Consider the following 115,343-nt stretch of genomic DNA (forward strand, 5'->3'; position numbering starts at 1 on the left):
TTAAATAAAAGATCACCATTCATTAATGCATCAATACTGCGTCGCAGTCAACAAAAAACATCAGAAGTAAATTGATCCATCAAATCACATTCAGTCAATCAAAATATCGTGCAATTTATGACACACAAAATTATTCATCAAAAATGCTTGAACGAATATTGGAATCCAAAAACTCTAAACTCACAATTTGATACAATATGATGCTTCGTTTTTACAATTCAAACCATCAGATGATTCCGATTTATCCCTAGGAATCACCCGAATGAATATAAGAATTCCCTTACCCGCAATCACCCACACCTAGTTGATCAGGACACGCTGTCCGCCTTCCCCGGGAAAGAGTCTCAATGCCAGGAGCCTTGGGTGTTCTCCAATTTCTAACCTCTTTACTAGTCAAATTCGCACCGGCGGCAGTAGCACCGTAAAGCGGCCCATCCCGCGACGCCCCACAGTGCCAAACGGGGCCTTCAATGACCTGCAGGGGCAGAATTGAATTCAATGTATAGATCCCAGATAACAACCGCTTTCCTGGTAATTCAATCCGACCAAACAAGGGGGCAAGTAAAGTTCGCATCAGACGGTGCCCTGCATAGCCCGGAGAATCTCCATATGAATTTCTCCCAACGGCAGCACCCGATCCACCGCGCCTAGTTTTACAGCCTCCTTGGGCATACCGTACACCACGCAACTTTCCTCGTCCTGCGCCAACGTACGTGCGCCCATGCCGCGCAGTTCCTTCAGCCCGCGCGCGCCGTCGTCACCCATGCCAGTCATGATGATGCCCAGCGCATTCCGTCCAGCGCACTTGGCCACGGAGCGAAACAGTACATCCACAGATGGTCGGTGGCGGCTCACCAGCGGCCCTAGCATGACGTCGACGCGATACTGCGCTCCACTCCGCTTCAACAGCATATGCCGACCTCCCGGGGCAATCAGCACCCGTCCGGGCATAACCCTATCTCCACTCTTCGCCTCACGCACCTCCATCTTGCACAAACCATTAAGGCGATTGGCAAAAGCTTCCGTGAATTTTTCCGGCATATGTTGCACGACGACGATACCCGGACACATTTGGGGCAGCGCAGTTAACACTGCTTCAAGAGCTTGCGTTCCGCCCGTGGAGGTCCCGATGGCCACGACACGATCGGTCGTCTGAACCATCGCGTGGGTCGACGCTGACAAAATCACGTCCGCCGAGAGCTTGGGTTGAGGAATAACAGCGGTTCCAGCGGGCATCAGTCGCCGCACATTGGCGCGCGCCGCCGTCTTGACCGCACTGATCAAATCATCAGAGTTGTCTTGCAAAAACTGTTTGAGGCCCAGCTTTGGTTTAGTGACAATACTGACGGCCCCAGCCGCCAGCGCCTGCACCGTGGTTTCCGCGCCTTTTTCAGTCAACGTAGAACAGATCACCACTGGCGTTGGATGTTCTGCCATCAGTTTCTTTAAAAAGGTAATGCCATCCATCCGCGGCATTTCCACATCCAGCACGATCACGTCGGGCCACTGTGCACGCATGCGATCCATTGCAAATACCGGATCGGATGCCGCACCAATCACCTCGATACCCGGATCCTCCTGTAGCTTGGCAGTCAACACTTGACGCACTACAGCGGAATCATCGACGATCAACACCTTCACTTTGTGCATAGCGTTTCATTTTTGTCTTTGAAAGGGCCTGGCGGCTGGTGCCGCACCCAGACATGGCCGCTCCAGATATCCAGCATAACCGTACGATGCCCTGTGCCGCCAAGATGCTCGGCCTGGGCTGAAAAACCATGTCGCTTCATCAAGACGCGCGCCATCTCGACATTCCTGGCCCCTACGTGGTCCACTCGGATACTTTGATTCCCGGAAAACATATGCCCGCCACCGAATAGCTTGACCTGATATTCCGCCGGTGAAGTACAGGCATTGCGGATCTCCAGCAGCATCAACTCCAACGCTTCGTCGGCGTAACGCCCATCCAGGGTTGCACGCCTGCCAGACGGTGCACTTGGCAGCATGTAATGGCACATGCCACCCGTCAGCATGCCGGGATGCCACATTACGATGGAGACACAAGAACCCAACAGCGTACGTATACGTGTGTCGCGCACGCCAAAATACACCTCACCAGGCTGCAGGAATATCTCAACTGTATGCGCCGGTTTACGCATCAGTCCGACTTTTGGTAAATAGCCGGCGCAATCGATTTCATGACATTGGTCACGCCGTTCAGGCTCTCTGAATGTCCGATCAGAAAATACCCGCCGGGACGCAGCAATGGCAACAAATGCGACACCACTTTCTGCTTGGTTCCCTGGTCAAAATAGATCATTACATTGCGCAAAAAGATCACATCGAACTCACCCAGCCTCGGCGGTGCTTCCATCAGGTTGTGCAGCATAAAGCGCACCCGTTCGCGCAAAGCTTTGTCAATCAGCAAGGTGCCATCAAACTCACCGATGCCTTTGAGGCAATGGCGGCGCAGATACTGCTTGGGAATTTCCGGCAAGCGCTCCAGCGGGAACAAGCCGTTACGCGCCTTGTCCACAATGCGCGTGCTGATATCCGAAGCCAACACCTCCCATGGTTGATTGCCCAGCAACTCGTCCAGCACCATGGCAATGCTGTAGGGCTCCTCGCCGCTAGAACAGGCTGCACTCCATGCGCGAAAAGGCGTACCCAAGCGCCGAAAAGGAACAATGCGCTGGCGCAGAAAATCAAAATGTTTGGGTTCGCGGAAAAAATGCGTCTCGTTGGTAGTCAGCATGTCCACCGCTATTTGCAATTCGTCTTTGCCTTGGAGTGAAGTGATCAGACGGAAATAGTCGCCATAGTTGTCTAGACGGCAATGCTTGAGCCGCTTGGCCAGACGGCTGGAAACCAGCGATTTCTTGGCCGGAGCCATGCTAATGCCTGCGATGCGGTAAATCAGCTCGCTGAACTGTGCGAATTCCCGGTCGAGCAATGCTACAGCGCCTGCCAACGAACCAGTGCTGCTACCGGGCGATGCCCTTGAGTATTCCTTCGTCAATACCATTTTTCCTCTGTTGCTCCAATATGCCCTCCCTGAAAGGGTGAATGGCAGGATAAGAATGGCTTGGCGTCGCGATTCACTCCATCAGATCCGCGATCGCTCATTCAAGCCCAGAACCTATATGCAACCTACTTGAAGCCGCATGAAATAGCATCAAACCCCAACCACGCCGCCGCTCCCCACCCCGGCCAGCGCGGCCATCTCATCCACCGACAGCACATGGTGGATGTTGAGGATGATCACGAACTTGCCGTTCACCTTGCCCATCCCGGTCATAAAATCCGCACGGAGATGGGTTCCAAAGGATGGCGGGGGCTCAATCTCGGCAGCCGGTATCTCCAGCACGGCATTGACTGCGTCTACCATCACGCCCACCACCTGGGTGTCGTGCTGGGCGCCATTGCCGCCGGCCACTTCCACGATCACGATGCAGGTGCGCCGCGTGACGGTAGTGGTGCCTTTGCCAAAGCGTGCGCTGAGATCAATCACCGGCACCACCGCACCACGCAAGTTGATGACCCCGCGGATGAAGCTGGGCATGCGCGGCACTTCGGTGACACTGCCGAACTCGATGATTTCCTTGATGGCCAGGATGCCCATGGCGTAGGTCTCGCCACCAAGCATGAAGGTCAGGTACTGGTGCTGGTCGGGCTGGCTGTGCCCGATGGTGGCACTCAGCACGGCAGGCGTTTTTTGTTGTGCTGAGATCATGGCACTCATGTCAATCTCCTTAGAAGCGGACGAAGCTGGCTTCGTTGTTTACCGCTTTTTTTGCGACAGCTTTGTTGATCCTCAACAAGGGTGGTGCGGCTTTGAAACTAGCGGAAGTCTGGGGCCTGCCGATCTCGGCAGGTGTATAACCCGCGTCTACCTTGAAGAAGCCCATCGCTTCCTGCAGCTGTGCCGCCTGGCCGCTCATCTCTTCCGCTGTGGCCGCCAGCTCTTCACTGCTGCTGGCGTTCTGCTGGGTGATCTGGTTGAGTTGTTCCATGGCGGTGTTGATCTGGCCCACGCCCGTGGATTGCTCGCTGGATGCCGCGGCTATCTCCTGCACCAGCTCGGATGTCTTGCCAATCGCGGGCACGATGGCGTCGAGCAGCTTGCCAGCGCTCTCAGCCTTGTCCACGCTGCCGCTGGCCAGTTCGCTGATTTCCTGCGCCGCCACCTGGCTGCGCTCGGCCAGCTTGCGTACTTCGGCGGCCACCACAGCAAAGCCTTTGCCATGTTCACCCGCCCGTGCCGCCTCGATTGCGGCATTCAGTGCCAAGAGGTTGGTCTGGTAGGCGATATCATCGATGATGCCGATCTTGCCCGCGATGCTCTTCATCGCTGCCACGGTGTCTTTCACGGCTGCTCCACCCTCCACCGCCTGTTTGGCCGCTTGCGAAGCCATGCCATCTGTGACCTTGGCGTTGTCGGTGTTTTGGTTGATGCTGGCGCTCATCTGTTCGATGGAAGAACTGGTTTCCTCCACACTCGCTGCTTGTTCACTGGTGGCCTGGCTCATGCTCTGCGCCGTGGTTGAGACTTGTTCGCTGGCCGAAGCAATGCTGCTGGCTGCTGCGTTGACTTCGCCTATGACTTGCGAGAGCTTGCTTACCATTGTTTGGATGGCGAACAACATGCTGCTCGTGTCATTGGTACGGGTCTTCACCACCACCGTCATGTCGCCGCCGGCAATCTTCGATACCACGTCCGCCGCGTAGGCTGGCTCACCCCCGAGCTGTTTGACCAGGCCACGGGTGATCAGGACAGCTAGCGCCATCGCGATCAGCACGGCGCCAATACCGGCCCCCAGCATCCAAGTGCGTGCGGAGCGGTAGCTTTCCGCGGCCTGCGCGCCGGACGCCTTCATTTGCTCACCGACGAGGCTCTGGAACGCGTCCAGCGCGTCCACGACAGCGGTGTTGCTGACCGACATCTCCTTCAACATAAATTCCGTGGCCTTGGCCTTGTCAGCCTTGAGCAGGGCATAGTACTGGTCGTACTTGGGTGCTGTTTCTTCATAGGGCTTGCGCATCGCATTGAACAGCTCGCGCCCCTTGGGCGTGTTGATAGTCTTGTCGAGCTGGGCCATGCCGTCGTTGGCGACACTACGCAATTTCTGGATCTTGGCCTTGTTCTGTTCTATTTCATCCTCGGAACTGACGAGCAACAGGTTGCGCGTAGAGCGCCCGATGTCGAGCAGAGCCACCTGGATGTTGCCTGCCACATCGATCTTGGGATAACGGTCGTCGGTGATGTCTCTCGTTTTATCGTTCATCGTCGCCATATTGGTCAGCGCCAGCACGATGGTTGCGATGAGCAACGCCACAACAGTGCCGAAGCTCAGTGCCAGCTTGGTGGCAATGCCTAGTTGTTTTTTTTCCATATCGATTTCTTTCGTTTTAAATTGCGTATTGCCCAAGCCAATCAGGCCGTTGCCCCAACTCTGAAGAAGCCCATCACCTCCTGCAGTTGCGCCGCCTGGTTACTCATCTCTTCGGCGGTGCAATGCCATTTTGTGGTGCAGAAAATTGCCATTCAAATGTTTGCCACGCCGCCGTGCCCCACTCCGGCCAGCGCGGCCATCTCATCCACCGACAGCACATGGTGGATGTTGAGGATGATCACGAACTTGCCGTTCACCTTGCCCATCCCGGTCATAAAATCCGCACGGAGATGGGTTCCAAAGGATGGCGGGGGCTCAATCTCGGCAGCCGGTATCTCCAGCACGGCATTGACTGCGTCTACCATCACGCCCACCACCTGGGTGTCGTGCTGGGCGCCATTGCCGCCGGCCACTTCCACGATCACGATGCAGGTGCGCCGCGTGACGGTAGTGGTGCCTTTGCCAAAGCGTGCGCTGAGATCAATCACCGGCACCACCGCACCACGCAAGTTGATGACCCCGCGGATGAAGCTGGGCATGCGCGGCACTTCGGTGACACTGCCGAACTCGATGATTTCCTTGATGGCCAGGATGCCCATGGCGTAGGTCTCGCCACCGAGCATGAAGGTCAGGTACTGGTACTGGTCGAGCTGGCTGTGCCCGATGGTGGCGCTCAGCACTGCAGACGTTTTTTGTTGTGCTGAGATCATGGCACTCATGTCAATCTCCTTAGAAGCGGACGAAGCTAGCTTCGTTGGCTTCTGCAATCTTGGAAGCCACCCTGCTGACAATCAACAGTGCAGCTCCGGTCTTGCCCATGCAAGTGGCCACCGCGCGCTGTTACTCAAAAATGCACGAAGCTGGCTTCGTTGACCGCTGCATTCTTGGTTGCAGTAGCTTTGCTGCTCAGACGGACTGAAGGCGCTCTGGACGCAATGGCTGCTCTGGGTGTGGTCACAGCCTTCATCTGGCCACCCTCCACCTTGAAGAAGCCCATCGCTTCCTGCAGCTGTGCCGCCTGACCGCTCATCTCTTCCGCTGTGGCCGCCAGCTCTTCACTGCTGCTGGCGTTCTGCTGGGTGATCTGGTTGAGTTGTTCCATGGCGGCGTTGATCTGGCCCACGCCCGTGGATTGCTCGCTGGATGCCGCGGCTATCTCCTGCACCAGCTCGGATGTCTTGCCAATCGCGGGCACGATGGCGTCGAGCAGCTTGCCAGCGCTCTCAGCCTTGTCCACGCTGCCGCTAGCCAATTCGCTGATTTCCTGCGCCGCCACCTGGCTGCGCTCGGCCAGCTTGCGTACTTCGGCGGCCACCACAGCAAAGCCTTTGCCATGTTCACCCGCACGTGCCGCCTCGATTGCGGCATTCAGTGCCAAGAGGTTGGTCTGGTAGGCGATGTCATCGATGATGCCGATCTTGCCCGCGATGCTCTTCATCGCTGCCACGGTGTCTTTCACGGCGGCTCCACCCTCCACCGCCTGTTTGGCCGCTTGCGAAGCCATGCCGTCTGTGACCTTGGCGTTGTCGGTGTTTTGGTTGATGCTGGCGCTCATCTGTTCGATGGAAGAACTGGTTTCCTCCACACTCGCTGCTTGTTCACTGGTGGCCTGGCTCATGCTCTGCGCCGTGGTTGAGACTTGTTCGCTGGCCGAAGCAATGCTGCTAGCTGCTGCGTTGACTTCACCGATAACTTGGGAGAGCTTGGCCACCGTGTTGTTGAGGGCTTGCTTAACCTGATCGAAAGCACCTTCGTAGTCGCGGGTCACGACCTGCGTCAGGTCACCATGCTCCAACGCCTGCGCCACCTGGATGGTATCTTTGAACGCGGTGTCAACCGTGTCGGAGAGCTGGTTGAGCAGTTCGGAGAGTTCCTTTGTAAAGCCCGCCTTGCCTTCCAAGAGCATCTTGGTACTGAAGTCTCCCATGTTGGCCGAGGCAACCATGTTCTGAATTTCACCAACAATGCCCTTGAGGTTGCCGCGCAACTGCTCGATGGTGTGATTGATGAACACTTTCTTGCCAGGCAACGTCTCCATGGGAGCATCAAGGTTACCTTCACCAAACGCCTTGACGCAGGCCATGGCCTTTTTCTTCACTTCAATGTGTCCAAATACCATGGTATTGACACCCTTGGCCATCAATGCAAAGTCATTCTTGAACTTGCCCTCGTCGATCTTGACATCAATGTCGCCCTTGTCGTGTTCGGTAGACATATGGTTCATCTCGGCAATCAGTCCCTTAAGATTGCCGCGTATCTGCTCAATGGTGTCGTTGATGAATGCCTTCTTGCCAGGCAGCTTCTCCATCGGTGCATCAAAATTGCCTACACCGAATTCCTGGATGCAAGCCATGGCTTTCTTCTTGACCGCAACGTGGCCGAAGACCATGGTGTTCACGCCTTCGGCCATGACCTTGAAAGAGCCACCAAACTTGGCGCCGTCCATTGCCACATCAATGTCGCCCTTGTCGTGTTCGGCAGACATATGGTTCATCTGTGCGATCAAGCCTTGCAGCGTGTCCGACATGTTCTTCATCGCCGCCATCAAGCTGCCGCGGTCACCGGCCTGGAGTTCGACCTTAGCGCTCAGATCGCCTGCAGCAATCTGGTTGGCAATGGCTGTCACCGCATCCGGCTCACCACCCAACTGGCGCAGTAAGGCTCGTGTGACCGCGAACCCGATGATGCCGACCGCAGCCAACGTGAGGGCAGAAACTAATAGCGCGAGATTGAGCGCATGGGCCTTGGTAGCCGCTGCCTCATCGGAACCCTTCTTTCCCAGATCCACGTTGTATTGGAACTGATCGTCGATGACCGCACCCAACTTATCGGCAACGGGACGACTTTTGTCTATGAGGGCACGAGCCTTTGCCAGGCCGGCCTCTCCTTTGCGGGACTCCACCAGGATAGGTTCAATATGGGACTCGTATTCCGCAAACAAGCTGCTCACCTGGCGCAGCAGCTCCTTGTCCTTATCGTCGCAAATACACGACCCTCCCAAGCAACCATCCTTCTCATACCTCTTGATATCATCGTGAACACCTTCGATATTCTTTTTGAGGCTGGCCTCAAGCTCAACCATCTTCTCATCGTCGGTATTCAGAACATGTCGGGCTACCATCAGGCGGGTGCGCAAAACATTCCGGCGTAAGTCGTCCAAAATGACCAGGCTCGGCACTGTATTGGCGTTGGCGTAATTGGCAGCCTCATACACCTTGTCAACCTGCTGCTGACCTAGACCAGTTAGCACCGCAATGCCAAGCAGCGCAGAGCCGGCCAACAGAATCATTTTTTTTGCAACGGTAAGTTTCATTTAATTGCCTTTTGAAATTTTTATTCACGCCTAATGCATGCAGCGCAATAGATATAGGCGGAAGAAGCTATTAATTTGATAGCAATTAGCGATTCAAGGCCAGCACACGTCCCCGCTCTTCTGCTGGCTCCTCACTGGTCACCACCTGGCGCATCAAACCGGGCACGTCCAGAATCAAGGCCACTTCGCCGCTACCCAGAATAGTGAAGCCACCGATACCCCGGATCTGTTGCAGCACCTTACCCAATGGTTTGATGACGGTCTGGTATTCGCCCATGAGCTTGTCCACCACCAGCCCAACTTTGTGGTCTCCGTAGCGCACGATCACGATGCTCTCACGGCGTACGGGCTCGCCCACCACCTCAAAGTGCTCGCGCAGGCGGCAGTAGGGCAGCACTTCACCGCGCAGATTGAGGTAGCGCTTTTCGCCGCTGTCGCGCTCTACGTCACTGAGCTCGATGCATTCGACCACCATGTCTAGCGGAATGACATAAGCAGCATTACCCACCCCCACCAGAAAGCCGTCAATGATGGCCAGGGTGAGTGGTAGGCGGATGCGTACCGTGCTGCCTTGACCTTCGGTGCTGTCCAGCTCTATCGTGCCGCGCAAATCGGTGATATTGCGGCGCACCACGTCCATGCCGACACCGCGTCCGGACAAGTTGCTAACCGTATCGGCGGTGGAGAAACCAGCCTCGAAAATAAGGTTGTGTATTTCTTTATCACTCAGATTTTGACCTTCGGTGATCAGCTCGCGTTCCAGGGCCTTCTTAAGAATTCGCTCCTTGTTCAGGCCACCGCCATCATCTGCGACTTCGATCACTATGCTGCCTGCATCGTGGTATGCATTGAGTTTGAGCATGCCCTTGGGTGATTTACCGCGCGCCAGGCGGACCTCGGCCGATTCAATACCGTGGTCCATCGAGTTGCGCACCAGATGGGTGAGCGGATCGCCAATGCGCTCGACCACGGTTTTGTCGAGCTCGGTATCGGCTCCACTGATGACCAGTTCAATGTCCTTACCCAGCTCTTTTCCGACATCACGAACCACGCGCTGAAATCGGCTGAAGGTAGCGCCAATCTGCACCATACGCAAATTGAGCGCGGAGTCACGCACCTCTTCCACCAACCTGGAAAGAGTGGCTGTAGCTTCCAGCAAGTCAGGAAACCCTGCACGTTGAGCCGCGAGGCTGGCACCGGCTCCGGCAATGATGAGTTCACCTACGAGATTGATCAGGGCGTCAAGCTTGTCTGCATCCACCCGGATAAGGTTGGCTTCGGCGACCTTGCTGTTTTTACGCTGTTTTTGTTTTTCCAGCGCGGCGTCTACTACCGGTGGCTGCACCATGTGTTCGCCTATCAGCACTTCGCCAATCGGGCGCTGGGTTTGGCCCGGCATTTGGCCCTGGGCCTTTTGTATGCGTAGTGCGGTATCCAACTCATTCTGCGTCAATGTGCCGCAGCGTACCAACATATCGCCGAGCAGGATGTCTTGCTCCTGTGGCAGCTCAAAGATCAGGTTTGAGTACTCTGTAATCTTGCTGTGTGGTGGAAGGATACGGATGCGGCAATCTTCACGCACAAACTCAAACACGCCTTCGATGGCCGCCTTGTCGACCTGGCTCTTGAAGCCAATCTCGAATCCAAGATAACAGCTTTCAGGGTCCATCTCGACAGCGGGTGGAATCCCACTTGTCAACGTGACGATATGAACAATTTCCCCCAGTGTTCCAAGGTAACGGATGAAGGACAGCGGGTCCATACCGTTCTTCAGCACATCCCGTCCAAAGCGCAGCGACAGGTGCCAATGGTCGGTTTCCACCTCGCCTCCTCCCTGGGCGGTATATGGCAGCACGTATTCAGCAGGCACAGCGGCGGCAGGAGTTACATCCACCGCAAGCTCGTCATCTAAATACGAACCCAGCTGTTCAATCAAGGACAGACCTTGCTCAGCGACTGGCCCAGCAAGCTCGCCGCCCATAGCGATGTTGTCCACCAGTGCACTCATATGGTCGCCACTTTGGAGCAGCAACGCCACCAGTTCCGGGCTTACCAGCAGTTCATTGCTACGCACCCTATCGAGCACGCTCTCGGCCACATGGGTAAAGGCGACGATGCCGTCCAACCCAAACAAACCAGCCGAGCCTTTAATGGTATGTGCTGCACGAAAAATAGCGTTAATGGTGTCGGCATCGTCCGGGGTTTGCTCAATGCACAACAACGCCTCTTCCATATGCTCCAGCAGGTCACGGCATTCGGCGATAAAGGTCTGTAATGCGTCGTCGAAATTCATGTTGTTATTTCTGTGGATAGACCAGAACGTTGTCGCCAAAAAAGCCTTCAAGCTCGCAGAGGTCCAATACATCCAGTACCGCCGGGCTATGACTGGTAATACTCAGGGTCTTATTGCGCACCGCCGCTTCGGTCTTGAGCATGAGCAGCAGCTGCAAGCCAGCGGAGTCGATTTCGCTGACGCCAACCAAGTTCATCTCTACGGTCTCGCACTGTGCCAACGAGAGCAGGAGCTTGTCTTTCAACTCCATAGCGTTGTAGATCGTCATCTCACCGACTATGGTGATGCGGGATAGGCCGTCCGCGGCAAGTTCCACGGTCACTTCCATGCAGAGCTCCTCAGGATGGGATGGCTGCATGCCGCTCAGGGCAAGATCAGTTTCGCGACTGCGGCCAGCATTTGCGCGGGCTGAAAGGGTTTGACCACCCATGCCCTTGCTCCTGCAGCCTGGCCTGCCATTTTTTTAGCTTCACCCGCTTCGGTGGTCAACATGATGATGGGTGTAAATTTGTAGGCAGGCAACTTCTTGACTTCGGTGACAAAGGTAATGCCGTCCATATTGGGCATGTTGACGTCACTGATGATGAGGTGAACTTTCTGACCCTTGAGTTTGCCCAGGGCATCACGGCCATCACAGCCTTCAATGACATCGTAGCCAGCCCCCTTGAGGGCAATACTGACAACTTGCCGCAAAGAGGCGGAGTCATCCACAATCAAAATGGTCTTGGCCACATCTATCTCCTAGAAAAAAGTAATTTCGGTTGAACTTGCTGGAGCCTGTCCGCTACCGCCACTGTGCGCCGCATACTGCTCCTGCGTGGTGTACGTACTGGCGAGCGCTTCCAGCCAGGCGACGGAATCCACGGGCTGCGGGATGACGCCTACGGCGAGATTTTTTGCGCTCTCGTCCAGCGCGACGCTCAGCTTGTCCTGGTCGTTCCGGACATGGCTGAGCATCTGGCTGACACGGTCCTGGAACTGGAGCGCCACCAGCACTTCGCTGATCTCACCCTGGATGAGTTGACTCTCCTGGCGCAATACCTGGGCAGATTCGTCCAGGTCGGTCGCCGTGCCACGAAACTGCCCCAGTACCCGCTCGATCACCCCTTCCGAATGGGACACCATCTGCGCATCCTGCTCAGCGTATTGGTTGGATATCTTGAGCGTGTTAGCTATCGCCTTATTGACTGTTTCAACGGTGTCAGCGATCCGCTTTCCAGTTTCGCCTGACTGCTGGGACAGCATGCGCACCTCCGTGGCGACCACGGCAAAACCACGCCCCACTGCGCCAGCACGCGCCGCCTCAATGGCGGCATTGATAGCCAATAAATTGGTCTGCTGGGCGATGGCGCCTACGTCTTTCGCCATTTGCTGGAGCGCTTCGGTAAAGCGGGAAAGTCCTTGCACCTCGTGTAGAAGCTCGTCTTTTTCCTTGAGACTGAGGCGAAGTGAGGCGACGATGGAGTTGAGTTCGGTCTGACTGGCGATCAAAAGTGTCACGATGCTTTTGGTTGCACCGTCACCATCCGCGCTGACGTGTGATGCGCATACCGCGGCTTCGAGGCGCTGGGACAGGTTCGCAAAGCGGGTTGCCAAATCATTGATGCCTTGCTCGGTCTGGTCACGCGCCATCTCGATCTGGCTCGACCAGATGGGCAGGACTTCCATGCACAGCTGCTTCAAGCCATCAATAGACTGGGCCCGAATCTTTGTCTGCTGGTACCGATTCACCGCTTTGCTTAGCCGGACCGCCCACCAAGCCGAAACAACCGTGACCACGGCTACGCCAGCCGTCAGAACCAGCGGCGAGATGCCGGCAGGTGCCCAAGGGGCGATTACACCTACAGCACCACACAAAAAACAGGGCAGCATCGCCTTGTAATAACCACGCCCACTTACCTTCATTCGCATGCTCGTCCAGTCCCCGTTACCTTACGTGGTCGTTTAGTGGGGCTGTCGGACAACCCCCAAATGCGGAGGATGAACGAACTCAAAAGAATGCGCTATCAGGCACTCTTGATTTGAGTGTAAGGAAATGCTTAGGAAATATCAGGGCATTCCAAATGATGGGCTTACATCACCAAGGAAACCTTCGAATCAGACCTGCCGGCTCCCCATCAGCAGCGATTAGCAGGATCATCCCGTCATGCTGTGGACTTTACGCCCGACACGGAACACAGATCTTCACCACGGTGCCCATGCTGGGTGCGGAGTCAATCGAGAGTTCTCCGCCCAAATGACGCGCCTGCTCGGATAAACCTATCAGGCCAAAAGCTTTTTCAGAGCGCGGTGCACTTGTGTCGAAGCCGCAGCCATTGTCTCGGATTGTCAGGCAGCAGAGATCAGAGCTAGCTTGGAACAACATATGGACCCGCGTCGCGACAGCATGCAGAACCACGTTAATCAGGACTGCCTGCGCAGCACGAAACAAGAAGACGGATACCTCTCCGCACAGCTGAATATCCTCCTGCAGATCCAGCTCGAACTGCAGCCCAATGCCCTTGAAATCATCGCTCAGCCAGCGCAGCGCAGGGATCAGCCCCAAATCAAGCACGGTAGGGCGCAGCATTGAAACAATATCCCGAATGCGGGCAATGCTGCTATTCGCGATTCCACGCATCGCGGATAACAGGCTGACGTCACCACTCATCTCAAACAATGCAAGGTTCATGCGTAGCGCCGAGAGATTCTGGGCCAAATCTTCGTGAATTTGGTGGGCTAGGTCCTGACGTTCTTTTTCATGCTCCGTTTCCTGGTGCGCCGCCAACGCGCGCAGGATATCGTGAGACTTGCGCAAACGCTCCTCGGCTTGCTTAAGAGTGGAAACATTGCGCCCGACCGCAAGTACGCTCATCACCCGTCCAGTGGTGTCGAATTCAGGATTGACACGGATATGAAAACAGACAGGAACGTCCTCTTGACGCCAGTTCAGTTCCAATTCGCCGACTTGTGCGCTGTCAATCACCCGCCGGACCAAGTCGCTGTAGGTGCTGGCAACATCCACTGGAAAGGGGAAGTATTCGGCCATGGTCTTGCCCAGGAGTTCTGCACTGGGCACGCCCGATACACCCGAATAGGACGGATTGCAGTAGATGCGACGACCTTCTACATCGTAGCGGACGATGACGTCGGGAGAGTTTTCGACCAGGGAGCGAAACTCACTTTCCCGACGGACCAGCTCGGACTCAAGGCGCTTACGTTCGGTGACATCCCGCCCGATACCCAACACGCCAACGGCCTCACCATTGGATGCGTACAAAGGCACCTTGCGAGTTTCGAGTAGTGCCCGACGACCATCGTCTGCCATGGTGACCCATTCTTCGTTCAAGCAAACACAACCCGCTTCCATTGCCGCCCTATCCTTACTGCGGAAGAAGTCGGCTAACGTGGAATCAACGAATTCATAATCGGTCTTACCAATAATGTCCGCCTCTGGTGCACCAAAAAAACGCTCGAATGCATGGTTACACACAAGATACCGCCCTTCCACATCCTTCAGCCAGACGAGGTCGGGAATACTCTGAAGCACACCGAGCAAACGGTTGCGGGCTTCCTCAAGAGCACGTTCGGTATTCTTGCGTTCGCTAATATCTCGCGAAAGCAGGATGAAACGAGGACTATCCGCTTGGGGGTGGGCTTTCCTGGAAATGGACAATTCAAACCAGTGCTCGCCATCAGGAAGTGCTAGGCGCATGACCTGACCATAAGACGTACCGGTCTCATGCGCTTCGCGCAGAGCCGCCATGACGACCGCTGTCGCATCAGGAGCCAGAACTTCGGCGCAAGTGCGCCCAAGCAAAAGTTCTTTGCGCTGCGCCAATAACTCAGGGGTGTGCGCCCATACCTGAAGGTAGGTGCCGTTTATATCCGTTTCAAACAGCAAATCAGGAAGGGCCTGCAAGGTGGCCTTCCAATCGGCGCTCAGATTACGGATGGTTTGCTCGGCCTTCGCGCGTTCACTCACATCACGCCCAATGGTCAGCACGCCGACGATCTGATCATCGTCGTACTCAGCGACCATGCGGACATGGTGAACACGGATTTCGCCGTTGGGGTGCGAAACTGGAAGCTCCAACTCGGCAGGCTCGCCCGTGGCCATGACACATTCAAGCAGGCTCCGGTATGCAGCCGTCTCGCCGACGTCACAAACCGTGTTGCCCCGTGCCGGTAGGAGGTCCGCGGCAACACCCGATGCCATTGCCGGATTGGCGTACTGCACGCGTAGTTGGTGGTCGTAGCGAACAATGTGGTCAGGCAGGTTCTCGGCCAGGGTACGGAATTCCCGCTCGCGTATAGCGAGCACCTGTTCCATGCGCTTGCGCTCGGTAATTTCCAGCGCAATGCCATGCCAAAGGAGACCACCGTTGGCTTCGCGCTCGGGGGTGCAGCGCGTCTCCAGCCAGCGCTCCGGCCAACCAGGGCGCCGCACGCGATACTCCACCTGGATCGGCGCCATCGTGTAGGCTGCATCCGCATAGGCGCTCTTAACCCGGTGCAGGTCTTCGAGGCTCGTCATTTTCAGCAGTGATGCTATGTCGTCCCGTACATCTGCGGGCTGCAGTCCATAAAGTTCATTAATGCCAGCGCTGGCGAAGGGCATACTGAAATGGCCTTCGGGCGAGACGCGCAGGGAATAGGCAAAACCGGGCATCTTGAACAAAAACCGGGACATCCGGCGCTCGGCATCGCGCACCGCTGTGATATCGCGGGCCAGGGTCAGCACGGATTCCACCTGCCCCTCTGCACCCCACTCGGGTACCAGAAGCATGTGGTAATCGTGGTGCCGACCGTCCCGGTCGACATAGTCAAGGTCGGTATATGCGGACTCGCCGCTGTCGAATACCTGGTGGATCGCTTGCATCAGGTTCTGGCTTTGCTCGGAAACCAGTAGCGCACCATCAGCGGGTGAACTGCCGACTAACTCTTCGACCGGCCTATCGGTCATTCTGCCGACTACCGGATTCATATACAGGCGGCGACAGCCCCGGTCGTAACGGCAGATGAAATCAGGCGAGTTTTCCGCCAGTGTGCGGAAACTGCGTTCACGCACGGCCAGTGCGTCTTCCAGATTGCGGTGTTCGGTGACATCGCGCATGATCGAAAGCACGCCCACCACGGAACCATCAGCGGCAAACTCCGGGCCAAAATGATTCTGAAAGTGTATGAGCCGACCATCCGGTGCCCAGTATTCCACTTCGCCCACAATCGACAACCCGGTGGCGAGAACATGGCGGATATCCCGCAGCAACTTCTCGTTCTCCAGCACGGTGGCAAGTGGCGCGTCTTGGGGGGTATACCCCACCAATTGAGCCGACTTCTTGCCGGTAATGCGCTCTACCGCCGGGCTGGCATAGGTACGGCGGCCATCGCTGTCGTAACGGAAAATGGGGTCAGGCAGATTCTCGACCAGCGTGCGAAAGCCCTGTTCGCTACGCCGCAACTCTACTTCCATGCGTTGACGCTCTATAACCCAGTCACTTAAGCGCCAAAGTTCCAGAATCGGCGGCAAAGCCGGCGACTGAATGCCCCCTTCGGTTGACAGCGCATCCAGATATGCAGTAACGCGCCCCGTATACCGGACGATTGCAACATACAACAGCCACATGCTCAAACCGGGTAGGGCTACAAGCCCGAGCAGCGCGACCATGCCGCCAGTGGAACGAGAAAACAAGAAGACGCATATCACCAGAGCAAGCGCCACTAGCCCGATGCCAAGCGCCAGCATGGAAAAAACGAAAGCCAAACTCCACAGGCGAGAAGAAGGCCGCGTCGTCATGATCAGTTCGTCTTCTTCTTGAAACAAAGATTGGATGGATTGTAAGGATTCCAAACCCAGTTAAAGATCGGAAATCTCGGCGCATAGGTGTCGCGCGCTGGACGATCATATGGCCGCTTGTTGAACAACTTTTAACGAGTCCTAAAAAATTCCGATGCATACCGACCCGCATAGAGCTGGGCGCACATTTTTTAGCATCCGCTTTATGCACGTTGACCACCTTACAGTCGATTGAGCGCAATTGTGTGATTTTTTACAGCTAAAGCAACGCACCAAAAACAGAGAATATACAACTCGCGCGGCGAGTCCTCTGGGAAGAACTCACCCTGTTATCGCTCCGATATACGGGCCACATTAGGCACTTCAAACAATTCGCCACCCTCCGCCATGCTGAAGAATGGATAATTTTCATAATGCTGCCCTCCCAACTCCTACAGGAATGTCCAACCCTCTAGGACGAAGCCGCAGGAGCAATGTTTTACTCGTGTTGTGGTTTTCGTTGACTGGGACCTCTAGCCTTTATGTTTCCAGCTCGGTCCTAGCAAACAGCCAGCATGCATACAACCAATCGCAGGTCAATGTCACTACCAGGCTGACTGATACGAAACAGGCTTACACACGGACCAAACAGGCCGCCTCCATCGCAACCACAAGCGCGTCGGAAATAACCTATCAACGCTCCGTTGAAGCATCCGATCCTGCTGTCGAAGTGGACAAAGAAAAAACGGACACGCGCATGATGGACCCTGCTCAGCGCTACGCAATCGAAAGCAAGCAGCGAGAAGTCGACGAATTGACGCGTCGCAACAAAGAACTAGATGCGGAACTCCGGCAGCGTGTGCTCTACTCTCGCCTGCATTGGACAGCCCTTTGTGGCGGCAGCTTCGCACTCCTCGGTACCTTATATTTTTTTCTGCGCATGCGGCGCTCTCATCGCATGCTGGAAAAGCTCAACATGCAGGTGCAGCGATCCAAAAACCAATTATTGGCTACGCTTGATGCAATCCCAGACCCGTTGTTCGTGTTGGGACTGGATGGTCGATACTACGATTTTCATTCTCCTCGCACCGATTTGCTGGTAGCACCCGCAGAAATTCTCATTGGCAAAACCGTGCGTGATGTACTTCCACCTGATGCTGCAGATATTTGTATGTCAGCATTGAACGAAGCTTATAAAAACGGGGGGTCAACAGGTAAGCAATTTAAATTATCTCTAGCACATGGCACATTCTGGTTCGAACTCTCCGTGTCTCGCAAACCAACATACTCAGGGCAGGAATCGCGTTTCGTCGTCGTCGCCCGCGATATCACCGAGCGCAAACGAATGGAAAGTCACCTTGAGGAATCGCAACGTTTGTTGCGTCAATTAGCGGCCCGCAACGAGTTTGCGAGAGAAGAAGAGCGTAAATTCCTGACGCGCGAAATCCATGACGAAATGGGGCAATATCTTCTGGCATTGCGTATGGGTGTTTCCGTAATAAATCTCCAGTTCGGCGGCGATAACCCCGCGTTACGGGAAAGAACACAACGCTTAATCGCAATGGTGGATTCCACCATCAAAGTAGTTCGCAACGTGGTGACATCGCTACGCCCGGCTGCACTCGATATGGGGATCATACTTGCGCTAGAGTGGCTCGTAGGCGAGTACTCCGAAAAAACGGGACTGCAATGCAATCTGCACATCGCCGATACAGAGATCCATCTAGACGATAAGAGCGCCACTGCCCTCTTTCGCATCGTGCAAGAATCTCTCACCAACATCGGAAGACATGCTCAAGCCGACCAAGTAAAGGTGACCTTGAAACGCAATGCAGGCAACTACCTACTTGAGGTGCGGGACAATGGCCAAGGCTTTGATCCGGCCATACGCAAAGAAAAATCATTTGGCCTACTCAGCATCCGGGAGCGAGCACTTATGCTGGGGGGGGACCTTTGCATATCAAGCGCCCCAGGCCACGCCACGGCCATACAAGTGCATTTCCCCATTCCTAAAATAATGTATGAAGCAGCATGAAAATATTGATTGCAGATGATCACACCTTGGTACGCGAAGGCTTGAAACAATTATTTGCGTTGAGCAGAGAGGTGGACGTTGTCGCAGAGGCAGTAGACGGCGGGCAAGTGCTTGACGCGGTGCGTGCGGGGGGACTGGATTTAGTATTGCTTGACATGACAATGCCAGGCATCAATGGTGCCGATTTGATAAGTCGCATTCGCGCGCAAGATGGAGCACCGCCAATCTTGGTACTGAGTATGCACAACGAGGCACAAATTGCCCGCAGAGCCTTAACAGCAGGCGCCTCCGGTTATTTGACCAAGGACAGCCACCCTCATATTTTGCTGGCGGCGATGCGCAAAGTTACCTTAGGCGGACGCTTCATCGATCCAGTGTTGGCAGAAAAAATGGTATTCGAAGGCAGTGGCAACACACAGCGACCTCCACATGAGCTACTTTCCGAACGGGAGTTGCATATTCTCAAACTACTGGCACGCGGCCTCAGTGTGAATGAAGCAGCAGCAGAGTTGGCCATTAGCAACAAAACCGTAAGTACCCATAAGGCGCGTTTAATGCAAAAGATGGGATTTCAAAATAACTCGGAAATAGTTCGTTATGCTGTCGAATTCAATTTGATTGAATAGACAACCATGTTCTGATAAAGAACAAGAGAATCCAGAACAAGCCCACATGCAATTCTTAGGCCCTACGAGGGCCGATTCATTTGTATGAAGATACATGCTGCAAACCTCCGCGACAGCTTACTGCCCCGAATCGGCGCATCAGTTTTCAATTCAGTCGCTTGTTCAGCATTGCCCTAAGAAATATACGTTGACCAATCAGCGCTGCCTGCTGCGCGGCGTTGACTTTGAATACCCAAGTTTCTCCGTAGCTTCATGGGTTTCAAGAAGCATTGCAGACACCTCGGCCATCATCACGCGTAGGCCGTTAACACGTTCACGCATATGCTTGTACACCCGAGCTTCGGTCATGCGCGGTAGTCCACCAACACGCGGATCACCTCTTCGATCTGGCGATCGTGACTTGATAGTGGATTCAAGATTTTCAATTTTCCCATGTTGGCGTTACTGAAACCCCTGCGGTGCTCCGGCCAGTACCAGGATGCAGAGAATGCCCGACGAGCGAAATGGCTTTGTGATGACGCCAGGGGATTTTGTGTCCCTCTGCAACTTTAGCGTTTTCGGACTTTCGTAGTCAGAGAGCGCCACGAAGGCAGTGTCCTCCGCGCTTGCAAACAGAAAACATGAACCCTCCCTGCCATCGCTAACGATGTTCAGCTCATTCCAGCTCGGCCATTTGCGGCGGCGCCCAAGGTCAACACTGGCTACTGCTCAAGACGCGGTGAAACCACCATCCGTGGCCAAGACATGCCCCACCACATACGAAGCCTCATCCGAAGCCAGCCAGACCACAGCCTCGGCGACTTCCTCTGGTTTCCCCATGCGCCGCAGTGGCAGGGAGGCGGCCACGGTCGACATGTCCGCGATACCCGACGCCAGCATCATTTCGGTTACCACACGCCCAGGTGCCACTGCGTTAATGCGGATACCGCGCGGCGCACATTCCATGGCAGCCGAACGCATCAGGGAGATCACGGCGGCCTTGGAGGCGGAATACAACGACAGACCCGGATTAGGATTACGCAGACCACTGACCGAGGCATTGATGACGATGCGGCCAGCACCCTGTGCGGCCATAACCGGAACTTGGTATTTCAAGCACAAGAATACCGAGCGCACATTGGCATTAAAGACACTGTCGTACACACTATTGTTTTGCACCTCAATTGGAGCGCGCCGCTCCTGAAAGCCCGCATTGTTGAACGCCACGTCCAGGCTGCCGAAGCACTCCACAGTTGTTTGGATAAGCCGTGCCACATCTTCCTCCCGCGTGACATCTGTTTGTACAAACAGTGATTGCACGCCTAAAGAACGGCACTCGGCAGCCACCATCCTCCCCTCATGTACACGACGATTAGCGATCACAACCGCCACAGCGCCTTCGTCCGCCATACGGATCGCGGTGGCACGACCAATACCGCTGCCGCCACCCGTGACCAATCCAACGCGTCCCGCCATGCGACCACGCCTCACAGGCAAGCCTTTCTGCTGCTGAAGTTCCTCCATACCAACTCACCCCATTTAGGTCATTGATTTAACTGGTTGCATCGTACAACTAATATCAAGAAAAAGAAAAGAAAATGAAAATTTTCGATTGAGATCCGGTACTTTCTGAATGTGTCTGTGCAGTTTCACGTCAGACAGTGCGCGAACTCGGTTTCATGCAAACAATACTGGTGAGAACCGATTCCCCACCTTCTGCGGCCCACGCTTCCTGGAAGTCAATGGCTTCCGCTCCGCTGGTCGATGTGTGTATTTGGAGGAATTCAGCATCACGCGAATTCAAGCACGAAGTGCAACGCAAAGAAAGAGGGTTGGGTCAAGAGTGAATAGGATGCACTGTTGTGACCGGCCAGCCTCAAACGTTGCACCATTGCCTATACGCACTTGGCCCAAGAAGAACGATGCCAAATCCACCAGCTCAAACGCCAAGGTATCCCTCTGTGCACATAGCAGCAGAACCGGGGAGGCAGCGCCATTGCAATCGATCACCCGCTGAATGCAAGCGCCTCCTAGCCCTCACCGCCATCAACCGCCTACATGCCACAGGTGGGCGCTATGCACTCAGCACTATGTGCATCGGTGCGGACCAAGGCATTGCACTGACTCTTGAAAGAATCTGCTTGGCCTTCGCATCACTATGGACAACCCATACGGCACAGCGACAAGCCATTTCAAAAACTCCCTCAAGGGGCGAGTACACGCCCAAAAGCCAGTGCGATGGCCGCGATGTTAATAACAAAGAACAGTTATTCTGTGCAATTAAAGTCGTCAGCAGTCTCCTAGTATCCATAAGGATTTGCAGCCTTTCAAATTTGAAATAGAGCACAGAGAAGACGTAGACAATTTTTTCTACAGAGGATCGACCGGGAAATTAACTCAGAAGTCTGAGCCACATGTTGTAGCCGTGTGATGAATCATTCACATGCAGATATATTTTTGGTCGACACGTATAGCGCTATCGGGTTGCTACAGTCTCGGATTCCTGGGGGCGCCAGCCGCCGCCGAGCGCCTTGAAGGCCGCAACCGCCGCGCGTGCGGATTCGGTTTGCGCTTGCGCCCACATGTCGGAGGCACGCAGCAGGCTCTCGTCGGCTTGCAGGACTTCGACAATGCTGACCACGCCTTTCTGGTACGCCGCAAACGATACCCCCCGGGCTCGGCTGAACGAATCCACACCCCCAGCCAATATGCCGGCCTGGTCCTCACGTTTTACCAGGGCTGAAAACGCGTTTTCCACATCTTCCGTCGCATGCAGGATGGTCAGCCGATAGCTGGCCAGCGCCTCGGCCTCCCGGCCCTTGGCCAGATCGATCTGCGCGTTGATACGGCCAAAGTCGAACAGGCGCCAGCGCAGGCCCAGCACACCGGCGGCCTGGCTTGCTCCGCTAGTGAACAGGTTGCCGCTGGACACCGATGTTGCGCTGCCTATCAGTCCACTCAACGAGAGCTTGGGGTAATACTCGGCAATCGCCACGCCGATGCGCGCGTTGGACGCAGCGAGGCGGCGTTCGGCCACGATCAGGTCGGGCCGGCGCCGGAGCAGATCGCCCGGCGAGCCGGTGGACGCGATCTGCGGAGCGCTGGGGATAGCGCCTGTATTGGCAAGCTCGGCCCGGTATGTACCGGGCGACTTACCCAGCATTACATCCAGCGCGTTCATCGCGGTATCCAACCCCGCTTCGAGCACTGGTATAGATGCCCGTACCTGGGCCAGAGCGCCTTCGACCTGGCGCACTTGAAGCGCGGCGGCCAGTCCCTTGTTGTAGAGCAGTTGGAGAGTGGACAGCAGGTCTTGCTGTGTCTGCACCTGCTTCCGAGCAATCTCGAGGCGGGTTTGCAGTCCGCGGATGCCTATATAGACATCGGCGGTCTGTGCCGCCACCGCCAGGCGTGTTGCCGCCGCGCCGGCTTCCGATGCCTGGTATTCGGCAACGGCCGCCTCCCGCTCGCGGCGCAGGCCACCGAATAGGTCCAGTTCCCATCCGAGGCCCAGATTGGCCTCATAGGCATTGCCATAACGGTCCAACCCAGGTCTTGCATTCAAGACCTGCCCCAATGGCGTTTCAACCGATTGGTAAGCCCGGGCACCCTGGGCGCTGATGGTGCCGGAAGGCAGCAACGCGGCATTCGCGGCGCCGAGCCCGGCGCGCACCTGGGCGACGCGGGTAGACGCCTGCGCGAGGTCCAGATTCTGCTCCAGTGCCAGCGTGACAAAGCGAGTCAGCTGCGGGTCACCAAAGCCCTCCCACCACACAATCAGGTCAGCTGTCGTGCTGGCATGCCGTTGCGCGACTGCCGTTTCACCCAGGTAGCGATCTGGCATGGGCGTGTCGGGTCGGGCATAGTCCGGCCCGACAGCGCAACCGGCTGAAAGACTGGCGATGGCCAGCATGAGGAGAGTGCGTTTTAGCATGGGCATCTTCCGCTAAGTGGATTGAATAATTGGATTGTGACTATATTACAATATGGTCACTGGTTGTGCAAGTTTACGACAAGGGTTAAGCTGTTGGATATGAATAAAGCAACTACTGCGGCGAGCACGGGGCGCGGCCCGGTCGATCACGATGTGCGGGACCAGATCGTCACCGCGGCCACCGACCACTTCCGCCTGTATGGCTACGAGAAGACGACAGTCTCCGATCTCGCCAAAGCCATCGGGTTTTCCAAGGCCTACATCTACAAGTTCTTTGAATCCAAGCAGGCCATCGGCGAAGTGATTTGTGCAAATTGCCTGCAGCAGATCGAAGCAGATGTCATGGCGGCGGTGGACGGGGCCGACCGCGCCCCCGAAAAGCTGAGGCGTATGTTCAAAGCCGTGGTCGAGTCCAGCCTTCGCCTGTTCTTTGAAAACCGCAAGCTGCATGACATTGCAGCCTCGGCCGCCAGCGAACACTGGGAGGCGGTGCGCGTGTTCGAGGGGCGCATCCAAGCCATTCTGCAAGACATCCTGCGCCAAGGGCGCGAGAGCGAGGAGTTCGAGCGCAAAACGCCGCTGGATGAGACCGCTATGGCCATCCAATTGGTCCTGCGGCCCTACCTGAATCCGGTGTTGCTGCAGCACAGCTTGGATTACGCCGCAGGCGCACCGACCCAACTTTCCAGCTTGGTGCTGCGCAGTCTGTCGCCATAAGAAGACTAAATTCATGGTGACCATTGACAATATTAGTCACTAGAAACACAATGAAATCCTGTTTAGTTTTTTTACGGGATTTCTATGCGCCGCCGCCTCGCTTTCACTGTTCTTGTCTCCGCGTTGCCGTTTGCATTGATCGCATGCAACGAGAAGACGCCACCTGACCCACGCACTGCAGTCCCGCTGGTGCGCGCTGCTAGCGTGCAAAACGCGGCCTCCGCGTCCCGTGCGTTCACCGGCAGCGTTGCCGCCCGGGTGCAAAGCGATATGGGCTTCCGCGTCGCCGGCAAGGTGTTGGAACGGTTGGTGGATGCCGGGCAAGCCGTGAAGCGCGGGCAGCCGCTGATGCGCATCGACCCGGTTGATCTGAAGCTGGCAGTCCATGCGCAGCAGGAGGCGGTCGCTGCCGCCCGGGCGCGGGCACAGCAAACAGCGGAGGACGAGGCTCGCTACCGCGATCTGCGCGGCACCGGTGCCATATCGGCTTCAGCCTACGACCAGATCAAGGCGGCAGCGGATACCGCCAAAGCCCAACTGAATGCGGCGGAAGCCCAGGCCGAAGTTGCGCGCAACGCGAGCCGCTACACCGAACTGCAGGCGGATGCCGATGGTGTCGTCATGGAAACGCTGGTCGAACCCGGCCAGGTCATCAATGTGGGACAGGTGGCGGTACGCCTGGCCCATGCCGGACGCCGCGAAGCCATTGTCCAGCTGCCAGAAACCTTGCGCCCTGCAGTCGGCTCCATCGGCCAGGCCGCGCTTTTTGGCAAAGAAGGTGTGACCGTTCCAACCAAGCTCCGGCAGTTGTCGGATACCGCAGACCGGCAGACCCGCACCTTCGAAGCCAGGTATGTGCTCGAGGGAGAGCTGTCCAACGCCCCCTTGGGTAGCACGGTCACGATCCAGATTCCGGAGGCACAGGCCGCTGTGCAAGACGGTTTGCGGGTACCGATGGGCGCGCTGTTCGATGCAGGCAATGGGCCCGGGGTTTGGGTCATCAAGGGAGAGCCGGCCAAGGTGTTCTGGCGGCCGGTCAAAATCCAGCGTCTGGATGACGATAGTGCCCGCGTCGTGGGCTCGCTCAAGCAGGGTGACAGCATAGTCGCGCTCGGCACGCACCTGTTGCGCGACGGTGAGCAGGTGCGCGTGGCGGGTCAAGGCACCTCCGTTGCGGGAGCGCGGCCATGAGCGAAGGCCGCTTCAACCTCTCCGCGCTGGCTGTACGCGAGCGTTCCATCACCTTGTTTCTGATCTGTCTGATCTCGCTTGCGGGGCTTTTTTCATTCTTCAAGCTGGGGCGGGCAGAAGATCCGTCTTTCACGATCAAGACGATGACCATCGTCACCGCCTGGCCTGGAGCTTCGGCGCAGGAGATGCAGGACCAGGTCACCGAGAAGCTTGAAAAGCGCATGCAGGAATTGCGCTGGTACGACCGTACCGAAACCTTTACGCGGCCTGGTTTAGCCTTCACTATTCTGAACTTGCAGGACAGCACCCCCCCTGCGGAGGTAGAAAAGGAGTTCTACCAGGCCCGCAAGAAGCTCGGCGACGAGGCAGGCAACCTGCCTTCCGGTGTGATCGGACCCATGGTGAACGACGAATATTCGGATGTCACCTTTGGGCTGTACGCACTCAAGGCCAAGGGCGAGCCGCAGCGCTTGCTGGTACGCGATGCAGAGACGCTGCGCCAGCGGCTGCTGCACGTAGCGGGTGTCAAGAAGGTCAACATCATCGGCGAACAGCCTGAGCGCATTTATGTCGAGTTCTCGCATGAACGCCTGGCAACGCTGGGGGTCAGCCCGCAAGATGTGTTCACCGCGCTCAATAGCCAGAATGCCCTGACGCCGGCCGGGTCGGTCGAAACCAAGGGCCCGCAGGTATTCATTCGCCTGGATGGCGCTTTCGATGCACTGCAAAAGATCCGCGATACGCCAGTAGTTGCACAAGGCCGCACACTGAAGCTGTCGGACGTCGCCACCGTCAAGCGTGGTTACGAAGACCCGGCAACCTTCATGGTCCGCAATGGCGGCGAGCCAGCCTTGCTGTTGGGCGTCGTGATGCGTGACGGCTGGAACGGGCTTGATTTGGGCAAGGCGCTGGACAGCGAGATAGGCGCCATCAACGCCGAGATGCCACTGGGCATGGGCCTGACCAAAGTGACGGACCAATCCGTCAACATCAAGTCGGCGGTCGATGAATTCATGGTCAAGTTCTTTGCCGCGCTGCTGGTGGTCATGGTGGTGTGCTTTGTGAGCATGGGCTGGCGCGTCGGCGTCGTGGTCGCCGCGGCCGTACCGCTGACGCTGGCGGTGGTATTCATGGTGATGATGGCAACTGGCAAAAACTTTGACCGCATCACCCTGGGTTCGTTGATTCTGGGGCTGGGCCTGCTGGTGGACGACGCCATCATCGCCATCGAAATGATGGTGGTGAAGATGGAAGAGGGTTACAGCCGTGTTGCCGCCTCCGCCTATGCATGGAGCCACACCGCGGCGCCCATGCTCTCGGGCACGCTGGTGACGGCTGTCGGTTTCATGCCCAATGGTTTCGCACCGTCCTCTGCGGGTGAATACACCAGCAATATGTTCTGGATCGTCGGCATTGCCCTGATCGCGTCCTGGGTGGTGGCTGTGGTTTTCACACCCTACCTGGGCGTGAAGATGCTGCCGGACGTCAAAAAGGTCGAAGGTGGACACGAGGCGCTGTACAACACGCCACGTTACAACCGCTTCCGCCGGATCCTGGGGCAGGTCATCGCCCGCAAATGGCTGGTCGCTGGTTCGGTTGTGGCTCTGTTTGTCCTGTCCGTGCTGGGTATGGGCGTGGTGAAGAAGCAGTTCTTCCCAATCTCCGACCGGCCAGAAGTGCTGGTCGAAGTACAAATGCCCTATGGCACGGCCATCACGCAAACCAGCGATGCTTCGGCGAAGGTGGAAGCCTGGCTGGCCAAGCAAGAGGAAGCCAAGATCGTCACCTCCTACATCGGCCAGGGCGCGCCGCGATTCTTCTTCTCGATGGGGCCGGAGCTTCCTGACCCGTCGTTTGCCAAGATCGTCATCCGTACAGACAACCAGGGCGAGCGCGACGCACTGAAAACCCGGCTGCGCCAGGCCATTGCCGACGGACTGGCCCCCGAGGCACGGGTTCGCGTTACCCAGCTGGTATTCGGCCCGTATTCGCCATTCCCGGTGGCTTACCGTGTGACGGGTCCAGACCCGGAAAAGCTGCGTGGCATAGCTGCCGAAGTGCAACAAGTCATGGCGGCCAGCCCGATGATGCGCACGGTCAACTCTGACTGGGGCACACGTACACCTACGCTGCACTTCCGCTTGCAGCAAGACCGCTTGCAGGCGATGGGGCTGAGCTCGAGCGCGGTAGCGCAACAGCTGCAATTCTTGTTGACCGGTGTGCCAGTGACTGCGGTGCGCGAGGACATTCGTACCGTGCAGGTGGTGGTCCGTTCGGCAGGCGGTATCCGACTCGACCCGGCCAAGATCGGCGACTTCACGCTGGCCGGCGCCAATGGACAACGCATTCCGCTGTCACAAGTGGGTGAGGTGGAAGTGCGCATGGAGGAACCTATCGTGCGCCGGCGCGACCGCGTGCCGACAATCACCGTGCGGGGCGACATTGCCGATGGCTTGCAGCCGCCAGACGTGTCGACCGCCATCACCAAACAACTGCAGCCCATCGTGGACAAGCTGCCGAGTGGCTATCACATAGTGGAGGCTGGCTCCATTGAAGAATCCGCCAAAGCAACCCAAGCCATGTTGCCGCTGTTTCCCCTCATGCTGGCGATCACTTTGCTCATCATCATTTTGCAAGTACGGTCCATGTCCGCGATGGTGATGGTCTTCTTGACCAGCCCATTGGGCCTGATTGGCGTGGTACCAACGCTGTTGCTGTTCCAGCAACCGTTTGGCATCAATGCGCTGGTGGGGCTGATTGCACTATCCGGCATCTTGATGCGCAACACGCTGATTCTCATCGGACAAATCCACCACAACGAGCAGGAGGGGCTGGCGCCGTTTCAAGCAGTCGTCGAGGCCACGGTGCAACGCGCCCGGCCCGTCATCTTGACAGCCTTGGCGGCCATCTTCGCCTTCATGCCGCTGACCCACTCGGTGTTCTGGGGCACGCTGGCTTACACGCTGATCGGCGGCACCCTGGCGGGAACCGTCATGACGCTGGTGTTCCTGCCTGCCATGTACTCCATCTGGTTCAAGATCCGGCCAGTCCCATCGCACCAGTGATTCATCTCTATTCACCCCTATCTATAAAGCCAACAAGGAACAACTATGTCGAACTCTAAAGTTGTCGTTATTACTGGCGTGTCGTCGGGCATTGGACGTGCCGCTGCCATGACATTTGCCAAGCAGGGTTGCCGGGTATTCGGCACCGTGCGCAACACGGCCAAAGCCCAGGCAATACCTGGCGTTACGCTCATTGAAATGGATATCTGTGACGAAGCGTCGATTCAGCGCGGAGTCCAGAGCATCATCGCTCAAGCCAAGCGCATCGATGTACTGATCAACAGCGCGGGTGTGACCCTGCTGGGCGCGACGGAAGAAACCTCGATTGCCGAAGCCCAGACGCTGTTCGACACCAACCTCTTTGGCCTCTTGCGCACGATCAAGGCCGTGCTGCCATACATGCGAGAGCAGCGCTCCGGGCGCATCGTTAACGTCAGCTCGGTGCTGGGCTTTTTGCCTGCGCCTTACATGGCGCTCTATTCGGCATCCAAGCATGCCGTCGAAGGACTGTCCGAAACTCTGGATCACGAGGTGCGCCAATTCGGCATCCGCGTGGCACTTGTCGAACCATCCTTCACAAAAACCAACCTGGATCTCAATGCGCCCCAGACCGTGGCCAAAATCCCGGACTACGACAAAGAACTAGGCGTCGTCTCCAAGGCAATCCAGAACAATGTCCAAAAAGCGCCCAGTCCCGATGGAGTCGCCGCCACGATTGTCGATGCCGCTTTGGGAGCATGGAAGATGCGCCGTACACCCAAAGGCGAGGCGTCTCTTCTGGCCAAGCTGCGCCGCTTCATGCCCGCTGGCCCCGTGGAAAAAGGTCTGCGCAAGACATTCGGACTCACCTGAATCGATTCCCCCTCTACCCGTTGCAAGCAATCAAGGGACTTGAGTCTAAGAGGGCATGCGCATCAATTAATCGGTAACCCACCGCCTCGGACAACAAGACCATCATTTTTTTGCTTGCCAGCCTGGAACAGGCTTTACCAAGCTTGCACCCAACCCCGGCTTCGCCATAGCCGGTGTTGTGGGTGGCCCGCATGGCGGCGCTTCTTGCCTCCCTGGATGGCACCATGCTGTTCGCTGCATTCGGCGCCTTCCGGCCACGCTTTCCGCAAACCATTCATAGGCAGTGCCATTAACCAAGCAACGCGGCAAATAGGCTCCGTCAAGGGCGTGGCCTTTACCGTGCTGCTGTTGAGTGGCGCAAGTTTGCAACGTGTCGACTTCGATGCAGTCTATCTGTGCCATGCTAGCTTGACACGGTTAACCGCTGCCTTCTATTTACCCGTTAATACATTGCCCACCGTCACAGCGAGAAAGGCGTGACCCCGACTCACATCCAGAAACCACCATTTAAAAAATCTTGAGCATGCTGCCCCGAGGGATTCATAGACATAGTTCCAAATCACTTCCTTTGATACACCAGCAGTCCGTCGCAAGACAGCACATAGTCGAGGGTGGTGGAGAGCCAGGCATCGTCCGTAAAACAGGTTCAACATTAGCTCACAACGAATTGCGTTTTGCGGACCTTCCCTAGGGGGTATATGCTGCAATGCATTACTCCCTAACAATAGACCCATGCTCGTTGATTCTGATATTCACGATGAACACGCAAAGTAGCCGTTGGAGCCTGGGCGCCAAGCTGACTTTGGTGGGCGCACCGTTCCTGCTGATGGCACTGCTGTCAACGGCTGCGACGCTGTGGGTGTCGTGGCAGCTGGACGGCGGGGCTGCGGCCGTAAATGAAGCGGGCCGCATGCGCATGCAGGCATATCGCCTGGCCCTGGTGGTGGATAGACGCGAATCGAAAGAACTCGCACAACTGGTTCAAGAATTTGACACAAGCCTGGCGCTATTGCGCACTGGAGCGCCAGAGAGGCCGCTCTTTGTGCCCTGGGACAAGGAGATACTTGCCCATTTTTCCACGATAGAACTGGATTGGAAGCACTTTCAAAGCCAATGGCTGTCCCAGCCAGCCGCCTCCATGCCAGCCTTGCGTACGGACACGGTCCAATTTACCGCCGATATCGACGTTTTTGTGGCCGGAATTGAAAGGCATTTGACGCGCTGGACGGCCATCTTGCATCTGCTGCAGATTGGAATTTTGGGCCTCGCGGTTGTGGGCTCGGCAGTATTGCTTTTTGTCGGCTATCTGCTGGTACTTGAACCCGTTCATCATCTGAAACAAGCGATACAAAAAATCCAAGCTGGCGATCTCAGCGCACGGGTCGAAGCGGTAACGTCCGACGAGTTTGGCACTTTGGCACAGGGCTTCAACGGTATGGCCGAACATCTGCAATCGATGTACCGGAACCTGGAACGTAAAGTGCAGGAGAAAACCGCTGAATTGGAGGAAAAACGAGAGCGGCTGGAATCTCTGTATGAAGTTACGGCATTGGTGGCGCGGGCAACATCTCTGGACGAGCTGGCACAAGACTTTGCGCAAAGCATCCGGCGCATCGCCCATGCGGATGGTGTGGCGGTACGCTGGTCCGACCAGGAAAACCAGCGCTTTCTGATGCTAGCCGCCAGCGGTTTGCCCGCCTCCATGATGAAGGATGAACAATGCCTGCAAGCCAGTGATTGTCACTGCGGCACGCCTATCTTCAATGGCAGGTTGCGCGTCATACCGATCAATGCCCAGCAACCGGCGGCGCTGAAACATTGCGCTGAGGCAGGGTTCAGTACCGTGATCAATGTGCCCATTCGCCTGCATGGCCGGTTAATGGGTGAAGTGGATCTGCTGTTCCACGCCAAAGTATCGCCATCCGAAGCCGAGCTGTCTCTACTGGAGGCACTGAACAGCCATTTGGCCAGTGCCATGGAAAATCTACGGCTCAATGCGAGTGGAAAAGAAGCCGCCATTTCAGAAGAACGCCACCTGATTGCCAGGGAGTTGCACGATTCGATCGCGCAGTCGCTGGCTTTTCTCAAGATCCAGTTGCAGCTCATGCGCGATGCCTTGCAATCGAATAGGGCGGAGGACGTGCAACTGGTGTTGGAAGAAATCGATACCGGCGTACGTGAGTGCTACGGCGATGTGCGTGAACTGTTGATGCACTTCCGCACCCGGGCCAATGCCGAAGATATCGAACCTGCATTGGCGACCACCTTGCGCAAGTTCGAACACCAGACCGGCCTCAAGACCGAACTGGCGATGGCCGCCGGCCACGGCCTGCCGTTGACGCCCGATGTACAAATACAGGTGTTGCACATCGTGCAGGAAGCACTCTCCAACGTACGCAAACACGCACGCGCTTCCCAGGTGTGGCTGCAGGTGCAGCAACAACCTACCTGGCGATTTGAAGTTCGTGACAACGGTATCGGTTTTGTATCGGATGAACATCCGTTGAAGGAAATGCATGTGGGGATGCGCATCATGGTGGAGCGAGCACAGCGTATGGATGCTGTGCTGGAAACTATTTCAACTCCGCTGCACGGAACCTCTGTAATTCTGACGTTGCCAACGCCCAAGCTACCGGCCCCCACCCACACACCAGCCGCCCCCGGTATAGCGCTGGCTGCGCAAACTATCTCCATCCCATGAGCGATATCTCGGCTTCGCCTATCCGCGTTCTGATCGTGGACGACCATACATTGTTTCGCCGTGGTCTGGCCGCGCTGTTGTCACGGGATGCCCGTGTGCTGGTGGTCGGCGACGCGGGCGATGCCAGCGAGGCGCAGCGGCGCGCCCAGGAGTTGCAGCCTGATGTGATCCTGCTCGACAACCACCTGCCCGGCGTAAGTGGCGTGGACGCGCTGCCCGCCCTGCAGCAAGCCGCACAGCACGCCCGCATCCTGATGCTGACCGTCAGCGAAGATGCGAACGACCTGGCCCACGCCCTGCGTGGCGGTGCGGCTGGCTATCTACTGAAAACCACGGAGGGCGATGCGCTGATCAACGGCATTTGCCAGGCCATGCAAGGTGAAAGCGTGATCGCCCCGGAGATGACCAGCAAGCTGGTGGCGGCCTACCGTGGAACCTCTGTACCGCCGGTGGCGCAAGCTTCGCTGCTGGACACGCTGTCGCCCCGCGAGCGCGACATTCTGCGCGCCATTGCACAAGGCGCCAGCAACAAGGAAATAGGCCGCGACCTGGGCATTGCCGAAACCACCGTCAAGATCCATGTGCAGCATGTACTGCGCAAACTGGATGTCAGTACGCGGGTCCATGCCGCCGTCATCGCCACGGAAAAAGGGCTGATTTAACCCCTTTAGCGCAACCCGCGGGTTGATCCAGCGCAAACCAAAATCAATTATCTGGCCGCTTAGTTCTACAGAACTACGCCCACCGCTGCCCGCCTAGTTCCTCAGGCGGAGGGGCGCCCATCCTTCAGAGGGATGCCGTTCCCGGACGGCCAAATCTACAGTCAAGTCAAGGTCCAGAAGGAGATTTGACATGACGAAAAAGGGGCAGGCGCTCTCGGTGCTGATGGTCAGCACGCTGGCGTTCACCGTGTGTTTTATGGTGTGGATGATGTTCGGCGTCATCGGCATTCCGATCAAGAAAGCGCTAGGTCTGAATGCCACGCAGTTTGGTCTGCTGATGGCAACGCCGGTGCTGACCGGTTCTCTGATCCGCGTGCCCCTGGGTATTTGGACCGACAAATTTGGGGGCCGCAACGTGATGGCCATCCTGATGGCCATCACGGTCCCTGCCATCTACCTGATGTCGTATGCCACCGCGTACTGGCACTTTCTCTGCATTGGCCTGTTCGTGGGCCTGGCGGGGGGCTCGTTTTCAGTCGGCACGCCTTATGTGGCACGCTGGTTCCCCAAGCAGCAACAGGGCTTTGCCATGGGCGTCTATGGCGCCGGCAATTCCGGCGCGGCGGTCAACAAGTTTGTCGCCCCGGCGCTGGTGGTGGCGTTCGGCTGGGCCATGGTGCCGCAGGTCTATGCCGCCATCATGCTGGGTACAGTGCTGCTGTTCTGGCTCTTCAGCTACAGCGATCCTGCGCATCTGGTGCCCAGCAACGTCACATTCAAGGAGCAGCTCAAGGCGCTGAAAGACCCGCGGGTGCTGAAGTACTGCCAGTACTACAGCATTGTGTTTGGCGGCTATGTGGCCTTGTCGCTGTGGATGGTGCAGTACTACGTGGGCGAGTTCGGGCTGGAAATCCGCAGCGCCGCTTTGCTGGCCGCCTGCTTCTCCCTGCCCGGCGGCGTGCTGCGCGCCGTGGGCGGCTGGATGTCCGACAAATGGGGGGCGCACAGCGTAACCTGGTGGGTGCTGTGGGTCAGCTGGATCTGCCTGTTTGTGCTGAGCTATCCGCAAACCGATTTCACCATTGCCACCATCGGCGGCCCCAAGACCTTCCATCTGGGCCTGAATGTCTACGCCTTCACCGGGCTGATGTTTGTACTGGGTATCGCCTTCGCCTTCGGCAAGGCCAGCGTCTTCAAGTACATCAGTGACGACTACACCAGCAACATCGGCGCGATCAGCGGCATCGTCGGGCTGGCCGGCGGCCTGGGCGGCTTTGTGCTGCCGATCCTGTTTGGCGCGCTGATGGACCTGACCGGCATCCGCTCCAGCGCCTTCATGCTGATGTATGGCGTGGTCTGGGTCTCCCTCATCTGGATGTACTGGACCGAAGTGCGTCGCAGTGACGTCATGGGTCCCAAAGCGGCCACTCTCGGCCTGCAGACCTGATTACCGCTTCTCTGAAAGAAAACAATGGACACGAAAATTTCCTCCGCCGCCGACATTGGCGATTGGCGCCCGGAAGACGAGAAATTCTGGGACAGCACGGGCAAGAAGATCGCCTACCGCAACCTGTGGATTTCCATCCCTGCCCTGTTGTGCGGCTTTGCTGTGTGGGGTATGTGGGGCATCATCACGGTGCAGATGTTGAACCTGGGCTTTCCCTTCACGCAGGCGCAACTCTTCACATTGACGGCCATTGCCGGCATCTCGGGTGCAACCATGCGCATCCCCGCGTCCTTCTTGATCCGGCTGGCGGGCGGACGCAACACCATCATCCTGACCACGTCCATGTTGCTGGCCCCAGCCATTGGTACTGGCATTGCGCTGCAGCACCCCGAGTGGCCTTTGTGGGTATTCCAGCTGATGGCCCTGTGGTCGGGCGTTGGCGGTGGCAACTTTGCCTCCAGCATGTCCAACATTTCCACCTTCTTTCCCAAGCGCCTGCAAGGCACGGCATTGGGCCTGAACGCCGGCCTGGGAAACTTCGGCGTGACCACCATGCAAATCGTCATCCCGCTGGTGATGACGGTCAGCCTGTTTGGCAGTTTCGGTGGCGCATCGGTGCCCTTGGTCAAAGACAGCGGCTGGATCTTCGGCAAGATCACCGCGGGCACGCCCACCTGGATCCAGAACGCCGGTTTCGCCTGGGTACTGTCGCTGGTTCCGCTGGGCGCGCTGTGCTGGTGGGGTATGAACAACCTGAAGACGGTGACCCCGGCCTCCGGTGGTCCGCTGGTGGCCTTTGCCAAGATCACCTACCTGTACACGCTGGCCTTTGTGCCATCGATCTTCATGCTGTACTTGTACCTGCCGGCCCCTACCGGCCTGGGCGTGCTCAATATGTGGGTGGCGATTCCACTGGATATCGTCGCTGCGCTGCTGGTGATGAAGCTGGCCGCCTTCGGCACGATGAAGGAAAACGTCGCCAAGCAGTTTGAAATCTTCCGCAACAAACACACCTGGGCCATGACCGCGCTGTATGTGGTCACCTTCGGCTCCTTCATCGGTTTCTCCATGGCTCTGCCACTGGCCATTACCGTGATTTTTGGCTTTCAGCACATTGCGGACGCGTCCGGCGTGATGACCCATGCGCTGAAGAACCCGAACGCGCCCTCGGCGCTGACCTATGCCTGGATTGGCCCCTTCATTGGTGCCGCTACCCGGCCCGTCGGTGGCTGGATCTCGGACAAGCTCGGCGGCTCCATCGTCACGCAATGGGTCTCGGTGGTGATGGTTGCAGCGTCAGCGGCTGTGGGCTACGTGATGATGTTGGCCTACCAGTCGGCCACGCCCGACCAGTACTTCTTCGCCTTCATGCTGCTGTTCGTGGTGCTGTTTGCCGCCACCGGCGTGGGCAACGGCTCCACGTTCCGTAGCGTGGGCTTCATCTTTGACCGCCAGCAAGCCGGCCCCGTGCTGGGCTGGACCTCGGCTGTAGCGGCCTACGGCGCCTTCATCGCTCCGGTGTTGATCGGACAGCAAATCAAGGCCGGCACACCGCAGTTTGCCTTCTACGGATTTTCCGTGTTCTACGCACTGTGCCTGTTCGTGAACTGGTGGTTCTACCTGCGCGCGGGCGCGGAAATCAAGAATCCATGACACATCTATTGCTACATATTTAATAGCTTACTGCGCAGGTGATATCTGCGCTAGAGGCCATTTTTACTCAATAACACAGCAGCTACACCGAGGTATCCCATGAGCCACTTTCTGGACCGACTCAGCTATTTTTCCCAGCCCCGGGAAACGTTCTCGGGCGACCACGGCGTCACCACCGGCGAGGACCGCACCTGGGAAGACGCCTACCGCAACCGCTGGGCCCACGACAAGATCGTGCGCTCCACCCACGGCGTGAACTGCACCGGCTCCTGCTCGTGGAAGATCTACGTCAAGGGCGGCATCGTCACCTGGGAAACCCAGCAGACCGACTACCCCCGTACCCGCTGGGACATGCCCAACCACGAGCCACGCGGCTGCGCACGTGGTGCGAGCTACAGCTGGTACCTGTACAGCGCCAACCGCGTGAAGTACCCCATGGTGCGCGGCCGGCTGCTCAAGAGCTGGCGTGAAGCACGGCTGGGCAACGACCCCGTGGCGGCCTGGGCCTCCATCGTGGAGGACGACGCCAAACGCACCGACTACCAGAAGATCCGCGGCCTGGGCGGCTTTGCCCGCTCCACGTGGGACGAGGTCAACGAAATCATCGCGGCGGCCAACGTCTACACCATCAAAAAGCATGGGCCTGACCGCATCATCGGTTTCTCGCCCATCCCAGCCATGAGCATGGTCAGTTATGCCGCCGGCAGCCGGTACTTGAGCCTGATCGGCGGCGTGTGCATGAGTTTTTACGACTGGTACTGCGACCTGCCCCCGAGCAGTCCGCAGGTCTGGGGCGAGCAGACCGACGTGCCTGAATCTGCTGACTGGTTCAACTCCAGCTTCATCATCGCCTGGGGCTCCAACGTGCCGCAAACGCGCACGCCCGACGCGCACTTTTTTACCGAGGTGCGCTACAAGGGCACCAAGACCGTGGCCATCACGCCCGACTATTCCGAAGTGGCCAAACTGGCCGACATCTGGATGAACCCCAAGCAGGGCACCGACGCGGCCGTGGCCATGGCCATGGGTCACGTGATCCTGAAGGAGTTCTACTTCCCCGACAACGAAGAATGCCGGGCCGCCCCAAATTCTTCGAGCCCCCTTAGGGGGCAGCCGTCCGCAGGCGGCGTGGGGGCTCGTACCGAGCGCAGCGCCTACTTTGACGACTACGTCCGCCGCTACACCGACATGCCGATGCTGGTAATGCTCAAGGAACACACGCTCCCGAGCGGCGAGGTCATTACCGTGCCCGACCGCTACGTGCGCGCCTCGGACTTCAACGGCAAGATGGGCCAGGCCAACAACCCCGAGTGGAAGACGGTGGCCTTTGACGTGAGCGGCAAAGTGGTGCTGCCCAATGGCGCCATCGGCTTCCGTTGGGGTGCCGACGGCCGGGCCGATGAAGGGCAGTGGAACCTGCAGAACAAGGAAGCGCGCCACGGCAATGAGGTCAAGCTGAAACTCTCGGTGATGGAAGGTGATGCACCTAGCACCGAGACAGCCCGCGTCGGCTTCCCCTACTTCGGCGGTATTCAGCATGAGAGCTTTCCCAACAATGTAGCCAAGGGCGGCAACGACAGCGCATCCGGCGACGTGCTGGTGCGCACCGTGCCGGTGCAGCGCATCTCGCTGGGCAAGGCCGGAGAAGAACGCTCTGCCCTGGTGGCCACGGTGTTCGACTTGCAGGTGGCCAACTACGGCGTGCCCCGTGGCCTGGCCGGCGAACTGGCCGCCACCAGCTTTGACGACGACACGCCCTACACCCCGGCCTGGCAGGAAAAGATCACCGGCACGCCGCGCGCGCAGCTGATCACCGTGGCCCGGCAATTTGCCGAGAACGCGCACAAGACCCAAGGCAAATCCATGGTCATCATCGGCGCGGCCATGAACCACTGGTACCACAGCGACATGAACTACCGCGGTGTCATCAACATGCTGATGATGTGCGGCTGCATAGGCCAAAGCGGCGGCGGCTGGGCGCACTATGTAGGCCAGGAAAAGCTGCGTCCGCAGACGGGATGGACCGCGTTGGCCTTTGCGCTGGACTGGATACGCCCGCCCCGCCAGATGAACAGCACCAGCTTCTTCTATGCCCATACCGATCAGTGGCGCTATGAGAAGCTGGGCATGGAAGAAGTGCTGTCGCCTCTGGCCGACAAGCAGGCATTCGCCGGCAGCATGATCGACTACAACGTACGCGCCGAGCGTATGGGCTGGTTACCCAGCGCGCCGCAGCTGCAGACTAACCCGCTGCAGGTGGTGCGCGATGCTGCCGCAGCCGGCGTGGACGCCAAGGACTACGCCGTCAAGGGCCTGAAGGACGGCTCGCTCAAGATGAGCTGCACCGACCCCGACCACCCGGACAACTGGCCGCGCAACATGTTCGTATGGCGCTCCAACATCTTGGGCTCGTCGGGCAAGGGACACGAATACTTCCTTAAGCACCTGCTGGGCACCAGCAACGGCGTGCAGGGCAAGGACCTGGGCAAGGAAGAAGCTAAGCCCACCGAGGTCGTCTGGCACGACAAGGCCCCTGAAGGCAAGCTGGACCTGCTGGTCACGCTGGACTTCCGCATGAGCACCACCTGCCTGTACAGCGACATCGTGCTGCCGACAGCCACCTGGTACGAGAAGAACGACCTCAACACCAGCGACATGCATCCCTTTATCCATCCGCTGTCCACCGCTGTGGATCCGGCCTGGCAGTCGCGCAGCGACTGGGACATCTACAAGGGTTTTGCCAAGAAGTTCAGCGAAGTCTGCGTCGGCCACCTGGGCGTGGAGCGCGAGCTAGTGCTGACGCCGCTGATGCACGACAGCCCGGCCGAACTGGCGCAACCCTTCGGTGTGAGCGACTGGAAACAGGGCGACTGCGAGCTGATCCCCGGCAAAACCGCCCCTAACATGCAGGTGGTCGAGCGCGACTACCCCAACGTCTACAAACGCTTCACGGCTCTCGGTCCACTCATGGGCAAGCTGGGCAATGGCGGCAAGGGCATTGGCTGGAACACACAGACCGAAGTGCGGCAACTGGGTGAGTTGAGCGGCCTGGTCACCGCCGAGGGCGTAACGCGCGGCATGCCGAAGATCGAGACCGACATTGACGCAGCCGAAGTGGTGCTGATGCTGGCGCCCGAGACCAACGGCCACGTGGCCGTCAAGGCCTGGGAAGCATTGGGCAAGCAGACGGGTCTGGACCACACCCACCTGGCCATCCACCGCGAAGACGAGAAGATTCGCTTTCGCGACATCCAGGCACAGCCGCGCAAGATCATCAGCTCGCCGACCTGGAGCGGCATCGAGAGCGAAACCGTCTCCTACAACGCCGGCTACACCAATGTGCACGAGATGATCCCATGGCGCACCCTGACCGGGCGCCAGCAGTTCTACATGGACCACCCCTGGATGCAGGCCTTTGGCGAGGGCTTTTGCAGCTACCGCCCGCCGGTGGATTTGAAGACCACCGCCGGCATCCATGGCATCAAGCCCAACGGCAACAAGGAAATCGCACTCAACTTCATCACGCCACACCAAAAGTGGGGCATCCACAGCACCTACACCGACAACCTGCTGATGCTCACACTCAGCCGCGGCGGCCCCTGCGTCTGGATGAGCGAGGACGATGCCAAGTTGGCCGGCATCGTGGACAACGACTGGATCGAGCTGTTCAACATCAACGGCGCCATCGCGGCGCGGGCGGTGGTGAGCCAGCGCGTCAAACCCGGCATGGTGATGATGTACCACGCCCAGGAAAAGATCGTGAATACGCCCGGCTCGGAAATCACCGGTGTGCGCGGCGGCATTCACAACTCGGTGACCCGCATCGTGCTCAAGCCCACCCACATGATCGGCGGCTACGCACAGTTCAGCTACGGTTTCAACTACTACGGAACCATTGGCACCAATCGCGACGAGTTCGTGGTGGTACGCAAGATGGACAAGATTGACTGGCTGGACACACCGGTTGGGCAGGAACAGGTCCGCGCGACGCAGGCCGAGGGAGAGAACGCATGAGCCGTATTCAGGGAGCCGCGCCATGGCACTGAAACACCTGGCCCCCGGTGAACTCGCGCATGCCGGCCCCCTGGGCGAAGCGCTGCCCGACACACACACCTTCACGGTGGTGCGCACCGACAACCTGCAGATCTTCCGCCTGGTGCTGCGCGCCGGCGCGGATCTTGCCGAGCACGCGGTGCCCGGTGCCATGGTCTTCCAGTGCGTGGAAGGCGAGGTCATTTTCCGCGCACCGGGCTGCGAGTTGCGCATGCAGGCCGGAGACCTCACCCACATGGCTGCCGGCGCACCGCACTCCGTCCATGCCGTAACCGACATGTCGGCCCTGGTCACCGTCGTGGGCCACGCGCCGGTCAGTCCGCCCGTCCCCCTCAAGGAGAACAACACATGAAAATCCGCGCACAAATCGGCATGGTCCTCAATCTGGACAAGTGCATCGGCTGCCACACCTGCTCGGTTACCTGCAAGAACGTCTGGACCAGTCGGCCCGGCATGGAATACGCTTGGTTCAACAATGTAGAGACCAAGCCCGGCATCGGTTACCCCAAGGAATGGGAGAACCAGGACAAATGGAACGGCGGCTGGGTGCGCAAGGCCAACGGCAAGATCGAGCCGCGCCAAGGCGGCAAGTGGAAGCTCTTGATGAAGATCTTCGCCAACCCCAACCTGCCGGAGATTGACGACTACTACGAGCCCTTCACCTTCGACTACGGCCACCTACAGTCCGCCCCCGAGATGAAGGCCAGCCCCACGGCGCGCCCGCGCAGCCTGATCACCGGAAAGCAGATGGACAAGATCGTCTGGGGCCCGAATTGGGAAGAAATTCTGGGCGGCGAATTCAAGGGCCGCAGCGCCGACAAGAACTTCGACGACATCCAGAAAGAGATGTACGGCGAGTTCGAGAACACCTTCATGATGTACCTGCCGCGCCTATGCGAGCACTGCCTGAACCCGGCCTGCGTGGCATCGTGCCCCTCGGGCTCGATCTACAAGCGCGAGGAAGACGGCATTGTGCTGATCGACCAGGACAAATGCCGCGGCTGGCGCATGTGTGTCAGCGGCTGCCCGTACAAGAAGATCTATTACAACTGGAAAAGCGGCAAGGCCGAGAAATGCATCTTCTGCTACCCGCGCATCGAAGCCGGCCAGCCCACCGTGTGCAGCGAGACCTGCGTGGGCCGTATCCGCTACCTGGGCGTGCTGCTGTATGACGCCGACCGCATCCAGGAAGCCGCCAGCGTGGAGCATGACCGCGACCTGTACCAGGCGCAGTTGGACATCTTCCTGGACCCGAACGACCCCAAGGTGATCGCCCAGGCACGCGTTGACGGCATCCCCAACAAGTGGATGGAAGCTGCGCGCAACAGCCCGGTCTACAAGATGGCCGTCGAATGGAAGGTGGCCCTGCCGCTGCACCCTGAGTACCGCACTCTCCCCATGGTCTGGTATGTGCCGCCGCTCTCGCCCATCAGTGCAGCAGCCAATGCCGGGCACCTGGGGCAGAACGGGCAGATTCCGGACGTTAACCAGCTGCGCATCCCGGTCAAGTACCTGGCCAACCTGCTGACCGCCGGCGACACCGTTCCAGTGATCCGCTCGCTGGAACGCATGCTGGCCATGCGTGCCTTCCAGCGTGCCAAGCATGTGGACGGCGTGGTCGACGACGCCGTGCTGGAGCAAGTGGGCATCACCCGCGCCATGGTGGAGGAGATGTACCACGTGATGGCGATTGCCAACTACGAGGACCGCTTCGTCATCCCGACCACGCACCGTGAATATGCCGAGAACACCTTCAATGTGCGCGGGGGCTGCGGCTTCTCGTTTGGCAACGGGTGTTCGGAAGGGACGAGCGAAGTCAGCCTCTTTGGCAGCGACAAGAAAAGAACCATCCCTATCAAGGCGGAGATCTGACATGACCACCCACAAGCAAACCGCCAACGATCTGTCCATTACCCTGCGCGTACTCGCGCGCCTGCTGCAGTACCCCGACGCAGGCATCCGCTCCCACCTGCAGGAAATGCGCGCCGCACTGCATGGCGCGCACACCGTTGGCCGCGAGCGGCTGGCCGAACTGGACGCACTGATCGACAGCCAGTTGACCCAAAGCGCCATCGACGCCGAGGCCGACTACGTGCAGTTGTTCGACTGCGGCCGCGCCACCTCGCTGCATTTGTTCGAGCATGTGCATGGCGACTCGCGCGAGCGCGGCCCGGCCATGATCGACCTGGCCAAAACCTACGAGGCCGCCGGCCTGTTCCTAGCCGAGGGCGAACTGCCCGACTACCTGCCGGTGCTGCTGGAATACGCCTCCACCCAGCCGCCAGCGCAAGTCCGCGCGCTGCTATCGGAAGTGGCGCACATCCTTAACGCCATCTTCAACGCGCTGGAAAAGCGCGAAAGCCGGCATGCCAGCGTGCTGGGCGCGCTACTGGAGATAGCGGGTGAGGCAGCCCGCTCCATCACCATCACACCCGACGAGCCGCTGGACGTGGCCTGGGCCGAGCCTGCCGCGTTTGACGGCTGCTCGACACAGGGCCAGGCCAAGCCGGGCGACCCGCAACCGATCCACATCGTCCGCCGGAACAGCCCGGCACAAGGAGCATCGATATGAGCGGCCTCTATGGTTTCCTGTTCCAGGTTTACCCCTATGTCTGCTTCACAGTATTCCTGGTCGGCAGTCTTATCCGCTTTGACCACGGCCAGTACGGCTGGAAGAGCGACTCCTCGCAGATGCTGCGCACCGGCACGCTGCGTTGGGGCAGCAACCTGTTCCATGGCGGTGTACTGTTTTTGTTCTTCGGCCATATGGTGGGCCTATTCACGCCACACGCCGTGTATGGCGTCTTCATGAGCGCCGCCAGCAAGCAGTTGATGGCGGTGGTGGCCGGCGGCATTGCGGGCACACTGTGCTTCATCGGACTCACGCTGCTTTTGTACCGGCGCATCTTTGACCCGCGCATCCGCTACACCAGCCACCCCACCGACATCGCCGTGCTGGTGATCCTGTGGGTGCAACTGACCGTGGGCCTGATCACCCTGCCCTTCTCGCTGCAGCATTCCGACGGCAGTGTGATGCTGATCCTGGCCGACTGGGCCCAACGCATCGTCACTCTGCGACCGGTGGATGCGACGGCCCTGGCCGCACTGCCCTGGCCCTATCTGTTTCACATCGTCTTTGGCATGACCATCTTCCTGCTGTTTCCATTCAGCCGGCTGGTTCACGTGTGGAGCGGCTTTGCCTCGATCTTCTATGTATTGCGGCCCTATCAGGTGTCGCGCGCCAGACGCCTTAACCTGCCGCAAGACCACAACCTGCCGCCCCAACGCGACCGGCCCTGAACGCGGCACGCAGCGCAACATACAACACAAGGAATCACCATGGACAACGGATGTGGATCAGGCTCCTGCGGCTGCAAGAGCGGCGGAGCAGCAACAGCTCTCAGTGTGAAGCCCCAAGCCGGCGGCTATGACGCCGCGCTGGTCAACTCGCTGACGGCCCCCCCGCCCGTGCCGCTGGAGCCCCGCACCGGCGGGCCGGGCCCAATAGCCAGCATAGCCAGCGTCAACGGCGTGCCGCTCCACCTGGCGGACGAATACCCCAACGAAGAAAGCCTGCGCCAGATGGCCTGCAGCGAGCTGCTGCGCCAGGCCGCGCAATCAGCCGGACTGCTGGCCGCAGACGACCCGTCGCTGACTGGTGGCGTGCAAAGCGAAGCTGCCACAGAAGCGATCGAGGCGCTGCTTGAGCGCGAGCTGAAGGTGCCTGAACCCTCTGACGAGGCCTGCGCCCGTTACTACGCCGCGCATGCGGCCCGCTACCGCACCGACGAGCAAGTCCACGCCCGCCACATCCTATTTGCGGTGACGCCGGGCGTGGACGTGGTGGCACTGCGCAACCGCGCCGAGGGCGTGATGCTACAAGTCCGCTGCCATGACCGCGATGATGCGAAGGCGGCAGCGGCCTTTGCGGCCGCGGCCTCGCAATGGTCCAACTGCCCCAGCTCCGCCGAAGGCGGCGAGTTGGGCTGGCTAGGCCCGCAAGACTGCGCGTCAGAGTTTGGCCGTGAACTGTTCGGCCTGAATGACATGGGCGTTCTGCCCCGCCTGGTGCACAGCCGCTTCGGCTTTCATGTGGTGGAGGTGCTGGCTCGCAAGAGCGGCACGCCGCGGGCCTTTGAGACCGTGCGCGAAGCCGTACGCCTGGCCTTGAAGCAGCAGACCTGGGCGACGGCCCTGCGCCAATACCTCACCATCCTGGCCGGGCAAGCGAGCCTCGTGGGCGTGGCGCTGGAGGCCAGCGGCTCACCGCTGGTGCAATAACGCGGCCATAGTCTCGCCTTCCGCCAGCGCCATGCCAGCCAACCTGCAAGATGATCTGCCAGACGACCTGCTGATGCGCCTGCGGCGCTTTCACGACCATACCTTTCCCGGTGCGCAAGCGCAGTTCCAGAGCCTGGTGCGCGACGGCCAGCACCCGACCATCCTGTTCATCGGTTGCTCCGACTCACGGCTGCTGCCCTACCTGCTGACGGGTGCGGGACCGGGCGAGCTATTCATCGTGCGCAATGTCGGCGCCTTTGTACCGCCCTACGACGGCTATGTCGATGACCCCATGAACGGGTCGCGGGACACCGCACGCCGCTGGGTCGGCTACCACGGCACCTCTGCCGCTATAGAGTTTGCGGTACTCAACCTCAAAGTCTCGCGTATCGTGGTCTGCGGCCACAGCCATTGCGGCGCCATCCGCGCGGCCTATGAGGGCGTGCCGGATGAAGCCGTCAACCTCAAGGCCTGGTTGAGCCTAGCCGCCGAGGCCCTGCTGCCGGTACAGCCCGGCCCCGAAGCCCTGCGCCGCACCGAGCAACGTTCCGTAGTGCTGCAACTGGAGCGTCTCATGGACTACCCTATGGTGCGCGAACGGGTCGAAGCGCGGGCCCTGGCGCTGCACGGCTGGCACTACGTCATTGAAGACGGTGAAGTTCACGTATTTGATGTCCAGACCGGCCAGTTCGTCCCGGCATCCACGGCCTCACACAGCGGGGATGGGCCGTACAGAGAGCATTTAACCGAACCGGTTTTCAATGAGATAGACGATGCCTACCGCCCGCACTGATACCACCCGCTGGACCAGTGACCTCCTAGCCCTTATCTGAAAGAGAGCAACCCATGGATATTTCCTGTTTTGATGACTTGCTGCAGGCCGCGCGGGCACAGCCGCTGCCACAACGCCTGCTGCTGGTGTTTGCGAATGCCGACCTGCCTGAAAACAGCACGCCAGCGCAGCGCGAACGCTTCCTGGCGGGCCAGGGCGGCGCGCTGGTGCCAGTGATGTGCGTGGACAAGACACCCGACGAACTGCACAGCTTCGCCGATCTGGTGAAAGAATCGGTGCAGATGGCGTCGGCGTGGAGCATGGTGTTTGCAAGCAGCCTGTCTGGCACACCGGGGATACCGCCCGGCAGCGCAGTCGCGGAGCAGGCTCTTGAGCGCATGGTGGCGTCCATCAAGGCGGGCCAGCTGGCAGCCATGGTTCCCTTTGACCGCCAAGGCCAGGCGGTGTCCCTGGGCTGCTGACGGCTCCGCCATGGTGGACACCATCCGAATCCGAGAGCCCAAGCCGGCCGCCATCGGCCCCGGTCTGGCGTTGTGGCGCATGGGTTTTCGGCCGTTCTATCTGCTGGCCAGTGTGTTCGCTGCACTGTCCATCGCCTTGTGGGCCCTGCAATACGCGGGCTGGCTAGGCCGGCCTTATCTGCAGGGTCCTCTGTGGCATGCGCACGAGATGCTGTTCGGCTTCACACTGGCCGTGGTGGTGGGCTTTCTCTTCACCGCCGGGCGCAACTGGTCGAACCATCCCACACCAACGGGTCTGCCGCTGGCGGCACTGGCCGGACTGTGGGTGGCTGCGCGCGTGCTGGTGCTCACCCCGTTCGGCTGGGCGGCCGCCGTCGCCAATACCACGTTTCCGCTGGCCGCGGCCATTGCGCTGACGATTCCTTTCCTCGCCGCGCGCAACCGGCGCAATTATTTCTTCATCGGCCTGCTGGTGCTGCTGTCGGCAGCGGCGCTGATGGTGCACCTGGTGCTGCTCGGGGTGCTCGCGCTACCGGGCTGGCTGGGTATCCAGATCGGGCTGGATGTGGTGCTGTTCATCATGGTGGTAATGGGCGGGCGCGTCATTCCCATGTTCACCAACAACGGCATTCCGGGGGCCAAGGCGGTGCGCCACCCGGCCGTGGAAAAGCTGGCCCTGGGCTTGGTGTTGCTCATCCTGGTGGCCGACCTGCTTCTCTGGCATGGCGCCGCACTGGCCGGCTTGCTAGGCGCGGCCGCCGTCGCCCATCTGGTGCGCTGGTGGTTGTGGCAGCCATGGACCACCTGGCGCACGCCGTTGGTCTGGGTGCTGCATGCGGCCTATCTGTGGATCGTGCTGCACCTGGGCTTGCGTGCCTTGTCCATATTCGGCTGGGTGGCCGCATCGGCCGCCACGCATGCACTGACGGTGGGCGCCATCGGCGGTCTGGTCATCGGCATGGTGACACGCACGGCGCTGGGCCACACCGGTCGGCCGCTGCGCGCGGGCCGCATGGAGGTGATCAGCTACGGCTGTGTGCTGGCCGCGGCGCTAGTGCGAGTGTTCGTACCGCTGGCGGTGCCGGCAGCCGCCGTGCCCGCCGTGCTGTGTTCCGGCCTGCTGTGGTCGCTCGGCTTTGCCGTGTATGCCGTGGGTTACTGGCCGGTGCTGACCCGGCCCCGCCTGGATGGCCGGCCCGGTTGAAGCGACCATGGACTACCTAGCACTCAAGACCATCCACCAGACCGCCGTGGCCTTGTCGGTTGCGGGCTTTTTCGCCCGCGGCCTGGGCGCGCTATCCGGCGCTGCCTGGGTGCGCGGCCGGATCGCCCAGAGCCTGCCGCATGCCGTGGATTCGGTTCTACTGCTGTCGGCGCTGAGCCTGGCGTGGACATTGCGGCTCAACCCGTTCCTGACGCCCTGGCTGCTGGCCAAAATCGCCGGTTTACTGGTCTATATAACACTGGGCATGGTGGCGTTACAGCCCCACCATTCCCGGCCAGTGCGTGCAATAGCCTTTCTGGGTGCGCTGACCAGCGTGGGCTACATCGTGGCGGTAGCCATCAGCAAAAGTCCATGGGGGCTGTTTAGACTTTAATTGCCCAGAACAATCCAGTTATTCCGTGCAATTAAGGTCGTGAACAGGGGCCTAGCATTCATGCGGGTTTGCAGCGTTACGATTTAACAACGGCCATAGTTAAAGTCGTAAACAAAATTTCTCGATCTCGACCACTTTTTCGAGCTGCCATCGAAAACGTGCTGACCGAACTGCTTTACCTGACCCTACGTGACATCAGCCTTAAATTACAGGTCTGCAATACATTGCTCTATGGTCTTACCAAGCTGGGCCGGCCATTCACAGCCTCTATGGCTAGCCTCGTTTTGAGCCGACCGTCCTTGATTTAGGACTCCAAAACAACAAAGTGGATCGAATACCACACCATTTGCCAATGGAATATTAAGAATCATTTCATGTCAGCTTGCTTGCGGTAAAGTATTTACCCTACCAAACACCTGTTGCAAAGTGCTACAGATGCCAAACACTGGGGCACATCGCTTGCATCCCAGCTCAGCAACTTTCATTCGCCAAGATAGACTCGATGCGCGTCGCAGCTGTTGATGACGATCCTGCCCAACTTGACCTTATCCACGCGGTGGTGGCTGCGATGGGCCACGACTGTCACGTCTTCGCCCAGGGTGAGGACTTTTTGCATGCAGTAGAACGAGAAACCTTTGACCTTCTGATCATCGACTGGGAGTTGCCAGACATCGAAGGCACAGCGATTGTGCGCAAGGTACGTACACATTTAACGTCGGCAATACCGATTTTGATGCTAACCAATCGCAGCGACGAACGCGATATCGTGACCGGACTGCAGTGCGGTGCCGACGACTACATTGTCAAATCCAAGCGCGTGGTGGAACTGCGTGCACGCATTGCTGCCCTGCTGCGCCGTGGCGGCCATATCCGCGCCACCGAAGAACTTAACTTTGACCGTTACCGCTTCCATACGACCCAACGGAGCGTATATCTGGACGGCGTCGCGGTGGTGTTGAAACACAAGGAATTTGACCTGGCGCTAACCATGTTTACCCACCTGGGCCAACTAGTATCGCGCGGTTACCTGATCGAAGCGCTGTGGGGTAAGGGTGCCGATGTCACTTCCCGGTCACTCGACGTCTACTTTTCCCATGTCCGTAGCAAGCTGGCGCTACGAGCCGAAAACGGCTACCGGCTGACTTCTGTTTACAACCATGGCTACCGGCTGGAAAAAGTCCAGTCAACCACGCCAGACTATGGACCTACCGCGTTTCAACAATCCGAATGATCGCCCGATTTTTATCCCAGATTCTTTGCCACACACCTTGGATTCTTGCCCCGATTCTTCTGGGTTCCAGCGCTGCCGCTTTTTCGCAAAATATCGACTACACCTTGCAACCGGGTGAAAACCTGTATGTGGTAGCCCAGCGCTATCTCTACAAACCAGCGCAGTGGAAGCTGCTGCAACAATTGAACAAGGTGCACGACCCCTTACATCTGCGGCCGGGCACCGTACTGACAATCCCCGTACATCTATTGCGCCCCCAGCCGGCGAATGTACAAGTAGTGCATGTAGTCGGTGACGCCAGCGCTTCAACACCAGGTCAGCCCAAAGACCAAGCGCTGGTCATGGGCCAATATCTACCACAGGGCAGCCAGTTGACTATCGGTGACAAGGGCTTCGTGACGCTGCGCCTGGCCGATGGTTCGACAATTCGGCTGCCAGCCAATACCCGTATTCAGCTGAATGAAATGCTCTATGCGCCGGCGTCGAAGGACATTCGATCGACGATCCAACTGGACCGCGGCCGCGTGGAATCGAAGGTAACACCATTGCCCTCAGCCAACAGCCGATTTGAGATCCGTACACCCCATGCCGTGGGTGGCGTGCGGGGCACCCGCTTCGGCGTGGCCCTGGACGACAAAGGCGCATTTATCAACGATGTGACCGAAGGCGCGGTACTGGTCCGCTCGGCTCAGTCTCCTGCGGTGCAAGCAATGGTGCATGCAGGTGAAGGTACCCGCTTAGGCACGGCAGATACCCAAGTCATCGTGGCGCCGCTGCTACCCGCACCTGATCTGTCGCAGTTGCCTGCCATCGCGGAAGATATTTCGTTTGTGGAGTTCGCCCTCCCCGCTCTCGGCGCCGCCTCGGCATACCAAGTACGGATCGCTACCGACGCCGCGCTGGACCAGGTAATTCGGTTTGGTCAATTTACCCAGACGGACGTGCGCTTTGAAGGCCTGGACGATGGCACTTACCAATTGGCAGTGCGCCCGGTCGATGGACGAGGTGTCCTTGGCGTAGAGGCAAGTCGCTCTATACAGGTCAAGGCACGCCCCGAGGCACCATTCCTGCGCCAGCCGCAGCAGGGCAGCCAATGGTTTTCATCCAGCGTTGAAATGCTATGCACCGAAAGCACTGGGGTCAAAGCCTACGATTTGCAAGTGGCGCGCGATGCCGCATTCCGTGACCTGGTCAACGATTTACACAACTTGCCCCAGTGTCGCCAGCTTATAAGTGATCTCGTCCCCGGCACGTATTTCTGGCGTGTCGCATCGGTAAAAAACACTTCAGACGGCATACGCGACCGCGGGCCGTTCAGCAAACCGGTCAGCTTCAGGGTAGAAGCCCTGCCGCCCACACCGCAAGCACCTCGCGTGGCAGCCGACGGCGCTACAGCACTATCGATACATTGGGGTACGGCAATGACGGACGGCGTACGCTTTCATATACAGATCGCGCACGACTCCAACTTTGCCAACATACTGGACGACAGCGTGGTGGAAACATCCAATTTCAGCCATCCGCTGCCACCGGCCGGCGTGTATTACGTCCGGGTGCAGCAACTGGACCGCGAGGGTCATGCCAGTGCATTTACCTCCACCCAGTCCTTCACCGTACCGGCACGCCTGATGACGTCAGGTAGCCAATCGGTGCTCAGCTCCGATGGCAATCCGGTGCGTCCAGGCAGTCATTAATGACCCAGCCACGCAGACAGGTAGCGTCGTATCTTGTTTAAATGGCGGCTCGGCAGGGTACTTTTACGGCAGGATAGCGGGTTGCATCCGCGCCGCTTGAGAAGGCGCCAGCGGGAATGGTTGCTGCTAGCCACCATGCTGCTGGCGGTTGTGGCCATGCTAGGCAGTTACAACGCGCTGGAACGACCGAATCTGGTGATTGCAGATCAGCTCATGCGCCTGGTTGATCGCCCGGTATCGGATGAGATTGTGCTGATTGCCATCGACGACAAAAGCCTGGCCGCCATCGGGCGCTGGCCATGGCGACGCGGCTTCCACGCGGCGCTGCTCGACCAACTCACACCAGCCCGCCCCAAAGCAGTCGGAATGGACTTGATCCTTACGGAGCAGGACCCGGTGTACGCCGCCGATGATGCAGTGCTTGCCGACGCAATGCGACGCAACGGCAAAGTCGTTCTGCCGCTGGCACTGCAGGACAACTATGGCGCCGGCAAATACATACCGCTGCTTCCCGTGCCGGTGCTAGCCGCATCAGCCGCAGCCATAGGACATATTCAGCTACAGCTAGACGCAGATGGCATAGTCCGCACCGCCTATTTACGTGAGGGCGATGGTGCGCACTGGTGGAGCCATCTGGGCGTCGCCACTCTGGAAGCTGGCGGCTTCACTGCAGGCAATCGCAATACACCGTCTGTCCAAACGACCAATAGCACGCCACATCCATGGGTGCGCGACCACTTGATGCAAATTCCGTTCGTTGGAGCGCCAACGCATTTTCAGCAGGTGTCTTATGTGGATGTGCTGAAGGGCCAGGTTCCGCCGTCCACATTTACCGGTAAGTATGTGCTGGTCGGGGCCACATCGGCAGGCATGGGTGATGCATACGCCACCCCACGCTCCGGTAATGCCGAGCTTACCGCAGGTGTGGAAATTTCGGCGAATGTGATGAATGCGCTGCTAATGCAGCAGCGGGTGCAGCGGGCCACTGGCTGGCGCAACGCGGCGTTCTGCGTGGTACCAGTTGCATTGGGCTTACTGGCTATTCTGTGGCTGTCGCCCACCGCGTCCTTGCTTGCTAGCGCTACCCTCATCCTGTTGACGCTCGGCGCCAGCTGGCTGGCCATGCGCTACGCCGGTATCAGCTATGCGCCTACCGCCGCTCTCATAGGCCTGCTCGCCGCCTATCCCCTATGGATGTGGCGCAGACTAAGTGCAGCCACAGGGTATTTGCTACAAGAGTTTCGACGCATGGAAACGCGCCACGAATTTCCCCCAATGCAGCCCGCCAAGAGCCTGGGCGACCCACTGGAGCGCCATATCCATGCACTGCAGAACGCGTCGGCGCAATTGCGCAATCTGCACCGCTTCGTCAGTGACGTGCTCAGCCATTTGCCAGATGCCACCATCATTAGCGACTCGGCTGGCCAAGTGTTGATGGCGAACCAGGCCGCCGGCCAGTATTTCCAGCGCCTGGGCATCCAGCAGGTTGCCAAACAAGCACTTGCGGATCTGCTGCGCGATGTCCATCTACAGGTGCCAGGTATTCCTGCGTTGCAAGACAACTCTCTGGCAAAGACGACGGACATTTGGACAATTGAATCAAAAGATATAGCAGGAAACGCTGTATTGGTGCGCTGCGTACCCTGTTTTGATACTGGTGGCATAGCAACCGGCTGGATCACCAGCCTGGTCGACATCAGCGCGATCCGCGCGGCTGAACAGCAACGTGATGAAGCCTTACGCTTCATCTCGCACGATATGCGCTCCCCCCAATCGTCCATCCTGGCCTTGCTGGAGCTTCAGCGCATGCAGCCCGCTACCGCGATCGGCCCCGACACACTACAACGCATCGAGCGCTATGCCCAGCGTACTTTGCACTTAGCCGAAGAATTCGTGCAGCTGGCCCATGCCAAGTCCAATGCCTATCGGATGCAGACAGTCGATCTATCCGAGCTCTTAAACGAAGCAGTCGATGAAGTTTGGCCTCAAGCGCAAGCCCGTGGTATCCGCTTCAAGCTGCATCTCGCAGATCAGCCCGCCTGGTGCGAAGCCGACCGTGGGCTGCTGACCAGAGCCATCGGAAACCTGCTCTCCAACGCGGTGAAGTACGGCCCGGCACATAGCGAGGTCCACTGTAGCGTGCAAGAACTGCCAGGTCGCTGGCAGCTGGCAATTGCAGATGTCGGCCCCGGCCTTTCAACGGCGCAGCAAGAACTGCTGTTTCAGCACTTTGTGCGCCTGCAGCCGGACCGAAAATCGGCCCCCAAGGGCGTTGGCCTGGGCCTGGTATTTGTACGCACTGTAGTGGAGCGGCTGGGCGGCCGCATCCAGCTGAGCAGTGCGCCAGGGCACGGCACCGTGCTGCAGTTCTCACTAGCAAAGAGCACCGAGTAAACCCAGCCTCCTCACCTAGCACACTGCTACTTTTTACGGCTCAGGCCTTCGATGCGGATGTCTACCCGACGATTGCTCAGCAAGCACTCCTTCAGCTCATCCTCGTGCGCAAACCGTTCGGTGCAATCGTCCACCGGCTGGGTATCCCCCTTGAAATCCGTCTGCACCCGCGCTGCCACCACACCGCGCGACAAAAGCAGATCGCGCACCGTCATGACGCGCTTTTGCGATAGCGTCTGGTTGTAGTCATGGTTGCCGGTGGAGTTCAACCGGTCGGCATGGCCCACCAACACCAGGTTTTGTACTTCCAGCGCATCTGTATTCAAACGCGCCAGCAATTGCTCAAGTGATGCCAGGCTGGCGGCACGGATATCGGTACGGCCAAACCGGTCAAACTCGAACACAACCTGGGCCGACAGCCTGACCATTTCGGGTGCGACCACCGGTGCCGGTGGCACAGGAGCCGACACCAACTGCGGCGCAGGCGTGGGGCAGGACGCAGCCAACGCATCGGCATCCGCCAAATCGTCTTCAGCTATCTGCACATAGGGCTTTGCATGCCGCCATTGCTGCTGGTTCAACTCATTGCCGGCATGCACCAACTCCACTTCCGAACAGGCCACCCTTTGCTGCGCACAGGCAAACCCGGCATGCCCGTGCAATGCGCCGGCCCGCTCCCACAGGTCGGGACGGATACGCGCAGCACCGTTGACCAACGGCGTGTCGTTCGAGATCGGGTTCTGCTTGCCTTCCAGCGCAACGATGAGTTTGGCGGATTCGCTCAAGGACTCCTGCACAAACGCACTGCGGTCGTTACGGGTGTATTCGTGGAAGGACACATCCAGCCAGCATTGCGCCTTCGACAAGTAATAGTTGCGCACCGGCACACCCGTTTCGTTGATGGCATGGATACGTTCCTGCATTTGGGCATATACCGCATGGTCGGCACGTTGGGCTTCATCGGTGATGCGGTCATTCGCTGGCGTCAAGACGGTTTGCGCATTCGAATCCAACCCGGTCAGGGAGCCAACGCATACCAGCAGAGCGCTCGCCACTGCACGCAGTCTCAGGTGAGAAAAGTAGGAATGGTTCATGGTGTTCATTCGATTGATCATGGAATACCTATCGGTCCAGGGTGGAATTGACGTTGCGATTGCCGCCAGCAAACAGGTCTTCATCGAACTTGAAGCGCAGGCGTATATAAAAGCCGCTGCGGGTGTATTCGTAGCCAACCAGATCGCGGTCCGCAGAAAAACCAGACTTGTTGTAGCCCACGGAAAGCCACAGGTTTTGCTTCAGCAGATAGCCCGCCTCCACACCAAAGGCCCATTGCTTGGCCTGGTTTTGGCCGAACTGCACCGCACTCATCACGCCCAGGTCCCATTTTTCCGTCACGTCATACACAAGGCGACCCGAAAGCAACTGCGCACGGAAAGAGTCCTGCACCCCGTTTTCCAGGCTGTCGTGCTGCCACTTTGCAGCAACACGGCCGGTCATCCACCAAGGGCGGCTGGGATGGTAGTCCGCGTGGGCCGACACGATATGGGCCCGGGTCGCCAAGGGGCCAACAGTGGCATCACTCGCGTCCCGCTCGGTTTTAAGTTCGTACTTCGCCAGTGCATTGACCTTATTTGTATCGGTCTCGCGGTAGGCTACGCCGATCTGCGCCCGGTTTTGCAGCACGCTGCCACGGGCGTCGTAACGGGTCGCAAGCAGGTAGTCACGCGCCAGCAGTGTCCAGTCACGGTCCAGCTTGCGCGCCGCCATACCCTGCCACAACGTCGTATTGAATGCCTCGTTACTGGCCGTGCTTTCAATGTCACCGGAATGGCGATATTCAATGCGGGTAGATCCGCGCCACAAGGGGTTAGCGGTGTAGTCCACCCCCGCAGACACCGCATAAGCATCGGCCGCATCACCGGAGAGCACCTGGATACGCTCGAACGCTGTGCTCAGACGAATGCCTGGCGCAAAGTCCCAGGCATTGCGCACCCCGGAAGCCATTTGCACGTCCTGGCCACTGAGGGCATCGCGCAGTCGGTATTCGCTGAACAGCTGTGTGTCGCGGATGTAGCTGGAGTTCACCCCAAAGACAAAGGCATTTGCCTTGCGCTCCTCGGTAGTAATACTGTCCACGCCAGACAAGCCGGTCTGGTGCTCGTAACGACCGTAGAGCCGGGTACGCTCGGCAATCTGGTAGTCGCCGCCCAAGGCAAAACGCCTGCGCGCGTCGCCGCTCACGTCATGCTCCACCTCCCCGCCCAGCGTGAACTTGTCGCTGACCCGGTAGCCCAGACCGGCGCGCACGGTTTGGCTGTTCAGCCCGGTCGTCTGGTCGGCCGCCGTGCCGGCCAGCGAGGTGCCCGAACTGATCACCACCAGGCCGCTGACAGGATCAATGACCTGGTTGCCAAAACCTACGGCACTACCTCCCGAGCCCGTGGCGATGCTGCCGGTCAGGCCGGCTGTGGAACTGAAAGGCGTCGAATACAAAGCCGTCACACTGCCTGCTGACTGGTGCATAGAACGCAGGCCCACGTCGGCTGTGAGCCGTTCGCTGAGCTTGAAAGAGGCCCCGGCCTGGATCGAACTGCTGTCCGACGCGCCCGGGTTAAGGTCCTCGCTGCGCTGTCCCTGCACATAAAGCTTGGTGGTGTCCGTCAGCTTGTAGGCGCCATACACATTGGCCTCACCACGGCCTCCCGTCAACGGTGCGGCCAGGTTGTTGAATGTGGTGTCACTGCGACCGACGAACACCCGTGCCGTCGTGCGCTCCGCTTCATGGGCCATTTCAATCCGCCAGGCATTGCCTGACACATCGCCGGTCTTGCCCGCCATGCCGGGCAGCACGGAAACGTTGGTGGCATTGGTGTTGACCTCGGTGGTGGTCCGCGCAACTTCAGCCACCAGCATCGTATGCTCATCGATACGCCAGCCCAGGTTAGCGCTGCTCATGGCCTGAGAAGCCAACGGATTGCTGTCACGCATGACCGAGCCGCCGATCTCGACCGAATCGGTCAGATGCATTTGCCCGTCGGCCCCCATCACCCAGAAGGTGTCGCCGCCCTGGTCCACCTCGTAGGTTACGCGCAGAGAAACCGGGTTCAGATTCGCATCCGCCGATGGCAAAAATGTGTTGAGCAGAATCCGTCCGCTGAAGGGCTCAAACGTGTAGTCGGCCAGCCGCGCCAACGCCGTAGTGCTCAGAATGCGCGAGGGCTGTTCGCGATCCCGCACCACGATTTCAACCTTCTCGCTGCCTTCGAGCACGGCACTGTTTCGCAGCCCGTAAGGGCCACTGCCCTGGCTGGAAAACTCCTCAACCACCTGCCGCAGAGAGTCGCGGAAGGCAAACACATTGCCGACCAGACCGCCATCCTCGTGGTGGTATCGAACGCCTGTCGCGCTGCGGTTGTAGTTGCCCAGGCTGCGCTGCGCCAGCGTGGCCACGTTTCCGCCACCGCTGCGTTGGCTGAAGCCGTCGCCTGTGGCGAAATTACCCCACAGCAGATAGCTCTTGTCCTTGTCAACCCGCACGTAAAGACGGCTGTCCGACAATGCATCCGTCCCCCGTAGCGAGGAGTCGCCATACACCGGATAGAACTCTTCCGTCTGGATGTCACGCAGCAGCCGCGCCCGCGTGACCTTGTCCGAGTCGTAGGCCGCAGTCAGAAGGTATTTACCCTGGATCGTGCCGCGCAGAAAAAATGCGCTACGCGCCTCCAGATTCGCTTTGCCGTTATTGAATTCCCGACCCCAGGCGCGAATTTCCCGGTCGAACGCATCCTCATGCTCGGGACGCACCAGCAAACTGTGTTCCTTGCGTCCGAAATTGATGATGCCCTCCAGCAAACCTGCCGCAACCATCTCGCGCATCTCCGGCACGAAACTGACGACGCCAGAAACTTCCTGTGCACCCACGGTGATGCGCAACTGCACGTCCTGGGGCGCCATCGGCGCCAGCAGCGAGAACATAGCCACGCCATCGCTGACCCTGACCTGAACGCCTGGTGTCACCCGGTCGGCATCACGTGCCAGCGGGCCGGCCTCGTCAGTGCGTGCACCTGGCAGCAGAATACGGCCACCGCTGTGCTCGATGGTGGCCCAGACCGGCGTTGCCAGCGGCTTGCCGTCGGCACCCAGCGCGCGGATGGTCACCGGTACGGCCGTCTGCCCGTCGGCGGGCACAGCATTGCGTGCCACCTCAACGACCACGCGCTGCGCAGCCTGGTTGACCTTGTAATCCACTTCGCCCACAGTGCCTGGGAAAACCGTCGATGTCTGCCCTGGTACAGGCTGCCCAGGGGTCGATAGCGGATACAGCGGTTGAGCCACACCGGTGACCGAACTGCGTTCAACAGCAGTCAAAGGCGCGAAACGTACATCCTCGGACTGTGCCCAGGTAGTTGGCGCCAGAATGGCACCGATCAGCAGCGCCACAGCACTGCGTTGGGGCAGGCGATTAACGTGCATCGCTGGCTCCTTCACGCGGTTGGACGATGGGTTGGTTGGCGCTGTCGGTAGCCTGTTTGGGCATACGGACGGGCTTGCTCTCGAATCGCAATGCGGGTCCTTTCTGTTTTTCGGTTTCCACCGACCGGATTTCTCCCTGGGCTCGTCGGGCCTTGACTTGCTCCAATACTGGGTTGGCGCAACTGCCCTCAATGAAGTCGGCGCGATGCAGCTCTCCGTTCTTCAGGTCGATGAAGAGACTGTTGCCATCACCCAGATTTCGGTTGCTGGAAGTCGTCAGGCGCGAACCGGTGGGCAAGGTGCGTTGATCGACCTTGAGCACATGGCTGTTGGGCGTGATGCCGCATTGGCTGTATTTGCCTTCGCTGTCGCTGACCAGGTACTGCCCCGACTCGAAGTACAGGCGCACACCGGGAATCCCCAGCTCTTCCGGGTCCTGAATATGGTTTCCGTTGCAATCCACGAAAATCTTGCCCAGGACACAGGCTTCGTCGGTGAACACTCCACCGGTCACCTGCACTTGGTGCGATCCCTCGTTCGACTCGATGCTGCCAGTCACCGGCTGCAGGGCCGCCGTCAGGCACCCCGCGGGCGTTGCGCAGCCGTAGGCCCGCGCAAAGTTGATTCCTGTGCCCTGCATGCTGCCCACACCGATGCGCACCCGGTAGGTCAGCGTCGTGCTCTGGTTCAGAGTGAGACCCCCAACGGTGAAGCCAAGGATCGGCCCCAAACCACCGGCAGGATCAGGAGCGGCCAAGCCGTTCACCCGTGCCGTTCCGCGGATGTAGGTGAAACCCGAAGGCAGCCGATCGCGGACCGTGACTTGTGGCAATGACGAACCAGACGTGCGGCGCACGATGATGGTGTAGAGCACCGTATCCCCCACCTCCGCCACACGACGGCTACCGGTCTTGGACAACACGAAGCCGGCCGCATTCATCGGGTCTACCGGGATGTGGTTGTTCACCACATTGGCGGAGCTGCCCGGCGACGCTGGATTCAAGTTGAAGCTGAAGTAATACTGCGTCGTAGCAGAACCCGCCGACAGCCCGCTTGAGCTTGAAGCGCACGCACCTGGCGTCGTCAGAGGATTCCCCGCCGCAGTCGTGGGAGGTGCATTGCTGCTCTGTACCACAGCCGGATCGGGTGGCCCGGCCGATACGGCCAGGGTGGCGGTACACGCGGGAATCAATGTGGAGGCTCCCGGTGCATAACCTGCAGGCGCAGTCACGCTCAAGGTGTAGACCCCTGCTGGCGCGGTGGACAACAGCAGGAACTGGTAGGCCCCTTCGGCGCCCGTGGTCTGCGTAAGTGCTCCACCCAGGATCTGGGATGCATCGAAGCCTGCAGGGCCGGACAAGGTCACCACCGCACCCTGCACCGGCAGCCGCGTCACCGCGTCATAAATCACACCTGCAGGGTCGAGAGGCAGACTTTGCTGCAGGATGTTGTCACCTGGCGAAAGGTTGATGTTCTGCAGCACCCCTTGGGTATTGTCTGCACCGCCAGGATTGCCCGAGCCGACCACGCCTGCCGTATAGGACTGGCCACTCTCGTTGGGTACCGGCTTGCCGTAGAAATTGCCGGTGCCGGGCTCCCGGAAGCGCACTTCATAACCCGCGCCAGGTGCCAGCGAAGTAAAGGTGTAGGCGCCACTGAGGTCGGTCTGCGTGCTAGCAACCAGCACGCCGTTGTTCAGCAACTCCACCGTCCAGCCGGAGACCGTCTTCTCGCTCGCGTCCTTGACACGGTCGTGGTTGGCATCGCGCCACACACTTCCGCTGACGCTAGCCGCGGAGACCAACACCACTGAATCGCTGGCGCTGTTATTGCCATCAAAGCCGGCCGGCTCACCGCCGCCAGATACCAAAGCGGTATTGGTCAGGACCTGGCCGTTCAGGCCGTTGGCCACTGCCACGCGCACGATGATGGGGTTGCCACTGGCGCCCGCTGCAATCGAAGACGTGCTGGTGCAAGTGACCACGCTCGCACCAACGCCGCCGCTACAGGTCCAGCCAGAGCCACTGGCCAAAGCGGCCACCGTCATACCTGTGGGCAAGGTGTCCACCACCGTCACCGTTCCACTGGTCGCCACCGTGCCGATATTGCGCGGCGTGAGCGTGAAATAGCCCGAACTCCCGCCGGAGGCGAAGTTCGATGGCGCATGCGTCTTTGCCAGCGCCAGGTCTGGTGCCGCCCCCGGGATTTCCGCAAAATTGTTCTCGGCGGACACCGTGTTCGTGCCAGACAAAACAATGCCGGTGATCCGGCTGCTGCCGGTCGTCGGATTGCTGGCAACCCCGCCGGTGGAGCCCGCCGTCGCGATGCCATTGCTCGTGCCGACGGGCTGTGCAGGTTGTGTCAGCGTGTAGTTGGCTCCTTCCGGCACGGCGGAAAAGCTGTAGCTGCCGTCTGCCGCGGTGGTGGTCGTCAGGTTGACCGCGTTGCCGTTGATGTCGGTCCCCGTCAATGCCACCGTCTGGCCGCCGATGCCATGGTCAGGTGGACTGTTTAACACGCCGTTGTTGTTGTAGTCGAGGAACACGCGGCCCGACACGCTGCGGCCGTTGGGAATTTCCGCAAAGTTGTTGGCGACCGACTGCGTATTCGGTGGCAACACGATGCTGCTGATCACGCTGGGCAGCACCGCTACCGAAGACGGCGTTCCGGCCGTGCCACCGTTAGATACGCTGCCAGCCAAGGTCAAGCCGTTGGAAGTGCCCGCAGGTTGCGCAGGTTCGCGCACGCTGTAGGTACCGGGCAGCAGATTGCCGAAGCTGTAGCCTCCATCTGCCGCAGTCGTGGTCGTGGCCACCACGGCATTCGAGCTGTTAAGCAGCTCAAACACCACACCGCTCAACGGTGCATCCGCACCATTGCGGATACCGTTGTTGTTGATATCCAGGAATACCGAACCCGCGATAACGGACGGAACGATCTCGGCAAAGTTGTTCTGCGTAGAACCCGTGATTTGACCGCCAGCACCGTCGCCATTGAGCACGATGCCCACGATCTGACTGGTAGTGGCGCTCGAGTTCGAGGCGGTGCCTGTCGCGCCGGTGCTGCCGCTGGTCGACACCAGAAACCCCGCCGTGGTGATGCCGTTGACGGTAGCACTAGGTTGCACCAGTTCGCACACCGAATACGTCGCCGCAGGAAGGCCGGCAAACACATAGTTGCCCAGTGCGTCGGTAGCCACCGGATTCGTCAATCCGGACTGGGTCACCAATGCGCCAGCGCAGGAGTTTCCGGTACGCAGCTCGACGCTGACTCCAGCGATCGGTGTATCAACCGCAGTTTCGAACGTACCGTTCGGCACCAGGTTGTTGTCCCGAAACACACGGCCCGAGATAAAGCCCTGCGTACTGACAGAAAGAGGTGCGTTCGCCGCCTGCTGGTTGTTGCCCAGGTTGGTCTGTAATGCACCGGCCGCAATACTGTTGACATGCGTCCCCGCCGTGGCTGCGGTGACCTGCACGCTGATGCTGCAACCGCCTGCGGGAATTGAGGCACCGCTGGCGTAGGTAACTGTTGCCGAAGCTGCGACGGCGGTCACCGTGCCAGGGCAACTCGTCTGCATGCCGGGTGTCGCGGCAACCAATACCGGCCCTGGCGCGGTAGGCAGGGTATCCACCAGCGCGGCACTCAATGTCACCGCGCCCGGATTGTCGTTGCCCAGGAAGATCGTCAGCGTAGACGTGCCGTTGGGTGGAATGACCGGCGGCGCAAACTGCTTGGACACCACCGGTGGTGTCGAGACCTGCAAACGGGCACTGGTCGGCTCTTCGTTGCTGACGCCTTCAAATGTCGTGATTGCACCCGACGCAATCGTGTTGGTGTAAGTGCCCGCAATATTGCTGAGCACGTCCACCACAACGTTGCAGGACGCATTCGCGGCCAAGGTCGCGCCTGTGAGGCGCACCGAGGTGCCGGATGCACTGGCTTGTACCACGCCGTTGCTGCAGGTAGTTGAGGCGTTCGGTGTAGTCGCCACCACCAGGCCGGACGGCAGGCTGTCGGTGAATGAAGCTGCCGTCAGCGTCGTCGCATTCGGATTGGTAATGCGGATGATCAACGTAGACGAGATGCCAGCCGCGCTGGTGGCGCTGCCGGTGGTAAAGCCTACTGGATTGCCTGCATCCAGGGTCTGGCCGGCAATCGCCTTGTGCACGACCAGCGGGGCCTTCGCACGCAGCACATCGCTGGCAGGCTGCGAGTTACTCACCCCCACCCCGCCGGACGATGCGGAGATTGCACCGGCGGGAATAGTGTTGGTGTAGTCGCCCTGGGCTGACACGAGCACATCCACTTCGGCATAACAGCTGCTGGATACCGCGCCATTGGCAGCGCCCAGGTTGCCGCCAGCCACCTGGACCTGCCCCGTGGTAGGGGCGTTCACGGTGGCGCCGGTACATGTCGTGACAGGATTGAAGCCGCTGGGCACGGTAACCCCGGATGGCAGGTTGTCGACCACGGAAAGATTCGATATCGGCTGTGCGGTGGCGTTGAAAAACGTAATGCGCAGGCGCGACCGGCCACCAGGCTGTACCACCTTGGGAGTGAACTGCTTAGTCAGGCCAAGATTACTTTGCGTCGTCAGGCTGGTGGTGGCCTGGCCGCTATTGCTCAAGCCCTGGTCGGTTGCAATCGATGCCGCGGGGATGAAGTTCGTCAATCCACCGACAGCCACCGAGGTCACGTTGACCACCACCGTGCAGGCAGTGTTCGCGGCCATTGCCGCACCAGACAGGGAGACGGACTGCGCCCCCGCCACCGCGGTCACTTCACCCGACGGACAAGTGGTGACACTGGCCGGATTGGCCGCGATCACCATGCCGTTGGAAGGCGCAGCGGCCGTGCCATTCGTGGTGAAGTAATCGGTGAAATGCAGGCCGGTGACATTTTGCGTTCCGTTGTTCACGGTGATCGTCAACTGACTCACCTGCCCCGGAAACGTCAGCGTGCTGGGATTGGTCGCCTTGGCCACTGTGAGGCCGGAAGGCGCATTAAATGCCAGGGTGGCACTCACCGCCGTCTGGTTGAAGACACCGCCCGCGGCGCTGATGTTGCCAACAGGAATGCTGTTAATCCAGTTCGCGCTGCCGGTTGCAACCACGTCGAAGACCAGATCGCAGTTACTGCCACCGGCAATCGATGCCCCGCTCAGGCTGATGCTGGAAGCACCTGGCGTTGCGCTCACAGCGGTGCTGCCTGCGCAAGTGGTGTAGGCATTGGGTGCCGGCGCGAGCAGCATGCCCGCAGGCAGCGGATCGGTAGCGGCCACCTGCGTGAGTGCAACAGCACCGTTGTTGCTCAGCCGCAGAGTAACCCGGGAGCTGCCGCCCGAAGATACCGATGTGGGAGAAAAACTTTTACTCGCCGCCAGTGACGAGGTATAGACCAGCGTCGCCGTGTTCGAGTTCACCGGCGTAAGCGTATGCGTCAGACCATTCCCATATGTTTCCGTGCCTGTCACCGTGGCAGTGTTATTAAAGGTACCTGCCGGCCCGACCACATCGAATTGCACCGCACACGACCCCACTGCGCCAATACCGTTGGACGCGCGCGCCGGAACCGTCGCTCCATTTATCGAGAAGGATGTAGCATTCGGCGTGGCTGTCAGCACCGGGTTGCCCAGGCAGGTAGTCGCTGCGTTGGCCGGATTGGCAATGCGCATCTGCCCGCCGCCGCTCACTGCCAAGGGCAGGTTGTCACCCAGGGTCACATTGGTCAGCGGGTTTGCCGACAAGTTGTCCAGACGAATGGTCACCCGTGATACCGCACCTTCCGATAGCGGGCCTGCGGGGCTGAAACTCTTGTTAGCCGACAGCACTGCGCCGGCATTGATGTTGCCCGAGGCACTGGTTGCGTTGCCATAACAGACCTGCGGCGCAGAGCCGTAGCAGACGGAGCCCGCGCTCAAGGTATTGTCAAAATTCGCGTTTGCCGACGCGCTACTTGACGCCATGGCCCAGAAGGTGATGGTGCAGGTACCAGGGCTGCTAACACTGGCGCGCGCCGGAACTGTGATCGTGCCGAAGGTGATCGCGCTGGCGCCCACCGAGGCGCCATTGGTCACGCTGACTCCGCAACCGCTGGGGGTGTAGTCGAAGCCGCCGATGTTGCCCGTCAGAAAGGTCTGGCCCTGCTGCAAAGTATCGGGAAACTCCAAATCAGTAATCGCCGAGGCGGACCAGTTCTGAACCGTGACCTGGTACCGCACCGGATTACCTGGCTCCGGATTGTTCGGCGCAACCGTTTTGTTGACGTTCAGGTTTTGGAAAACTGTCACCGTTGAGGATGCGGGCTGGCTCACAATGGCGGAATTGCCCACGTCCACGGCTCCTGCCGCGAGGGAGTTGGTGTAGGCCCTGGGGGTATTGGCCGTTTGTACAGTTCCGGTGAAGTCCACCGTGATCGCGCAACTGCTCCCAGCGAGAATGGAGCCACCCGTCAAGGAAACGCCGGTACTATTGGTTGTGGCTGCCAACGTACCGCCGCAGGTGGTGGCCTGTCCCGTTACTTTCAAACCATAGGCGTTCAGATTTCCTGCCGTGGTGCCGTCAATCGGGTCGTCCACAAAGCTGCTGATGGCTAACGGGCTGCTGCTGCTATTACCCAGGGTGATGGTGAACCGCCCTGTGCCGCCGCTCGCCAAGGAACTGGCGTCGACCGTCTTGCTCACTTGCAAGGGCGATCTGACGGTGATGTTCGCCGTCGCATTTGCCGCCGCCGGTATTCCTAGATCATTCGTGAACTGCGTACTGCGGTTGATTGTGTTGGTCTGCGTTATGCTGTAGTTGCCATTGGTCTGCGCAGCCTGCACATTCACAGTGAACGTACAACTGCCGCTGACGCCGCCCGAGCTGGCAGGCAAGGTTCCCGATGCGGAGAAATTGTTGTCACCCGCGCTGGCACTTACCACCGGCGCGGCGCCGGCGTTGTTGCAGCTGGCGGTTACACCCGTTGGCGAAGCCACCTGGATCACCGACGATCCGCCAAGCTGGGGGAAAAGGTCAGTCACGTGAAAATTCGTGATGGCCACCGGGTTGGTGTTGGTTAAGGTCACGCTAAGCGACGTGGCCGCGCCACCAAGCACCACCGTGCCCGTACCGAAGGCTTTGGACAGGCCTGGCTGCGCAAGCGCAATCACGTTCACGCTTTGCTGAACCGCACCCACGTTTTGCACTGGCGTGCCATCATCGCCGGTCACCGCGCCATCCGAGATGGAATAGGAATAGGCTGCAGCGTTGCCGGTAGAAGTTCCCGCCGTAACAGGAATCACGATGGCGCAGGAGCCATCCACCGACCCGGATCTTGGCGGGATCACACCGCCGCTCAGGCTGATGCTCTGCCCCGTGGCCGTCAACACGCCGGATCCCCCGGAAGTGCTCGGGCCCGAAGGGTCCGTGCAGGTATAACTTGCAACCCCGGCGACGCTCAGACCATCGGGTAAGGTACCGGGCAGCAAATTACTGAAACCAACATTGCTGATGGACGCCGAAATATTGTTGTTCGACAGCGTGATCTGCAGGCGCGTCGTCTGGCCGGGATAGATTTGTGTCGGATCACCCGCCACCAGGGTCACCGAGGTACCCAAGGCGGCAAAAGCCGTGTTCACGAAAGCCAAGGACAGCAGGACCAAACACAGCGCGCGCGCTCCGCGCAGCGCAGCAACCAATAACCCTGTGCGATCTCCCGATCGTCGCCCCAGATATGTCGACAAGCGCTCTAGCTGCGCCCATTTTCCCCTGCAAACCGCCTCGGTCCAGGCCCCCCGGTATGTACTCCCCACGGCGCAATCCTTGAATAGTTGGAACTGCCGGGGAGTCTATTTTTTGGATGGTTACACCCACAACACAATTAACAAAGCATTAATAAATCTTCATAGAGCAGGAGTTCTTGCGTCAGCCTCGGTTTACCTTCCGATTGTTCCAGCCGGGACTTGCCCGTCGCAACCTGGGTTGTTCCGCTTAGAGCGGCTAACAAAAGCCTGTCATCGTCAAATGCACGTCGTGCGTTTGACGCGGCATGGGAAAGAACAGAAACAAAGAAATCAGCATGGCGTTGTACAAAAGAATCGAGCCGTTGCTGCCAGCAACCGTTGCCTCCCGCAAGGGTGGGAGGCCTCGACTGAGCGACGAGCAAGCCTTGAACGGCATTCTGTTCGTGCTGCGTACGGGTACACCTTGGGAACATCTGCCCCAGGAATTAGGCTTTAGCAGCAGCATGACTTGTTGGAGGCGACTGCGTGACTGGCAGCCCGCTGGCGTATGGCACCGTCTGCACTTGGCGTTGCTGGGCGAACTGCGCGGTGCAGACCAACTGGATTTCAGCCGCGCCTGTATGGATGGCGCCAGTGTGCCCAGCCCCCGGGGGGCTCGCACACAGACCCCAACCCGACGGACCGGGGCAAACTCGGCAGCAAGCGCTACCTAATCACGGACCGCCAGGTCAGCCGCGTCGCTGGCCTGCCAAGTTGCATGCGGACAAGGGCTACGACTTCGCCCGGTGCCGCGCGCACCTCAAGCGCAGTGGTATCCAGGACCGCATTGCCCGCAGAGGTATTGAGCGCAATGACCGGCTCGGGCGCCATCGCTGGGTGGTCGAGCGCACACACGCTTGGCTGGCCGCCTTCGGCAAGCTACGTACCCGCTTCGAGCGCCGCATCGACATTCATACGGCCTTGCTTTCCCTGGCTTGTTGTGTCATCTGCGTCCGACGGCTTTTGCCGTTCTGTTAGCCGCTCTAAGTCCAGCATCGCTGTCATAGGTCGATTAACCCTTCTCCACTCGACGCAGAAGCCCCTCAATTTCCTGCGCCGGAAGCGGCTTGCTGAACAGGTAACCCTGGTACTGGTCGCAACCCTCTGCGCGCAGGAAGGCCAACTGTTCGGGGGTTTCTACCCCCTCGGCAATCACGCGCATTTTCAGACTGTGGCCCATGGCGATCACGGCCTTAACAATGGCGTCATCGTCAGGGTCGTGAGTGATGTCCATCACAAACGAACGGTCGATCTTCAGCGTGTCGATCGGGAAGCGCTTCAGGTAGCTCAGGCTGGAGTAGCCGGTGCCGAAGTCGTCGATGGCAATCTCGAAACCGAGCTCGGTCAACTGCTTCAGCGAGGCCAGCACCCCATCGCTCTGCGTCATCAGGCTACCTTCGGTGATCTCCAGCTCCAGGCTGCGCGGGTCGGTGCCGGTCTCGGCCACGATGCTGCGGATGCTTTCCACAATGGTTTTCTGCTGGAACTGAATCGCCGACAGATTGATCGCCATGCGTGGCACATGCAGACCGCGCGCAGTCCATTCCTGCAGCTGGAGACAAGCGGTGCGCAGCACCCATTCGCCAATCGGAACAATCAGGCCGGTGGCCTCGGCCAGCGGGATGAACTGCAGCGGCGACACCAGTCCCCGCAGGGGGTGCTTCCAGCGCAGCAGCACCTCCATGGACGCTATCTCGCCACTGGCGATATCGACAATGGGCTGGAAGTGCAGCAGCAGCTCATTGCGCTCGGCGGCGCGGCGCAGGTCTGCACCCAACGCGTAACGGTCGCCGGCCATCTGGTTCATGGTGGGGGTGAAGAACAGGTAGTTATTGCGCCCGGTTTCCTTCACCTGGTACATGGCAGTGTCGCTGTTCTTCAGCAGCGTTTCCACGTCCTGTCCGTCGTGGGGATATACCGCGATGCCGATGCTGGAGCCGATGTGCAGCTCGCGCCCACCGATGTGGAAGACGTTGGACAGTGTGGCGAGCAGCTTCTCGGCTAACACAGCCGCACCCTGGGCTTCGCTGATGCGCGGCAAAAAGACGATGAACTCGTCGCCGCCCTGGCGCGCCACCGTGTCGTCCGAGCGCACGCAGGCCAACAGGCGCTGCGCCACCTCGACCAGCAGCTGGTCACCCACGTCGTGACCCAGCATGTCGTTAATGCCTTTGAACTGATCCAGGTCGATGAATAATACCGCCGCCAACGCCGGATTGCGCCGCTCGCCTTCCAGCGCCAGGCGGATGCGCTCGCGCAACAGGTTGCGGTTGACCAGACCGGTCAGCGCGTCATGGGTGGCCACGTGCAACATTTCCTGCTCGGCACGCTTGCGCTCGGTGACGTCGATGCGGATCGAGAGGTAACGCATCACCGCGCCGGCATGGTCCTTTAGCGGCACGATGGCCGAATCCACCCAGTACAGCTGGCCCGATTTGTCGCGGTTGCAGATCACCCCACGCCAAATGTCGCCGCGCGCGATCATGCTCCACAGCTCCATGAAGAAGGCCCTAGGGTGAGCGCCCGAATTGACGATGCGATGGTCCTGGCCCAGCAGTTCCTCGCGGCTGTAGCCGCTGAGCTTCACAAACATGTCGTTGACCTGCACAATGCGGCCCGTCAGATCGGCCACCGACACGACGGCGTGCTGGTCAATCGCCCTTATGTAGGTGGACAGTTCGGCCAGCGCATCCTCCACCCCGCGCTTGGCCTCGATGATGGTGTTGGCTGAGCGCATTTCCAGTTCAGAACGCGCCAGTTGGGTTTCGGTTTCACGCAGGCTGATGCGCTGCCGGGTCAGCCGCCAGTTAAACCAGGCGATGGCGATAAAGCTTGCCACCAGGATGCCCAGTACGAATACTGTGCCACGGCGGATTTCGTTGCCCGCCACCTGCTCTGCCTTGTTCAGCGGGATGGTGATCGACAATGCGCCCAACAACTGGTGTTGTGCCCACTGTTTTCCGGGCTCCACACCCTGGGACAGACGCAGCGCCAGGATCGTGGGCGTCTTCTCGTAGCCGTTATGGCAAGCGACACACGATACCTGGGAGGCCGGGTCTGCCGACAGATAGCGCAACACTCTTTGCCCGTTCTGCACCTCAAAGCGCGACACAGCTTTCCATGCAATGGGAGCCAGCGGCTTGGGCTGGTCTTGCTGTTCCAGCTGCGGCCAAGCCCAGCGCAGGAACTCGTCGGTCAGTCCCTGTGAGAGCTCAAGGTTCCATCGGCTGACGGGCTTGTATTCATAGAGTTTGTCGGCTTGCAATGATGAGGCACGCCCCACAAGCTTGAGAAACTGCGCCGGAATTGGCACATGGCCGGGCATGGTGGCAGAGTCCACGCTCGGACCAAAACCATCATTCTTCAGCTTTTCGGCAATGTCCCGCGCATAGACCGAACGGGCCGTAGTAGCCTGGCTAGCCACGATCTCGGCAATCGCCAGCGCTTGCTGCTCGATGGTCTTATTGACCGCGTCCTTAACCACCAGGTAGCCCAATACGCAAGCAAACAGGAACACTACCTGCAGCACCGCAAAACTGCGGGAGGGGCGTAGGATCTTTAAAAGGGCAGCGGTCATTAGTGCGAATTTGTGCCAAGAGTCAGAACCGATTTCGGCGAACGTGACGATGCAATTGGTAAGAGGAAATACCGTGTCAGAGGTGCCAACAAAAGATTTGAAGGACTGAAAGGGTCGACCCACACGACTGCCTCGATTTCGGCAGCCGGTGACACCGCCGTTTGCAATCGCAGGAAGAAAATCTCGGCTTCGACGGTATGCCCTGTTTCGTTCGTGACTGGCGAAACATACTGCCCCAAGTATTTGGGCGCTGCGACATCCTGCCCACGTTCCAATTCCTCCTCAAGTTCCCGAGCCAGCGCCATACGTGTCGTCTCGTGCGCCTCGATCTTGCCACCTACCTGCATGAAGGCCCGTGTCCCGCGTTTGCACACTAGCAGAATGCGGATGTCGGTGTTGTTTAGCGTGATGTGCGTTAACAAAAACGTACTGATGGTATTTCCCAATCCGCGATCGTGATGTCGATCACAATCGCGGGTTGGCATGCACTCGGGCTGAGGACGAAAGCGAATGGATGTCCAACATCACGTGGCGGTCAAGGCTCCAACATAAAGAGCTCTAACACCCCATGCGAGGCTCCTATAAGCCTTGTGACACTTCACGATGGGATGTTTTGCAAGACCGCCTCATTTCCTGTGAGATTTATATCGTCAGTTCGCGCTCGACATCTTGTGCCTTGCGCCGGGCCATTGCCAAATTGGATTTGCTTTTGTCCAGCACAAAGTAAATAAAGATGCCTTCTTTGCTGCTCATAGGCCGAAGGATGTGGTACTGCTTACCAAGTGTGATGAGCATATCGTCGATGGTGTCACTCAAGCCCAGCATGTGCATGGTTTTGAGTTTGGCCCGCATGACTTCGGTATTGCCAGCAGCTGCGATTTCCAGATCAACTCCCGACCCAGCTGATCCCAGCATCATGCCACTGCTGGAGTCCACCACGGCAGCGCACATTGCACCATCAACGGTTAACAGTTCATCCAAAGATTGTTTGATATTGGCCATTTTTACTTCCTTGTTGGGGTGTGGTGGTTGGTAAAGAGTTAATTGGCAATCGCTTCGGTGCGGCCCAAGGACGCACCATGCCGGATTGCAGGGTGGGCATATTTTTGTGAATATCGAAAGAGGCGTTTTTTACGTTAGCTGATTGAGCATTTTTTCTGCGGCAGCAATGCGATTCCAGACCATTCCCAGCAGTACGGTTTTATCGGTCAACCACACCACGATGAGTGCGTCCCCTTTTACGTACATGCAACGAGCCACCAAGCGGCCTTCGCTGGACTCAATCACCAGGCATTGGGGTGTACCGATAGCTGTTTCGTTGCTGGCGGCATTGCCAAGGGCAACCAGTGAGCTAACTATGGCTGCCAAACGTGCGGGATCTACACGGCGCTGTCCTGCATGCGCCAAGTCGAATCCGTCAACAGTGGCGATAACTACCGCATGCGATCCACTCATCTCGGATAGCAGCGTTTCGGATACGGTTTGGGCGTGAAATTTAATCGAGGGAGACATGTTAGGCTGGGGGGTTATGCGCGTGTCTCTGCCTGTGCCAATATGGCATCAACCAACTGCAAGACATCGTCACGTTGTCGTACGTCTACGGCAAGTACCGGGAACACCAGTTCACGAGTCGCAAGCAATTCACTGTAGTCGTCCAGTGTGGGGTGTGGATTTTCCAAGGTGCGTCCGACGCCTAGCACACAGTTCATTTGTGGCAGCAACTCCGCATAAACGTCCAGATAGTCAGCGCAATCGGCTAAGGAATCGGGTTGAGAGTTATCAATCAGTATTACTAGGCCGAGTGCATCCGTTGCCAGAATGCGCCACATGAATTCAAAGCGTTTTTGTCCGGGGGTGCCAAAAAGGCGTACGCCATGCCCGTCTCCCAAACTGAAGTAACCGAAGTCTAGGCCCACGGTAGTGGTGCTTTTATTCAGACTGGAGTCAGTGTTTTGTACATCGGTGACTACGGGGGGCGAATCACTTAATGCCGCAATAGCGGTAGTCTTTCCCGCACCGGGAGTGCCAGTAAAGACAATTTTGTGGTCTTTGGTCATACTCGATGCAGGCCTAAATAATGGCGAATTTTCCCGAATAAGCCACGTCGTGTGTCCGCGTCAGGACTCGATGGCCGGGGAGCACTTTGCACAATGATGGCTGTCTCAGCGCAGGGCTTTACGTCCAATATGCCGACCTCGTCGAGCACTTGTATAAATGTTTCGCATTCCGCCCGCTTCACATTGCTCAAGAGCGTCAAGTTGTCCAAAGTGATGTGCTTGGCCGACAAAAAAGTAGCCAGCCGTCGGTAGTGCTCCTGCTTTTGCAAAAGGGCGTTGGAAGGCCAGCGGCGAAGCTTGTAACTGGCTTGGGGTATAGCCAGGGATTGCACAGGCAGCGCGGCAGAAATGCGGCGCTCCACCGCACGTAAGACGTCGAGAACAGGTTCGTATTGAAGCGGTCGGGTTAGCGTGCCTCCAGAGGCTTGATTGTCGGTAGAGTTAATTACGCGAACTACCATTGCTTCGGCGCTGGACTGCATATCGAGGCTACTTTTTCCTGTGCACAGTAGTTCTGCATTGCCTGCGAACACCAGCTTCCAGTCGTACTTGAGCGTTTCCTTGCCAATGCGCAGGAAGACCCCAATCTTGGTGATGTCGTCGGTGCTAAGGCCATCCGCCAATAGCCGCAAAGATGCGGGAGGGATGCGCTCAGCGCTGGCAGCTGTGATTGAAGGCGGTACTAGCCTTTCCAAAAAACCGAATATTGAACTCATTAAGGGGTCATAGCACAGTGGCGTACAGGCACGCGCAGAAGCGTTTTCAATCTCATAAAAGTGGGATAGATCGGTCGCTAGCATGCTGGCGACATAAAAGGATTGTCGAGTCCATTTCGTTACTTTTTGTGACGAATCCGTATGTCTCCACAATATTGCTCACTCCCGTGAGGTTCTTCACATTCGAGAGTGGAAGTACGTGAACTTACGCCCCCTGCTCATTCACAAAGAGCGCTCGGTTATTTATGAAGCGGGTACACACGTCCGAACAGAGCTCGAGACCTGAATCTGGGTCAATACAGTGGTGCAACGGCAGAGCAAGAACGTGGCGGCTGTAACCCTGAGCAAACCATTCGGTACGCTGCTGTGGCGGCTTCCAGCATCCTGTCTGTTAATTTCCACGCAAACCTGACCCGCAAGGGGGTGTGGATAAAAACTGAGACTGGTTTATGTCGTAAGTCCGAGGTTCGCTCGATATTCGAGGGGATTGAGTGAGCCAAGAGAGATCTTGATACGCTTTTCGTTATACCAGTAGATGTAGGCGTCAACGATCTGAATGAACTGCTCAATGGTTGTCGCCTGCCAGTCCCGAGGGTGGAACAGCTCCGTCTTCAGCCGCCCGAAGAAACCCCCGCAGACCGCATTGTCCGGCCAACAGCTCCGTGCAGCAGCACCTCGATGCAATCACTCTTACTCCTAGCCGCCCAACTCGATAACCTGCTGGTCACCGGTCCGACGCACACCTGTGTGTCCGTCGTCTTGGCTGAAGCCCCATCGGGGCACTCCCGAGTTACTTGACCAAGTGCTGCCACATGCGCAGCATGAAGCCCGCGCGCTCCACATCCACCTGTGCAATTAGCGGAGTTTCACCAATCGGCTTGCCGTTCGATTCGGCGATCACCTTGCCGATCACGGCACCCTTGGCGACCGGCGCCTCCAGGTCAGGCTTTACCTGCACCGAGGTCTGCAATTTTTGACCGCGCGGGACGGTCAACGTCCATGGCGATCCCAGGCCTGCGGCGACGGTGTCGGCCTTGCCAAACCTGAGCTTGGCATTAGTGACCACGGCGTTCGGCTGAATGGGGGTGGCCTTCTCGAAGTGGCTGAATCCCCAGCCCAGCAGCGTGCGGGTCTCATCGGCACGCGCCTTTGCGCTGTTGGTGTTGAGGATGACCGTGATGAGGCGCATGTCGTTGCGCTTGCTTGAGGTGACCAGGCAGTAGCCTGCTTCCTCGGTGTGGCCCGTCTTCAGTCCATCCACAGTGGGGTCGGTGTAGAGCAAGGCGTTGCGGTTGCCTTGCTTGATGCCGTTGTACTTGAACTCGCGTTCGGCGTAAATCGGGTAGTAATCGGCGCTGTCACGGATGATTGCACGCGCGAGGATGGCGAGATCGCGGGCAGACGACTTGTGCGCCGGGTCGGGCAAGCCTGTGGGGTTCACGAAATTCGTGTTCGCCATCCCAAGGCGCTTGGCTTCGGCATTCATAAGTTTGGCGAAGCCCTCTTCGGAGCCCGCCATGTGTTCGGCGATCGCCTTGGAGGCGTCGTTACCCGACTGGATGACGATGCCACGCAGGATGTCCATCACCGTGGCCTGGCTGTTCAGCGGCAGGTACATGCACGACTCGGTGCTCGAACCGCGGCACCAAGCGCTCTCGCTGACCGAAACGAGCTCCTCCTTTTTAAGTTTGCCCGAACGAAGGGCCTGCTCAACCAGGAAGCTGGTCATCATCTTGGTCAGTGACGCTGGCGGCAACGGTTCGTCGGGGTTGGCTGAGGCAAGTACCTCTCCGGAGTCGAAGTCCATCAGCAGCCATGCCTTGGCGGGGATGGCCGGCGCGCCACCGGCAACCGCTGATTGCCCGGCCAACGGCGCTGGGGCTGGCACCTCGTCTGCGGGCTTTTTGTGCGCAGCAGGCTTGGCTGCTGGGCGATCAGCTGCAAAAGTCGCCAAGCTGGGCACCAGGGTGCCTGCGGCTATGGCAAATACAAGAGGTAGGAGGGAAAATTTCGTGGATTGCATAGGATTCATGGTCGTGACCGCTCATTGTGGCGGAGCGTACCCCGCTTTCTTGCATGGGGGAGATTTTCGGCAGCGGAACCTGCTAGTTGGCCTGCCAGACACGTACGATGTGCGGCTTCAGCTCTGCATCGCGCTTGGCGCACCGGCTCAGCAGCGTGGCATCCAGCTGCTGCGCTGCGTATCGCCAGTAGCCGGATGGGGCGACCTGCAAGATCCTGCAAATCTTGGGAGCCATGGATTCAATGGTGACCCACTGCGATGGATATTCGCCCCCAGCCCAATCGATCGTCGCGACGTATCTTCGCCCTTCCATCGTACATACCCATCCTGTTGGAACTTGCGAACAAGATAGGGGTCAGTGACTCAGATTTCGTTGGCGCGCGCCAACGCTGCTGCGGATGACGCCAAGCACGCTGTATTTGTCAGAGCCGACCATTTCGCCCCCACTATTTCACACTGCAAGTCTCAGGTGGCACGTCCCAACCCAAGCGCCGCGCAGTCTCCAGCATGATCCACACGGACTGTTCCGCCGTGCACCCATGCTTGTCCAGCAACCCTTGGAATGCCGCCGCCATAACCTGTGCGTGGTTGTCCTGGAAAACAGGCAACTTGCGTGTGCAGTACGCGCCCATCTGATCAACCAAGTCGTCGCACATCTGGAAAACCTCAAGCACCTCCGCTGGCGAAGTACCCAGGGCATAGTATTTACCGTCTTCCTCCACCAAATCCATCTTTGGCTGTGCACCGGCCAAGCCCGAGGGCGTAGCTTGGATGGGAAAGTCGTCTGGCACACCGGGGTAGTGAGAGCGATTGATGGACATAGCACGAGGCTCCTGCAAATGCATCCAGCGTAGCGTTCACTCGCATTGGAATCAAGGGTCGTTTCTGTCCCAGGCATAGGGCAAGATTGCGTCCATCAACGGCCATGGGCAAAGCCGTAAGCGCAAGAGCAAAGCCAGCACAGGCGCGTCCGCCCGCACAGCCGCCGGCAAGCAGACCAAGTCAAAGGGCGTTATCAAATACCGGAACGAAGCCGGCAACGCCTGGACCGGACACGGTAAGCGGCCGAACTGGTTCAATGCCGCATTGGCAGGTGGCAAGACTCCGGATGATTTGCTGGTGAAATCGTAACTGTCGCACTCCATATCCCGGCTCTCAACCTGGAGCAGGGTTGCTCATTCCGGACGGCAGGTGTGTCGAATTTCCTGGCTGCCTTGGCCGCCATCGGGTACAGCGGTTGCGTCCTCGCAACACCGATGGTTTCCGAGATATTCGCTACATGCGGCTGCCCTTAAAGCTTTATGTGAGTGCGAAGCAACGCTGTTCTCAATTCGCGGTTTGCTGGTTTTGACACATCTACACCTTGAACCGCCAGGTCGAACGATGAGCCAGGCCTAATACTGGTTGGGAGTATTTTTTTTACAGGATTAGTAGCAGGGTACTTGCCATCAGCAGCGCACATACGAGCGGAAAACCCGAATTCGTCGAGTACACCTTTCGCGTACAACTCCGCCAAATGCTGAAATGACACAAATGTTGAGTATTTCACTTCTTTAACCCCTTGCTCACGGATACTACGAACGATCTCAAATTTACCAAGAGTATCTCGTTGTGTATTCGTAAAGGGATGCACCAAGAGCGTCCCACGATGTCCTCCCTTTTGGGACGCCAGCGTGTGCTCGACGGCGATATCAGTTAATAGCATGTTGTTTTCCTTGTGATTCAATCCGTCACCGCTGGTCCAGCCAGATTGGCCTCCATCACACCCCAATTTCCCGCTCGCGATTTTCAAACCAGGCCACAAGGGCGCCGACGCCTCTTGAGATTCTGATCGCGCGCTGCGTAGTCAAGAATAGGACGACGCAACGCGGCGATAGCCCACGCTACACGTCAGACACCGAACACGGCTCGAGCCACATGCCCGGCGATGCGCGGGTTCTCCTTCATCCGCCGAGTACTGTAGCCGTACCAGTCCTTCCCATAGGGCACATAAATACGCACCTGGAAACCCATGCCCAGCAACCTGTCACGCAAGGGTTCACACACACCGAGCAGCATCTGAAACTCGAACTTCGCGGAATCTATGCCCCTGCCGCGTGCCAGGGCGACGATCTGCTCCACCAGAACGGCATCGTGCGTGGCGGCCCCCACGAAGACGCCCGTGTCAAAGCAGCGCGTGACGTGGGCCAGGAAATGCGGATTGATGGCACTTCTGTCGCGTAAAGCCTCGTCCACCAGGTGTGATCGCTCCTCCAGATAAATGCCTTTACATATGCGTAGGCTATTTCCGTGGCGCAGCAGTAGCTCGATGTCTTGGTAGGTGCGCCGCAAGTAGGCTTGCAGAGCCAAGCTGACATTGCTGTAACGCGCTTTGATTTGCGAGAACAGGTCGATTTCCATCTGGGTGCAACTGACATCTTCCATATCGATGCAAACGGCAGTCCGGTGGTGCGCGGCGGATTCCACGATGTGCGTCAGCCTCCGCTCACACGCTGGCTTGTCCAATAGCAAGCCCAGTGCGGTTGGCTTCACGGAAATGGTGGCGTCTAACCCGTGATCGTGAATTGCTTCCAGCAAGTGCTGGTATTCGCAGGCGGTGTTGTCGGCTTGCTGCAAGGTGGAGACGGTCTCGCCAAGTACATCGACCGTGACGCTGAAGCCTTGTGCATTGAGCTGGTGGATGCGCACCACCGCCTGGGCGAGGTCGTCACCAGCGATGTAACGTCGGGAGATTTTTTGAACGAGTGCGCGCGGGATCCACGGGATGGTATGCGCCACCAGGGTATTTATTAACTGCATGTAGGTATCCAAGATAAATAACAGGATGCCTCAATCGGTCCGATGTGATAAATCGGAGGAATATGAACGAGACAAAAGTGCCTGCGGGAGCACAGTCCAGCAGGCATGCAGCAGGCTGGGTCGCGCGCACTTCAGTGAAATGCGGCAACGACAGCCATGTGCATTCAGTTATTTGTCAGTGGAGGCCAGGCGGCGCGATGCATGCGGTTTTCTCGGGTGGCTGCGGATCTGATGCGCTTGCTCGGCCATGGCGAGATCTCAGGGCATCAGCTGGAACACTAGGCCCAGTGTATCCCGAGCTGCACGTCGGTCGAGATATCAATATCACGACGTCAAATGCTCGCATGACGGAGAAACGAGGTTTTCATACACGAACGCCAGGAGTCGCACCATGACACGCGTATGGCTCTCTATCTGTCTGCCATTGACCCGAAGACTTAAGATTGGAGGCGGTAGTTCGTGCAACCGCTGTCCAGTGAAATGACGACGCCTTGACAACTCTCATCCGGCATTTCCTTTCGGCCGCGCCCGAAAATAAGGCTACTTGGGCAAGCACGCAGCACAACCCCACACCAATAACTCCCGCCTCGCCAGCGATCGAACCCTTATCGGCGTACGAACTCGGCCGGGCTCATGACCTAAATATAGAGCGTCCAATCCGAACGCCGAGACGCTCGTGAGACGGTTTCTCCAACCGGTGGGAGCCACTACTGACAACTCGTCGGAATCTTCGCGTTGCCCCTCCGGTTGGCCACGAGGGCGAGTACGCTGTGCTCTACGCCGCAAGTGCGCTGCCGACCGTTGCCATCAAGTGTGGCGTGCTCAGGACTGACATTTCCAGTGCGAACAGCAAGCTTCGCTATCTGTAACTCGGATGACCAGCAGCACGTAAATGTAAGTGCGATGGCGTTGTGCGCTCTTGTAGAGCCAACGCAGATACCATGGAAGCATACCCGTGTCGCGGGTCACCATAAGTGAGCCGCATGCTCATACCCTACGCCATCAAATATGATGGCCTTTCTCATTCCAACGCTGCGAATAGCACATTGAATACCTAAAAACCCGTCAATTCAACCGCAAGTCGAAGAAAGCATGCGTGTTCCCCCAAAAAGGAAACATAAGCGTTCCGACGCGGAAGAGTTATGGGTCCAGTGACACATGCGCATGAAGCACTAATTTCCACCTGTTTCCCTCAAAGACCTGACCGACTTCTACGCGTACGGATGGGCGGCGGAGCGCTACCCTGCTCTTTGACCCGGCTCTCCACCTCATTCCGCTTCATGAACTCCTGCAGGCTGTAGTCCAGCCCTTCCGCGAGTCTGAGCAACACGCTGATGATCGGTTGCTTGCAGGCCGCCTCGATGAGCGAGATGTACGGCCACTCCAAATCACAGCGCCCAGCCAAGTCCTCCTGGCTCATTTGCAGAGCCAAACGTCGGGCTTTGTGATCTCAGTGGCCAGGGCCCGCATGAGCGTCTGGTTCTTGCTGGGTCGCATCGGCCACGACTGTTGCAAGACGCTATACTTTTGACACATGTCTATAGATAGCCAAATCACATTGCGGAAGCTTTTCCCATTGACGGGCACGAGGAAGGTATCCACCCAACACCGCGCTTGAATATACCTGTTACTGTATCGTGCGCGAATTCACCGACTACAGCTGGAAGGTTGCCAGTGCGGCCGCTAGATGCATAGTCTGTTCCTTCAGAGCGTCGGCCGCCGCTGCGCTTTGCTCCACCAGGGTCGCGTTCTGTTGAGTCATATGGTCTAGCTCAGTGACTGACGCATTCACCTCGGCGATTCCCGCCGACTGCTGCGAGCTGGCACTAGTGATGTCGCCAATGATGGCAGACACACTGTGTACCGAGCCCACGATCTCGCCCATGGTGCGGCCGGCATCGCCCACCAGGCGCATGCCAGAGTCCACGCGCTCCACCGATGCGCCAATCAGGGTCTTGATCTCCTTGGCAGCCTGGGCCGAACGTTGGGCCAGGTTGCGCACCTCGCTGGCCACCACCGCAAAGCCGCGACCCTGCTCTCCCGCCCGGGCGGCTTCGACCGCAGCATTCAACGCCAGGATGTTGGTTTGAAATGCAATGCCATCGATCACACCGATGATGTCGGCAATCTTTTGCGAACTGCGATTGATTTCGTCCATGGTGGTTACCACTTCGGCCACCACCACGCCGCCACGCGTCGCCACGTGGGCCGCCGTGGTGGCCAGTTGGTTGGCTCGCTGGGCCGCATCGGCAGAGTTCTGCACCGTCGCGGTCAATTGCTCCAGCGACGCCGCCGCCTGCTGCAAATTGCTGGCCGTGTGCTCGGTACGCTGGCTCAGGTCGAGGTTGCCCGAGGCAATCTCGCTGCTGGCGGTGGAGATGCTGTCGGTCGACAAGCGAATGCCCCCCACCAAAGTTCGTAGGGAGGCCACCATACCCTCCAGGCTGTGCAAGAGGCTGCCCTCGGGTGCATGCCGTAACGACACCGACAAATCCCCCTTCGCTATCCGTGCCATGGCCCACTGGCCCTCTGCGGGATCTCCCCCCAGCTGCACCTGCACAGACCGGTTCACCCACCAGGCGACCGCCCCCACCAGCGCAATCACCAGAGCCCCCAGCAGCACCGAACCCACGATCTGCTGGCGCACCACGCTCTGGATATCGTCCATGTAGAGGCCGGAACCGATCATCCAGTCCCAGCCCTTGAGCTGCATCACATACTGCAGCTTGGGCACCGGCTCGGTACCGCCCGGCCGGGGAAAGTTGGTATCCACAAAAGCCCGCCCATCCGGAGCGGCACGGGAAGCCCGGATCATGTTCACCACAATCATTGCGCCAGTGCCGTCCTTCACCGCCTCGGACCGCTGCTTGCCGGCCCATTCGGGCTTGAAGGGGTGCATCACGTTGACACCCTCCATGGCCCAGATGTAGAAGTATTCGCGCTTGCCGTCGGCCCCGCCAAAACGGGCTTCGCGGATGGCACTGATTGCAGCAGCCTGGGCCTGGGCTTTGTCCATGCCGCCACTCTCCGCCTTGGCTTGGTAGGCAGCAGCAATCTGGTAGACCGACTCGACCGACGCCTGCAACAGATCACGACGGCTTTGGGCCGCGTCGCGCCCGGCGGAAATAGCCTGGGCCAAGGTCAATGCGGCCAGACCCGCGATAGCGATGATGGCCAGTGCAGCAATGCGCTGCCGGAATGTGAGTTTGAAGTTCATGGGATCTTCCAAAATGTGCACACTAGGACGGGGCTGGATGAAGGACATAGCCCAGCATCCAGCATCACAAAATCCACCCGCGCTTAAAACGCGTGGCATATGCCCAGACTCACGGCCTTGTTGCCGGAACCAGCTTCGATCGCGCTGCCCACGGTGTAGGCAGCGCCGTTCTTGTTGCTGATCTTGGCAAACGATGCATACAGATCAGTACGCGTGGACAAGGCATAGCGGTAGCCCAGCGCCCACTGCGAAGCGTCCTGGTTGAACTCGGTCTTGTCGTCCTTGTGGATGTACGACGCCAGGATGGTGTGGTTGCCCAGCGGGATGGTGGCCCCCACGGAGAACCCTGCAAGCATGGCGTGCCGCCAGCACCTGCCGCTGCCAGCCCGGAGCTCGCACAGCCCCAGGGCAGCATAGCGGCACCCTCACACGGCCCCAAACCCACCGCCGCCCGGCGTGTGGATCTCGAACACATCGCCCTGCGCCATCTCTGCCTGGCCGATGTGGCCGAGTTCCTCGACCCGGCCATCGGCGCGCACCACCCGGTTCAGCCCCACCTGGCCGGGCTGGCCGCCGGCCATGCCGAAGGCGCCGTGGACCCGGCCGTTGCTGAGGATGCTGGCCGTCATGGGTTCCAGAAACTGGACCCGGCGCACACCGCCGTTGCCGCCCTGCCAGCGGCCGGCGCCGCCCGAGCCCGGCTGGATCTCGAAGCTGTTCAGCCGCACCGGGAAGCGGAACTCGAACACCTCGGGGTCGGTGAGGCGCGAATTGGTCATGTGCGTCTGGACCACGCTGGTGCCGTCGAAACCCTCGCCCGCACCGCTGCCGCCGCTGATGGTTTCGTAGTACTGGTGCTGCGCATTGCCGAAGGTGAAGTTGTTCATGGTGCACTGCCCGCCAGCCAGCACACCCAGCGCGCCGAACAGCGCATTGGTGATGCAGGTCGAGGTCTCCACATTGCCCGCCACCACGGAGGCCGGCGGGTTCGGGTTCAGCATCGAGCCGGGCGGGATGATCACGTTCAGCGGCTTCAGGCAGCCAGCGTTCAGCGGAATATCGTCGTCCACCAGGGTACGGAACACATAGAGCACGGCCGCCATGCACACGGCCGTGGGTGCGTTGAAGTTGTTGGTCTGCTGCGGGCTGGTGCCGGTGAAGTCCACCTCGGCGCTGCGATTCGCGGCATCGACGCGGATCGCCACCTGGATCTGCGCACCGTTGTCCAGCGGCAGGCTGAACTGGCCATCCTTCAGGCGCGAGATCACGCGGCGCACGGATTCTTCGGCGTTGTCCTGCACATGGCGCATATAGGCCTGCACCACGGGCAGGCTGTACTGTTCGACCATGCGGCGCAGCTCTTGCACGCCTTTCTCGTTGGCGGCGATCTGGGCGCGCATATCGGCCAGGTTCTGTGCCGGATTGCGGCTGGGGAATTCGCCGCTTTGCAGCAGCGCCACCATCTCGGCTTCGCGCAACACGCCGCCGTCGACCAGCTTGAAGTTATTGATCTGCACGCCCTCTTCCTCGATGCGGGTGGAGAACGGCGGCATCGAGCCCGGCGTGGTGCCACCGATGTCGGCATGGTGGCCGCGGCTGCCCACATAGAAGGCCACTTTGCCGTCCAGATACACCGGGGTGATCACCGTCACATCCGGCAGGTGCGTGCCGCCGTGGTAGGGGTCGTTCAGCGCATACACATCGCCGGGCTGCATGCTGCCGGCGTTCTCGCGCATCACGGTCTTGATGCTTTCGCCCATGGATCCCAGGTGCACCGGCATGTGCGGCGCGTTGGCGATCAGGTTGCCATCGGCGTCGAACAGCGCGCAGCTGAAGTCCAGCCGCTCCTTGATGTTCACCGAGTAGGCGGTGTTCTGCAGCTGCAGGCCCATCTGCTCGGCGATGTTCATGAACAAGTTGTTAAACACCTCCAGCAGCACCGGGTCCACCGTGGTACCTGCTGCGAATTTAATAGCACGCTGTGCAGTCCGCTCCAGCGTCAAGTGGTCAAACACCGTCACAGTGGCGGTCCAGCCGGGCTCGACCACGGTGGTGGCGTTCTTCTCGGCGATGATGGCCGGGCCGGGTATCTGGTCGCCGGGCCGCAGGTCTTCGCGCACCACCAGCAGTGCGCCGTGCCACTGGCCGCCCGAGTACATACGCACCGTCTCGCGACTCGGTACGGGGCGCGGGTCGTGCACGGTGTGGCGGGGTTCGGCCGGTGCGTCGCCGGCCACCACGGATTCCACCGACACGGCTTCCACCACCAGGGACTTGCCCTGCATCAGGAAGGCGAAGCGCTGGCGGTAGGCCTCTTCAAAGCCGGCCTGTATCTGCGCCACCGAGCCGAAGGCCACTATCAAGGCGGTGTCGCTGCCGTCATAGCGCACATGCACGCGGCGCTGCGTGGCGATGGCGCCAGCGCTGACCTGCTGGCGCTGCAGCTCGGCCTCGGCGGCGCCGGCCAGCACTTCGAGCCGGGCGGTGATACTGAGCAGGTTCGATTCGTCCAGCGCCAGCTCCACAGCCTGCTCGCGGATCACGTTCTGGTCGGCCAGGCCCATGCCGTAGGCGCTGAGCACGCCGGCCAGCGGATGCACGAAGACCTTGGTCATGCCCAGCGCGTCGGCCACCAAACACGCATGCTGGCCGCCGGCGCCGCCAAAGCACTGCAGGGTGTAGCGCGTCACGTCATAGCCGCGCGCCACGGATATCTTCTTGATGGCATTGGCCATCTGCTGCACGGCGATGTCGATGAAGCCCTCGGCCACTTCCTCGGACTGCCGGCCGGTCTGGTCGGCCAGCACGGCGAACTGGGCCTGCACCGCATGCAGACTCAGCGCCTCATTGGCGTTCGGGCCAAACACCTTGGGGAAGTAGCGCGGCTGCACCTTGCCCAGCATCACATTCGCATCGGTCACCGCCAGCGTGCCGCCGCGCCGGTAACTGGCTGGGCCGGGATTGGCGCCCGCGCTCTGCGGGCCGACGCGAAAGCGCTCGCCGTCGAACTTCAGCAGCGAGCCGCCGCCGGCCGCTACCGTGTGGATACTCATCATCGGCGCGCGCATGCGCACGCCGGCCACCTGGGTTTCAAACTCACGCTCGAAGGCGCCGGCGTAGTGGCTGACATCGGTGCTGGTGCCGCCCATGTCAAAGCCGATCACCCACTCATGCCCGGCAATCGCGGCGGTGCGCGCCATGCCGACGATGCCGCCGGCCGGGCCGCTGAGGATCGCGTCCTTGCCCTGGAACACGTTCGCATCGGTCAGCCCGCCCGAGGACTGCATGAAGAACAGCTTCACGCCCGGCATCTCGTACGCCACCTGCTCCACATAGCGGCGCAGGATGGGCGACAGATAGGCATCGACCACCGTGGTATCGCCGCGGCTGACGAACTTCATCATGGGGCTGGTTTCGTGCGAGGTGCTGATCTGGGTGAAGCCGATCTCGGCCGCGATGTGCTTGGCCGCCTGCTCGTGCAGGGTGAAGCGGTAGCCGTGCATGAATACGATCGCAACGCTGCGCAGCCCTTTTGCATATTGCGCCAGCAGCTCCTGTTTCAATAGCACCTCGTCCAGAGCCTCGACCAGCTCGCCCTGGGCGCCGACGCGCTCATGGGCTTCGATCACCGCGCTGTACAGCAGCTCGGGCAGCACGATGTTGCGGTCGAACAGGCGCGGCCGGTTCTGGTAGGCGATGCGCAGTGCGTCGCGGAAGCCGCGGGTGGTGACCAGCAGAGTCGGCTCGCCGCGGCGCTCCAGCAGCGCATTGGTGGCCACGGTGGTGCCCATCTTCACGCACTCCACCCGCTCCGGCGTCACCGGCTCGCCAGGCTGCAGGCCCAGCAGGTGGCGGATGCCGGCCACGGCCGCGTCCCTGTACTGCTCGGGGTTTTCGCTGAGCAGCTTGTGGGTGGTCAACGAGCCGTCGGGGCGCTTGGCCACAATGTCGGTGAACGTGCCACCGCGATCGATCCAGAATTGCCAACGGTCGCCGCCCGGTTTGGAAATATTGTCTTGCATGGTTATTTCAATCAAAAGTTAAACGTACACAATCAGCCCATTGCAGGGCGGCTCTCAATGGGCCAAGGAAACGCGTTCCCTCCCAATAAATGCGAACACAGGACTCAATTCGTCCAAACCCGGCGCGCCGCCCAAGACCTGGGAGGCGGAACACCAGGGGTGCGGCAGGCCAGCCACCCAGTCCAGAACCGGCCGCTGCATATGCGCGGGCAAGGACTGCATGCTCTCAATAGTGATCAACAGGCTGTCCACCAACTGCGTGGCAGGACCAAATCGCCAGTCGTAGCGGCCGCAGCCCACGCGTACTGCACGACTGTCCTTTTCAGTCATTGCCACAAGCCAGTCACAGTGAAAGCTGCTGCAGTAGCCGCCAGGGGCCTGCCCCAGGCACACTGTGTAGACGTTTTCGTAGCGTTGCGCGAAGCTGCGCACCAGCACGTCGGCAATGGCATCGCACCCCCGTGTCACCAAGGGAAAGGCCATGCCCGAAGTCTGAACATCCATGGTCAGCATCGCGTCCTCCACAAAGGCCGCTGCGAGCAGATGGGGGCGGTTGCCATCTTTGGCGCGCAGGTATGCGGCAATAGCGTCAGCAGGTTTTTTCATACGCAGAGTTCAGTTGAAGTAATACGGCACAAAGATGGCGCTTGCCTCATGGCCGATGGCGTGCACCCATTCCCGGGAAAATCGCTCGCCCATGCGCTGCAAGTCACGTTCAATTTCGACCGACAGGCGGTCCAGCCTCATACCGTTGGCTTGCAGCGTCTGCGCGGCTCTATGGGCCTCGGCCTCACTCAGGGCCCAGCCCCGACGCTCAGCTGCGGCCGCAGCCTTGAGCAGCTGGGACTGCAGCTCGGGCGACAAGGCGTTGTAGCTCTTGGTGTTTACAAACACCAGGTTCTTCGGATACCAAGCATGGATGTCATAGTAGTAGCGCATGCCGCCCCACACCTTGTTCTCCACCCCTGTCACGGCCGAAGTAATCATGGTGTCCACCCGGCCGTCCTGCACGGCCTGACCCACCTCCGCCATGGGCAGTTCCACTGCTTGGGCCCCCACCATCTCGGCGATACGCTGCGTGGTCTGGTTATAGGTGCGCATCTTCATGCCGCGCAAGTCGCCCAGCGACCGGAGCGGCCGATTGGTATACAGACCCTGGGGCGGCCAAGGCACGGCGTACAGCACGGTCAAGCCACGTTTCGCCAGCTTGGCGCTCAGCACCGGGCGCTGCAGCTGCCACAAGCGTCGTGCGTCCTGGTAGGAGCCGACCACGAACGGAACCGCGTCGGCCCCAGTCAGCGGAATATCCTGCACCATACCGGTCATGATGGTTTCACCGACCTGGGCACGACCGTCTTCCACGGCCTGACGTATTTCGCCCAGCTTGAACAGACGTCCATCCGGCGTCAGCACCACCTTCAGCTGGTGCTGACTGACCAGCTCCACGTCGCGGGCGAACTGGGCCAGATTCTGCGTCTGGAACGAGTCCGCGCGGTAGCCAGAGGCCAGCTTCCACGTCGTTTGCGCCTGCGCCAAGCTGCAGCAGCTGGCAGCAAGAGCGCATGCGGCGGCGACCCAGACATGTTTCATACGGGTTCCATCGGTAAAAGAGGAGGACGGATGTATGTGCTGGCGCTCAACCGAGAATGTCGGTAACGAACATCTTGCCCGGCGCGTGGGTGATGCATAGCGACAGACGGCTGGACTGGGCCACGGCCTGAGGTGTGACGCCGCAGGCCCAGAACACCGGTGTTTCGTCAGGCAATATCTCAACCGCATCGCCATAGTCCGGCTTCGACAGATCGGCAATGCCAATGGTATGTGGATTGCCTACATGCACCGGCGTGCCATGGGCCAACGGAAAACGTCCCGACACCTCGACCACCTTGGCCACATCGCGGCTCTTAATGGGCCGCATGCTCACCACCATAGGCCCCTGAAATACGCCGGCCGGCGCACAAGCCATGTTGGTACGGAACATGGTCACATTGCACCCCTGCTCCACATGCCTGAGCGGTATGCCCGCCTGCATGACCGCCGACTCGAAGGAGAAGCTGCAGCCGATTAGGAAGGTAACGAAATCGTCCTGCCACAACGCCGCGATATCAGTGCGCTCTTCGACAAATTCGCCGTCCCGGTACACGCGATAGCCGGGCAGGTCGGTAGCGAGGTTCGCCCCAGGGGCGCACAGCGGCTCCATCTGGCCTGGCTGCAGCACTTCCACCAGAGGGCAAGGCTTGGGATTGCGCTGGCAGAACAGCAAGAAGTCGAAGGCCTGAGCCTGCGGCACGATCATCATATTGGCCTGAATGAATCCGGGTGCACAGCCCGCGGTGGGGTGCGTGAATTGGCCGCTGCGGCCCGCCAGCCGCAGCTCGGAAGGAGTGTTAAATGGGGTGTTCATGGCTGTCTTGAGAATGAAATGAATGGTGTTCAAAGCCCGAGGTAGGCCTTCTTGACGCGCTCGTCGTTCAACAGCTCCTGGCCCGTGCCCTGCATCACGATGCGGCCGGTCTGGATCACGTAGCCGTAGTGGGCAATGCCCAGGGCCTTCTGCAAGTTTTGCTCCACCAGCAGGATGGATACGCCGGTCTGGTTGACCTGCTGGATCACGTCCAGTACCTTGGTCACGAACTTGGGAGCGATGCCCCAGGATGGCTCGTCCAGCATCAGCAGCTTGGGGCGGGCCATCAGACCGCGGGCGATGGCCAGCATCTGCTGTTCGCCGCCGCTCATGGTGCCGGCCAGCTGCGTGGCACGCTCCTTGAGGATGGGGAACAGGTCCAGCATTTCCGCGATGCCGCTCTTCACCTCGTGCTTGTCCAGCCGGGTGAAGGCGCCCAGCTCCAGGTTGCGCAGCACCGTCAGCCCGGGGAACAGGCGCCGGCCCTCGGGCACCAGCGACAAGCCCAGGGGCACGCGCTTGTGCGCCGGCATGCGGTGGATGGCCTGGCCGTTGAAACTGATACTGCCAGCGGCCGCGGCGTTCAAGCCCGCTACAGCCCGTAAGGTGGTGGACTTGCCGTTGCCGTTGCCGCCGACCATGGCAACGATCTTGCCGGGCTCGACCTTCAGGCTGACATCGGAGATGGCCAGAACGTCGTCGTAGCAGACTTTCAGATTGGTGATTTCTAGCATCTCAGTCTCCCAGGTAGGCGGTCAGCACCGCAGGGTCGTTGGACACCTGCTGCGGCGTGCCTTCGGCGATCTTCACGCCCCGGTCCAGCACCACGATCTTGTCGGCAATCGGCATGATGCCTTCCAGCACATGTTCGACGATCAGACAGGCGATGCCGCGGTCGCGGATCTTCAGCACCACGTCGACGGCCTCGCGCACTTCGGACGGGTTCAAGCCCGCCATCACCTCGTCCATCAGCAGGATCTTCGGCTCGATGGCCAGCGCCCGGGCCACGGCCAGGCGGCGCTGCTCGCTGATGGTCATGCTGGCGGCCGGCTTGTCGGCAAAACGCTGGAGATTGGCAAACGCCAGCCAGCCCATGGCCGCTGTGCGCGCCTTGGCCACGTCGTGCTGCAGCAGCATGGCGGCCGCCATCACGTTCTCGCAGGCCGTCATGCTGGTGAAGGTGCGCGCCACCTGGAAAGTGCGTGCCACGCCGGCCCGGGCGCAGGCCTCGGGCGGCAGGCCACCGATACTGTGGCCATCCAGCTGGATGCTTCCCGCGCTGGGCACGTAGTAGCCGGCCACGCAGTTGAACATGGTGGTCTTGCCTGCACCGTTGGGGCCGATCAGGCCGACCACGGTGCCCGCATCCACGCTGAACGATACGTCCTGGTTGGCGGTGAGCCCGCCGAAGCGCTTGCTCACCTGCTTGACTTCCAGCAAGCTCATACGGCCTCCTTGCCGGTAGGTTGTGCCGTGGCCGCATGGGCGGCGATCTGGCGGGATGCGTCGGCCCGTGCGGCGCGGCGCTCTTTGAAGCTGGTCCACCAGCCGAGGATGCCCGTGGGGTAAAACACCGCCACAAAGATGATCAGGCTGGCGTAGATGATCACGTCGGTACCGCGCCCGCTGCCGCCAAACAGGATGCGCGAGAACTCTTCGATACCGATCAAGATCACCGCACCGACCACCGGACCTAACAAGGTACCGACACCACCCAGAATGGACACCAGAGCCATCTTGATCGACAGCGCCGTGCTCAGCACCGAGCCAGGGTCGATGTACAGCTCTTTCTGGGCGTACAAGCTGCCGCCCAGCGCAGTGAAGAACGCGCTGACTGACAAGGCCACCTGCTTGTAGCGGGCGATGTTGATGCCGATGCTGCGCGCGGCATCCGGCTCGTCCTTGATGGCGCGGAAGTAGTAGCCCAGGTAGCTGCGCTCTATCCACCAGTTGGCCGCCAGTGTCAGCAACAGCAGCCCCAACGCCAGCCAGTAGTAGGGCAACTTGGTGGCGAAGTTCATCCACAAGAGACCCTGCTTGTCCATGGGTACATACAGGCCCACGGCGCCACCGCCGAATTCCCACTCAGTAAAGAATATTTGCACCAGCTCGGCAACAGCAATGGTGGCCATCGCAAAGTAGTGGCCCTTGAGGCGGAAGCACGACCAGCCGAAAGCCAGACTCAACAGTGCGGCCACCAACCCACCGGCCAATACGCCGAGCCAAGGATTGACCCCGAAGTTGATCAGCAGCACCGTCGAGGTGTAAGCCCCCAACCCGTAGAAAGCTGCATGGCCCAACGATACCTGGCCGGCGTAGCCGCCGACCATGTTCCAGGCCACGCCTGCCTGCGCAGCCATCAGTACCAGGATCAAGGTATTCAGATGCGAGGCATCGACCACCGAAGGCAAGACCAGCGCGGCGGCGGCCAAGACGGCAGAAAGAAGAATGTATTTCATGTGCTTTATGCCTTCTTGCCCATCAGGCCTTGTGGGCGGAACATCAGTACGCCCAGAAACAGCACCAGCACGATGGCGGTCTTGTACTGCGGGCCGAGCAGGAGCCCGCCCATGACCTCGATCACCCCCACCAGAATGCCGGCCCAGAAGGCGCCCGACACGCTGCCGAAGCCGCCCAGGTTCACCACCACGAATGCCAACAGAATGAAGCTGGCGCCTACGTCAGGGAAGATCGGGAAGAAGGTTGCCAGCAGGCCGCCCGCCGCCCCTGCACAGGCCGCACCAATGCCCCAGGCCAGCGCAAACATCTTGTGCGAGTCGATGCCCATCAGGCGCGCAGCTTCCTTGTCGGACGCCGTAGCCTCCAGCGCTGCGCCCAGACGGGTGCGGTTCAGAAAGAAGTAGACCAGACCGGTCACCACGATCGCGCCCAGCCCCGCCACCAGCTGTGGCCTGCCCAACTGCAGGCCCAGCAGCTTGACCGAGCCGCTAACGGCCGAGTTCTCGATCGAGCGGAAGTCGGGCTTCCAGAGAAACTGGGCCACGCCGCGCAGCAGGATCATGATGCCGAAGGTGGTGAAGATTTGCGACAGCATGGGTGCGTTGATGATGCGCACGATCACCAGCTTGTACAACAGTATGCCAAACGCAAACAGCATGATCACCGTTAGAGGTAGGGTGATCATCGGGTCCAGTGCGTACAGCGAGAACAGCCAGAAGGTCGAGTACATGCCGAGCATGAGGAACTCGCCGTGTGCAAAGTTAACGATATCCATGACGCCAAAAATCATCGTCAAGCCAATCGCCACCAGCGCATAGATCAGTCCGATCAGCACGCCCGAGGCGAGCGTCTGTAGCAGAATTTCCGTGGTCATATTTTTCTTTCAACGCTGAATAAGAAAAGAAGACTTATTTGCGTTGATCCCACTTGGGCATGGGCCACACCACCTCGCGCGATGCCAGGGTGAATGGCCACACCGTGTTGTACTTGCCGTCGATGATCTGCGCCAGGATGCCCTGTCCCAGTACGTTCTGCCCAGTGGCATCGAACTTCACGCCCTTCCAAGGCATGATCAACTTGCCGCCAGGGATATCGGTCGCCGCCAGCGCCTTGCGTATGGCGTCGGGTTCGGTTGAGCCCGCTCGGTTGATGGCGTCGGCCATCACCAACAATCCGGTGAAGGTACGCGAAGAATTACCGGTGAAATTCACCTTGTAGCGGCTGTTGTACAGGTCGTTGACTTGCTTGATCAGCGGATTGCGCGCTGCTAGGTCGAGCGCCCAGACCTCGCGGGTGATGACATAGTCAGCATCCTTGCCCAGGGTCTTCACAAAGTCGGTATCGGTAAAGCCAGCGTTGTTGGCCAGAATCATGTCGGGCAGAAAACCAAGCTCCTTATAAGTCTTCATCGACAGGATGGCGTCGGCGGTATAGGACGACTGCAGCACCAAGTTCGGGTTGGCCGCCTTGAGGGTTTGCACCTCCGAAGTCAGCTGCGTGGTCTTGGCCGGATAGGCAATCTGCTTGGCCAGGTTGAGCTTGTATTCGCCCGCCAGCTTGGTCTGGAGTTTGGTGGTCTCGGTGCCCCACAGCCCGTTTTCATTCAGCGATGCCACCACGCCCGGCTTGATGCCCTTTTTGGCTTCCAGCTCCTTCAGGAATTCAAAGGCGTTGTGTACAAACAAGTCGTCATTCGGCGTAATGCGAAAGAACCACTTGAAGTTGCGCTGCGTAAGCGAAGTCGATGACGACTCGGGGTTCAGAAAGGGAATGCCCGCGCGCTCCGCGACCTGGCTGGCCGTGGCCGTCACTGCGCTGTTGTAGGCACCGACCAAGGCCACGACTTTCTCCTGCGTGATCAAGCGCTCGGCCTCGGATGCGCCAACCTGCGGATTGGCCTGGTGGTCGGCAAACACCAGCTTGATCTTGGCGCCCTTCAGGTTGGGCAACCCCTTGCCGGCGGAGAACGGTAAATCGGGCACGCCCGGTGCGCCGTTGTTGACGATGTCGGCCGCCAGCTCCAGCGCGTTGCGCAGCTCTCCACCCACGGCAGCCCCTGGCCCGGTGAGGGGGTAGATCACGCCGATTTTGACCTCTTGCTGGGCCTGTGCCCCCATGGCAATGCCAGCCCCCGTCAGGGCAGCGGCAATGCGGACTTTCCATGAAACTTGCATTTTGAATTCCTCGTGAAACATGACAACCAGATGAATTGCGGCGAAGTGTGCTGCGCTGGTTCAATCAAATCAAACAAGAAATTTTTTACTTAGTTCATCGATTTTTCCGATGCTACGTGTTTACCCTAGCGCACTATTTCAGCCCCCTTTTAGGGCTTAGCCACACCCCTTTTGGTGCGCCTCTTCTGCGGCATGGAGCCCCCAGCAAACTCCACCGCCGACTTCACCAACGCGTCCACAGTGGAACTGGTCGGGTCGGACCGGTAGCTTGCATAAATAGGCAAAGCCTTTAACGGCGCGTCACTGTCCAGCACTTTGAGCTTGGCGAAACCGGTCAGGCGCTGGGCCGCAATGCGCGGCAACAAAGCCACGCCGAAGCCCCCCTGCACCAGCTGCACCATGGCCGAAATCGAGGAAATCGCATGCACCTTTTTGGGTTCCATGCGGCGCTGGCGGAACATATCCAGCAGCGTCGTGTGCGGTTGCGACCCTCTTTGGAAGGTCAAAAGCTCCATATCCGCCAGCTCATCCAGGCGATAATTTTTCTTTTTGTGCAGGCTAGGATTGCCCACGAACACCATTTCCATCGACGGCAGCACGTAATTGCGTACACCATCGGCCGTAGCCGGAAATGCGGCAAACACCAAATCCAGCGTGCCACGGTGGATCTGGTCGGTCAGGATGGGCGTGGTTTCCACCGTCAGCTCCAGCTCCAGACCGGGGTGGTCGGCACGCAGCTTCTCCAGCCAGGGAATCAGCCAGGAATGCAGCACCGACTCGATGGCCCCAATACGCATCGCCACCGCAACCGTGGTGCCCGCACCCATTTCCGCCTTCGCGTCCCGCTGCAAGGCCAACAGCTTCTCGGCAAATACCAAGAAGCGCGCGCCCGCAGCGGTCAGGCGAAACTGCTTGTCAGTGCGGTCCAGTAACAGCACGCCCAGTTCGTCTTCCAGGGTGGAAATGCGGCTAGACATGGCGGACTGCGTGAGAAACAGCTTCTCGGCAGCGCGGGTCACGCTCTTGAGCGATGCTACCCAGTAAAACGCCTCTACAAAACGCAGGTTCATGCCGTCGCCTCTATGGTCCCAAGAATAGCCTAGGCTCGCTATGGATCAGCCAGCGCCCGGAAGCTGTAAGCACTTTTGCAGCTAGGGAAATAGATTCAAGTACAAAGAGCAAAGGTCTGCAGTGTAAAAGTAAAAGATCGAGCCAGCAGGTTGTAACACCCCTCGCGAATTACGCCAGCCCAAACACTTGCGAGTGCGTACCCATCAAGCTCAAGCCAACTCAGTGACTGCAGAGCACCCATTGGCGTAGCCTACAGCGCGAATCGCAGCATGTGACATCGACCGTCAGCGACTGCACCAGCACACCTCGAACTCAATGAGCTTGTTGGATGTTGATTTCCATCCAGAAGTGACCGCGGTCAGAATTGGATCGGCTCAACACCCGAGTGAAGCAAGGCATGCAACGTCGGTTCAATATTCGTAAAGAACCAGATCGGCATCTAGGGCAACAGTAAAGATACTTGACCAGGACATATGTGAGATCTTGTTGCTTTGAAGCTGGCCCTGAATCGTTATGTCGCTTCATAGACGCAGATATATCCCGGCCAAGCAGTTGATTCTTCCAGTTGTACAACGTAGGCCTGCCCCCCCACTGATTGGGCAATGGTCTGCGCATTGGTCGTCCTGGTGCAAAGCTCAACCACTGCGGCATTCTTTATCTCCGGTGGGTGCTGAACATTCCGTGCACGCCCCACCATACGTCGACGAATCTGCGGGTGCAGTTCATCGATCCAGTCTGTGAGCAGCAACCTGCATGAGTATCCCAGTGCCCTCAGGGTGGATGCGATACAACGATCATGATCAAGCTAATGCTGAACTACCACCTGTATTTTTTGCCCGGTGTACTTCTTCCTAGAACGGGTGTACCCCACCTGTAAATCCCGATCCCGTTCGTATTCTCGAGGCCAGCCCTTGAGTGAATTCTTTGTTGGGTAGCTCGACTGCCGAATAGTCGGGCCAGTGCGTTTGCCGAGCTTGATATAGAGCTTGACGGCTCGAATTCGCTCTTCGTATGAATACATGAACTACCTCCAAGTAGTCCCAGTTATTGTCCGCACCCCCTGACTACTGCAGAACGAACTTCGTCAGACGGTGACGGTCAAAAGTATGAGAATTTCCGCGGTGCGATGTGTTGCAGTTGATCTGAATTTGAGCTGGTCAATTTGAAATTGGCGCCAACTGTGTCGGATCTGACGATGCGATATTCTGGTTCGAACTCAAAGGTGGGCCGGATACCGCCGTTTCGCGTAAATTGGCTATTGCATCGAAGCTCAGTTCACCGAGTTTCTGTGCAACGGCATCGATACCACTGAATGGACTATGGACCTGATACTCCAGCGGCAACTGCTTCCCATTGAGTATCGCGATCCCCTTTATCTCATCCTTCAACGCGAATGCAAGCGGCCCGGCTACAAAAGAAATCGATCGAATTACTAGGCCTCGTTCCGTATAGTTTGTGATTTTCAGGGTCACCTGTATGTCACCTGAGATAGGAACCCCTGCTTTGGCCGCGGCAACGACGTAGGCCGTATGAATCGACTCCGGGATCGCAGATCGCACCTGACAATTCCCGCAGTCAACCATGATAGTGAGATCCGGCACATTTTTCAGTTTTGTCTTTGGTTCCATTTGCCGTTCGGTCGTACAACCCGCTAAAAGAGAAGCAGTAAGAACAGAACTAAGTGCCATTAGTCGAATAAATTGAGTCATGAAAATTCTCTTGGTATAGGTGGCAGTTCCACGCAGTAGCACTGTGATCTCACTTTGATAGATACCCCTCGCATATAAGTGACACGGCATGACGAATGTCCACACTACATCACATTGCGTCACATTCTGTGTCACATGCGATGTGTGTTGGCCCCTAAGCTGAGCTTGTCTTAATTACGGAGTTAGATCATGGCGATGACTAAAATGCGATTTACCTTCTGTCTAGCAATAGCTGTACACGCCAGCGCATTCGCCCAGGTGCCTATAAAGGCTGGAAAATGGGAGTTAACGGGCTCGTTCAAGGGTCTTCCGTTCGGCGGCTCTGCGGAACGAGTTCGAACGATATGTTTTTCGGAGACTGCATTAGGCACACTCCCTGAGAAAGCGTTGATGGAAGCCGCACCCCAGCCGACTGACGACGCTTCTAAGCCTGCTCCCAAGTGCGAATATTCTCAGGTTCGGCGCGAGGGTACCAAGACATCGTGGGAGCTGACCTGCGAAAGCCCCAAAATGACTGGAACCGGCAGTGCAATATCAACACCGGATCAGGTGGAATTACTAGAAAAACTTGAGATGAAGTCCTTCGGCACCCGAAACATAGAGCATTCCGTCCGGGCTCGCCGTTTGGGAGACTGCTCCTGAACGTCTGGGCGTGTGAGTTCTTCCAAACACAGCGGCAAGTATATGGTTACACCTGAGCGATTACCATCGAATGGCTGTAGTGCTGCTCGTCCGCCAAGTTGCTCAGCGACCTGGGCCACGATCGCGAGTCCCAGGCCGCAGTTTCCGCGATCGGCACCGATCGCGGAAAGGCGGGCAAATGGCCGAAATGCCTCGGCAGCATCGTCCTTGGCAATTCCTTTCCCACGATCAAAGACGGTCAATCTTGCCTCGTCAGTCCTGACCTCAAGTTCGATCTCTATCGGTGTCTTGCCATACGTAAGGGCATTGTCGAGCAGGTTAGTCAGGGCGCGCTGCATACCAAGATCGGGAACCACGACACCCTGTACGTTGCACGAGAAAAATGTGACATCGGCACCCTCCGCTCGATACTGATCTACAACTTCCTCGATGACGTCGCACAATGAATGCATCACAGTTGTTGTGACGCAATTTTGACCTTGAACATATGCGAGGAACTGATCGATTATGCGACTGACGGTGCAGAAGTCCGGTCTCATCCGTTCCCAGACCACCGCGTCGCATTCGGTCTCCGCGCGAAGATGCAGACGGGCCAAAGGTGTGCGCAGGTCATGAGACAAACCAGCAAGAAGTTCACGGCCTGACCGGGTTGAAAGCTCGATAGCATGCACCAGCGAATTGAAAGAGTGGATCACATCGCGCAGTTCGATACTGAATCGCTCGGATTCATTGATTTGCTTAAGCTGATAACGTCTGGAAAGTATTTCCTGCGAAAGAAGCGCCATCGGCCGAGCGATCAGTCGGACGCCAACGAGACGTGCAACGAGCGCTGCCAGGGCGATCACGGAAGCGCTGATCACCATCAGGAGCACGAGTCTTGCGAATGCTGGGTGGGAGCTTGACACTGTAGCCCACCATACCTGCTGATCCACAGGAAGCGTCAAACCGTACCATTGCTTTCCGGAAGAGTCGGTGAAAGTTGTGGATACCAGTGATCGACCCATCGCATGGGTAAATCGTCCAAGCAGCGGGGTAGGGAATGGAGCCCTTTCGCTTTCCGCCTTCACAGGCGTAAAAGGCGTCATACGACTAAGCTGAATTCCGGCAACGTTCAGCGCGCGTGCAACCGACTCGTATTGCCCGGCGGGGATTTGGAGAAGGATCGCTTCATCCATCTGAGAATTGGCACCAATCGGAGCGACCACGAGCTCATCGGCCAACGGACTAAGTGCGATGACCAACAACGCAATATGCAGCAGGGTCATGACGCTGGTACCGCTCCCCAACCACACGATCTGACGTACCAGCGAAAATGGACGCCGCTCGGTCACACCTCCACCTTGGGTGCGAAAGGTACGAAGACATATCCATGTCCGCGCACCGTTTGGATATAGCGAGGTACTGCCGGATCGGGCTCCAATGCCTTGCGCAGACGGACCACCGCAGCATCAATCGCGCGTAACGAGACGGCTTCCTTGCGGGTGTGTGACGCCGCCATGAGGCGCTCCCTCGACACGGTGACTCCGGCGTTTGTGGTCAGCTCGGCGAGCATTGCATATTCAACCGTGTTGAGAATACGCGTGTCACTGCCTCGGCGCAGGCTTCGCGCCGAAACGTCGAAGACGTAGTCCCCGATCCGTATCGAAGCAGTCGAGTCGAGTGGTGTTCCCGGTGTAAATGCGGCGCGCCGCAACACGGCCTGCACTCGGGCCAGCAACTCTCGGACCGAGAATGGTTTACTCAGATAGTCATCGCCGCCCATCTCCAGACCAAGTAAGCGGTCGATCTCTTCGCTACGTGCAGTGAGAAAAATGATGGGAACACGATCGCCCTCAGCCCGCAATTTCCGACAAGCCTCCAATCCCGACATCTTAGGCAACCCAACGTCCAGCACGATCAGGTCGGGACGCATCCGATGTATACGATGAAGCATCTCTTCTGCACTAGCAATAGGTGTAACGACTACACCCTGCTTCTCCAAGTATCCACACAGCAGATCTCTTAGTGCAACATCGTCTTCAACGACGAAGAGGTGATATGAGCGCACGTGGCCAAGCCTCAGGCTAGTTCGTTCGCAATGACGAGTGCGTTGCCATCCTCCGGCAGCACGGCGATGTTTGGTAGTGAACCATTGCTCCGCGGAACGATGACCAGCGTCAGTACCGTGGTGCTGCTGATGGTGAGGCCAGCTGTGTAGTCGAACAGTACCGAGCTTTGCTCGCCACTGCTGGTAACGCGAATGCGGTAGGTGCCGCTTCCAAGGCTGACGAAACTCGACAGCTCAGCGTAGGTATTTAGGCTCAGCGTTGGGCTCAGCCCACTCAGGTTGCTGGTGTTAGTAATATAGACGTCGAGTGCGTCCAACGAGGGCGAGCCCTGGAAGACCCGAACCTTGAAGCTACCGCTGGACGCCGCCGCATTCGATTCGTCAAAGTATTTGAAAGTCATGCTGGTTGCCAACGAGCCATAGGCCAGCACGGTTGTACGGCTGTCGGTGGCGAAGTCGTGTGATGCGGTCAGCTTCGCAGTTGATGAACCGGCGGGGTGCAACGAAACTTGCAAAGTTCCGCTGTCCTGCTCTCCGTAGCCGGTCGCAGCTCCACCGTTGGACAGCCCCGAAAAGACGCATTCGTTGCCGACCCAGAAATCAGCCGCCGCATAGTCGACCGTGCCGTTCACGAAGCGCAGCGTTGCTTTGTCCGAGCTACCTCCGCCACAGCCTGTCAGCGCCAAACTGCTGCCCAGGCCCCAGATGCCGGCGATCGACACGAGCAAACAGCGCCGTTGTGGCGATGTGAGAGAGTTGACCGACAAGAGAGTTGGTGCGTGTGGGTTGAAATGACTTGCTTTTGTCATGGAATGGTCTCTGGTTGATCGTGTTGCGATATTGGATTTCGACTTAAGTTGATCCGCCGCATGGGAGCACCTCCGAGGAATGCTCCCAATGCTTTCGTCGCAGTATCCAAATCACTTTTTGGAACAACGGTCTGAATCAATCCGATCTTGCAAGCCTGCTGTGCATTGATGCGTGTACCGCTTGACGTGAGGCGTTGAAATTGTTGCGTTCCTACCGCGCTCAGCAAGTAAGGTCGCATCACGGTGAGTACGTTACCCGAATGAGCCTCCGTCACGGAGAAAATTGCATCGTCGGCTGCCACAGTAATTTCGCACGCGCAAACGAGCCCAATCCCCCCACCTGCGACGACTCCGTGTACGCGCGCAATGGTCGGTTTAGGAGATGACTCGATCAGCCACAACATCCGTGCAAAGGCGCGTGCATCGACAATGTTCCGCTCCACCCCTATCTGGTTCGCACACATTGGCCACGACAGATCAATGTCTGCTGAGAAAACATCGTCTGTCCCACAGAGCACGATCGCTTTAACTGCAGGGTCTCCATTCAGGGCTTCGAATGCGTCAGAAAGCTCGCGAATCATCGCCGCATCGATAGTGCGCCTAGCCATCTCGACCTGCGTAACGCCGTTCGCGTCTGTGCCTACCGCAAGCGACTGCGTGGTCGAGTTTTTTGTTGACTGGCGACGTGGACTTTCGATATTAAAGACTGAGTACATGAATCAGTTCTCGAGAATCGGATCGTGTGAGCCTGCATTCGTGGGCCGCCGCGTGATGACGCGTCGCCCCAACTGCAGCAGGTCATCGACAAACGTAAACACCACCGGAACGACAAGCAGGCTCAGCAGTGTCGACGTGATGAGACCTCCGATGACCACGATCGCCATCGGCTGTCGGAAGCTTGGTTCGGCACCGAGACCCAGTGCATTGGGCAGCATGCCGGCCCCCATTGCGATCGTAGTCATGACGATAGGTCGCGCACGCTTGTGGCAGGCATCGATCAGTGCCTCGAAGCGCCCAAGGCCGCGCTCGCGCCGCGCCAAGATGGCATACTCGACGAGCAGGATCGAGTTCTTCGTCACGATGCCCATTAGCATTAGCATGCCGATAAGGACCGGCATCGAGAATGCCTGATGAGTCACCCACAATGCAAATAGTGCACCGGCTAACGCCAGCGGCAGGGCGGCCAGGATGGTGCCAGGCTGCAGGAAGTCGTGGAACAGCAGGACCAACACTGCGTAGATGCAGAAGATACCAATCGCCATCGCAATACCGAAGCTCTGGAATAGCTCGCTCATGCGCTGCACTTCGCCCTGGTCAACGCTATGTACGCCGGCCGGTAGCGACTGTAGTGCCGGAAGTGCCATCGCCTCGCGCTGCACATCGCCGCTCGCACGACCATTCAGCTCTACGGTCAACGTGATGTTGCGAGAGCGATCGAGGCGGTCGATTTGCGATGGTCCACTACCGAGCATAACGTTCGCCACCGAACCTAAGCTCACGCTACCGTTACTTCCTTGCACCCTGAGATTAGTGATGGTGTCTAAGTCGCTGCGCAGTACTGGATCCATGCGTACACGGATTGGTATCTGGCGCTGGGGTAGGTTTAGCTTTGGCAGCGCTGTCGAATAATCACCATAAGTAGCGAGCCGCACAACATCACCCAGTGCCTCTGACGTAACGCCTAATGACGCCGCACGAGCGCTGTCGGGACGTACCTGGATTTCCGGTCGCTGCAGCGACGCGCTTGAAGTAATGTTGCCGATACCCTTCAGTGTGCGCAGTTGTGCTTCGCTCTGTACTGCTGCACGTATCAGTGCCTGTGGATCATCACTGGCGAGTGTGATTTGCAGTGCTTCACCACTGTTAGCTCCTCCGACAGAGACGCGTGCACCAGGGATTGCACGAAGCAGCTCACGCATCTCTGCTTCCACATCTGACTGTTTGAGCTGTCGCTCCCCGCGCGGCACGAGATCGACGGTCATAGTCGCACTCGTTAAGTCTGCAGAAGACGACATTACGGGTCCTCCAGCCGTGGTAGCGGTGCCAACAGAGACAAAAACACTACGTACTTCGGGTAACGTGCTCAATAGCTTGGCTGCACGCTGGCTTGCGGTCGCGGTTGCGTCCAGCGTACTTCCAGGGACGAGCTTGATCGTTACGGTGCTCTGCGCCTTGTCTTGTGCCGGCATGAATGCGGTGGACAAGAACGTTGCAACGCCTAAGGTAGCGACAAAGAAGACCGTGACGGCAGCCAAGGTGACGCCGCGCCGCGATAACATGGTGCGGACCCAGCCTAGATATCGGGTCATCAGCGGACCATCGGCATCACTATATGTCCCGGTCTGCACCGGCTTAAGTAGGTAGGCAGACATCATCGGCGTCAGCAGCCGGGCGACCAATAAGGACACAAGTACGGCGACGGACGCGGTAACTCCGAATTGGCGAAAGAATTTTCCTGGAATACCCCCCATGAATGCGGTCGGCAGAAAGACCGCAACCAGTGTGAAGGTCGTTGCAATCACCGCGAGTCCGATTTCGTCAGCCGCTTCCATCGCCGCCTGATATGGAGTTTTGCCCATACGCAGGTGGCGTTCAATATTCTCAATCTCAACTATGGCGTCATCGACGAGAACACCCACGACCAGCGACAGCGACAGCAGCGTAATCGTGTTCAATGAATAGCCGGCAAGTGCCATGAAGGCGAAGGTCGGCACGATCGACAACGGCAGTGCGGCCGCCGAGACGAAGGTAGCGCGCCAATCGCGCAAAAAACACCAGACAACGAAGATCGCAAGCAGCGCGCCTTCGAGCAGCAGATGCATTGAACCTTCGTAGTTATCTTCGATCGGCGCAACCGTATTACTTGCCTCAACGATTTTGAACTCTGGATGCGCCTGCTGGAAGTGTTCAACTGCAACACGCACCGCGTCGGCGACACCGACATCCGAATAGCCGCGCGAGCGTGTCACCTGAAAACCGATGACCGGCCGGCCATCGCGGAACGCGAGCGTCGTGGGTTCCGCATGGCCGTCACTGATGCGCGCGATCTGTTCCAGTCGGACATAGCGACCATCGGCGAGCGGTACGGTTATTGCTCCAACTTCAGCCGGCGTGCCAACCGTAGCGATCATTCGTGTCGACTGACGCTGGCCGCCGATATCACCCTGTCCGCCCGAGCTCTCGTTCTGTGTTGCCTTAAGCTTGGCTGACACGTCAGATGGCGTAACACCGAGCCCGGCCATCAGCGTCGGGTTGAGATCGATATGCACCTCGCGATCAAGTCCTCCAATGCGGACCACCGATGCCACTCCCTTCACAGCAAGCAGTGCCTTTGATACGTCGTTGTCGACGAACCACGACAAATCTTGCTCGTCCATTCTCCCCGATTCGATGGTATAGGTCAGGAATGCGGAACCCGTCGTCGTCAGTTTTGAAACCGTAGGCGATGCCATATTCGACGGCAAATCAGCACGCGTGCTATCTACCGCATTCCGCACTTCGCTTAGTGCTTCTTCACCGTTTTTGTCGATCTCGAAACTAACGCTAATCGCCACTGAGCCGTCGGTAATTGTCGTTACGATGTGATCCAGCCGACTTAGTGATGCCAACTTGTCTTCAATCTTGCGCGCTACCTCCGTTTCCAGTTGGGATGGTGCTGCACCCTCCAGCGAGGCCGAAATTTGAATTGTTGGCAAATCCATATCGGGAAAATCCTGAATTTGCAATTGTCGGAAACCGATAATCCCCATCACCGTCAAGAGAGAAAAAAGAAGCAATGCCGGTACAGGATTGCGAATGGACCACGATGAAAAATTCATCAGATCTTCTCCTGTGCGATAGCTAACTGGCAGTCGCCATGCACGAATCCAGGCAAATTTCCCTTTCGCGGTGCAACAGTACGAAACGCAAAGGGTTCGATCGTGTAACTCAAGAATGTTACGTACGCAGGTGACGAAACGTTCGGTCCCGCCGCACTCGATGTCAGATCCGCACACACGCTATCCACAGCATCGTGGACCTCGTTAAGGGCCTCTACGCTATTCTTGTCACTTTCAAAGCGAACACTAATCGATACTGATCCTTCAGTAATCATTGTCACGATGTGATCAAGTCGCCCGAGCGTAACTAACCTGTCTTCGATTTGGTGTACAACCTCGGTTTCGAACTGCACAGGCGCTACTCCTTTCAACATGGCTGATATGTGGATCGTCGGCAAATTCATATCAGGGAGATCCTGACTCTTTGATAGTCGGAAACCGATACACGTAAGTGCCGTTAGCAGCCCGAAGAACATTACTTTCATCGGGTTGCGGGCCAACCATGGCAAATGATTCATCGCATTGCTCCTGACCCAGTACCGACTGCATTTGGTGTCGGTACAACAGTCACCTGGGCTCCTTCAGATAGGAATGCCCCTCCTTCCGCAACTACCTGCGCAGCGACAGGTAAGTCACTGACTTCCACGCGGCTCCCTTGCCGACGGCCAGTTGTCACCGAATGACTATGAACCTTATTCCCAGAACCCAGCAAATAGACGTAGGCGCGCCCGTCCCGCAGCGTGATGGCCGTTTGTGGTAGCGTTAAGACTGGCCGGGGACTTAATTCAATGGCGCCGTTCAAAAACATGCCGAGTCGCGCCGAACTGTCGGTCCGTAGGCTGACGTAGACTGTCGCCCGGCCGGTGCTGGTGCTAAGCGTCGGCCCAATCAGTCGCACTTGTCCCTTAATCTGCTCGCCATTCAGCAAAGTCACATGCGCACTTTGACCGATTTGTAATGCCGATATTTGACGAGCGTCAAATTCGGGGCGCCATTCGATGCGACTTTGGCGCATTAACCGGAACATTTCTGTACCAGTATTGACGACGTTGCCCAGCACCGCAGATTTTGACATGACGACACCGTCATCGACTGCAACAATAAGTGTCTGCCGTAGTTTTAGCTGAATGCTGTCGAGCTCGGCCTCGGATGACGCGAGTGCCGCACGTGACGTAACCTCATTGATACGATAGTCGTCAATCTTCTGGGTTGAGAGTGCACCGCTGTTCTCGACGTTCTTCGCGCGTTGCAGGTTCGACACAGCCTGCTCAAGTGTTGCGCGTGCCTGCGCAACTGCCGCCTGCTGTTTTCGCAAGTCGGCCTGGACGCCGTCATCGGCAAGCCGAGCAAGCAACTCACCGCGCTTGACCCTGGCGCCAACATCTACTAGTAGTTCGGCAATGCGTAGCCCCCCGATTTCAGAGCTGACAATGACATCTTGCCATGCGACAAGCGGGCCACTGCCTTGCACGATCTCTGGCCACGTTTCGTTCTCCGGCGTAATAACGTTGACAGTTAAGACACTTGGCGGCTTCACGTTCTCCGTAACTGCTGCCGTTGCAGGACGTTCAATCCAGGCAGTAATGCTGATTGCTAGCGCAGCCACACCTGTGACCAGGACCAAGGTCCCGGTAATAAGAGTTCGATTTAGTGGAGTTTTCATGGGTTAGTCCTAACTGCCTCCATCGATATGTTGGTGGGGGATGATGCTGGAGTGTCGGATTGCCAACCTCCGCCAAGCGCCCTGTACAGAGCGATCCAATATTCGATATGGTCACGCTGCAGCGTGATTAAGTTAATCTCCGCTGAAAGGGCGGACCGACGCGCCTCTTCCAGAGTTAACAGACTTTCCCCTCCTGCGTGCCAGTGCATTTCAGTGATCTGGAGATAACGACGATAGTCTTTTGCCGCATGCTTCGCCTCTTCCACGCGACGAGAGGTACTGTCCAGATTAACCAGCGAGCTCTCAACCTCCTTTATCGCTGTACGTACGCCCTGTCGAAAATTGGCGAGCGCTATTTGGTAGTTGGCTTGTGCGGAAACAACTGCGGCGCGACGCTTGCTCACATCAAAAAGCGGGATTGACAGCGACGGACCGAGAGACCAAGTCGTCAAGGTCGAGGTGGCAGGTGCAGCCGAGATGGAAATTGAGCCAGACAGTGATACGCTAGGATACAAATCAGCCTGTGCTACACCTATCTCTGCACTACTTGCTGCAAGGTCACGTTCCAGTGATGCAATATCTGGCCGTTGCCGTACAGCATTGGCAGGTACGCTCTGCACTTTAAGGCTAACAGGTGTAGGTAGGGGGTCACTACTGAATCCATCACCGGCTTTCCTCTTGAACATCACCCAACGTAACGCCAGCTCATCACGTCCCGTAAGATCAACAAGCGACTTTACGAGTAAATCACATTGCGCGCGCTGGGATAGAAGTGTTGAGGTTGTATTTGCAAGGCTTGCGCTTGCTAGCGTAGCATCAGCTTCTGCGTTAAATCCGGCACGTACTGCGGCGACGGTCGCTTTCTCGGTTTCAGCAGCAGAGAATCGTTCAAGCTCGTATGTGTCAACCAGCAGTTCGCAAGCACGATACTGTACATATGTATCGGCCACCTCCGCCGCTAGTGAAACACGTGCGTCATGCCAGTCGGCGACGCGTGCCTGAGTGCGTGCCGCCGCCGATTCGGCGCCGTGTCGAGCCTTGGCGTAAAGATCAATTTCCCACGCTGCGTCAACGCCGACATTACGCGTCGTACTGGTTGTCACGTTAGCAGGCATTGTTTGCTGGCGAGACCGAGTTAGGGACGCATTGCCATCAAGACTGGGCAAGCCTGCCGCACGAGCATTAGTCAGTGTGGCACGGGCCTTCTCGATATCAGCCCATGCCTTCATGAGCGTGGGACTGTCTGCTTCGGAAAACTCGATCAACTGCGCGACGACGGGGTCATTGAACTGCTGCCACCAGTTGTGCAACGTATCAATATTTCCGTTATGCGGTAGCTCGGCTTGCCATGCGGATGGTGTAGCAGGAATAGGCTCCGAATAGATCGGTCCAACCGTGCAAGCTACGAGTGCGAAACTTGCGACGGTAGACGAAAAGACGGAGGGAAACCAGATTGGTGGAAATGGAGAACGCATGCTGACACGGAGAGTTTAGTTATCGTAAAAACACCCTCTGTTCACCACGGTTTGGCAGCGTTAAGATGGGTAAAAGTCCAAGTCTCAACGTACCTATTTCTATGAAATAGCCTGATACTTTCGGTTATATCTACGATTGACCTATGCCCCGCGTACTTCTCGTCGACGATGACGTAGACCTCACCGAAATGTTGTCGCTGTACCTAGTGCGCGAAGGTTTCGACGTTCATGTCGTGCATGATGGAGAGAGCGGCGTCGCAGAAGTAGCGCGTGGCACCTATACGATAGTTCTACTTGACATCATGATGCCGCGCATGTCGGGTATTGAAGTGTTGCGTCGCATTCGTACCTCCAGCCGGGTGCCGGTACTGATGCTGACTGCCCGCGGTGAAAATGTCGACCGCATTGTCGGGCTCGACATGGGGGCTGACGACTACGTATCCAAGCCCTGTACACCCGGCGAGTTGGCCGCGCGGATCCGCGCAATCCTACGCCGAACCGAAGCGTCCGAGCCAGCCAATATGCTAGCCAACTCTCGGGTACTGCAGGTGGGTGAACTTACCATATGGCCCGGTAGTCGGCGTGCGTTGTGGTGTGGTCGTCCGCTAGAACTAACGGGGACAGAATTCAGTCTGCTCGATGTGCTTGCACGACATGCAGGACAACTCGTCAGTAAAGAGACTATTTCGCTGCAGGCCTTCGGTCGACCTCTAGCCCGTTTCGACCGCCGTATTGATGTGCACATTAGCAGCATACGCCAGAAGCTCGGCACACGGCCGGATGGCCAATCATGGATTCAAAGTGTACGCGGCAGGGGTTACCAGTTGCTGGAAGACTAGTTATGGCAATTGAACGTCGTTTTGGCCGCCTCTTCTGGAAGCTGTTACTTGCACTCGCAATGAGTATGGTGCTGGCAATCGGCGGCACGGTGGGCTTCTTTCTGCTAACGGGTCGCACGCCACCACCACCTGAAAACATGCCATTGTGGGCGGTTCCGATAGTGCCATTGATGTCTGCCATGATCGCAGTGCTAGTTATCAGTCTTCTACTCGCGTGGTATTTGTCGCACCCATTGCGCCATCTTAGTTGGGCAATGGATCGCTTTGCCGAAGGGCGCCTTGATACCCGTGTCGAGCCTCTCATGAGCGGTCGGCGCGACGAAATCGCCGATCTGGCTTGCGATTTCGATCGCATGGCTGTACGTATCGAACGGCTCGCCCAGGCCAATCGTGCGCTTATACATGACATCTCACACGAATTGCGTTCTCCTCTGACTCGTTTGCAGGCGGCGATCGGCTTACTGCGCCAGGACCCCTCAAGAGCGGCCGCAATGATCGAGCGTATAGGGCGTGAAAGTGAACGGCTAGACATGCTGATTGAAGAGTTGCTAACGTTACATAGGCTTAATGCCGGCCCGACGAGCGCGCCACCTCAACGCGTCGACGTGATCGAGCTGTTGCAGTCTATCGCCGAGGATGCCGACTTCGAAGCCAATGCATCGCAGCGAGCCTTGCGCCTTATTGCACCTGGCGCCTTCGTTATCGAGGCACATGGTGAGTTGCTCTATCGCGCATTCGAAAACGTTGTCCGCAATGCGTTGAAGTTTGGCCCGAAGGGCAGCGAGATTAATGTCGTAGCCAATATCTGTGATGGCGGAAAGATGCTCATCACTACCGTACAGGATCGCGGACCCGGTGTTCCGTTGGATATGCTGCAGGAAATTTTCGAGCCATTCACGCGTGTAGAAGGCAGTGAGGCGGTGCGTGGAACTGGCCTGGGTCTCGCCATCGCTAGGCGTGCGATGCTGCTGCATGGCGGCAGTGTAGAGGCGGCTTTGCGTGAAGGCGGGGGGCTTACCATCACGCTGTCACTGCCGAAACGTGGATTGCGTTGGCTATAGCAGCAACCATCATCAATGTTGATTCATTATCAGTGCCTGGGACATGTTGAAACTTTCTGTTTTATCCATATTAGTGCTAACCACGCTACTTTCTGGCTGCTCTACGATTCGTCCATGGCAGAACGTTGCAGCCCGTCCAAGCCCAACACCAATTCTCATCCCTCCAGCTGGCGGTTTGAACGGCGCAAACAAGCAACCATCTATCGTCGTCGCTCTTACCCTTTCGGGCGGCGGCGCCCGTGCTGCCGCATTCGGTCTTGGCGTCCTGCGCGAACTAAAAGCCACACACTTCGTTTGGGACGATCGGGAGACTACGCTGCTTGACGAACTTCGACTCATCAGTGGAGTTTCCGGTGGCAGCATTCTGGCTACCCACTACGCATTGTTCGGCGATGCGACGCTTACCCAATTCGAGTCCGACTTCTTACTTGGGAATTTTGATGGAGATTTGATCAAGCGTGTGTTATCGCCAGCGCGTTTTAGTTCAGTGATGTCACCGTGGTACGGTCGCAGCAACGTTTTGGAGGAGCGCCTCAACATACTGTACCGCGGTCATACATTTGGTGATTTGGCGAATCGAGCGAAGAACCCTGCGTTGCTAATAACCGCCACCGATCTCACCACAGGCGCGCCATTCGAATTTACACAAGAACAATTCGCACTAATTTGTTCAGATCTGAATAGTGTGCCATTGTCGTTCGCAGTGGCCTCTTCCTCCGCAGTTCCGCTTGTATTGAGCCCAATGACGCTACGGAATTATGCAGAAGCCTGTCCGCATCCAACCATCGCGCACCCCGACAATACGGGCTCTACAGGAGTCAATGCACCAAGCGACTATAGAACCAGAATGCTGAAGGCAAACGCGGAAAGCTATATCAATGTGCGTGAGCGACCATTCCTGCACCTGGTTGATGGCGGTCTTTCTGACAACTTGGGGCTTCGAGGATTACTGGATCGCGTCGTAGCTGCCGGGTCCATCCAAGACAACTTCCGCGACATGGCGCCCGGCACTATCCATAAGTTGATTTTGATCGCAGTCAACTCTGAGCGGGATCTTGCCGAACGCATCGATCAGAGTGACCAGGTCCCCAATCCAGGTCAGGTAATGGATGCGCTATTGTTTGGCGCGGGATCAAGGGGAACTCAGGTGACGTTGGCGATGCTCCAGGATGATTTGCAGCGCTGGAACTCGGAACTGGAGCTTCACCGTGGAGCTCCCGACAGTCCATTTGCATCCGACGCCGAAATTCACGTTGTCAATGTCAGTCTACACGACGTGCCCGATCAGGAGCAGCGGCGTTTGGCGTTGCGGATACCAACTGCTTTTTCGATTACGTCTGCGGACGTGAAACTGCTTCAAGCGTCTGCGCACGAAGCGTTGCAGCGTTTACCGTCATTCCAGCATCTTACCCAAAGTCTTGGTGTGCCCACATCACAGTCGATTAAGACAGATGCCGCAGGATCTGCGCACTAAATGAACTCTATTCAGAAGTGTTTTCCTCGATGCCTACGGAGCACACCGAATGCCATTGAGCTTGCGGCATCCATCTCACGCGACACTAAGGCATGAATTTTTACCTTGCTTAGCATTGCCAAACCTTGGTGAACAGAGGATCGCTCTACTATTCTTGAAGCGGTTCAGTCGATCAGCCGAATAACCGGCTCTGTACTTGAATCGCCCAAGGAATTAAATATGCCCAGCATGCTGCCATTCACTTTGAAGTTTGTAGCCATCACCATCGTCTCGACATTACTGCTGTCAGCTTGTGTACCGCTTCCCCTAGCTCCGGTACTAGTTCCTCCACCTGTGTTAGCTCCCGTGGTCGTTCAACCCGCACCTGCCCCTTGGTAACTAGATATGGCCGCTCAATGAGGCGACTGATGGATTGCTGCCTGTCGAACTAGTCAATCGTTTGGCAGGCCTACGCATCAAGCTAGCTGGCAAATTTTGTTGGCATCGTTACCGCTATAGCAGGTCAACGGAATCCTTACTGCCACGCTTAAACGATCAAAGAAGCTCCCCATGCTCAAATTGAAAATGCCTACTCTGTTGGCGATCGTAATTATGACTGCCGTACAATTTTTCCCCACTAGTGTGACGGCACAACTCGTGCCCATCCCACTGCTACCACCTCCACTTATACCGCCCCCCCTCGTACCGCCACCGCCACCGCCACCGCCACCGCCACCAGTTGTCGTCACACTGCCATATGCAGCAGTTCCACAATCCGCTGTAGCGGAACCAGCACCAGTGAGGCACTACTATCAAGGCATAACAATCGTTGATGTGCCTCCCCCACCACCGTACAACGAGGTTGTTCCTGGAAGGCCATTTCGCGGTGCCATTTGGATTGGCGGCTATTGGGACTGGTCAGGCAATCGTTACCAATGGATATCAGGACACTGGGAAGCTTCCCGACCTGGTTACAGATATCGTTCAACCGCTTGGGTACAGGACGGCAGTCATTGGCAGTTGCAACCTGGCGGCTGGATCCAGCGCTGAGGACAATGCCTGGCACAAGAATTTGAAGTTTTGCCGTCACTCCGAGTTTGATTTTTCAAATCATTTTTCAGTCATCGCTGTAGTTAAGTACCAAAATTAGATTGGAAAAATAAATTATGTGCAAATTGAGATTCTGATGTTTTAGTCTGCTTGTTCAATGTGACATCACCGTCAATGAGTCTATTCATTAACTGCTTATCAAAAACGGTGATAGGGCCTTCCACAAAACAAGCTGACACGATCGTGGAACTAGTACAGCAGACTCAACTTGTGGCTAGGGATTTCGGTTGAAAAACTAAACTGAACTGCTGAAATTCACACTCGTTGCAACTGCGTCCCCACATGAAAATGCCCATATCCCATTGGAGCGACCAGCTGGACTCAATGCAAAAGCACTACAAAAAACTGTGGTTCCGTCTAGTGCTTTGGGCGATCACAGTCCGGGACAGTTTTGTCGTTCTGCTGCCAATCACCTTCTTTGGCGTAGCGGCAACGCTGCTCGGCAATATTCCCTTCCCGGCTATACACCGGCTAATGGACCAGGTTGTTGGCGCAGGATGGCAGGCAGCGACTCTCACCGTGGTCAACGCCACCTATGGGGTCTTCGGTCTCGCTCTGGCCGTGGTGCTCAGCATGCGCTTGGCCCGCCGCCTGCCCGTCGCAGATGGAGACGAAGCGCTTCCGCAGGCCTGGACCGGCATCGCCGCGCTGGTGAACTTCATGGTTTGTGTGATAGTCGGCGGTAGCGGTACACCGACCATCGCATCCCTGGGGCAAGACTCGATGTTGCTGGGTATCGTGATCGGATTGGCAACACCGGAGTTGTTGCGGCCGCTTGCGGCGCTTGCTGTGATGCGCAGAATGGCCCCCGATTACGATAGTGACCCAACTTTTTATTATGCCGCCCGTATGACGCCTCCAGTGGCCCTCACCGGCCTCGTCGTGATGCTGGCAGCCGAAATCGCCACAGCACTACCACCGTTTGGCCTGCACTGGCTGGCAAATCTACCGCCGGCGATTAATGCATGGATTGACGCGGATTGGCTGCTCGACAGTGGCGCAGTAATGGTTAACCAGTGCCTCTGGTTCTTTGGCATTCACGGCGGCAAGGTGCTGGACCAACAGGCGCAGCCCCTCTTCGGTCCGGCAGGTGCCGCATACGATGCGGCACTGGCCTGGCGCCCATTGATCGACATCTTCGTGCACCTGGGAGGATCCGGCGCCACCTTAGGCCTTGTGTTTGCACTGTTCATCGTGGCGCGCGAAGGGCCATTCCGACGCCTGGCTCAGGTATCCCTGCTACCGTCGATCTTCAATATCAATGAATTGCTGACCTTCGGACTTCCCATCGCCCTCAATCCCATTTTTTTGAAGCCATTTTTACTAGCGCCCCTGGCTCTGACTCTTCTGACGCTGGCATCGGTGCACACCGGTCTAGTGCCGCTGCAGCAGACCGGTGTGCCCTGGACAACGCCACCACTGCTGTCGGGTTACTTGCTCAGCGATTCGTGGCGTGGCGTGGCACTGCAGGTACTAGGCCTGTTGGTGAGCACGCTAATCTACCTGCCATTCGTCCGACGCGCCGAGGCGCGACGGGCGCGCGACCAAGAGGAGACATTCGATGCGGCAACCAAAGTTATCGTATCCCAGGAGCAGCGGCACTTACAGTCCGTGCAGCGCAACGACCAGGTCGGACTGATTGCCCGCGGCCTTTTCGCGGCCCTGAAACACGACATCGGCATCCCCGCACTCACACTCGCTTTCCAGCCCAAGCACGACTCTCAGGGCACAGCCGTCGGTGTTGAGGCGCTGCTGCGCTGGACGCACAAGCGTCACGGCCCGATCCGCGCCGATGTAGCCGTGACACTGGCCGAAGACGGCGGTCTGATCCGACGCCTTGGCGCTTGGGTGCTAGAGGAGGCCTGCGCACGCAAGGCGCATTGGAATACGCTTGGCCTAACGCACATCACGATGGCGATCAATGTCTCGCCGCTGCAACTCGGCGACCCGCAGTTGCCAGTGTTGCTCGCCCGTTGCTTAAAGCAGTACCGGCTGGCACCGGGCGAGATTGAACTGGAAATCACCGAGAGCCAGGCCATCCCTGTTCACCAGGTGGTAGAAGAAAACCTGGCGCAGATCGTTGCCATGGGCGTTTCTTTGGCGATGGACGACTTCGGCATGGGGTATTCGTCGCTGCTGCATATGCGGCGCTTCCGTGTTCACGCTATCAAGATCGACGGCTCGCTCACCCGCGACGTGCTAAGCAATCCGGCCAGCGGTGACATCATTCGCACAATTGCGGCACTGGGTCGCACTCGGCAAGTCGAGGTGGTCGCCGAGTTCGTTGAAACCATTGAACAGCGCGATGCACTGGCAGCGCTGGGTTGCGACGTTTTTCAGGGCTACTTGTATAGTCCACCATTGCCCGCCGTGGCTTGTGTCGCATACCTGCTGGCGAACAACAAGCATGCCAACCACGGCTAAAGTACTTTCAATAAAAATAGCAAGCGCCCCCTCAGGCATAACAGGACGCCTAGCCAATGCACGCAATCAAGGGCATTAGGTGTTGGCGCCGCTTGAATCCTGACAGTGTCAGTTTTCGGTCGGCGGCAACAGCATTAGGGACAGAAACATGCGCGAGCTATTTGCCAGGTGATGGCCAGTTCTTTTTCACGTGAGCTCGGGCTGCTTGCCGAGACACTGCCTCCAATCGCTGGCTGTGTTTCCTCAGCATGTACGGATAACTTGCTTTTTTCGTGCCGCCAGTCATGCCCACATCCAACACATAGTAATTCCCATCCTCACGCTCACTCACTGGGCACTGAATTGGGCTATCCATATGCACTGGCTGCCCAGAGAGGGCATAGAGTCGGTATTCCTGCTTAGAAGGACCGCTACGGTTCAACTCCACTTTCGCCGCAATCCACATACGCACCTCCATTCTTCACCTTTAGACAAAACATCTCTTGAATGAATTCTGTTCTTTAAATCGCCTTCCCGTAAGCGGTCACTTTGACCCACTGAATCCGTTTGATAGGCTTGATACGGCGTCAAAGGTGTCGCCTTCCGATTCCTCGCCGTGAACTATCACGCGAGCCTCTGGATAGCGAATAAGAAAAATCGTGAGATCGAACTGATCCGACACGATGATCGACTCCTCGGCTTCCAGAGTGGGATGCCAAACACCGGCCGATACGGGGCAAGCAGAGTTTTTCAGACAATTCGCAGCCGCAGCCGTCCGTGCGATGGCGGATGGAGGGACCGGTGTGCCAGGAGCCAGCCATGCACGCTTGCCCGATGCCAGCTTGCTGGGATATGACCAGCAGATAAAATCATCTCGCGCGACCACCAACATAGCTGCTTCGTCCGTAATCTCCAGCCACTTTAGTGCCGTCGAAGTGAAGGAAGTCTTGTAGCGCTCGGCTACCTCGCCGAGCAAATCAAGAGTCACTACTTGTCCACTGATCTGTTGCCGAAAGTCCGTAGCGGGCATCAACAGGTAGGACGCGAACACATTTGCCTCCTTCTCCATCTTGCGAGAAGCTTCGCCGCGATAGTCAAGCATCTCGCCTTGACCACAGCGGAAGTCTTCCTGGCGCTGGCGATGGCAAAAATAGTGCCCCAACTCATGTGCCAGCGTGAAGTTGATACGTCCGGGCTTGACGACTTGCTCGTCATAGGAGATGCACCAATCGTTCTTCTTGTTGCGCTTGGAAAGCATGCCATCAATGCCCGGAATGCCATGTGCAACGACCAACCCCACTGGGTCGGGAAATCTCTGCTTGGTGATTTCCAAGGCTAATAACTTCACATCAACGGGAAACGGCTGCGCTGCCGCGATCCATAGTTTGGACATTTGAATGCCCCAAGCCACAGGTGTTGTCGGCTCAGTCATCGTCAATTGCCTTCAGAAACTTTTCAAGCTGGGCACGCTTAGCTGGGTCAAGCTGGCCAACACGCCGGAAAAACACCTTGTCCGCATCAGACGCCGATGGGGTCTGCTTTCCATCATCCAGCAGAAATTCAACCGTTACGCCGAACACGTCTGCAATCCTGCTGATCTTGTCCGCTGAAGGCCTCACCACTGGACGATTTTCCAGCTCCCATATGTAGCTTTTGCTGGATTCGGTCTTTTGCGCCAAGTCATCAAGTGTCAGTTTCAGGCGCTTTCTTTCTGCGCGAATTTTTTCTCCGAGAGGCGTAGACAACCAGTTTCTCCTTACAAACGCGCCTATTACCGGTGCGTCTGCTGTCCATGCCTTGGTGTATGAATTGCACCGCGCACCCCAAACCAAGGCAGGCGGGTCGCAGCGTCGGCTAGCAAAGCCGAAAAACAAAAGTTCAGAGTAGACGCATTTTAAGCGCTTGACAAGTGATTCCTTTATGCGGATACTAAAAGTACGCCCACACCGAACAAGATCGTTGGCGCTTCTTCAACTTCAAAGGAATCGACCAATGACAGCTACTATCACCAAGACGACCATCAAGTGCGTTGGAAAACGCATGAGCGGAGGCCCGGGTCACGAGCACATCTCCCACCTTTGGTGGGTGAAGATGGATGGAAACCAGGAAACCACTGAGCGTGGGAATTCCACTCGCGAGCAGATGGTCGAATACATCGAAAAAGCCGGGAACAATGCGGTCTGGTGCCCAGACCGCAATCCGCAACTCACAGGCGCCTGGGTCCACGTCCACAGCAACGGCCGCATCAAATACGTGCAGACCGTGGCTGACGGCCGCAAGACCGACAATCTGCTGTCCCTGCCCAACATGTAAGCCGGAGGAATTCCCATGACTGCAAACATCTTTGTCGAACGTCGCCCACAAGGCGACTACGCGGTACGCAAACCAAACTCGCAACGCGCAAGTGCAGTGGCACCCACCCAAGCCGAAGCTATCGCACTCGCGCGCCAAGTCAATCCGCAGGGACCTGTATTGGTCGAGCGTGTTCGGACCACAGCGAACGGCAAGCCGGACAAATGGCACAAACCGTAAGAGTTGACTTTCAAATATCAACTGTCTCGTCGGGCAATCGTAGACCATCTGGTCCATATTGCTGCTCGCAGTGACTGCTAAAAAGTCGTTTTCAGTGTTTGACAATAAAGCGTTACTGTTACTGCGCCTTGCGCGTCGTTTGTCCGAGCTGCGGGATCACCAGCGGCCATGCAGAGATTACGAACCATCGAATCGACGGCGCGAACGACCTGTTCCCGTGCATTGAGTACATTGAACGGTCACCTGCTACCTAGTGTGAGATGGCCACAGGGCAGGGACGTGACCGTTGGTCCAGACTGAGCTTCTTCTGTCGTGCGAGTTCGATCCATAGCATCGCTACCTCGTCCCGAGAGAGGGTATGCAATCGATGGTTGTAGAACACATCGGTCACATCTAATGGCAACGCAGCACATCGGACTCCGGCCTCTACTGCGGCCGTCCAGGCCGAACGGCTGCCGCCAGCGAGTTGAGTCAGTTCCGACGCGAAGTCGCCGGCACGGCGGCCGCCCTTGTAGTGCGTTCTTATCACCTTGATGGCAGCGTGTGTCCGCGCGAAGCGTTCCAGATGCGCTGCCATGATGCCGCGCATGTTCTCCAAGGACTTGCTGCCGCGGTCACTGAATGTACCTAGCATCGGAACCTTGTTGTCATACAGACGATTGGGGCAGAAACGAGCGGCGGCCTGAAGGCCGGCCTCTACGTTGTGACCGATCGTCTGCATTAAGACGTTCCAGGTGTTCATGTCCCAGTCTGGCTTCTGCTCGCGCCAACGGCAAACGTGGTCGTCTATTTCTTGCGTGCCGCCGTAAAACTCAGCGAGCAGCGTAGCGTCGCTGTGGGAGAGTTCCAGGCATGCGGGAGCGCTGGGATAAAGCGAAGGCTTGAACGGTCGAAAGGTCGTCCAAGGATCCCGAGGCGGAGCATTAGAGGCTGACGCTGAAGAGAAATTCACGACCGCGCGGTCCAGCATATAGATTTGATGGGCGAGAACTCGTCCGAGCTCTTGCGCAAGCAAACCCAGTGGTCCCCGACCTGGCTCAAAGGCATCTGAACTGGCCCTCGGGGGAGCCGCGATATTCATCGTCCCTACGTGAATCGTTTGGGCGGTAACCGAGTCCGTATCGATGAGCGCCACAAAGAGGTCTACGGCGGCGTTGACCAAGCTCACGGGGAGTGGTGTTGCCTCATCCTCGTGTGCCTGCTTGATTTCCTTGAGGCGAGCGACCGTGTATGTTTGTTCGTCGCCATCGACCTTGAAATGGTGCAGTTTGCACAGAAGTACCAAGTTATCGTACCCGTGGCGATCCTCTGGATCTTGCTCACTGCGGTAGCGCGCCGAGCCGTCCTTGGAGCCTTCAATGTGGCAGATGTCTCCGACCACCGTTGCATCCCTAACGATTTCGTCGGTACAACCAGGGTAGGCACACTGGTTCCGGCAGAACGTGAACAGGCGCTTGATAGTCGGGAGCCGTGGGGCCGCGAGTGGCTTTATTTCTGTCATATCACAGAGGTCGAAGGTGCTGCGAAGAGCGGTGCCGCATTCCAGTCAATATGTAAAGCAGGAAAACTTGGCTAACGCTTAGCATTTTCCTGCAGTGCAGCGACCACCGCTCTGGAATCGGCAAGCGTAACCGCCATTCGGCCGACAGGCCAGATCGTTTGCAACCAGCCTAACCGCGACCTAGCGTTGATGGCCGCTCGCGGCGGCCATCAACTGCTACTCGCTGACTAACGACAACAATCGATTTTCGGGAAAAACGCGCGCATGGAGGTGATGCCGTGCCGGTCCTGCGGGCTGGGGCGGCCGTTGTGCGTACGGCGACTCGCAGGCATAGACCGAGTGCCAGCATTGGGGACCACCGCGAACGAGGACCTTCAAGGGCAGCTTCTGACAACAGCGGTCGCTTATCTCGAGTGCATGAGCGACCGCAACCAGCCTGAAGCAGCCCTTCGGAAGAAGTGCGAGTCACGAATTAATGTCCTTCCGCAAGTAGTTCAAGAAAAAATGCAAAAAAATCAACAATTCAAATTTAATGCAAAAATCGACCCACTCTATACATGGAAATTATCCGTATCTAATGCAACTTTAAGACTAGTGTTCTGTGCAATTAAAGTCGTAAACGGCCACCCAGCATCCACGCGGGTTTACGGCGTTACGATTTCACAACAGTTGAATTTAAAGTCATAAACAAGTCCAATATTTCTACCGCCGTCCAACTTTTCAGCCTTAAGTCGGCGGCAGCAGCATCGCTCCCCTTGCTGGATGAGTGCATCCAGAACATCAGTACTACTTACCTCGCGGCGTTGACTTTGAAAACCCGAGTTTTTCCATAGCTTCATGGGTTTCAAGAAGCATTGCGGACACCTCGGCCACCGTCACTCGCAGGCCGGTAGCACGTTCACGCATGTGCTCATAAGCCTGAGCTTCGGTCATGCGCTGGTAATCCACCAGCACGCGGATCGCCTTTTCGATCTGGCGGCGTGACTTGATGGTGGACTCGAGCTTGTCGATCTTTCCCTGCTGGCGTTGCTGAAACCCCTGCGATGCCCTGGCCAGTACCAGAGTGCTGAGAATGCCCGACGATCGAAACGGCTTTGTGATGACGCCATGGGACTTTGTATCCAGCAGCAACTTTAGCGTTGTTGGACTTTCGTAGTCCGAGAGCGCCACGAGGGCGGCATCCACCGCGCTGGCGTTCCAGGCGCTGCTGCCTTCGAGGTCTTGGGAGACCTGGAAGAAGATCACGTCCATACCAGTGGGCGGTTCGGCCGGAAATGGCCAGACCACCTTGAGTCGGCAGCCGATGCGCTGCAATTGCTGTACGACCACGTCGCGGTCTTCCCCGGGCGGATAGACGACGGTGACGCTGATGCTGCGCAGGTCCTCATAGAGGCGACGAAGG

85 protein-coding genes and 6 pseudogenes (1 of these 91 only partly in view) are annotated in these 115,343 nt (G+C 58.3%); 34 read left to right on the forward strand and 57 right to left on the reverse strand.

Annotation, left to right across the window (positions count from 1 at the left end; translation table 11 throughout):
* Positions 1-573: 573 nt before the first annotated feature.
* The 12 genes from AC07VY_RS14865 to AC07VY_RS14920 form a co-directional block, all read right to left on the reverse strand.
* Positions 574-1,650 (reverse strand): protein-glutamate methylesterase/protein-glutamine glutaminase, encoded by a 1,077-nt coding sequence (locus AC07VY_RS14865; protein WP_495097793.1) that lies wholly within the window; start codon positions 1,648-1,650, stop codon positions 574-576.
* The gene (locus tag AC07VY_RS14870; protein WP_495097794.1) at positions 1,638-2,159 is read right to left on the reverse strand and encodes a chemotaxis protein CheD; all 522 of its coding nucleotides are present in this window, start codon (positions 2,157-2,159) and stop codon (positions 1,638-1,640) included. The genes AC07VY_RS14865 and AC07VY_RS14870 overlap by 13 nt, the downstream gene beginning before the upstream one ends.
* Positions 2,159-3,019 carry a CheR family methyltransferase gene (locus AC07VY_RS14875; protein WP_495097795.1) on the reverse strand — a complete coding sequence of 287 codons (861 nt, stop codon included), beginning with the start codon at positions 3,017-3,019 and terminating at the stop codon, positions 2,159-2,161. The genes AC07VY_RS14870 and AC07VY_RS14875 overlap by 1 nt, the downstream gene beginning before the upstream one ends.
* A 156-nt stretch (positions 3,020-3,175) precedes the next feature.
* Complete coding sequence (locus tag AC07VY_RS14880) at positions 3,176-3,742, reverse strand: chemotaxis protein CheW (protein ID WP_495097796.1); 567 nt, start codon at positions 3,740-3,742, stop codon at positions 3,176-3,178.
* A 10-nt stretch (positions 3,743-3,752) separates the two neighbouring features.
* Positions 3,753-5,393, reverse strand: a complete 1,641-nt coding sequence (locus tag AC07VY_RS14885) for a methyl-accepting chemotaxis protein (protein WP_495097797.1) — start codon at positions 5,391-5,393, stop codon at positions 3,753-3,755.
* Positions 5,394-5,545: 152 nt separating this feature from the next.
* Positions 5,546-6,112 (reverse strand): chemotaxis protein CheW, encoded by a 567-nt coding sequence (locus AC07VY_RS14890; RefSeq protein ID WP_495097798.1) that lies wholly within the window; start codon positions 6,110-6,112, stop codon positions 5,546-5,548.
* Positions 6,113-6,237: 125 nt separating this feature from the next.
* Positions 6,238-8,706, reverse strand: coding sequence for a methyl-accepting chemotaxis protein (locus AC07VY_RS14895; RefSeq protein WP_495097799.1), 2,469 nt, complete (start codon positions 8,704-8,706; stop codon positions 6,238-6,240).
* 85 nt (positions 8,707-8,791) lie between these two features.
* Entirely contained in the window at positions 8,792-10,999 is a 2,208-nt protein-coding gene (locus tag AC07VY_RS14900; protein ID WP_495097800.1) for a chemotaxis protein CheA, read from the reverse strand.
* A gap of 4 nt (positions 11,000-11,003) precedes the next feature.
* Complete coding sequence (locus tag AC07VY_RS14905) at positions 11,004-11,327, reverse strand: STAS domain-containing protein (protein ID WP_495097801.1); 324 nt, start codon at positions 11,325-11,327, stop codon at positions 11,004-11,006.
* A gap of 35 nt (positions 11,328-11,362) precedes the next feature.
* A complete protein-coding gene (locus AC07VY_RS14910; protein WP_495097802.1) occupies positions 11,363-11,731 on the reverse strand; it encodes a response regulator in 369 nt (122 codons plus the stop codon).
* A 9-nt stretch (positions 11,732-11,740) separates the two neighbouring features.
* Entirely contained in the window at positions 11,741-12,910 is a 1,170-nt protein-coding gene (locus AC07VY_RS14915) for a methyl-accepting chemotaxis protein (RefSeq protein WP_495097803.1), read from the reverse strand.
* A gap of 247 nt (positions 12,911-13,157) precedes the next feature.
* Positions 13,158-16,802, reverse strand: coding sequence for a PAS domain-containing protein (locus AC07VY_RS14920; protein WP_495097804.1), 3,645 nt, complete (start codon positions 16,800-16,802; stop codon positions 13,158-13,160).
* 412 nt (positions 16,803-17,214) lie between these two features.
* Between AC07VY_RS14920 and AC07VY_RS14925 the strand changes: the two genes are divergently transcribed.
* Both AC07VY_RS14925 and AC07VY_RS14930 read left to right on the forward strand, forming a co-directional pair.
* Positions 17,215-18,789 carry a PAS domain-containing sensor histidine kinase gene (locus tag AC07VY_RS14925; RefSeq protein WP_495097805.1) on the forward strand — a complete coding sequence of 525 codons (1,575 nt, stop codon included), beginning with the start codon at positions 17,215-17,217 and terminating at the stop codon, positions 18,787-18,789.
* Positions 18,786-19,415 (forward strand): response regulator, encoded by a 630-nt coding sequence (locus AC07VY_RS14930; RefSeq protein ID WP_495097806.1) that lies wholly within the window; start codon positions 18,786-18,788, stop codon positions 19,413-19,415. Before AC07VY_RS14925 ends, AC07VY_RS14930 begins: the two co-directional genes overlap by 4 nt.
* Before the next feature lie 441 nt (positions 19,416-19,856).
* Here AC07VY_RS14930 and AC07VY_RS14935 read toward each other — a convergent pair whose 3' ends face one another.
* Together AC07VY_RS14935 and AC07VY_RS14940 are read right to left on the reverse strand one after the other, a co-directional pair.
* On the reverse strand, positions 19,857-20,069 hold the full coding sequence (locus AC07VY_RS14935) for a hypothetical protein (protein WP_495097898.1): 213 nt from the start codon (positions 20,067-20,069) through the stop codon (positions 19,857-19,859).
* A 54-nt stretch (positions 20,070-20,123) separates the two neighbouring features.
* Positions 20,124-20,870 carry an SDR family NAD(P)-dependent oxidoreductase gene (locus AC07VY_RS14940; RefSeq protein WP_495097807.1) on the reverse strand — a complete coding sequence of 249 codons (747 nt, stop codon included), beginning with the start codon at positions 20,868-20,870 and terminating at the stop codon, positions 20,124-20,126.
* Between the two features lie 501 nt (positions 20,871-21,371).
* Between AC07VY_RS14940 and AC07VY_RS14945 the strand changes: the two are divergent.
* Positions 21,372-21,532 (forward strand): annotated as a pseudogene (locus AC07VY_RS14945) (3-oxoadipyl-CoA thiolase); the annotation flags it as partial.
* Positions 21,533-21,870: 338 nt separating this feature from the next.
* Here AC07VY_RS14945 and AC07VY_RS14950 read toward each other — a convergent pair.
* Positions 21,871-23,328 (reverse strand): efflux transporter outer membrane subunit, encoded by a 1,458-nt coding sequence (locus AC07VY_RS14950; RefSeq protein ID WP_495097808.1) that lies wholly within the window; start codon positions 23,326-23,328, stop codon positions 21,871-21,873.
* Between the two features lie 99 nt (positions 23,329-23,427).
* On the opposite strand from AC07VY_RS14950, the gene AC07VY_RS14955 reads away from it, so the two are divergent.
* The 21 genes from AC07VY_RS14955 (at position 23,428) to AC07VY_RS15055 (ending at position 52,121) form a co-directional block, all read left to right on the forward strand.
* Positions 23,428-24,045, forward strand: coding sequence for a TetR/AcrR family transcriptional regulator (locus AC07VY_RS14955; protein ID WP_310372618.1), 618 nt, complete (start codon positions 23,428-23,430; stop codon positions 24,043-24,045).
* Positions 24,046-24,129: 84 nt separating this feature from the next.
* Positions 24,130-25,236 carry an efflux RND transporter periplasmic adaptor subunit gene (locus AC07VY_RS14960; RefSeq protein WP_495097809.1) on the forward strand — a complete coding sequence of 369 codons (1,107 nt, stop codon included), beginning with the start codon at positions 24,130-24,132 and terminating at the stop codon, positions 25,234-25,236.
* Positions 25,233-28,301: an efflux RND transporter permease subunit gene (locus AC07VY_RS14965; RefSeq protein WP_495097810.1), complete on the forward strand. Its 3,069-nt coding sequence runs from the start codon at positions 25,233-25,235 to the stop codon at positions 28,299-28,301. Before AC07VY_RS14960 ends, AC07VY_RS14965 begins: the two co-directional genes overlap by 4 nt.
* A gap of 45 nt (positions 28,302-28,346) precedes the next feature.
* Positions 28,347-29,153 carry an oxidoreductase gene (locus AC07VY_RS14970; RefSeq protein ID WP_495097811.1) on the forward strand — a complete coding sequence of 269 codons (807 nt, stop codon included), beginning with the start codon at positions 28,347-28,349 and terminating at the stop codon, positions 29,151-29,153.
* An 805-nt stretch (positions 29,154-29,958) separates the two neighbouring features.
* Positions 29,959-31,854, forward strand: coding sequence for a type IV pili methyl-accepting chemotaxis transducer N-terminal domain-containing protein (locus AC07VY_RS14975; protein ID WP_495097812.1), 1,896 nt, complete (start codon positions 29,959-29,961; stop codon positions 31,852-31,854).
* Positions 31,851-32,516: a response regulator gene (locus tag AC07VY_RS14980; protein WP_495097813.1), complete on the forward strand. Its 666-nt coding sequence runs from the start codon at positions 31,851-31,853 to the stop codon at positions 32,514-32,516. Before AC07VY_RS14975 ends, AC07VY_RS14980 begins: the two co-directional genes overlap by 4 nt.
* A gap of 190 nt (positions 32,517-32,706) precedes the next feature.
* The gene (locus tag AC07VY_RS14985) at positions 32,707-33,963 is read left to right on the forward strand and encodes an MFS transporter (RefSeq protein ID WP_495097814.1); all 1,257 of its coding nucleotides are present in this window, start codon (positions 32,707-32,709) and stop codon (positions 33,961-33,963) included.
* A 24-nt stretch (positions 33,964-33,987) separates the two neighbouring features.
* A complete protein-coding gene (locus AC07VY_RS14990; RefSeq protein ID WP_495097815.1) occupies positions 33,988-35,616 on the forward strand; it encodes an MFS transporter in 1,629 nt (542 codons plus the stop codon).
* A gap of 99 nt (positions 35,617-35,715) precedes the next feature.
* Complete coding sequence (locus AC07VY_RS14995) at positions 35,716-39,630, forward strand: nitrate reductase subunit alpha (protein WP_495097816.1); 3,915 nt, start codon at positions 35,716-35,718, stop codon at positions 39,628-39,630.
* 22 nt (positions 39,631-39,652) lie between these two features.
* Positions 39,653-40,021 carry a cupin domain-containing protein gene (locus AC07VY_RS15000; RefSeq protein ID WP_495097817.1) on the forward strand — a complete coding sequence of 123 codons (369 nt, stop codon included), beginning with the start codon at positions 39,653-39,655 and terminating at the stop codon, positions 40,019-40,021.
* Entirely contained in the window at positions 40,018-41,541 is a 1,524-nt protein-coding gene (gene narH / locus AC07VY_RS15005) for a nitrate reductase subunit beta (protein WP_495097818.1), read from the forward strand. The genes AC07VY_RS15000 and narH overlap by 4 nt, the downstream gene beginning before the upstream one ends.
* A 1-nt stretch (position 41,542) precedes the next feature.
* Entirely contained in the window at positions 41,543-42,241 is a 699-nt protein-coding gene (gene narJ, locus AC07VY_RS15010; RefSeq protein ID WP_495097819.1) for a nitrate reductase molybdenum cofactor assembly chaperone, read from the forward strand.
* Positions 42,238-42,969 carry a respiratory nitrate reductase subunit gamma gene (narI, locus tag AC07VY_RS15015; protein WP_495097820.1) on the forward strand — a complete coding sequence of 244 codons (732 nt, stop codon included), beginning with the start codon at positions 42,238-42,240 and terminating at the stop codon, positions 42,967-42,969. The genes narJ and narI overlap by 4 nt, the downstream gene beginning before the upstream one ends.
* 39 nt (positions 42,970-43,008) lie before the next feature.
* Entirely contained in the window at positions 43,009-43,950 is a 942-nt protein-coding gene (locus AC07VY_RS15020) for a peptidylprolyl isomerase (protein ID WP_495097821.1), read from the forward strand.
* Between the two features lie 55 nt (positions 43,951-44,005).
* On the forward strand, positions 44,006-44,743 hold the full coding sequence (locus AC07VY_RS15025) for a carbonic anhydrase (RefSeq protein ID WP_495097899.1): 738 nt from the start codon (positions 44,006-44,008) through the stop codon (positions 44,741-44,743).
* A 53-nt stretch (positions 44,744-44,796) separates the two neighbouring features.
* Positions 44,797-45,204, forward strand: a complete 408-nt coding sequence (locus AC07VY_RS15030) for a ribonucleotide reductase subunit alpha (RefSeq protein ID WP_495097822.1) — start codon at positions 44,797-44,799, stop codon at positions 45,202-45,204.
* 10 nt (positions 45,205-45,214) lie between these two features.
* Entirely contained in the window at positions 45,215-46,408 is a 1,194-nt protein-coding gene (locus AC07VY_RS15035) for an NnrS family protein (protein WP_495097823.1), read from the forward strand.
* Positions 46,409-46,415: 7 nt separating this feature from the next.
* Complete coding sequence (locus tag AC07VY_RS15040; RefSeq protein WP_495097824.1) at positions 46,416-46,802, forward strand: SirB2 family protein; 387 nt, start codon at positions 46,416-46,418, stop codon at positions 46,800-46,802.
* Between the two features lie 502 nt (positions 46,803-47,304).
* Positions 47,305-48,033, forward strand: coding sequence for a response regulator transcription factor (locus AC07VY_RS15045; protein WP_495097825.1), 729 nt, complete (start codon positions 47,305-47,307; stop codon positions 48,031-48,033).
* Between the two features lie 104 nt (positions 48,034-48,137).
* Positions 48,138-49,727 (forward strand): FecR family protein, encoded by a 1,590-nt coding sequence (locus AC07VY_RS15050; protein ID WP_495097826.1) that lies wholly within the window; start codon positions 48,138-48,140, stop codon positions 49,725-49,727.
* 135 nt (positions 49,728-49,862) lie between these two features.
* On the forward strand, positions 49,863-52,121 hold the full coding sequence (locus tag AC07VY_RS15055) for a CHASE2 domain-containing protein (protein ID WP_495097827.1): 2,259 nt from the start codon (positions 49,863-49,865) through the stop codon (positions 52,119-52,121).
* Positions 52,122-52,147: 26 nt separating this feature from the next.
* Here AC07VY_RS15055 and AC07VY_RS15060 read toward each other — a convergent pair whose 3' ends face one another.
* From AC07VY_RS15060 to AC07VY_RS15070, 3 genes are read right to left on the reverse strand one after another with little or no spacing between them, the layout of a single operon-like run.
* Positions 52,148-53,215, reverse strand: coding sequence for an OmpA family protein (locus tag AC07VY_RS15060; protein WP_495097828.1), 1,068 nt, complete (start codon positions 53,213-53,215; stop codon positions 52,148-52,150).
* A gap of 28 nt (positions 53,216-53,243) precedes the next feature.
* Positions 53,244-56,594: a porin family protein gene (locus tag AC07VY_RS15065; protein WP_495097829.1), complete on the reverse strand. Its 3,351-nt coding sequence runs from the start codon at positions 56,592-56,594 to the stop codon at positions 53,244-53,246.
* On the reverse strand, positions 56,584-64,215 hold the full coding sequence (locus tag AC07VY_RS15070; RefSeq protein ID WP_495097830.1) for a DUF7933 domain-containing protein: 7,632 nt from the start codon (positions 64,213-64,215) through the stop codon (positions 56,584-56,586). The genes AC07VY_RS15065 and AC07VY_RS15070 overlap by 11 nt, the downstream gene beginning before the upstream one ends.
* 410 nt (positions 64,216-64,625) lie before the next feature.
* Here AC07VY_RS15070 and AC07VY_RS15075 point away from each other — a divergent pair.
* A pseudogene (locus AC07VY_RS15075) lies at positions 64,626-65,337 on the forward strand (transposase).
* 34 nt (positions 65,338-65,371) lie between these two features.
* Here the strand turns inward: AC07VY_RS15075 and AC07VY_RS15080 are convergent.
* The 10 genes and pseudogenes from AC07VY_RS15080 to AC07VY_RS15125 all read right to left on the reverse strand — a co-directional run bounded on the left by AC07VY_RS15080 (position 65,372) and on the right by AC07VY_RS15125 (position 73,553).
* The gene (locus tag AC07VY_RS15080) at positions 65,372-67,936 is read right to left on the reverse strand and encodes an EAL domain-containing protein (RefSeq protein ID WP_495097831.1); all 2,565 of its coding nucleotides are present in this window, start codon (positions 67,934-67,936) and stop codon (positions 65,372-65,374) included.
* Entirely contained in the window at positions 67,936-68,421 is a 486-nt protein-coding gene (locus AC07VY_RS15085; RefSeq protein ID WP_495111384.1) for an NUDIX hydrolase, read from the reverse strand. Before AC07VY_RS15085 ends, AC07VY_RS15080 begins: the two co-directional genes overlap by 1 nt.
* A gap of 157 nt (positions 68,422-68,578) precedes the next feature.
* The gene (locus AC07VY_RS15090; RefSeq protein ID WP_495097833.1) at positions 68,579-68,938 is read right to left on the reverse strand and encodes a hypothetical protein; all 360 of its coding nucleotides are present in this window, start codon (positions 68,936-68,938) and stop codon (positions 68,579-68,581) included.
* A gap of 129 nt (positions 68,939-69,067) precedes the next feature.
* The gene (locus AC07VY_RS15095; RefSeq protein WP_495097834.1) at positions 69,068-69,448 is read right to left on the reverse strand and encodes a roadblock/LC7 domain-containing protein; all 381 of its coding nucleotides are present in this window, start codon (positions 69,446-69,448) and stop codon (positions 69,068-69,070) included.
* A 14-nt stretch (positions 69,449-69,462) separates the two neighbouring features.
* On the reverse strand, positions 69,463-69,993 hold the full coding sequence (locus tag AC07VY_RS15100) for a GTP-binding protein (RefSeq protein ID WP_495097835.1): 531 nt from the start codon (positions 69,991-69,993) through the stop codon (positions 69,463-69,465).
* Positions 69,990-70,793, reverse strand: a complete 804-nt coding sequence (locus AC07VY_RS15105; RefSeq protein WP_495097836.1) for a hypothetical protein — start codon at positions 70,791-70,793, stop codon at positions 69,990-69,992. Before AC07VY_RS15105 ends, AC07VY_RS15100 begins: the two co-directional genes overlap by 4 nt.
* A gap of 363 nt (positions 70,794-71,156) precedes the next feature.
* A pseudogene (locus tag AC07VY_RS15110) lies at positions 71,157-71,366 on the reverse strand (IS3 family transposase); the annotation flags it as partial.
* 133 nt (positions 71,367-71,499) lie between these two features.
* A complete protein-coding gene (locus AC07VY_RS15115) occupies positions 71,500-72,732 on the reverse strand; it encodes a D-alanyl-D-alanine carboxypeptidase family protein (RefSeq protein WP_495097837.1) in 1,233 nt (410 codons plus the stop codon).
* Between the two features lie 85 nt (positions 72,733-72,817).
* Positions 72,818-72,955 (reverse strand): annotated as a pseudogene (locus AC07VY_RS15120) (IS3 family transposase); the annotation flags it as partial.
* A gap of 223 nt (positions 72,956-73,178) precedes the next feature.
* A complete protein-coding gene (locus AC07VY_RS15125) occupies positions 73,179-73,553 on the reverse strand; it encodes a hypothetical protein (protein WP_495097838.1) in 375 nt (124 codons plus the stop codon).
* A 193-nt stretch (positions 73,554-73,746) separates the two neighbouring features.
* Here AC07VY_RS15125 and AC07VY_RS15130 point away from each other — a divergent pair, with 193 nt between their 5' ends.
* A complete protein-coding gene (locus AC07VY_RS15130) occupies positions 73,747-73,863 on the forward strand; it encodes an H-NS histone family protein (protein ID WP_495097900.1) in 117 nt (38 codons plus the stop codon).
* 160 nt (positions 73,864-74,023) lie between these two features.
* On the opposite strand, the gene AC07VY_RS15135 is transcribed toward AC07VY_RS15130, so the two are convergent.
* The 17 genes and pseudogenes from AC07VY_RS15135 to AC07VY_RS15215 all read right to left on the reverse strand — a co-directional run bounded on the left by AC07VY_RS15135 (position 74,024) and on the right by AC07VY_RS15215 (position 92,588).
* Positions 74,024-74,437, reverse strand: a complete 414-nt coding sequence (locus AC07VY_RS15135; RefSeq protein ID WP_495097839.1) for a hypothetical protein — start codon at positions 74,435-74,437, stop codon at positions 74,024-74,026.
* Positions 74,438-74,622: 185 nt separating this feature from the next.
* Complete coding sequence (locus AC07VY_RS15140; protein WP_495097840.1) at positions 74,623-75,531, reverse strand: proline dehydrogenase family protein; 909 nt, start codon at positions 75,529-75,531, stop codon at positions 74,623-74,625.
* 1,192 nt (positions 75,532-76,723) lie between these two features.
* The gene (locus AC07VY_RS15145) at positions 76,724-76,951 is read right to left on the reverse strand and encodes a helix-turn-helix domain-containing protein (protein ID WP_495097841.1); all 228 of its coding nucleotides are present in this window, start codon (positions 76,949-76,951) and stop codon (positions 76,724-76,726) included.
* A 234-nt stretch (positions 76,952-77,185) separates the two neighbouring features.
* The gene (locus AC07VY_RS15150; RefSeq protein WP_495097842.1) at positions 77,186-78,748 is read right to left on the reverse strand and encodes a methyl-accepting chemotaxis protein; all 1,563 of its coding nucleotides are present in this window, start codon (positions 78,746-78,748) and stop codon (positions 77,186-77,188) included.
* 83 nt (positions 78,749-78,831) lie between these two features.
* A pseudogene (locus tag AC07VY_RS15155) lies at positions 78,832-79,086 on the reverse strand (porin); the annotation flags it as partial.
* An 87-nt stretch (positions 79,087-79,173) separates the two neighbouring features.
* The gene (locus AC07VY_RS15160; protein WP_495097843.1) at positions 79,174-82,770 is read right to left on the reverse strand and encodes a hydantoinase B/oxoprolinase family protein; all 3,597 of its coding nucleotides are present in this window, start codon (positions 82,768-82,770) and stop codon (positions 79,174-79,176) included.
* A gap of 54 nt (positions 82,771-82,824) precedes the next feature.
* Positions 82,825-83,376: a hypothetical protein gene (locus AC07VY_RS15165; protein WP_495097844.1), complete on the reverse strand. Its 552-nt coding sequence runs from the start codon at positions 83,374-83,376 to the stop codon at positions 82,825-82,827.
* 9 nt (positions 83,377-83,385) lie between these two features.
* Entirely contained in the window at positions 83,386-84,360 is a 975-nt protein-coding gene (locus AC07VY_RS15170; protein WP_495097845.1) for a TRAP transporter substrate-binding protein, read from the reverse strand.
* A gap of 46 nt (positions 84,361-84,406) precedes the next feature.
* Positions 84,407-85,174, reverse strand: a complete 768-nt coding sequence (locus tag AC07VY_RS15175; RefSeq protein WP_495097846.1) for a putative hydro-lyase — start codon at positions 85,172-85,174, stop codon at positions 84,407-84,409.
* A 29-nt stretch (positions 85,175-85,203) separates the two neighbouring features.
* Entirely contained in the window at positions 85,204-85,908 is a 705-nt protein-coding gene (locus tag AC07VY_RS15180) for an ABC transporter ATP-binding protein (RefSeq protein WP_116604079.1), read from the reverse strand.
* A 1-nt stretch (position 85,909) separates the two neighbouring features.
* A complete protein-coding gene (locus AC07VY_RS15185; RefSeq protein WP_495097847.1) occupies positions 85,910-86,620 on the reverse strand; it encodes an ABC transporter ATP-binding protein in 711 nt (236 codons plus the stop codon).
* A complete protein-coding gene (locus AC07VY_RS15190; protein WP_495097848.1) occupies positions 86,617-87,633 on the reverse strand; it encodes a branched-chain amino acid ABC transporter permease in 1,017 nt (338 codons plus the stop codon). The genes AC07VY_RS15185 and AC07VY_RS15190 overlap by 4 nt, the downstream gene beginning before the upstream one ends.
* 5 nt (positions 87,634-87,638) lie before the next feature.
* Complete coding sequence (locus AC07VY_RS15195) at positions 87,639-88,508, reverse strand: branched-chain amino acid ABC transporter permease (RefSeq protein ID WP_495097849.1); 870 nt, start codon at positions 88,506-88,508, stop codon at positions 87,639-87,641.
* A 34-nt stretch (positions 88,509-88,542) separates the two neighbouring features.
* The gene (locus AC07VY_RS15200) at positions 88,543-89,808 is read right to left on the reverse strand and encodes an ABC transporter substrate-binding protein (RefSeq protein WP_495097850.1); all 1,266 of its coding nucleotides are present in this window, start codon (positions 89,806-89,808) and stop codon (positions 88,543-88,545) included.
* A 149-nt stretch (positions 89,809-89,957) separates the two neighbouring features.
* Positions 89,958-90,878, reverse strand: coding sequence for a LysR family transcriptional regulator (locus AC07VY_RS15205; protein ID WP_495097851.1), 921 nt, complete (start codon positions 90,876-90,878; stop codon positions 89,958-89,960).
* A 478-nt stretch (positions 90,879-91,356) separates the two neighbouring features.
* A pseudogene (locus tag AC07VY_RS15210) lies at positions 91,357-91,900 on the reverse strand (IS3 family transposase); the annotation flags it as partial.
* A gap of 136 nt (positions 91,901-92,036) precedes the next feature.
* Positions 92,037-92,588, reverse strand: coding sequence for a hypothetical protein (locus AC07VY_RS15215; protein WP_495097852.1), 552 nt, complete (start codon positions 92,586-92,588; stop codon positions 92,037-92,039).
* A gap of 204 nt (positions 92,589-92,792) precedes the next feature.
* Here AC07VY_RS15215 and AC07VY_RS15220 point away from each other — a divergent pair, with 204 nt between their 5' ends.
* Complete coding sequence (locus AC07VY_RS15220) at positions 92,793-93,230, forward strand: DUF3617 domain-containing protein (protein ID WP_495097901.1); 438 nt, start codon at positions 92,793-92,795, stop codon at positions 93,228-93,230.
* Here AC07VY_RS15220 and AC07VY_RS15225 read toward each other — a convergent pair.
* Genes AC07VY_RS15225 through AC07VY_RS15260 form a run of 8 tightly spaced genes read right to left on the reverse strand, consistent with a single transcriptional unit; the run spans position 93,134 to position 103,042 of the window.
* Positions 93,134-94,561: a sensor histidine kinase gene (locus tag AC07VY_RS15225; protein WP_495097853.1), complete on the reverse strand. Its 1,428-nt coding sequence runs from the start codon at positions 94,559-94,561 to the stop codon at positions 93,134-93,136. The two genes, AC07VY_RS15220 and AC07VY_RS15225, sit on opposite strands and share 97 nt — an antisense overlap.
* A complete protein-coding gene (locus AC07VY_RS15230) occupies positions 94,558-95,277 on the reverse strand; it encodes a response regulator (RefSeq protein ID WP_495097854.1) in 720 nt (239 codons plus the stop codon). The genes AC07VY_RS15225 and AC07VY_RS15230 overlap by 4 nt, the downstream gene beginning before the upstream one ends.
* Before the next feature lie 11 nt (positions 95,278-95,288).
* Complete coding sequence (locus tag AC07VY_RS15235; RefSeq protein WP_495097855.1) at positions 95,289-96,086, reverse strand: DUF4397 domain-containing protein; 798 nt, start codon at positions 96,084-96,086, stop codon at positions 95,289-95,291.
* Positions 96,083-96,802 carry an enoyl-CoA hydratase-related protein gene (locus AC07VY_RS15240; RefSeq protein WP_495097856.1) on the reverse strand — a complete coding sequence of 240 codons (720 nt, stop codon included), beginning with the start codon at positions 96,800-96,802 and terminating at the stop codon, positions 96,083-96,085. The genes AC07VY_RS15235 and AC07VY_RS15240 overlap by 4 nt, the downstream gene beginning before the upstream one ends.
* Positions 96,803-96,805: 3 nt before the next feature.
* Positions 96,806-99,904, reverse strand: coding sequence for an efflux RND transporter permease subunit (locus AC07VY_RS15245; RefSeq protein ID WP_495097857.1), 3,099 nt, complete (start codon positions 99,902-99,904; stop codon positions 96,806-96,808).
* A complete protein-coding gene (locus tag AC07VY_RS15250) occupies positions 99,904-100,422 on the reverse strand; it encodes an efflux RND transporter permease subunit (RefSeq protein WP_495097858.1) in 519 nt (172 codons plus the stop codon). The genes AC07VY_RS15245 and AC07VY_RS15250 overlap by 1 nt, the downstream gene beginning before the upstream one ends.
* The gene (locus AC07VY_RS15255) at positions 100,419-101,567 is read right to left on the reverse strand and encodes an efflux RND transporter periplasmic adaptor subunit (RefSeq protein WP_495097859.1); all 1,149 of its coding nucleotides are present in this window, start codon (positions 101,565-101,567) and stop codon (positions 100,419-100,421) included. Before AC07VY_RS15255 ends, AC07VY_RS15250 begins: the two co-directional genes overlap by 4 nt.
* Positions 101,564-103,042, reverse strand: coding sequence for an efflux transporter outer membrane subunit (locus tag AC07VY_RS15260; RefSeq protein WP_495097860.1), 1,479 nt, complete (start codon positions 103,040-103,042; stop codon positions 101,564-101,566). The genes AC07VY_RS15255 and AC07VY_RS15260 overlap by 4 nt, the downstream gene beginning before the upstream one ends.
* Positions 103,043-103,185: 143 nt before the next feature.
* On the opposite strand from AC07VY_RS15260, the gene AC07VY_RS15265 reads away from it, so the two are divergent.
* From AC07VY_RS15265 to AC07VY_RS15285, 5 genes are all read left to right on the forward strand, one after another.
* Complete coding sequence (locus tag AC07VY_RS15265; protein ID WP_495097861.1) at positions 103,186-103,881, forward strand: response regulator; 696 nt, start codon at positions 103,186-103,188, stop codon at positions 103,879-103,881.
* 2 nt (positions 103,882-103,883) lie between these two features.
* Entirely contained in the window at positions 103,884-104,942 is a 1,059-nt protein-coding gene (locus tag AC07VY_RS15270; RefSeq protein WP_495097862.1) for a HAMP domain-containing sensor histidine kinase, read from the forward strand.
* A gap of 43 nt (positions 104,943-104,985) precedes the next feature.
* Complete coding sequence (locus AC07VY_RS15275) at positions 104,986-106,416, forward strand: patatin-like phospholipase family protein (RefSeq protein ID WP_495097863.1); 1,431 nt, start codon at positions 104,986-104,988, stop codon at positions 106,414-106,416.
* A gap of 591 nt (positions 106,417-107,007) precedes the next feature.
* The gene (locus tag AC07VY_RS15280) at positions 107,008-107,445 is read left to right on the forward strand and encodes a hypothetical protein (protein ID WP_495097902.1); all 438 of its coding nucleotides are present in this window, start codon (positions 107,008-107,010) and stop codon (positions 107,443-107,445) included.
* Between the two features lie 348 nt (positions 107,446-107,793).
* Entirely contained in the window at positions 107,794-109,929 is a 2,136-nt protein-coding gene (locus AC07VY_RS15285) for an EAL domain-containing protein (protein WP_495111377.1), read from the forward strand.
* Between the two features lie 523 nt (positions 109,930-110,452).
* Here the strand turns inward: AC07VY_RS15285 and AC07VY_RS15290 are convergent.
* Together AC07VY_RS15290 and AC07VY_RS15295 are read right to left on the reverse strand one after the other, a co-directional pair.
* Complete coding sequence (locus AC07VY_RS15290) at positions 110,453-111,340, reverse strand: ImmA/IrrE family metallo-endopeptidase (protein ID WP_495097865.1); 888 nt, start codon at positions 111,338-111,340, stop codon at positions 110,453-110,455.
* A complete protein-coding gene (locus tag AC07VY_RS15295) occupies positions 111,333-111,653 on the reverse strand; it encodes a helix-turn-helix domain-containing protein (protein WP_495097866.1) in 321 nt (106 codons plus the stop codon). The genes AC07VY_RS15290 and AC07VY_RS15295 overlap by 8 nt, the downstream gene beginning before the upstream one ends.
* A 247-nt stretch (positions 111,654-111,900) precedes the next feature.
* Between AC07VY_RS15295 and AC07VY_RS15300 the strand changes: the two genes are divergently transcribed.
* Both AC07VY_RS15300 and AC07VY_RS15305 read left to right on the forward strand, forming a co-directional pair.
* Entirely contained in the window at positions 111,901-112,221 is a 321-nt protein-coding gene (locus AC07VY_RS15300; RefSeq protein ID WP_495097867.1) for a DUF3892 domain-containing protein, read from the forward strand.
* A gap of 15 nt (positions 112,222-112,236) precedes the next feature.
* Positions 112,237-112,440, forward strand: a complete 204-nt coding sequence (locus tag AC07VY_RS15305) for a DUF2188 domain-containing protein (RefSeq protein ID WP_495097868.1) — start codon at positions 112,237-112,239, stop codon at positions 112,438-112,440.
* Between the two features lie 250 nt (positions 112,441-112,690).
* Here AC07VY_RS15305 and AC07VY_RS15310 read toward each other — a convergent pair whose 3' ends face one another.
* Positions 112,691-113,821 (reverse strand): hypothetical protein, encoded by a 1,131-nt coding sequence (locus AC07VY_RS15310; RefSeq protein WP_495097869.1) that lies wholly within the window; start codon positions 113,819-113,821, stop codon positions 112,691-112,693.
* A 906-nt stretch (positions 113,822-114,727) separates the two neighbouring features.
* Positions 114,728-115,343 carry the 3' portion of an ANTAR domain-containing response regulator gene (locus AC07VY_RS15315; RefSeq protein ID WP_495097870.1) on the reverse strand. Its footprint extends 11 nt past the window's final position, so 616 of the gene's 627 nt are visible here — the last part of the coding sequence; the start codon falls outside the window, past its right edge — the gene reads right to left on this strand; its stop codon occupies positions 114,728-114,730.

Source organism: Rhodoferax sp. GW821-FHT02C08 (genome assembly GCF_059421805.1).

What these genes read in the sequence shown, in the direction of transcription:
- AC07VY_RS14865 (WP_495097793.1), bottom strand. Translation starts at nt 1,650, where the DNA reads ATGCACAAAGTGAAGGTGTTGATCGTCGATGATTCCGCTGTAGTGCGT.
- AC07VY_RS14870 (WP_495097794.1), bottom strand. Translation starts at nt 2,159, where the DNA reads ATGCGTAAACCGGCGCATACAGTTGAGATATTCCTGCAGCCTGGTGAG.
- AC07VY_RS14880 (WP_495097796.1), bottom strand. Translation starts at nt 3,742, where the DNA reads ATGAGTGCCATGATCTCAGCACAACAAAAAACGCCTGCCGTGCTGAGT.
- AC07VY_RS14885 (WP_495097797.1), bottom strand. Translation starts at nt 5,393, where the DNA reads ATGGAAAAAAAACAACTAGGCATTGCCACCAAGCTGGCACTGAGCTTC.
- AC07VY_RS14890 (WP_495097798.1), bottom strand. Translation starts at nt 6,112, where the DNA reads ATGAGTGCCATGATCTCAGCACAACAAAAAACGTCTGCAGTGCTGAGC.
- AC07VY_RS14895 (WP_495097799.1), bottom strand. Translation starts at nt 8,706, where the DNA reads ATGAAACTTACCGTTGCAAAAAAAATGATTCTGTTGGCCGGCTCTGCG.
- AC07VY_RS14900 (WP_495097800.1), bottom strand. Translation starts at nt 10,999, where the DNA reads ATGAATTTCGACGACGCATTACAGACCTTTATCGCCGAATGCCGTGAC.
- AC07VY_RS14905 (WP_495097801.1), bottom strand. Translation starts at nt 11,327, where the DNA reads ATGGAAGTGACCGTGGAACTTGCCGCGGACGGCCTATCCCGCATCACC.
- AC07VY_RS14915 (WP_495097803.1), bottom strand. Translation starts at nt 12,910, where the DNA reads ATGCGAATGAAGGTAAGTGGGCGTGGTTATTACAAGGCGATGCTGCCC.
- AC07VY_RS14925 (WP_495097805.1), top strand. Translation starts at nt 17,215, where the DNA reads ATGTCCAACCCTCTAGGACGAAGCCGCAGGAGCAATGTTTTACTCGTG.
- AC07VY_RS14930 (WP_495097806.1), top strand. Translation starts at nt 18,786, where the DNA reads ATGAAAATATTGATTGCAGATGATCACACCTTGGTACGCGAAGGCTTG.
- AC07VY_RS14940 (WP_495097807.1), bottom strand. Translation starts at nt 20,870, where the DNA reads ATGGCGGGACGCGTTGGATTGGTCACGGGTGGCGGCAGCGGTATTGGT.
- AC07VY_RS14950 (WP_495097808.1), bottom strand. Translation starts at nt 23,328, where the DNA reads ATGCTAAAACGCACTCTCCTCATGCTGGCCATCGCCAGTCTTTCAGCC.
- AC07VY_RS14955 (WP_310372618.1), top strand. Translation starts at nt 23,428, where the DNA reads ATGAATAAAGCAACTACTGCGGCGAGCACGGGGCGCGGCCCGGTCGAT.
- AC07VY_RS14960 (WP_495097809.1), top strand. Translation starts at nt 24,130, where the DNA reads ATGCGCCGCCGCCTCGCTTTCACTGTTCTTGTCTCCGCGTTGCCGTTT.
- AC07VY_RS14965 (WP_495097810.1), top strand. Translation starts at nt 25,233, where the DNA reads ATGAGCGAAGGCCGCTTCAACCTCTCCGCGCTGGCTGTACGCGAGCGT.
- AC07VY_RS14970 (WP_495097811.1), top strand. Translation starts at nt 28,347, where the DNA reads ATGTCGAACTCTAAAGTTGTCGTTATTACTGGCGTGTCGTCGGGCATT.
- AC07VY_RS14980 (WP_495097813.1), top strand. Translation starts at nt 31,851, where the DNA reads ATGAGCGATATCTCGGCTTCGCCTATCCGCGTTCTGATCGTGGACGAC.
- AC07VY_RS14985 (WP_495097814.1), top strand. Translation starts at nt 32,707, where the DNA reads ATGACGAAAAAGGGGCAGGCGCTCTCGGTGCTGATGGTCAGCACGCTG.
- AC07VY_RS14990 (WP_495097815.1), top strand. Translation starts at nt 33,988, where the DNA reads ATGGACACGAAAATTTCCTCCGCCGCCGACATTGGCGATTGGCGCCCG.
- AC07VY_RS14995 (WP_495097816.1), top strand. Translation starts at nt 35,716, where the DNA reads ATGAGCCACTTTCTGGACCGACTCAGCTATTTTTCCCAGCCCCGGGAA.
- AC07VY_RS15000 (WP_495097817.1), top strand. Translation starts at nt 39,653, where the DNA reads ATGGCACTGAAACACCTGGCCCCCGGTGAACTCGCGCATGCCGGCCCC.
- narH (WP_495097818.1), top strand. Translation starts at nt 40,018, where the DNA reads ATGAAAATCCGCGCACAAATCGGCATGGTCCTCAATCTGGACAAGTGC.
- narJ (WP_495097819.1), top strand. Translation starts at nt 41,543, where the DNA reads ATGACCACCCACAAGCAAACCGCCAACGATCTGTCCATTACCCTGCGC.
- narI (WP_495097820.1), top strand. Translation starts at nt 42,238, where the DNA reads ATGAGCGGCCTCTATGGTTTCCTGTTCCAGGTTTACCCCTATGTCTGC.
- AC07VY_RS15020 (WP_495097821.1), top strand. Translation starts at nt 43,009, where the DNA reads ATGGACAACGGATGTGGATCAGGCTCCTGCGGCTGCAAGAGCGGCGGA.
- AC07VY_RS15030 (WP_495097822.1), top strand. Translation starts at nt 44,797, where the DNA reads ATGGATATTTCCTGTTTTGATGACTTGCTGCAGGCCGCGCGGGCACAG.
- AC07VY_RS15035 (WP_495097823.1), top strand. Translation starts at nt 45,215, where the DNA reads ATGGTGGACACCATCCGAATCCGAGAGCCCAAGCCGGCCGCCATCGGC.
- AC07VY_RS15040 (WP_495097824.1), top strand. Translation starts at nt 46,416, where the DNA reads ATGGACTACCTAGCACTCAAGACCATCCACCAGACCGCCGTGGCCTTG.
- AC07VY_RS15045 (WP_495097825.1), top strand. Translation starts at nt 47,305, where the DNA reads ATGCGCGTCGCAGCTGTTGATGACGATCCTGCCCAACTTGACCTTATC.
- AC07VY_RS15055 (WP_495097827.1), top strand. Translation starts at nt 49,863, where the DNA reads ATGCTGCTGGCGGTTGTGGCCATGCTAGGCAGTTACAACGCGCTGGAA.
- AC07VY_RS15060 (WP_495097828.1), bottom strand. Translation starts at nt 53,215, where the DNA reads ATGAACCATTCCTACTTTTCTCACCTGAGACTGCGTGCAGTGGCGAGC.
- AC07VY_RS15065 (WP_495097829.1), bottom strand. Translation starts at nt 56,594, where the DNA reads ATGCACGTTAATCGCCTGCCCCAACGCAGTGCTGTGGCGCTGCTGATC.
- AC07VY_RS15080 (WP_495097831.1), bottom strand. Translation starts at nt 67,936, where the DNA reads ATGACCGCTGCCCTTTTAAAGATCCTACGCCCCTCCCGCAGTTTTGCG.
- AC07VY_RS15085 (WP_495111384.1), bottom strand. Translation starts at nt 68,421, where the DNA reads ATGCCAACCCGCGATTGTGATCGACATCACGATCGCGGATTGGGAAAT.
- AC07VY_RS15090 (WP_495097833.1), bottom strand. Translation starts at nt 68,938, where the DNA reads ATGGCCAATATCAAACAATCTTTGGATGAACTGTTAACCGTTGATGGT.
- AC07VY_RS15095 (WP_495097834.1), bottom strand. Translation starts at nt 69,448, where the DNA reads ATGTCTCCCTCGATTAAATTTCACGCCCAAACCGTATCCGAAACGCTG.
- AC07VY_RS15100 (WP_495097835.1), bottom strand. Translation starts at nt 69,993, where the DNA reads ATGACCAAAGACCACAAAATTGTCTTTACTGGCACTCCCGGTGCGGGA.
- AC07VY_RS15105 (WP_495097836.1), bottom strand. Translation starts at nt 70,793, where the DNA reads ATGCTAGCGACCGATCTATCCCACTTTTATGAGATTGAAAACGCTTCT.
- AC07VY_RS15115 (WP_495097837.1), bottom strand. Translation starts at nt 72,732, where the DNA reads ATGCAATCCACGAAATTTTCCCTCCTACCTCTTGTATTTGCCATAGCC.
- AC07VY_RS15125 (WP_495097838.1), bottom strand. Translation starts at nt 73,553, where the DNA reads ATGTCCATCAATCGCTCTCACTACCCCGGTGTGCCAGACGACTTTCCC.
- AC07VY_RS15135 (WP_495097839.1), bottom strand. Translation starts at nt 74,437, where the DNA reads ATGCTATTAACTGATATCGCCGTCGAGCACACGCTGGCGTCCCAAAAG.
- AC07VY_RS15140 (WP_495097840.1), bottom strand. Translation starts at nt 75,531, where the DNA reads ATGCAGTTAATAAATACCCTGGTGGCGCATACCATCCCGTGGATCCCG.
- AC07VY_RS15145 (WP_495097841.1), bottom strand. Translation starts at nt 76,951, where the DNA reads ATGAGCCAGGAGGACTTGGCTGGGCGCTGTGATTTGGAGTGGCCGTAC.
- AC07VY_RS15150 (WP_495097842.1), bottom strand. Translation starts at nt 78,748, where the DNA reads ATGAACTTCAAACTCACATTCCGGCAGCGCATTGCTGCACTGGCCATC.
- AC07VY_RS15160 (WP_495097843.1), bottom strand. Translation starts at nt 82,770, where the DNA reads ATGCAAGACAATATTTCCAAACCGGGCGGCGACCGTTGGCAATTCTGG.
- AC07VY_RS15165 (WP_495097844.1), bottom strand. Translation starts at nt 83,376, where the DNA reads ATGAAAAAACCTGCTGACGCTATTGCCGCATACCTGCGCGCCAAAGAT.
- AC07VY_RS15170 (WP_495097845.1), bottom strand. Translation starts at nt 84,360, where the DNA reads ATGAAACATGTCTGGGTCGCCGCCGCATGCGCTCTTGCTGCCAGCTGC.
- AC07VY_RS15175 (WP_495097846.1), bottom strand. Translation starts at nt 85,174, where the DNA reads ATGAACACCCCATTTAACACTCCTTCCGAGCTGCGGCTGGCGGGCCGC.
- AC07VY_RS15180 (WP_116604079.1), bottom strand. Translation starts at nt 85,908, where the DNA reads ATGCTAGAAATCACCAATCTGAAAGTCTGCTACGACGACGTTCTGGCC.
- AC07VY_RS15185 (WP_495097847.1), bottom strand. Translation starts at nt 86,620, where the DNA reads ATGAGCTTGCTGGAAGTCAAGCAGGTGAGCAAGCGCTTCGGCGGGCTC.
- AC07VY_RS15190 (WP_495097848.1), bottom strand. Translation starts at nt 87,633, where the DNA reads ATGAAATACATTCTTCTTTCTGCCGTCTTGGCCGCCGCCGCGCTGGTC.
- AC07VY_RS15195 (WP_495097849.1), bottom strand. Translation starts at nt 88,508, where the DNA reads ATGACCACGGAAATTCTGCTACAGACGCTCGCCTCGGGCGTGCTGATC.
- AC07VY_RS15200 (WP_495097850.1), bottom strand. Translation starts at nt 89,808, where the DNA reads ATGCAAGTTTCATGGAAAGTCCGCATTGCCGCTGCCCTGACGGGGGCT.
- AC07VY_RS15205 (WP_495097851.1), bottom strand. Translation starts at nt 90,878, where the DNA reads ATGAACCTGCGTTTTGTAGAGGCGTTTTACTGGGTAGCATCGCTCAAG.
- AC07VY_RS15215 (WP_495097852.1), bottom strand. Translation starts at nt 92,588, where the DNA reads ATGACTCAATTTATTCGACTAATGGCACTTAGTTCTGTTCTTACTGCT.
- AC07VY_RS15220 (WP_495097901.1), top strand. Translation starts at nt 92,793, where the DNA reads ATGCGATTTACCTTCTGTCTAGCAATAGCTGTACACGCCAGCGCATTC.
- AC07VY_RS15235 (WP_495097855.1), bottom strand. Translation starts at nt 96,086, where the DNA reads ATGACAAAAGCAAGTCATTTCAACCCACACGCACCAACTCTCTTGTCG.
- AC07VY_RS15240 (WP_495097856.1), bottom strand. Translation starts at nt 96,802, where the DNA reads ATGTACTCAGTCTTTAATATCGAAAGTCCACGTCGCCAGTCAACAAAA.
- AC07VY_RS15245 (WP_495097857.1), bottom strand. Translation starts at nt 99,904, where the DNA reads ATGAATTTTTCATCGTGGTCCATTCGCAATCCTGTACCGGCATTGCTT.
- AC07VY_RS15250 (WP_495097858.1), bottom strand. Translation starts at nt 100,422, where the DNA reads ATGAATCATTTGCCATGGTTGGCCCGCAACCCGATGAAAGTAATGTTC.
- AC07VY_RS15255 (WP_495097859.1), bottom strand. Translation starts at nt 101,567, where the DNA reads ATGAAAACTCCACTAAATCGAACTCTTATTACCGGGACCTTGGTCCTG.
- AC07VY_RS15260 (WP_495097860.1), bottom strand. Translation starts at nt 103,042, where the DNA reads ATGCGTTCTCCATTTCCACCAATCTGGTTTCCCTCCGTCTTTTCGTCT.
- AC07VY_RS15265 (WP_495097861.1), top strand. Translation starts at nt 103,186, where the DNA reads ATGCCCCGCGTACTTCTCGTCGACGATGACGTAGACCTCACCGAAATG.
- AC07VY_RS15270 (WP_495097862.1), top strand. Translation starts at nt 103,884, where the DNA reads ATGGCAATTGAACGTCGTTTTGGCCGCCTCTTCTGGAAGCTGTTACTT.
- AC07VY_RS15275 (WP_495097863.1), top strand. Translation starts at nt 104,986, where the DNA reads ATGTTGAAACTTTCTGTTTTATCCATATTAGTGCTAACCACGCTACTT.
- AC07VY_RS15280 (WP_495097902.1), top strand. Translation starts at nt 107,008, where the DNA reads ATGACTGCCGTACAATTTTTCCCCACTAGTGTGACGGCACAACTCGTG.
- AC07VY_RS15285 (WP_495111377.1), top strand. Translation starts at nt 107,794, where the DNA reads ATGCCCATATCCCATTGGAGCGACCAGCTGGACTCAATGCAAAAGCAC.
- AC07VY_RS15290 (WP_495097865.1), bottom strand. Translation starts at nt 111,340, where the DNA reads ATGACTGAGCCGACAACACCTGTGGCTTGGGGCATTCAAATGTCCAAA.
- AC07VY_RS15300 (WP_495097867.1), top strand. Translation starts at nt 111,901, where the DNA reads ATGACAGCTACTATCACCAAGACGACCATCAAGTGCGTTGGAAAACGC.
- AC07VY_RS15305 (WP_495097868.1), top strand. Translation starts at nt 112,237, where the DNA reads ATGACTGCAAACATCTTTGTCGAACGTCGCCCACAAGGCGACTACGCG.